This is a genomic window from Streptomyces coffeae, from assembly GCF_016741875.1.
GTDB lineage: Bacteria > Actinomycetota > Actinomycetes > Streptomycetales > Streptomycetaceae > Streptomyces > Streptomyces coffeae.
The window spans coordinates 1-115,343 of the sequence record NZ_JAERRF010000019.1; the positions used below are offsets into that span (position 1 = coordinate 1).

The 115,343-nt window shown below is 71.2% G+C and carries 92 protein-coding genes, 1 tRNA gene and 1 riboswitch (1 of these 94 running past the window's edge); of the genes, 65 read left to right on the forward strand and 28 right to left on the reverse strand.

The features are described 5' to 3' along the window. Positions 1–96: 96 nt before the first annotated feature. On the forward strand, positions 97–795 hold the full coding sequence (locus JK363_RS27640) for a DegT/DnrJ/EryC1/StrS family aminotransferase (RefSeq protein WP_236076155.1): 699 nt from the start codon (positions 97–99) through the stop codon (positions 793–795). A 63-nt stretch (positions 796–858) separates the two neighbouring features. Further along, positions 859–934 (forward strand) — tRNA-Thr (locus tag JK363_RS27645). A gap of 95 nt (positions 935–1,029) precedes the next feature. Here the strand turns inward: JK363_RS27645 and JK363_RS27650 are convergent. Further along, positions 1,030–3,657, reverse strand: a complete 2,628-nt coding sequence (locus tag JK363_RS27650) for a SpoIIE family protein phosphatase (RefSeq protein ID WP_201878305.1) — start codon at positions 3,655–3,657, stop codon at positions 1,030–1,032. Positions 3,658–3,909: 252 nt separating this feature from the next. On the opposite strand from JK363_RS27650, the gene JK363_RS27655 reads away from it, so the two are divergent. From JK363_RS27655 to JK363_RS27695, 9 genes are all read left to right on the forward strand, one after another. Continuing rightward, positions 3,910–9,483, forward strand: coding sequence for a HAMP domain-containing protein (locus tag JK363_RS27655; protein WP_201878313.1), 5,574 nt, complete (start codon positions 3,910–3,912; stop codon positions 9,481–9,483). 275 nt (positions 9,484–9,758) lie between these two features. After that, positions 9,759–10,439, forward strand: coding sequence for a response regulator (locus JK363_RS27660; RefSeq protein WP_201878315.1), 681 nt, complete (start codon positions 9,759–9,761; stop codon positions 10,437–10,439). A gap of 181 nt (positions 10,440–10,620) precedes the next feature. Further along, positions 10,621–13,449, forward strand: coding sequence for a DNA translocase FtsK (locus JK363_RS27665; protein ID WP_201878316.1), 2,829 nt, complete (start codon positions 10,621–10,623; stop codon positions 13,447–13,449). 190 nt (positions 13,450–13,639) lie between these two features. After that, positions 13,640–14,470, forward strand: coding sequence for a helix-turn-helix domain-containing protein (locus JK363_RS27670; RefSeq protein ID WP_307821888.1), 831 nt, complete (start codon positions 13,640–13,642; stop codon positions 14,468–14,470). Between the two features lie 61 nt (positions 14,471–14,531). Further along, a complete protein-coding gene (gene rimO / locus JK363_RS27675; RefSeq protein WP_201878325.1) occupies positions 14,532–16,037 on the forward strand; it encodes a 30S ribosomal protein S12 methylthiotransferase RimO in 1,506 nt (501 codons plus the stop codon). Further along, positions 16,034–16,666, forward strand: a complete 633-nt coding sequence (gene pgsA / locus JK363_RS27680) for a CDP-diacylglycerol--glycerol-3-phosphate 3-phosphatidyltransferase (RefSeq protein WP_201878327.1) — start codon at positions 16,034–16,036, stop codon at positions 16,664–16,666. Before rimO ends, pgsA begins: the two co-directional genes overlap by 4 nt. Then, complete coding sequence (locus tag JK363_RS27685) at positions 16,663–17,214, forward strand: CinA family protein (protein WP_372444859.1); 552 nt, start codon at positions 16,663–16,665, stop codon at positions 17,212–17,214. The genes pgsA and JK363_RS27685 overlap by 4 nt, the downstream gene beginning before the upstream one ends. Positions 17,215–17,323: 109 nt before the next feature. Beyond that, entirely contained in the window at positions 17,324–17,707 is a 384-nt protein-coding gene (locus JK363_RS27690; protein WP_176180301.1) for a helix-turn-helix domain-containing protein, read from the forward strand. Between the two features lie 146 nt (positions 17,708–17,853). Further along, positions 17,854–18,333 (forward strand): Dps family protein, encoded by a 480-nt coding sequence (locus JK363_RS27695; protein ID WP_201878329.1) that lies wholly within the window; start codon positions 17,854–17,856, stop codon positions 18,331–18,333. 703 nt (positions 18,334–19,036) lie between these two features. On the opposite strand, the gene JK363_RS27700 is transcribed toward JK363_RS27695, so the two are convergent. The 3 genes from JK363_RS27700 to JK363_RS27710 are packed head-to-tail and all read right to left on the reverse strand — an operon-like array spanning position 19,037 to position 25,369. After that, positions 19,037–19,816 (reverse strand): SDR family NAD(P)-dependent oxidoreductase, encoded by a 780-nt coding sequence (locus JK363_RS27700; protein WP_201878331.1) that lies wholly within the window; start codon positions 19,814–19,816, stop codon positions 19,037–19,039. A 32-nt stretch (positions 19,817–19,848) separates the two neighbouring features. Then, positions 19,849–20,679 (reverse strand): Fpg/Nei family DNA glycosylase, encoded by an 831-nt coding sequence (locus JK363_RS27705; protein ID WP_201878333.1) that lies wholly within the window; start codon positions 20,677–20,679, stop codon positions 19,849–19,851. Positions 20,680–20,689: 10 nt separating this feature from the next. After that, positions 20,690–25,369, reverse strand: coding sequence for an ATP-dependent helicase (locus JK363_RS27710; RefSeq protein WP_201878335.1), 4,680 nt, complete (start codon positions 25,367–25,369; stop codon positions 20,690–20,692). Positions 25,370–25,452: 83 nt separating this feature from the next. Here JK363_RS27710 and JK363_RS27715 point away from each other — a divergent pair, with 83 nt between their 5' ends. The 3 genes from JK363_RS27715 to JK363_RS27725 are packed head-to-tail and all read left to right on the forward strand — an operon-like array spanning position 25,453 to position 27,375. Next, positions 25,453–26,304: an AraC family transcriptional regulator gene (locus JK363_RS27715; RefSeq protein WP_201878337.1), complete on the forward strand. Its 852-nt coding sequence runs from the start codon at positions 25,453–25,455 to the stop codon at positions 26,302–26,304. A 1-nt stretch (position 26,305) separates the two neighbouring features. Continuing rightward, positions 26,306–27,076 carry an AzlC family ABC transporter permease gene (locus JK363_RS27720; RefSeq protein ID WP_201878338.1) on the forward strand — a complete coding sequence of 257 codons (771 nt, stop codon included), beginning with the start codon at positions 26,306–26,308 and terminating at the stop codon, positions 27,074–27,076. Then, positions 27,073–27,375, forward strand: coding sequence for an AzlD domain-containing protein (locus tag JK363_RS27725; RefSeq protein WP_201878340.1), 303 nt, complete (start codon positions 27,073–27,075; stop codon positions 27,373–27,375). The genes JK363_RS27720 and JK363_RS27725 overlap by 4 nt, the downstream gene beginning before the upstream one ends. Before the next feature lie 15 nt (positions 27,376–27,390). Here the strand turns inward: JK363_RS27725 and JK363_RS27730 are convergent, their stop codons facing one another. Further along, positions 27,391–28,344 carry a hypothetical protein gene (locus JK363_RS27730; protein WP_201878342.1) on the reverse strand — a complete coding sequence of 318 codons (954 nt, stop codon included), beginning with the start codon at positions 28,342–28,344 and terminating at the stop codon, positions 27,391–27,393. 78 nt (positions 28,345–28,422) lie between these two features. On the opposite strand from JK363_RS27730, the gene JK363_RS27735 reads away from it, so the two are divergent. From JK363_RS27735 to recX, 4 genes are all read left to right on the forward strand, one after another. Next, the gene (locus JK363_RS27735; RefSeq protein ID WP_201878344.1) at positions 28,423–28,617 is read left to right on the forward strand and encodes a DUF3046 domain-containing protein; all 195 of its coding nucleotides are present in this window, start codon (positions 28,423–28,425) and stop codon (positions 28,615–28,617) included. Between the two features lie 204 nt (positions 28,618–28,821). Continuing rightward, positions 28,822–30,051 carry an AI-2E family transporter gene (locus JK363_RS27740; protein ID WP_372444860.1) on the forward strand — a complete coding sequence of 410 codons (1,230 nt, stop codon included), beginning with the start codon at positions 28,822–28,824 and terminating at the stop codon, positions 30,049–30,051. A gap of 137 nt (positions 30,052–30,188) precedes the next feature. Next, a complete protein-coding gene (gene recA, locus JK363_RS27745; RefSeq protein ID WP_201878346.1) occupies positions 30,189–31,319 on the forward strand; it encodes a recombinase RecA in 1,131 nt (376 codons plus the stop codon). Positions 31,320–31,322: 3 nt separating this feature from the next. After that, positions 31,323–31,934, forward strand: coding sequence for a recombination regulator RecX (gene recX, locus JK363_RS27750; protein WP_201878348.1), 612 nt, complete (start codon positions 31,323–31,325; stop codon positions 31,932–31,934). Between the two features lie 87 nt (positions 31,935–32,021). Here the strand turns inward: recX and JK363_RS27755 are convergent, their stop codons facing one another. The 8 genes from JK363_RS27755 to JK363_RS27785 all read right to left on the reverse strand — a co-directional run bounded on the left by JK363_RS27755 (position 32,022) and on the right by JK363_RS27785 (position 38,642). Further along, positions 32,022–32,441, reverse strand: coding sequence for a rhodanese-like domain-containing protein (locus JK363_RS27755; protein ID WP_201878356.1), 420 nt, complete (start codon positions 32,439–32,441; stop codon positions 32,022–32,024). 3 nt (positions 32,442–32,444) lie between these two features. Further along, a complete protein-coding gene (locus tag JK363_RS27760; protein ID WP_307821889.1) occupies positions 32,445–33,029 on the reverse strand; it encodes a cupin domain-containing protein in 585 nt (194 codons plus the stop codon). Between the two features lie 60 nt (positions 33,030–33,089). Continuing rightward, positions 33,090–33,179 carry a putative leader peptide gene (locus tag JK363_RS44755; protein WP_372444861.1) on the reverse strand — a complete coding sequence of 30 codons (90 nt, stop codon included), beginning with the start codon at positions 33,177–33,179 and terminating at the stop codon, positions 33,090–33,092. Between the two features lie 114 nt (positions 33,180–33,293). Then, a complete protein-coding gene (locus JK363_RS27765; protein WP_201878370.1) occupies positions 33,294–35,015 on the reverse strand; it encodes an FAD-dependent monooxygenase in 1,722 nt (573 codons plus the stop codon). Positions 35,016–35,185: 170 nt separating this feature from the next. Further along, entirely contained in the window at positions 35,186–36,115 is a 930-nt protein-coding gene (locus JK363_RS27770; protein WP_201878372.1) for an amino acid ABC transporter permease, read from the reverse strand. After that, positions 36,112–36,759 carry an amino acid ABC transporter permease gene (locus tag JK363_RS27775; RefSeq protein WP_201878378.1) on the reverse strand — a complete coding sequence of 216 codons (648 nt, stop codon included), beginning with the start codon at positions 36,757–36,759 and terminating at the stop codon, positions 36,112–36,114. The genes JK363_RS27770 and JK363_RS27775 overlap by 4 nt, the downstream gene beginning before the upstream one ends. A gap of 86 nt (positions 36,760–36,845) precedes the next feature. Further along, complete coding sequence (locus tag JK363_RS27780; RefSeq protein WP_201878380.1) at positions 36,846–37,754, reverse strand: glutamate ABC transporter substrate-binding protein; 909 nt, start codon at positions 37,752–37,754, stop codon at positions 36,846–36,848. Between the two features lie 111 nt (positions 37,755–37,865). After that, a complete protein-coding gene (locus JK363_RS27785; RefSeq protein WP_201878382.1) occupies positions 37,866–38,642 on the reverse strand; it encodes an amino acid ABC transporter ATP-binding protein in 777 nt (258 codons plus the stop codon). A 326-nt stretch (positions 38,643–38,968) separates the two neighbouring features. Between JK363_RS27785 and JK363_RS27790 the strand changes: the two genes are divergently transcribed. Both JK363_RS27790 and JK363_RS27795 read left to right on the forward strand, forming a co-directional pair. Beyond that, entirely contained in the window at positions 38,969–39,679 is a 711-nt protein-coding gene (locus JK363_RS27790) for a response regulator transcription factor (protein WP_201878384.1), read from the forward strand. A 19-nt stretch (positions 39,680–39,698) separates the two neighbouring features. Continuing rightward, the gene (locus tag JK363_RS27795) at positions 39,699–41,126 is read left to right on the forward strand and encodes a sensor histidine kinase (protein WP_201878386.1); all 1,428 of its coding nucleotides are present in this window, start codon (positions 39,699–39,701) and stop codon (positions 41,124–41,126) included. A 76-nt stretch (positions 41,127–41,202) separates the two neighbouring features. Here JK363_RS27795 and JK363_RS27800 read toward each other — a convergent pair whose 3' ends face one another. Continuing rightward, positions 41,203–42,192, reverse strand: coding sequence for a TAXI family TRAP transporter solute-binding subunit (locus JK363_RS27800; protein WP_201878388.1), 990 nt, complete (start codon positions 42,190–42,192; stop codon positions 41,203–41,205). A 78-nt stretch (positions 42,193–42,270) separates the two neighbouring features. On the opposite strand from JK363_RS27800, the gene miaB reads away from it, so the two are divergent. The 3 genes from miaB to JK363_RS27815 all read left to right on the forward strand — a co-directional run bounded on the left by miaB (position 42,271) and on the right by JK363_RS27815 (position 44,838). Next, positions 42,271–43,761 (forward strand): tRNA (N6-isopentenyl adenosine(37)-C2)-methylthiotransferase MiaB, encoded by a 1,491-nt coding sequence (gene miaB / locus JK363_RS27805; protein ID WP_201878390.1) that lies wholly within the window; start codon positions 42,271–42,273, stop codon positions 43,759–43,761. A gap of 128 nt (positions 43,762–43,889) precedes the next feature. Further along, positions 43,890–44,066 carry a hypothetical protein gene (locus JK363_RS27810; RefSeq protein ID WP_201878392.1) on the forward strand — a complete coding sequence of 59 codons (177 nt, stop codon included), beginning with the start codon at positions 43,890–43,892 and terminating at the stop codon, positions 44,064–44,066. Between the two features lie 10 nt (positions 44,067–44,076). Continuing rightward, a complete protein-coding gene (locus JK363_RS27815) occupies positions 44,077–44,838 on the forward strand; it encodes a class III extradiol dioxygenase subunit B-like domain-containing protein (RefSeq protein ID WP_201878394.1) in 762 nt (253 codons plus the stop codon). Between the two features lie 106 nt (positions 44,839–44,944). On the opposite strand, the gene JK363_RS27820 is transcribed toward JK363_RS27815, so the two are convergent. Continuing rightward, on the reverse strand, positions 44,945–45,223 hold the full coding sequence (locus JK363_RS27820; RefSeq protein WP_201878400.1) for an antitoxin: 279 nt from the start codon (positions 45,221–45,223) through the stop codon (positions 44,945–44,947). A 24-nt stretch (positions 45,224–45,247) separates the two neighbouring features. After that, positions 45,248–45,502 carry a hypothetical protein gene (locus JK363_RS27825; RefSeq protein ID WP_201878401.1) on the reverse strand — a complete coding sequence of 85 codons (255 nt, stop codon included), beginning with the start codon at positions 45,500–45,502 and terminating at the stop codon, positions 45,248–45,250. A gap of 184 nt (positions 45,503–45,686) precedes the next feature. On the opposite strand from JK363_RS27825, the gene miaA reads away from it, so the two are divergent. From miaA to hflX, 6 genes are all read left to right on the forward strand, one after another. Further along, a complete protein-coding gene (gene miaA, locus JK363_RS27830) occupies positions 45,687–46,625 on the forward strand; it encodes a tRNA (adenosine(37)-N6)-dimethylallyltransferase MiaA (RefSeq protein WP_201878403.1) in 939 nt (312 codons plus the stop codon). 109 nt (positions 46,626–46,734) lie between these two features. After that, positions 46,735–47,214, forward strand: coding sequence for a hypothetical protein (locus JK363_RS27835; protein ID WP_201878663.1), 480 nt, complete (start codon positions 46,735–46,737; stop codon positions 47,212–47,214). 200 nt (positions 47,215–47,414) lie between these two features. Then, positions 47,415–48,338 (forward strand): diaminopimelate epimerase, encoded by a 924-nt coding sequence (gene dapF, locus JK363_RS27840; RefSeq protein WP_201878407.1) that lies wholly within the window; start codon positions 47,415–47,417, stop codon positions 48,336–48,338. Between the two features lie 136 nt (positions 48,339–48,474). Further along, on the forward strand, positions 48,475–50,682 hold the full coding sequence (locus JK363_RS27845) for a RelA/SpoT family protein (protein WP_201878409.1): 2,208 nt from the start codon (positions 48,475–48,477) through the stop codon (positions 50,680–50,682). Positions 50,683–50,855: 173 nt separating this feature from the next. Further along, positions 50,856–52,520 (forward strand): M1 family metallopeptidase, encoded by a 1,665-nt coding sequence (locus tag JK363_RS27850; protein WP_201878411.1) that lies wholly within the window; start codon positions 50,856–50,858, stop codon positions 52,518–52,520. A 115-nt stretch (positions 52,521–52,635) separates the two neighbouring features. Then, positions 52,636–54,132: a GTPase HflX gene (hflX, locus tag JK363_RS27855; RefSeq protein ID WP_201878419.1), complete on the forward strand. Its 1,497-nt coding sequence runs from the start codon at positions 52,636–52,638 to the stop codon at positions 54,130–54,132. A 194-nt stretch (positions 54,133–54,326) separates the two neighbouring features. On the opposite strand, the gene JK363_RS27860 is transcribed toward hflX, so the two are convergent. Next, positions 54,327–55,502 (reverse strand): trypsin-like serine peptidase, encoded by a 1,176-nt coding sequence (locus tag JK363_RS27860; RefSeq protein WP_201878421.1) that lies wholly within the window; start codon positions 55,500–55,502, stop codon positions 54,327–54,329. Positions 55,503–55,741: 239 nt separating this feature from the next. Here JK363_RS27860 and JK363_RS27865 point away from each other — a divergent pair, with 239 nt between their 5' ends. From JK363_RS27865 to JK363_RS27880, 4 genes are all read left to right on the forward strand, one after another. Further along, the gene (locus JK363_RS27865) at positions 55,742–57,397 is read left to right on the forward strand and encodes a diaminobutyrate--2-oxoglutarate transaminase family protein (protein ID WP_201878430.1); all 1,656 of its coding nucleotides are present in this window, start codon (positions 55,742–55,744) and stop codon (positions 57,395–57,397) included. A 436-nt stretch (positions 57,398–57,833) separates the two neighbouring features. After that, positions 57,834–59,933: an IucA/IucC family protein gene (locus JK363_RS27870; protein WP_236076157.1), complete on the forward strand. Its 2,100-nt coding sequence runs from the start codon at positions 57,834–57,836 to the stop codon at positions 59,931–59,933. A gap of 152 nt (positions 59,934–60,085) precedes the next feature. Beyond that, on the forward strand, positions 60,086–60,784 hold the full coding sequence (locus JK363_RS27875; RefSeq protein WP_201878434.1) for a GNAT family N-acetyltransferase: 699 nt from the start codon (positions 60,086–60,088) through the stop codon (positions 60,782–60,784). Positions 60,785–61,018: 234 nt separating this feature from the next. After that, positions 61,019–63,019 (forward strand): ATP-dependent DNA helicase, encoded by a 2,001-nt coding sequence (locus JK363_RS27880; RefSeq protein WP_201878436.1) that lies wholly within the window; start codon positions 61,019–61,021, stop codon positions 63,017–63,019. A gap of 99 nt (positions 63,020–63,118) precedes the next feature. Here the strand turns inward: JK363_RS27880 and lexA are convergent, their stop codons facing one another. Further along, positions 63,119–63,919 (reverse strand): transcriptional repressor LexA, encoded by an 801-nt coding sequence (lexA, locus tag JK363_RS27885; protein ID WP_201878438.1) that lies wholly within the window; start codon positions 63,917–63,919, stop codon positions 63,119–63,121. Between the two features lie 433 nt (positions 63,920–64,352). On the opposite strand from lexA, the gene nrdR reads away from it, so the two are divergent. The 3 genes from nrdR (at position 64,353) to JK363_RS27900 (ending at position 68,801) form a co-directional block, all read left to right on the forward strand. After that, entirely contained in the window at positions 64,353–64,874 is a 522-nt protein-coding gene (gene nrdR, locus JK363_RS27890; protein ID WP_201878440.1) for a transcriptional regulator NrdR, read from the forward strand. 114 nt (positions 64,875–64,988) lie between these two features. Continuing rightward, positions 64,989–67,853 carry a vitamin B12-dependent ribonucleotide reductase gene (locus JK363_RS27895; protein WP_201878448.1) on the forward strand — a complete coding sequence of 955 codons (2,865 nt, stop codon included), beginning with the start codon at positions 64,989–64,991 and terminating at the stop codon, positions 67,851–67,853. Positions 67,854–68,195: 342 nt separating this feature from the next. After that, positions 68,196–68,801 (forward strand): YdbC family protein, encoded by a 606-nt coding sequence (locus JK363_RS27900; RefSeq protein WP_201878450.1) that lies wholly within the window; start codon positions 68,196–68,198, stop codon positions 68,799–68,801. A gap of 111 nt (positions 68,802–68,912) precedes the next feature. Here the strand turns inward: JK363_RS27900 and JK363_RS27905 are convergent, their stop codons facing one another. Next, the gene (locus JK363_RS27905; protein ID WP_201878452.1) at positions 68,913–69,584 is read right to left on the reverse strand and encodes a TetR/AcrR family transcriptional regulator; all 672 of its coding nucleotides are present in this window, start codon (positions 69,582–69,584) and stop codon (positions 68,913–68,915) included. A 107-nt stretch (positions 69,585–69,691) separates the two neighbouring features. On the opposite strand from JK363_RS27905, the gene abc-f reads away from it, so the two are divergent. The 5 genes from abc-f (at position 69,692) to JK363_RS27930 (ending at position 74,548) form a co-directional block, all read left to right on the forward strand. Then, positions 69,692–71,338: a ribosomal protection-like ABC-F family protein gene (gene abc-f, locus JK363_RS27910; RefSeq protein WP_201878454.1), complete on the forward strand. Its 1,647-nt coding sequence runs from the start codon at positions 69,692–69,694 to the stop codon at positions 71,336–71,338. Positions 71,339–71,347: 9 nt separating this feature from the next. Next, the gene (locus tag JK363_RS27915) at positions 71,348–72,007 is read left to right on the forward strand and encodes a histidine phosphatase family protein (protein ID WP_201878456.1); all 660 of its coding nucleotides are present in this window, start codon (positions 71,348–71,350) and stop codon (positions 72,005–72,007) included. An 11-nt stretch (positions 72,008–72,018) separates the two neighbouring features. Further along, on the forward strand, positions 72,019–72,912 hold the full coding sequence (locus JK363_RS27920) for an ADP-ribosylglycohydrolase family protein (protein ID WP_201878458.1): 894 nt from the start codon (positions 72,019–72,021) through the stop codon (positions 72,910–72,912). A 203-nt stretch (positions 72,913–73,115) separates the two neighbouring features. Next, a complete protein-coding gene (gene rnhB, locus JK363_RS27925) occupies positions 73,116–73,817 on the forward strand; it encodes a ribonuclease HII (RefSeq protein WP_201878460.1) in 702 nt (233 codons plus the stop codon). Positions 73,818–73,885: 68 nt separating this feature from the next. After that, positions 73,886–74,548, forward strand: a complete 663-nt coding sequence (locus JK363_RS27930) for a hypothetical protein (protein ID WP_201878462.1) — start codon at positions 73,886–73,888, stop codon at positions 74,546–74,548. Positions 74,549–74,629: 81 nt separating this feature from the next. Here the strand turns inward: JK363_RS27930 and JK363_RS27935 are convergent, their stop codons facing one another. Next, positions 74,630–75,250, reverse strand: coding sequence for a hypothetical protein (locus JK363_RS27935; protein WP_201878464.1), 621 nt, complete (start codon positions 75,248–75,250; stop codon positions 74,630–74,632). 393 nt (positions 75,251–75,643) lie between these two features. Here JK363_RS27935 and JK363_RS27940 point away from each other — a divergent pair, with 393 nt between their 5' ends. The 5 genes from JK363_RS27940 (at position 75,644) to JK363_RS27960 (ending at position 81,972) form a co-directional block, all read left to right on the forward strand. Further along, positions 75,644–77,803 (forward strand): RecQ family ATP-dependent DNA helicase, encoded by a 2,160-nt coding sequence (locus JK363_RS27940; RefSeq protein WP_201878466.1) that lies wholly within the window; start codon positions 75,644–75,646, stop codon positions 77,801–77,803. A gap of 911 nt (positions 77,804–78,714) precedes the next feature. Continuing rightward, the gene (locus tag JK363_RS27945) at positions 78,715–79,389 is read left to right on the forward strand and encodes a helix-turn-helix transcriptional regulator (protein ID WP_201878469.1); all 675 of its coding nucleotides are present in this window, start codon (positions 78,715–78,717) and stop codon (positions 79,387–79,389) included. A gap of 190 nt (positions 79,390–79,579) precedes the next feature. Further along, entirely contained in the window at positions 79,580–80,401 is an 822-nt protein-coding gene (locus JK363_RS27950; RefSeq protein WP_236076159.1) for a LuxR family transcriptional regulator, read from the forward strand. Between the two features lie 468 nt (positions 80,402–80,869). Next, the gene (locus tag JK363_RS27955) at positions 80,870–81,196 is read left to right on the forward strand and encodes a thioesterase domain-containing protein (protein ID WP_201878471.1); all 327 of its coding nucleotides are present in this window, start codon (positions 80,870–80,872) and stop codon (positions 81,194–81,196) included. A gap of 38 nt (positions 81,197–81,234) precedes the next feature. After that, positions 81,235–81,972: an IclR family transcriptional regulator gene (locus tag JK363_RS27960; RefSeq protein WP_307821890.1), complete on the forward strand. Its 738-nt coding sequence runs from the start codon at positions 81,235–81,237 to the stop codon at positions 81,970–81,972. A 77-nt stretch (positions 81,973–82,049) separates the two neighbouring features. On the opposite strand, the gene JK363_RS27965 is transcribed toward JK363_RS27960, so the two are convergent. Then, a complete protein-coding gene (locus JK363_RS27965; RefSeq protein ID WP_201878473.1) occupies positions 82,050–82,835 on the reverse strand; it encodes a thioesterase II family protein in 786 nt (261 codons plus the stop codon). 303 nt (positions 82,836–83,138) lie between these two features. Between JK363_RS27965 and JK363_RS27970 the strand changes: the two genes are divergently transcribed. Then, complete coding sequence (locus tag JK363_RS27970; protein WP_201878475.1) at positions 83,139–83,381, forward strand: hypothetical protein; 243 nt, start codon at positions 83,139–83,141, stop codon at positions 83,379–83,381. Between the two features lie 29 nt (positions 83,382–83,410). Here JK363_RS27970 and JK363_RS27975 read toward each other — a convergent pair whose 3' ends face one another. Continuing rightward, positions 83,411–83,932 (reverse strand): DUF3995 domain-containing protein, encoded by a 522-nt coding sequence (locus tag JK363_RS27975; RefSeq protein WP_236076160.1) that lies wholly within the window; start codon positions 83,930–83,932, stop codon positions 83,411–83,413. Between the two features lie 379 nt (positions 83,933–84,311). Here JK363_RS27975 and JK363_RS27980 point away from each other — a divergent pair, with 379 nt between their 5' ends. The 6 genes from JK363_RS27980 to JK363_RS28005 all read left to right on the forward strand — a co-directional run bounded on the left by JK363_RS27980 (position 84,312) and on the right by JK363_RS28005 (position 93,302). Further along, entirely contained in the window at positions 84,312–85,772 is a 1,461-nt protein-coding gene (locus tag JK363_RS27980; protein WP_201878477.1) for a DUF4192 domain-containing protein, read from the forward strand. Positions 85,773–85,913: 141 nt separating this feature from the next. Then, a complete protein-coding gene (locus JK363_RS27985) occupies positions 85,914–86,666 on the forward strand; it encodes an NUDIX hydrolase (RefSeq protein WP_201878478.1) in 753 nt (250 codons plus the stop codon). 129 nt (positions 86,667–86,795) lie between these two features. Continuing rightward, complete coding sequence (locus JK363_RS27990; RefSeq protein ID WP_201878480.1) at positions 86,796–88,946, forward strand: ATP-binding cassette domain-containing protein; 2,151 nt, start codon at positions 86,796–86,798, stop codon at positions 88,944–88,946. Positions 88,947–89,141: 195 nt separating this feature from the next. Continuing rightward, positions 89,142–90,092, forward strand: coding sequence for a FadR/GntR family transcriptional regulator (locus tag JK363_RS27995; RefSeq protein WP_307821891.1), 951 nt, complete (start codon positions 89,142–89,144; stop codon positions 90,090–90,092). Between the two features lie 614 nt (positions 90,093–90,706). Then, on the forward strand, positions 90,707–92,278 hold the full coding sequence (locus tag JK363_RS28000) for an RNA polymerase sigma factor (protein ID WP_215911351.1): 1,572 nt from the start codon (positions 90,707–90,709) through the stop codon (positions 92,276–92,278). Between the two features lie 193 nt (positions 92,279–92,471). Then, complete coding sequence (locus tag JK363_RS28005; RefSeq protein WP_201878485.1) at positions 92,472–93,302, forward strand: S1 family peptidase; 831 nt, start codon at positions 92,472–92,474, stop codon at positions 93,300–93,302. Between the two features lie 131 nt (positions 93,303–93,433). Here JK363_RS28005 and JK363_RS28010 read toward each other — a convergent pair whose 3' ends face one another. Beyond that, the gene (locus JK363_RS28010) at positions 93,434–93,664 is read right to left on the reverse strand and encodes a DUF7455 domain-containing protein (protein ID WP_176180246.1); all 231 of its coding nucleotides are present in this window, start codon (positions 93,662–93,664) and stop codon (positions 93,434–93,436) included. Between the two features lie 442 nt (positions 93,665–94,106). Here JK363_RS28010 and JK363_RS28015 point away from each other — a divergent pair, with 442 nt between their 5' ends. The 6 genes from JK363_RS28015 to JK363_RS28040 all read left to right on the forward strand — a co-directional run bounded on the left by JK363_RS28015 (position 94,107) and on the right by JK363_RS28040 (position 101,106). Then, complete coding sequence (locus tag JK363_RS28015; protein WP_201878487.1) at positions 94,107–96,230, forward strand: DNA gyrase/topoisomerase IV subunit B; 2,124 nt, start codon at positions 94,107–94,109, stop codon at positions 96,228–96,230. Between the two features lie 157 nt (positions 96,231–96,387). Next, the gene (locus JK363_RS28020) at positions 96,388–96,912 is read left to right on the forward strand and encodes a DUF1453 family protein (protein ID WP_201878489.1); all 525 of its coding nucleotides are present in this window, start codon (positions 96,388–96,390) and stop codon (positions 96,910–96,912) included. Next, positions 96,909–98,069: a sensor histidine kinase gene (locus JK363_RS28025; RefSeq protein WP_201878491.1), complete on the forward strand. Its 1,161-nt coding sequence runs from the start codon at positions 96,909–96,911 to the stop codon at positions 98,067–98,069. The genes JK363_RS28020 and JK363_RS28025 overlap by 4 nt, the downstream gene beginning before the upstream one ends. Before the next feature lie 210 nt (positions 98,070–98,279). Beyond that, a complete protein-coding gene (locus tag JK363_RS28030; protein ID WP_215911366.1) occupies positions 98,280–98,945 on the forward strand; it encodes a response regulator in 666 nt (221 codons plus the stop codon). A 104-nt stretch (positions 98,946–99,049) separates the two neighbouring features. Beyond that, a complete protein-coding gene (locus JK363_RS28035) occupies positions 99,050–99,502 on the forward strand; it encodes a DUF485 domain-containing protein (protein ID WP_372444864.1) in 453 nt (150 codons plus the stop codon). Next, complete coding sequence (locus tag JK363_RS28040; RefSeq protein ID WP_201878493.1) at positions 99,499–101,106, forward strand: monocarboxylic acid transporter; 1,608 nt, start codon at positions 99,499–99,501, stop codon at positions 101,104–101,106. The genes JK363_RS28035 and JK363_RS28040 overlap by 4 nt, the downstream gene beginning before the upstream one ends. 29 nt (positions 101,107–101,135) lie before the next feature. On the opposite strand, the gene JK363_RS28045 is transcribed toward JK363_RS28040, so the two are convergent. The 3 genes from JK363_RS28045 to JK363_RS28055 form a co-directional block, all read right to left on the reverse strand. Further along, positions 101,136–101,837 (reverse strand): response regulator, encoded by a 702-nt coding sequence (locus tag JK363_RS28045; RefSeq protein ID WP_201878495.1) that lies wholly within the window; start codon positions 101,835–101,837, stop codon positions 101,136–101,138. Next, positions 101,834–103,510, reverse strand: a complete 1,677-nt coding sequence (locus JK363_RS28050; protein WP_201878497.1) for an ATP-binding protein — start codon at positions 103,508–103,510, stop codon at positions 101,834–101,836. Before JK363_RS28050 ends, JK363_RS28045 begins: the two co-directional genes overlap by 4 nt. Positions 103,511–104,234: 724 nt before the next feature. Then, the gene (locus JK363_RS28055; RefSeq protein ID WP_201878499.1) at positions 104,235–105,245 is read right to left on the reverse strand and encodes a ferredoxin family protein; all 1,011 of its coding nucleotides are present in this window, start codon (positions 105,243–105,245) and stop codon (positions 104,235–104,237) included. Between the two features lie 274 nt (positions 105,246–105,519). On the opposite strand from JK363_RS28055, the gene JK363_RS28060 reads away from it, so the two are divergent. Further along, a complete protein-coding gene (locus JK363_RS28060) occupies positions 105,520–105,846 on the forward strand; it encodes a tetratricopeptide repeat protein (protein ID WP_236076161.1) in 327 nt (108 codons plus the stop codon). A 161-nt stretch (positions 105,847–106,007) separates the two neighbouring features. On the opposite strand, the gene JK363_RS28065 is transcribed toward JK363_RS28060, so the two are convergent. Continuing rightward, complete coding sequence (locus JK363_RS28065; RefSeq protein WP_201878503.1) at positions 106,008–108,461, reverse strand: DNA gyrase/topoisomerase IV subunit A; 2,454 nt, start codon at positions 108,459–108,461, stop codon at positions 106,008–106,010. Positions 108,462–108,733: 272 nt separating this feature from the next. Here JK363_RS28065 and JK363_RS28070 point away from each other — a divergent pair, with 272 nt between their 5' ends. The 4 genes from JK363_RS28070 to JK363_RS28085 all read left to right on the forward strand — a co-directional run bounded on the left by JK363_RS28070 (position 108,734) and on the right by JK363_RS28085 (position 113,642). Next, positions 108,734–110,098: a M16 family metallopeptidase gene (locus tag JK363_RS28070; protein ID WP_201878505.1), complete on the forward strand. Its 1,365-nt coding sequence runs from the start codon at positions 108,734–108,736 to the stop codon at positions 110,096–110,098. A gap of 20 nt (positions 110,099–110,118) precedes the next feature. Then, positions 110,119–111,501 (forward strand): M16 family metallopeptidase, encoded by a 1,383-nt coding sequence (locus tag JK363_RS28075; protein ID WP_201878683.1) that lies wholly within the window; start codon positions 110,119–110,121, stop codon positions 111,499–111,501. A gap of 216 nt (positions 111,502–111,717) precedes the next feature. Beyond that, positions 111,718–111,880: riboswitch (cyclic di-AMP (ydaO/yuaA leader) on the forward strand. A gap of 14 nt (positions 111,881–111,894) precedes the next feature. Further along, entirely contained in the window at positions 111,895–112,680 is a 786-nt protein-coding gene (locus JK363_RS28080) for a M23 family metallopeptidase (protein ID WP_201878507.1), read from the forward strand. 200 nt (positions 112,681–112,880) lie between these two features. Next, on the forward strand, positions 112,881–113,642 hold the full coding sequence (locus JK363_RS28085) for a GntR family transcriptional regulator (RefSeq protein WP_307821893.1): 762 nt from the start codon (positions 112,881–112,883) through the stop codon (positions 113,640–113,642). A gap of 158 nt (positions 113,643–113,800) precedes the next feature. On the opposite strand, the gene JK363_RS28090 is transcribed toward JK363_RS28085, so the two are convergent. Next, on the reverse strand, positions 113,801–114,082 hold the full coding sequence (locus JK363_RS28090; protein ID WP_201878511.1) for an HPr family phosphocarrier protein: 282 nt from the start codon (positions 114,080–114,082) through the stop codon (positions 113,801–113,803). A gap of 233 nt (positions 114,083–114,315) precedes the next feature. Between JK363_RS28090 and JK363_RS28095 the strand changes: the two genes are divergently transcribed. Beyond that, positions 114,316–115,343: the beginning of a bifunctional acetate--CoA ligase family protein/GNAT family N-acetyltransferase gene (locus JK363_RS28095; protein WP_201878520.1), read on the forward strand. 1,840 nt of this gene lie beyond the right edge of the window; only the first 1,028 of its 2,868 coding nucleotides appear in the window; the start codon lies at positions 114,316–114,318; the stop codon falls past the right edge of the window.

Consider the following 115,343-nt stretch of genomic DNA (forward strand, 5'->3'; position numbering starts at 1 on the left):
AGAGAGCCCTATCGGGAACTTCGGTTCCTGATAGGGCTCTCTTTTGTTGTGTTGCGGGTCACGCGGTGTTCATGTTGCGTGGGCACGATGCGAGCCATGGGCACTCCTACGGATGAGCTGTGGCGTGAGTTGACCCGGCTGGGCATCCGGCCGGGCGACGAGGTGGTTGTGCCGTCCTACGGCACTCCCGAAGCGGCGGAAGCGGTGCTGCTGGCCGGCGCGAGGCCGGTCTTCGTGGACATCGACGCCGAGACCTTCTGCATAGATCCCGCCGCGGTGGCCGAGGCGATCACGCCCCGGACCGCGGCCGTTGTGGCTGTACACACCTTCGGACACCCGGCCGACATGGCCGGTCTCACCGCGCTGGGCCAGCGGCACGGCGTTCAGATCGTCGGCTACGGGGCGCAGCCCGATCCCGCCGGGGAGATTCTGCGGCGACAGGCGAACGCGGCCTATCTGGATGGAAAGCTGCGCGGGGTCATCACCCCCGGCGTGCGGCAGGGAGTGGAACACACCTACCAGCAGTACGTGGTGCGGGTACCCGGCAACGGTCGCCCGGACCGCGACGCCTTCGCCCGTACGCTGCGTTCTCGCGGCGTCGTCTGCCACGTACCGGTCCAGACGCCCGCACACCGCACCGCGCGCTTCCGGCGCGATCTGTGGCTCGCGGAGACCGAGCGGGCGGCCGACGAATGCCTGGCGCTGCCCGTTGATCCGGCCATGTCGCGGCGGGAGTTGCAGCGGGTGGTCTCGGCCTGCAACGCGCTCGGGGGACTGTTGCAGTCAGCTGCCTGAGCGACCGGGGGTGGGGTGGTCGGGAGCGCACTCGAGTTCGGGTATGATCTATCCCGTTGCCGCGCCCCAATAGCTCAGTCGGCAGAGCGTCTCCATGGTAAGGAGAAGGTCTACGGTTCGATTCCGTATTGGGGCTCCAGCAGAAGGCCCCCGCCAATTGGCGGGGGCCTTCGTCGTGTTCGGCTCCAGGGCCTTGGGCGGGGCGGGGACAAGCCGTCTCGTCCCCGCCTCCCGTCATGTGTCGTGCGGCTCGGGGACGCGCATCGCCAGGATCGCCATGTCGTCGGACGGCGGCTCCGCCGCGAAGCGCTCGACGGCCCGCAGCACCCGCGCGGCCACCGCGCCCGCGGTGAGCCCTGTGCAAGTGGTGAGGACATCGGTGAGGCCCTCGTCGCCGAGCATCCTGGTGCCCTCGCGCCGCTCGGTGACCCCGTCGGTGACGCACAGCAGGACGTCGCCCGGGTCGAGGGTGATGGTCTGCTCGTACAGCTCCAGATCCTCCATGACGCCGAGCAGCGGCTGCGGTTCGGCGGCCGCCTCGACGCTGCCGTCCTGGCGGAGCCGCAGCGGCAGTGGATGTCCGGCGCAGACGACCTTGAGGACCGCGCTGCCGTCGTGCTGCGGCCACAACTCCCCGTAGAGCAGGGTCAGGAAGCGGCTGCGGGCGCCCTCGTCGAGGATGGCCGCGTTGAGCCGCTCCAGCACCGCAGGACCGCCGAAGCCCTCGCGGGCGAGCAGCCGCAGCGCGTGCCGGGCCAGGCCGGTCACCGCGGCGGCTTCCGGGCCGGTGCCGCAAACGTCGCCGATGGCGAAGCCGTAGGCGCCGTCGCGGATCGGGAAGAGGTCGTAGAAGTCACCACCGACCTCGTTGCCCTCACCCGCGGCGCGGTAGATGACCTCGACCTCGACACCGGGGACCTCGGGCTGCTCCGGCGGCAGCAGGCTGCGCTGGAGGGACTGGCTGATGGCGGTGCGCTCCGAGTACAGCCGGGCGTTGTCCAGCGCGAGCGCGGCCCGGCGGGAGAGGTCCTCGGCGAGCTCCAGGTTCTCCTGGCGGAAGTGCTCGTCGGTGGGCTTGCCGAGGGTCAGCATGCCGATCACGCGGTTGCGGGCCACCAGGGGCAGTACGACCGTCTCGCCGCCCACCGCGGACGCGGTCGCCAGGGAGGCGCCGGGGCCGGAGGAGGGCCGGGCGGAGTCGCCGAGGCTGAGGCTGCGCAGCGAGGTCCGCAGGGCCGCGGCGTGGGCGGCGTCGTAGGGGCCGGACCAGCTGCGGGCGCCGCCGGTGGGCACCTGCTCCGGCGGATCGATCTTCGTCAGCAGGGCCTTGAGGCCGTCGATGCGGTCCTCGTCCTCGTGCAGGACGTAGGAGAGCTCGGGTTCGGAGACCTGGTCGGCGACCGTGTAGACGGCGCACCAGCTGGCGAGGGTGGGGACCGTCATCTGTGCCATCAGCGCCAGGGTCTGGTCGCGGTCCAGTGTGCCCGCCAGCAGGTCGGACGCCTCGACGAGGAAGGACAGCGAGCCACGGCGCAGTCGCTCGAGCTCGGTGAGGCGGGCCCGTTCGACGGCGAGCGCGATGCGGTCGGCGGCGAACTGGAGCCTCAGCGCTTCCTCGTTGCTGTACCGGCCGGGGGCCTCGGCGGCGACGCCGAGCGAGCCGGTGAGCCGTCCCTCGACCTTCAGCGGGACCGTGACGACCGACCGCATCCCGGTGTTGACCAGGAGCGGGACAGCGCCGGGCAGCGCCGACAGATCCTCGTGGACGGCGGGCATCCGCGCCGATCCGTAGCGGCCGGTGCCGGCTTCGACGGGGACGCGGGCGAAGCGCTGGCGGGCGGAGGGCAGTCCGGTCGAGGCGCGGACCTCCAGCTCGGTTTCGTCGTCGGTGGCGAGCAGCAGATAGGCGGCGTCGCCGTCGAGCATGTCGCGGGCCCGCTCGACGGTGCGCTGGAGCAGACCGTCGAGGTCGTCGGGGGCCGGTGAGCCGATGAAGACCTCGAAGGCGTCGGAGGCCGGACCGCGCTCGGCGGATTCGCCGCTGTCGGGCGCCACCGCGCGCAGCGGGCTCTGGAGGACGGCGCGCTCGTGGTCCCGCACCAGCAGACAGACGGTGGACGGGTCGCCCTGGGCGTCGCGGATGCGCAGATGAGAGGCGTAGACGGGGGAGACGCGGCCGTCGGCGCCGCGGATGCCGTACGAGCCCTCCCAGCGGGAGAGCCGGAGGGCCTCGGCGACGCCGGTGCCGGTGCCGGGGGTGTGCGGCCAGGCCGCGAGGTCGGTCAGCGGCTTGCCGATGACCTGCTCCGCGGTGTAGCCGAACAGCTCCTGGGCGTCGTCGTTCCAGGTGCTGATGAGGGCGCCGCTGTCGACCTGGACCACGGCGACCCGGACCCGGGCGTCGGTGAGGGGCAGGGCGCTGGCGGGCAGTGCGGGGCCCGCGGCGCGGGTGCCGGCCGGGCGGTCGGGGAAGTCGAGCTGGAACCAGACCTGCTTGTGGGTGGCCGTGTACTCGACTCCCCAGCGTGCTGCGAGGGCCGCGCAGAGTAGCAGACCGCGGCCGCCTTCGCTATCGGGGCTTCCGAAGTGGTGGCCGCCGTTGCTCTGCACCGGAAGCTCCCGCTCCGGGTACCGGTCGGCGACTTCGACGCGTACGCCGGTGTCGGCCCGGATGCATTCCACGTCGGCGGTCGTACCGGCGTGGACGACCGCGTTGGTGACCAGTTCGCTGGTGAGGACAACGGCGTCGTCGACGATGTCGGTGAGACCCCATCCTTGCAGCGTGTCCCGGACGAACGTGCGGGCGGCGGCGACCGAGCGGCCGACCGGCTCGAAGGTGGCGGCTGCCCGCGCGGTGATCACAGGTCTCCTCATAAGTGTCTCGGCGATCTGCTCACCCATGTCGCAGCGCCCCTCCGATGCCCTGGCCGGATGCCAGGTTACTTACCTCCACCGCGCTCGCGAATGCCGGTCGGCACTGATTCCACCCCAGAGTGTGCTGTCCGCGGTGTGCGATGCTGCCGAACTGTTATGGCCTGGTTGGACCATGGTGAAACACTGGGCAAGCTGGAAGAAGAACCCGACGAGGATGGTCAACCCTGCGGGAGGGACACGGTGGAGTCTGGCGCAGCGGCGCGGGGCACGAATACGCGCGCGAAGGGCGGACGGTCCCGCAGCAATGGGACGACCGAGGTGGAGACGGCTGCCCTGAATCGACTGCTGACCGCCATGATGGCGATGCGGGACGGCAACTTCCGCAAGCGTCTGACGGTCTCGGGCGAAGGGGTCATGTCCGAGATCGCGGCGGTCTTCAATGAGGTCGCGGACCGCAATCTCCAGCTCACCGGCGAATTGACCCGGGTGCGGCGTGTGGTCGGCCGCGAGGGCAAGCTCACCGAGCGGCTGGAGACGGGCGCCTGCGAGGGGCAGTGGGCGGCGGCCATTGACGCGTCCAACGCATTGGTGGACGATCTTGTGCGGCCGGTGTCCGAGGTGGGACGGGTGCTGTCGGCGGTCGCCGAGGGCGACCTCGAGCAGCGTATGGATCTGCGGGCGCAGGGCGCCGACGGTTCGGCGCATCCGCTGCGCGGTGAGTTCCTGAAGGTGGGACGTACCGTCAACGGGCTGGTGGACCAGCTGTCGGCGTTCACCGACGAGGTGACCAGAGTCGCCAGCGAGGTCGGTACCGAGGGCAAGCTGGGCGGTCAGGCCCGGGTGCGCGGAATGTCCGGTTCGTGGAAGGATCTCACGGAGTCCGTCAACACGATGGCCTCCCGGCTCACCGCTCAGGTGCGGGACATCGCGCTGGTGACCACGGCGGTGGCCAAGGGGGATCTCTCCCGGAAGGTCACGGTCCATGTGTCCGGGGAGATGCTCGAGCTGAAGAACACCGTCAACACGATGGTGGACCAGCTGTCCTCGTTCGCCGCCGAGGTGACCAGAGTCGCCCGTGAGGTGGGCACCGAGGGTGAACTCGGCGGCCAGGCGAAGGTGCCCGGGGTCGCCGGGGTGTGGAAGGACCTGACGGACTCGGTCAATCTGATGGCCGGGAACCTCACCGCCCAGGTGCGCGGGATCGCCCAGGTGACGACCGCGGTCGCCAACGGCGATCTGTCGCAGAAGGTGACGGTGAGCGCACGCGGCGAAGTCGCGCAGCTGGCCGACACGATCAACACGATGACCGAGACGCTGCGCACCTTCGCCGACGAGGTGACGCGGGTGGCCAGCGAGGTCGGGGCCGAGGGGCTGCTCGGCGGTCAGGCGCAGGTTCCGGGTGCGGCGGGGACGTGGAAGGATCTCACCGATTCGGTGAACACCGCGTTCCGCAATCTCACCGCGCAGGTGCGGGACATCGCGCAGGTGACGACGGCGGTGGCGAACGGCGATCTGTCGCAGAAGGTCACCGTCGATGTGGCCGGCGAGATGCTGGAGCTGAAGAACACCGTCAACACGATGGTCGACCAGCTCCAGTCGTTCGGCGCCGAGGTGACCCGGGTGGCCCGGGAGATCGGCGTCGAGGGTGAACTGGGCGGTCAGGCGCAGGTTCCGGGTGCGGCGGGGACGTGGAAGGATCTCACCGATTCGGTGAACACCGCCTTCCGTAACCTCACCGGCCAGGTGCGCAACATCGCGCAGGTGACGACGGCGGTGGCGAACGGCGATCTGTCGCAGAAGGTCACCGTCGATGTCTCCGGTGAGATGCTCCAGTTGAAGAACACCGTGAACACCATGGTGGATCAGCTCTCCTCCTTCGCCGACCAGGTCACGCGGATGGCGCGGGACGTGGGCACCGAAGGGCGACTGGGCGGCCAGGCCCGGGTGGACGGCGTCAGCGGCACCTGGAAGGACCTGACCGACTCCGTCAACTCCATGGCGGGGAACCTGACCTCGCAGGTGCGCGGGATCGCCCAGGTGACCACCGCCGTCGCCCGCGGCGATCTGTCGCAGAAGATCGAGGTGGACGCGCGCGGCGAGATCCTCGAGCTCAAGAACACCATCAACACGATGGTCGACCAGCTCTCGGACTTCGCCCAGCAGGTGACCCGGGTCGCCCGCGAAGTGGGTACGGACGGCCGCCTGGGCGGTCAGGCGCAGGTGCCCGGTGTGGCGGGCGTATGGCGCGATCTGACCGATTCGGTGAACGGTATGGCGGGCAATCTGACCGCCCAGGTCCGCAATATCGCCCAGGTGGCGACCGCGGTCGCGCGCGGTGACCTCTCGCAGAAGATCGACGTCGATGCGCGCGGCGAAATCCTGGAGCTGAAGAACACCCTCAACACCATGGTGGACCAGCTGTCCTCCTTCGCGGAGGAGGTCACCCGCGTCGCCCGCGAGGTGGGCACCGAGGGGCAGTTGGGCGGTCAGGCCGAGGTGCAGGGCGTCTCCGGCACCTGGAAGGACCTGACCCAGTCCGTCAACGGCATGGCCAACAACCTCACCTCGCAGGTGCGTTCCATCGCCGAGGTGACGACGGCGGTCGCCAAGGGCGATCTGTCGAAGAAGATCACTGTCGATGCCAAGGGCGAGATCCTGGAGCTCGTCACCACCGTGAACACGATGGTGGACCAGCTGTCGTCGTTCGCCGAGCAGGTCACCCGGGTGGCCCGTGAGGTGGGCACGGAGGGGCAGTTGGGCGGCCAGGCGCGGGTGCCGGGCGTCACCGGCATCTGGAAGGACCTGAGCAACAACGTCAACCTGATGGCCAACAACCTGACCATCCAGGTGCGGAACATCTCCCAGGTCTCGGCGGCGGTCGCCAACGGCGATCTGACGAAGAAGGTGACGGTCGAGGCGCGCGGCGAGGTCGCGGCGCTGGCCGACACCGTCAACACCATGGTGACCACACTGTCGTCGTTCGCCGACGAGGTCACCCGGGTGGCGCGCGAGGTGGGTACGGACGGCATCCTCGGCGGCCAGGCGCGGGTGCCCGGTGTGTCCGGGACGTGGAAGGACCTCACCGAGTCCGTGAACTCGATGGCGTCCAACCTGACCGGCCAGGTGCGCAACATCGCGATGGTCACCACGGCGATCGCTCAGGGCGATCTGACCAAGAAGATCGACATCGAGGCGCGGGGCGAGATCCTGGAGCTGAAGACGACCATCAACACGATGGTCGACCAGCTGTCCTCGTTCGCCGACCAGGTGACCCGGGTGGCCCGTGAGGTGGGCACCGAGGGCCAGCTCGGCGGACAGGCGCGGGTGCGGGACGTGGCCGGCACCTGGAAGGACCTGACCGAGTCGGTGAACGAGATGGCCGGGAACCTGACCCGTCAGGTGCGCGCCATCGCCGAGGTCGCCACCGCGGTGACCCGCGGCGATCTCAACCTCAAGATTGACGTGGATGCCTCGGGCGAGATCCAGGTCCTCCAGGACCACATCAACACCATGATCGCCAACCTGCGTGAGACCACCCTCGCCAACAAGGAGCAGGACTGGCTGAAGGGCAACCTCGCCCGGATCTCCGGTCTGATGCAAGGACGGCGCGATCTCGAGGACGTCGCCCGGCTGATCATGAGCGAGTTGACCCCGGTGGTCTCCGCCCAGCACGGCGCGTTCTTCCTGGCGGTGCCGACCGGCGAGGGTACCGAGGTGGTCGCCGACAGCACCTCCGAGGAGGGCTACGAGCTGCGTCTGGTCGGCAGTTACGGCTACTCCCACGGGTCGATGCCCACGTCCTTCCAGCCGGGCGAGACCCTGATCGGGACGGTCGCCGAGGAGAAGCGGCCGATCCTGGTGGAGAACGTGCCCCCGGGCTACCTCAAGATCGCTTCGGGTCTGGGCGAGGCGGCTCCGGCGCATGTGATCGTGCTGCCGGTGCTCTTCGAGGGCCAGCTGCTCGGTGTGGTCGAGCTGGCGTCGTTCCAGCCGTTCGCGCAGATCCAGAAGGACTTCCTCAACCAGATCGCCGAGATGATCGGCACCAGCGTCAACACCATCAGCGTCAACACCAAGACCGAGGTGCTGCTGAAGCAGTCGCAGGAGCTGACCGAGCAACTGCGGGAGCGGTCGGCGGAGCTGGAGAACCGGCAGAAGGCGCTCCAGTCGTCCAACGCCGAGCTGGAGGAGAAGTCGGAGCGGCTGGCCCGGCAGAACCGCGACATCGAGGTGAAGAACACCGAGATCGAGGAGGCGCGGCAGGTGCTCGAGGAGCGCGCCGAGCAGCTCGCGGTCTCGATGCGCTACAAGAGCGAGTTCCTGGCCAACATGTCGCACGAGCTGCGCACCCCGCTCAACTCGCTGCTGATCCTGGCCAAGCTGCTCGCCGACAACGCGGACGGCAATCTCTCGCCGAAGCAGGTGGAGTTCGCCGAGACCATCCACGGCGCGGGCTCGGACCTGTTGCAGCTGATCAACGACATCCTGGACCTGTCGAAGGTCGAGGCGGGCAAGATGGACGTCAGCCCGACCCGGATCGCCCTGGTCCAGCTCGTGGACTATGTGGAGGCCACCTTCCGGCCGTTGACCGCCGAGAAGGGGCTGGACTTCTCGGTGCGGGTCTCGCCCGAGCTTCCGGCCACGCTGCACACCGACGAGCAGCGGCTGTTGCAGGTGCTGCGCAACCTCCTGTCCAACGCGGTGAAGTTCACCGACACCGGCGCCGTGGAACTGGTCATCCGGCCGGCGGGCGGCGACGTGCCCAACGCCATCCGGGAACAGCTTCTGGAGGCGGGCGCGTTGCGCGAACCGGACGCCGAGATGATCGCGTTCTCGGTGACCGATACCGGTATCGGCATCGCGGCGAGCAAGATGCGGGTGATCTTCGAGGCGTTCAAGCAGGCCGACGGGACCACCAGCCGGAAGTACGGCGGCACCGGACTGGGTCTGTCCATCAGCCGGGAGATCGCCCGGCTGCTGGGCGGTGAGATCCACGCGGCCAGTGAGCCGGGCCGCGGTTCGACCTTCACGCTCTATCTGCCGCTGCACCCCGGTGAGCTGCCGCCCCAGGGCTATCCGCAGCTCGCCGTGGGGGGTTCGGTGTCGGGCATCGCCCTCCCGGGCAACTCGGCCTCCGGGCCGCGGACCCCGGCCGCGCTGGAGAGCGGCACCGCCGGGGAGTCCGCCGAGCGCGGGACGGCGGCGGAGCCGGAGCCCGCGCCGGATGCCTCGGCCAACGGCGGCCAGCGGGCGTCCGGGCTGCTCCGGCGGGGCCGGCGGACTGAACAGGAGCCCCAGCAGCCGCTGTCCGAGCCGCAGTGGCCGCAGCCCGCGGACCGCGCGGCGGGCCGCCGGGGGCGGCAGTCCCAGGAGCGGGCCCCGGAGCCGTGGCTGCTGGGCGGCCAGGACCTGGTCGTGCCGGAGCCGGCAGGCGGCTTCCACGGCGAGAAGGTGCTGATCGTCGACGACGACATCCGCAACGTGTTCGCGCTCACCTCCGTGCTCGAGCAGCACGGACTCCAGGTCCTCTACGCGGAGAACGGCAGGGAGGGCATCGAGGTCCTCGAACAGCACGACGATGTCGTGCTCGTCCTGATGGACATCATGATGCCGGAGATGGACGGTTATGCCACGACGGCGGCGATCCGCAGGATGCCGCAGTTCGCCGGACTGCCGATCATCGCCCTGACCGCGAAGGCGATGAAGGGAGATCGTGAAAAGAGTATTGAGGCTGGCGCGTCGGACTATGTCACCAAGCCCGTCGACACCGATCATCTTCTTGCGGTGATGGAGCAGTGGATGTCAGAGCAGTGACCCTGCGGGACGCCAGGCGCGTCTGTGGTGTTGACTGACTGTCGCCGAACACGTGTGGGAACGCGGTATTCGGGGAACCTTCTGGTCTCCCGCCGCGTTTCTGCTACGTGCACAGTGACATCGCGGTGACAGGGTGTGGCGAACAGCGGGGTGCGGCTACCATGACCGGCACAAGGACGGGCGGCGCAAGGGAGTCGTCCCCTGGGGCGGCGCCCGGTGCTTCTCTCGGCTCTTCGAGCTGGGGAGACCCCAAGCCGGGACGAGGAGGACGGGGCATGGTGCAGAAGGCCAAGATCCTCCTGGTCGATGACCGGCCGGAGAATCTGCTGGCGCTGGAGGCCATTCTCTCCGCGCTCGATCAGACCCTGGTGCGGGCATCGTCAGGGGAGGAAGCGCTCAAGGCGCTGCTGACGGACGACTTCGCGGTCATCCTGCTGGATGTCCAGATGCCGGGCATGGACGGGTTCGAGACCGCCGCGCACATCAAGCGCCGTGAGCGGACCCGGGACATCCCGATCATCTTCCTCACCGCGATCAATCACGGTCCGCATCACACCTTCCGGGGCTATGCGGCCGGCGCGGTCGACTACATCTCCAAGCCGTTCGACCCGTGGGTGCTCAGGGCGAAGGTCTCGGTCTTCGTCGATCTGTACATGAAGAACTGCCAACTGCGGGAGCAGGCGTCGCTGCTGCGGCTCCAGTTGGAGGGTGGTCAGCCCGCGGCCGGTGAGGAGGCCAAGGAGTCGGCGGGGCTGCTCGCCGAGCTCTCCGCGCGGCTCGCCGCCGTCGAGGAGCAGGCCGAAGCACTGTCCAAGCAGTTGGACGAGTCGGCCGACGCGGCCGCGGTCGCCACCGCCGCCCATCTCGAGCGCAAGCTCACCGGTCTGCGGCGGGCGCTGGACGCCCTGGAGCCGGGTGCGGGCACCGGCGCCAGCCAGGTGCCCTCGCAGAACTGAGCCCCACCCCTTCGGGGCGCCGTAGTCCGCCCCCGGTCATCGCCCACCCGCGATCCGTTTTTGATGTCCTGTCACCGTCCGCTCACCTCGCGGCCGGTATCCGGTGCCCGCGTGACGCCGGTGACGCCTGACGCGTCCACCATGCGTGCTCCGTACGGCGGACGCGGGTAACCTCGCCCCCATGGCCTCTCGTACGTCCGGCAAGGGTTCCCAGAGCACGGCGGGCACCTCGAAGAAGCGCGCCGGGCAGTCCGGAGGCGCAGCGAAGAAGTCGCCCGCGAAGAACGCGAAGAAGGCGGCGGCCAAGAAGGCGCCCGCCAAGAAGTCGGCGGCGCCCGCGAAGAAGGCCGCTCCGAAGAAGAAGGCGGCGGCGAAGGCCGCACCGCCCCCGGCGCCCAACCCCACCAGCGGTGTGTACCGCGCCGTGCGCGCGCTCTGGAGGGGGCTGGCGCACGCCGTCGGGGCGATGTTCCGTGGGATAGGGCGCGGTGCCAAGGGACTCGACCCGGCGCACCGCAAGGACGGCAGCGCGCTGCTGCTGCTCGCCCTGGCGCTGATCGTGGCCGCGGGCACCTGGTCGAATCTGGACGGGCCGGTCGGCGACCTGGTCGAGATGCTGGTCACCGGAGCCTTCGGGCGGCTCGATCTGGTGGTGCCGATACTGCTGGCCACCATCGCCGCCCGGCTGATCCTGCACCCCGAGAAGCCGGAGGCCAACGGGCGGATTGTGATCGGTCTGTCCGCGCTGGTGATCGGTGTGCTGGGTGAGGTGCACATCGCCTGCGGGGCGCCGGGGCGCGGTCAGGGGACCGCGGCGATACAGGACGCGGGGGGCCTGATCGGCTGGGGCGTCTCCCGGCCGCTGATCCATGCGATGGGCGAGGTGCTGGCCGTACCGCTGTTGGCGCTGCTCACCGTCTTCGGGCTGCTGGTCGTCACCGCGACGCCGGTCGCGGCGATTCCGCAGCGGCTGCGGGCGTTGGGCATCCGGCTGGGTCTGCTCCGGGACGAGGAGGCATTCGCGGACGCGGACGTGGACGCGGGGACGGAAGTGGAGTACGCCGAGGAATGGCGCGAGACGCCCGCCAGGCGCCCGCGCAGGTCCGCACGGGCCCGCGGGGCCGCGGATGTCGCGGACGACCATGAGCGGGCCGAGGAGGAGGCGCTGCGGGGGCGCCGCCGGTCGCGCGGTGGCCGGCCCGTGGAGCCGCCGCAGGACCGTCCCATGGACGCGGTGGACGTGGCGGCCGCGGCCGCCGCCGCGTTGGACGGGGCCGTCCTGCACGGTGTCCAGCCCTCGCCGCTCGTCGCCGGGCTGAGCAACGGGATCTCGGTGGAGCGCGACACCGGTGAGGGCAGCGGCTCGGTGCCGGGGGCGCATGACGCCGGTCCGGAGCCCGGCAAGCCGGCCGGGGCGAAGGGCGGCCCAGGCCGGAGCGCGGCGGAGAGCTCGCGCGTCCCCGATCTCACCCGTCCCGCGGCCGACGAGGGCGAGCCGCTGCCGCCGCGCGCCGAACAGCTCCAGCTCTCCGGGGACATCACCTACTCGCTCCCCTCGCTCGAACTGCTGGAGCGCGGTGGGCCCGGCAAGACGCGCAGCGCCGCCAACGACGCCGTGGTCGACTCACTGACCAAGGTCTTCTCGGAGTTCAAGGTCGACGCCGCGGTCACCGGCTTCACCCGCGGTCCGACGGTCACCCGCTACGAGGTGGAGCTCGGCCCGGCGGTGAAGGTCGAGCGGATCACGGCGCTGACCAAGAACATCGCGTACGCCGTCGCCAGTCCCGATGTGCGGATCATCAGCCCGATTCCGGGCAAGTCGGCGGTCGGTATCGAAATCCCCAACAGCGACCGCGAGATGGTCAACCTCGGCGATGTGCTGCGCTCTGCGGACTCCGTCGGGGACGACCACCCGATGCTGGTGGGGCTGGGCAAGGACGTCGAGGGCGGCTACGTGGCGGCCAATCTCGCGACCATGCCGCATGTACTGGTGGCCGGCGCCACCGGATCCGGCAAGTCGTCCTGCATCAACTGCCTCATCACGTCGATCATGGTCCGGGCCACTCCGGACGATGTGCGGATGGTGCTGGTCGACCCCAAGCGGGTGGAGCTGACCGCGTACGAGGGCATTCCGCATCTGGTCACGCCGATCATCACCAATCCCAAGCGCGCGGCCGAGGCCCTTCAGTGGGTCGTCCGCGAGATGGATCTGCGGTACGACGATCTCGCGGCGTACGGCTTCCGCCACATCGACGACTTCAACGCGGCGGTCCGCGCGGGCAAGGTCAAACTGCCCGAGGGGAGCGAGCGGGAGCTCAAGCCGTATCCGTATCTGCTGGTGATCGTCGACGAGCTGGCGGACCTGATGATGGTCGCACCGCGTGACGTCGAGGACTCGATCGTCCGGATCACCCAGCTCGCGCGCGCGGCCGGGATCCATCTGGTGCTGGCCACCCAGCGGCCGTCGGTGGATGTGGTCACCGGTCTGATCAAGGCCAATGTGCCCTCGCGGCTCGCCTTCGCCACCTCCTCGCTGGCCGACAGCCGGGTCATTCTGGACCAGCCCGGCGCCGAGAAGCTGATCGGCAAGGGCGACGGGCTGTTTCTGCCCATGGGTGCGAACAAGCCGGTCCGGATGCAGGGCGCCTATGTCACCGAGAGCGAGGTCGAGGCGGTCGTCGCGCACTGCAAGCAGCAGATGGCACCGGTCTTCCGCGAGGACGTGACGGTCGGGACGGCGAAGAAGAAGGAGATCGACGAGGAGATCGGCGATGATCTCGATCTTCTGTGTCAGGCCGCTGAGCTGGTGGTTTCCACGCAGTTCGGATCGACTTCGATGCTTCAGCGCAAGCTGCGGGTGGGTTTCGCCAAGGCCGGGCGGCTGATGGACCTCATGGAGTCCCGGGGGGTCGTCGGGCCGAGCGAGGGCTCCAAGGCGCGCGATGTGCTCGTCAAGCCGGACGAATTGGATGGCGTGCTGGACGTGATCCGCGGTAAAGCTCACTCGTAAGGGTTGGGCGGGCAACCGTTTCCCCTGCCGAGACGTCAAGTTGAGGGAGGTGGCGGAGTGAGGTCGCACCATCATGGTTGCGGGGCAATCCCGATGGCGGACAAACTCCGTCCTCCCGCTTGCCCGACCCTTTCGTCCCACCCCTAGACTGAACCTCCAGCAGGTGGCTACACGCTCGAAAGGCGCCCCCGTGTCCATCGGCAACTTTCCCGAAGACGGCAACTCCCCCGAAAACGACCGGCCTTCCGTCGGCAGCGCCCTCCGGCAAGCCCGTATCGCCGCCGGGCTGACCGTCGACGAGGTCAGCACCTCCACCCGGGTCCGGATCCCCATAGTGCAGGGGATCGAGCAGGACGACTTCTCGCGCTGCGGCGGCGATGTGTATGCCCGGGGGCATATCCGCGTGCTCGCGCGCGCTGTCGGGCTCGACCCCGATGGTCTGATCGCACAATTCGACGCCGAGCACGGGGGACGGCCCGCGCCGACCGCCCCCGCCCCGCTCTTCGAGGCCGAGCGGATCCGCCCAGAGCCCCGGCGCCCCAACTGGACGGCGGCGATGGTCGCGGCCATCGTGGCCGTCGTCGGATTCGTCGGCTTCACGCTTTTCAGTGGTGGTGACGGGGACAGCGGTTCCACGGTCGCCGAGGACTCCGCCTCGCCCAAGGCGAGCCGCACCACCCCCAGCCGCAGCCCCAGCTCCAAGCCCGAGGACCAGGACCGGCCGGAGCCGTCCGACAGCGCCATCGCGGGCGTTCCGGCGGACAAGGTCACCGTCAAGCTCACCGCCGAGGGCGGACAGAGCTGGATCTCCGCGCAGGACCACAACGGGCGGCTGCTGGAAGAAGGCGTGCTGCGCGAGGGCGACTCCAAGACGTTCAGCGACAGCAAGCGCATCGACCTGGTGCTCGGGAACGCCGGGGCGATCAAGCTGTTCGTGAACGGCAAGGAAGTGAAGAATGTGGGCAACAGCGGGACCGTCCAGCGGCTGAGCTACACCAAGGGAGACCCCGAAGCGGGCTGAGCGACCGTGATCGGGAGCCCTGGCAGCGGGGGCAGGGCGGGGGACGAAGTAGTCTGAGCGCATGCCCGAACGCCGCACCGTCGCCCTTGTCACTCTTGGCTGCGCCCGCAATGAGGTGGACTCGGAGGAGCTCGCAGGCCGCTTGGCGGCGGACGGCTGGGAGCTCGTCGAGGAAGCCGCCGACGCGGACGTCGCCGTCGTCAACACCTGTGGCTTTGTCGAAGCCGCCAAGAAGGACTCGGTCGACGCCCTGCTGGAGGCCCGGGATCTGAAGGATCACGGCCGTACCCAGGCCGTCGTGGCCGTCGGCTGCATGGCCGAGCGCTACGGCAAGGAGCTCGCGGAGGCGCTGCCCGAGGCCGACGGGGTGCTCGGCTTCGACGACTACGCCGATATCTCCGACCGGCTCCAGACCATCCTCTCCGGCGGCATCCACGCCTCGCACACCCCGCGCGACCGCCGCAAGCTGCTGCCGATCAGCCCGGCCGAGCGGCAGGACGCCTCCTCCGTGGCGCTGCCCGGCCATGCCCAGGACACCCCGCCCGAGGATCTGCCCGCCGGAGTGGCGCCCGCCTCGGGGCCGCGCGCCCCGCTGCGCCGCAGGCTGGACTCCAGTCCGGTCGCCTCGGTGAAGCTGGCCTCCGGATGCGACCGGCGGTGCTCGTTCTGCGCCATCCCGTCCTTCCGCGGCTCCTTCATCTCGCGCCGGCCCTCCGATGTGCTGGGGGAGACCCGCTGGCTGGCCGAGCAGGGCGTCAAGGAGGTCATGCTGGTCTCCGAGAACAACACCTCCTACGGCAAGGACCTGGGGGACATCCGGCTGCTGGAGACGCTGCTGCCGGAGCTGGCCGCGGTGGACGGCATCGAGCGGATCCGGGTGAGCTACCTCCAGCCCGCCGAGATGCGGCCCGGTCTGATCGACGTGCTGACCTCGACCGAGAAGGTCGCGCCCTACTTCGACCTGTCCTTCCAGCACTCGGCGCCGGGTGTGCTGCGCGCGATGCGGCGCTTCGGGGACACCGACCGCTTCCTGGGCCTGCTGGAGGAGATCAGAGGCAAGGCGCCGCAAGCGGGCGCCCGGTCCAACTTCATCGTGGGATTCCCCGGCGAGACCGAGGAGGACCTGGCCGAGCTGGAGCGTTTCATCAGCGAGGCGCGGCTGGATGCGATCGGTGTGTTCGGTTACTCGGACGAGGAGGGCACCGAGGCCGCGGGGTACGAGAACAAGCTCGACCCGGACGAGGTCGCCGAGCGGCTGGAGCACATCTCGCGGCTTGCCGAGGAGCTCACCGCCCAGCGGGCCGAGGAGCGGCTCGGCGAGGTCGTCGAGGTGCTCGTGGAGGAAATCGACGAGAGCGGGGCCGCCGGGGCGGTGCTGGGCCGCGGCGCCCACCAGGCGCCGGAGACCGACGGTCAGACGCAGCTCAGCACGGATGCGAAGCCCGCGGTGGGCCGTATGGTCGAGGCCAAGGTGATCGCGACGGAGGGAGTGGACCTCGTCGCGGAGCCGCTGCGGCCGCTGGACGGAACCGGCGGCGGCGCGTGGAGCGAGGAGGCGGCCAGATGACCGGCGTCCCGGCCTCCGCCGCGGGAGGCCACCACCGCCCGGCCGCGGCCGTCCGGCCCGCCGGACTGTGGAACATCGCCAACATCCTCACCATGATGCGGCTGGTCCTCGTACCGGGGTTTGTGTTGTTGATGCTCCACAACGGCGGATATGACCCGGCCTGGCGCGCGTTGGCGTGGGCGGCCTTCGCCATTGCCATGATCACCGATCTCTTCGACGGCCATCTGGCCCGCCGGTACAACCTCGTCACCGACTTCGGCAAGATCGCCGACCCGATCGCGGACAAGGCGATCATGGGCGCGGCGCTGATCTGTCTGTCGGCCCTGTCCGATCTGCCCTGGTGGGTGACGGGCGTGATCCTCTTCCGCGAGATAGGGATCACACTGATGCGGTTCTGGGTGATCCGGCACGGGGTGATCCCGGCCAGCCGCGGCGGAAAGCTGAAGACCCTCGCGCAGGGCACGGCGGTGGGCATGTACATCCTGGCGCTGACCGGGCCGCTGGCCACCTTGCGCTTCTGGGTGATGGCGGTGGCCGTGGTGCTGACCGTCGTCACCGGCCTCGACTACGTTCGCCAGGCGATCGTGCTGCGCCGGGCGGGTCGTGCCACCCAGGAGTCCACATCGTGAGCACCGGCACGGCGGAAGGCGGTGCGGCGGGATCCGGGCGGTCCACCGCGGCCGAGGCGCTGGCGCTGCTGGAGCGGCGCGGGCAGACCGTGGCGGTGGCCGAATCGCTCACCGGCGGTCTGGTGGCCGCGGAGCTGACGGCGGTGGACGGGGCGTCCCGCTCCTTCCGCGGCTCGGTGACCGCGTACGCCACCGCGCTCAAGCAGGAGCTGCTGGGGGTGGACGCGGCCCTGCTGGCCGAGCGCGGGGCGGTGGATGCCGAGGTCGCGCGGCAGATGGCCCGGGGCGTGGCGGGTGCGCTGGGCGCCGACTGGGGCGTGGCCACCACTGGTGTGGCGGGTCCCACATCGCAGGATGGTCAGCCCGTGGGCACGGTCCATGTGGCGGTGGCCGGGCCCGCGGAGCGGGTGGCTTCGGCCGCGCTGCGGTTGGCGGGAGACCGCTCGGGCATCCGCATACAGGCGGTGGAGGCCGCGGTCAAGCTGCTGTTCAGCGAATTGATCGCGACAGCGGGGGCACAGGATACGGAACAACACAGCGGGATTTGATGTTTGCAGCCCTGAGTGAACACGACATCGCTCCCCGCACGGGCACAGCCGAAGGCGGTACGGTGGGGCGTGAAGGATCCGGATCCGAGGTCCGAGGAGGGAGCCAGCGATGATTCTGCTCCGTCGCCTGCTGGGTGACGTGCTGCGTCGGCAGCGCCAGCGCCAGGGCCGTACTCTGCGCGAGGTTTCCTCCTCCGCCCGAGTGTCGCTCGGCTATCTGTCAGAGGTCGAGCGCGGGCAGAAGGAAGCCTCGTCGGAGTTGCTCTCCGCGATTTGCGATGCTCTGGACGTACGGATGTCGCAGGTGATGCGAGAGGTGAGCGACGAGCTGTCGCTCGCGGAGCTGGCGGAGTCGGCGGCGGCGGGCGAGAAGGTGCCCGCGCCGATGCGGCCGATGCTCAACCCTGTGTCCGTGTCCTCCGTGACGGGTGTCCCGGAGGAGCGGGTGACGATCAAGGCGCCCACGGAGGCCGTGGACGTCGTGGCGGCCTGATCCACAGACAGGCCCTGCCTTGCGGCTCTTCGGGCCCCGGTCGGTTGTGTACCGACCGGGGCCCGATGTTTGTCGTGCCACTTTCGGGTCACCCAGGGGTGAGGGAGGTAATCGAGGGGGCTGAACGGTCGAACAGGAGGAAGTGGATGACTGTGGTCAAGAGTCCGCTCGCGAGCGAGAGCCTGAAGATCGTCGGTGACGCTCTCCAGGGCGCCCTCGTCGACCTCGTGGATCTCGCGCTGGTGGGCAAGCAGATCCACTGGACGGTCGTCGGCCCGCGGTTCCGCACGGTTCATCTCCAGCTCGACGAGGTTGTCGCCACCGCCCGGATGCACGCCGACACGGTGGCGGAGCGGGCCTCGGCGATCGGGGTGGCTCCGGACGGACGGGCCGAGACGGTCGCCAAGACCAGCGCCGTCGGCGCGGTCAGGGGCGGTTGGACCGAGGACGCGGCAGCCGTAGGGACCTTGGTGAACGCGCTCGTGTCCGTGATCGGTCGGATGCGTGAGCGCATCGACGCCACCGCCGATCCCGACCCGGTGACCCAGGACATCCTGATCGGGCTCACCCGGGATCTGGAGAAGCATCACTGGATGTTCCAGGCGGAGAACGTCAACGGAGGCTAGGCCCTGTCCGGCGGGTCTTATCGGGCCCGCGACGCCTGGCACCGCGCCCCCAGCTACCGCTGGGAGGTGCCCCCGGCTGCGTTGTCGGAGTCGCCCGAGTACGCCCAGTACGAGGGCGATCCTCCGCCTTGCGATCCTCCCCCAGCTAACGCTGGGAGGTGCCTCCTGCACCAGACGCCGCGGGCTGATCCTCAAAGACCCACCGGACAGGACCTAAGCCCTGGGACGGCTCCTTGCCGCTCGCATGCCGTGTGGTCATCGCCCCCGGCGATGGCCGCGCAGTCTGCGAGACGACCGCCGCCTACACCGGATCCACGCCCACCCCTCGGCGCCCTCGCCACCCAGGGGGGCGTCGCTCTGGGTGCGCCCTGCGGCCCGGCTGGGCAGACTGGGGGAGCGTGGGTGTCCGACGCGCGCTGACGTGCCTCCTGTGCGCCCTCCCGCCGTGTGCGAACAGGCGTCTAGCGTCGCCCGAAGGAGGCAGTCATGGCAGCCGTGGGAGGGGCCGGCATCCTGGGCCGCCGGGCGGTCCGGTGGATGCTCGCGCTCGCTCTCGGCGGTCTGTGGTGGTGGTCGGTCTTCCGGATGGCCGTATCACCGGACGCGGCCGGGCCGGTGGAAGGGACCCTGGCGATCGGCGGCTGGGGGCTGAGCCTGCTGCCGGTGCACTGCGGCCCCTCGCCCCGGCGAAGGGCCGGGGGGATCACCACGGCATCGCGATTCCGCCATTCGGGCGCAGGATCTGGCCGGTCATGAAGGACGAGGCGCCGGACGCCAGGTAGAGCACCGCATGGGCGATGTCCTCGGGCTCCCCCACCCGCCCCAGCGGAGTGCGCCGGGCCATGGGCTCCTCGGCGAACTGCTGCTCCTCGTCGCTGTTCCGCGCGGTCATGGGGGTGCGGATCCAGCCGGGGGCGACGGCATTGACGCGGATGCCATGACGGCCGACCTCGGCCGCGAGCGTCCGGGTGAGCTGGACCACGGCCGCCTTGGTGACGCCGTAGCACAGCAGCCCGGGGGTGCCGGTGTCGATCGCGCCGGAGGCCATGGTGACGATGGAGCCGCCCGCCCCCTGGGCGATCATGGCGCGTGCCGCCTCCTGGCATCCGTACAGCACACCCTTGAAGTTGACGGCGAGGACCCGGTCGAGATCGGCCTCGTCGGTCTCCAGCACCGGGCTGCTGTGCATGATCCCGGCGATGGCGGCCAGTACGTCCAGCCGCCCCCCGTCCCGGACGACGGCCTTGACGACGGCGGAGACCTGGGCCCGGTCGGCGACGTCGAGCGTGTGGGCGCGTGCGCTGCCACCGGCCAGGGTGATCTGCTCGGCCGTCCGCCGCGCCCCGTCCTCGTCGAGGTCGGCGCAGTGAACGGCGGCTCCGGCCGCGGCGAGCAGGACGGCGGTGGCTCGCCCGATGCCCCCGGCCGCACCCGTGACCAGGGCGGTGCGGCGGCTGAGGTCGTACGCCGAAGTGGCGGTCATGGGGTGACGGTACGGCCGTATCTGACGGACCGTCAATTACCGGGCGTCGATGAGCCGGACGCGGGAGACGGGCCCTGCGGCCCCGGCTGGCAGCGCGGACACCAGAAGGTGGTGCGCTCCTGGCCCGCGCGCCCCTGGTCAGCGGCGCGCACCGGCGTGCCGCAGCGCAGACAGGGGCGGCCCGGGCGGCCGTACACCCACAGTCTGCGGTCGGGGCGGGACTGTGCCGTGGTGACACGGGCCCGGCGGTTCCGGTTGACCTCCAGCAGACGCTTGGCGACGGCCACCAGGCGCTCGGGGGAGGGGACATCGCCGACCGGCAGCCAGGGCGAGAGCCGCAGTACGAAGCACAGCTCGGACTTGTAGACATTGCCGATCCCGGCCAGATTGCGCTGGTCGAGCAGCGCCTTGCCCAGGGGCCGGGACGGGTCGGCGAGCAGTCTGCGCAGCGCCTCGTCCGGATCCCAGTCGGGGCCGAGGAGATCGGGGCCCAGATGGCCGACCGCGCGGTCCTCCTCGGCGGTGCGCAGCAGCTCCAGCACCGGGAGCCGGTAACCGACGGCCGTGTGCTCGGCGGTGGCGAGGACGGCGCGGATCTGGTGGTGCGGACCGCCGCGCCACCGCTCCCCGGCGCCGTACACATACCAGGCGCCGTCCATCCGCAGATGGGAGTGGAGGGTGAGACCGCCCTCGATCCGGGTCAGCAGATGCTTGCCGCGCGGGACGACCTCCAGGACCCGGCGGCCGGTGAGGTCGGCGGTCGCCAGCCGGGGGACGCGCAGATCGCATACGGTGAGCGGGGCGCCCGCGAGCGCCGTGTGCAGGCGCTGGGCCGTCTGCCAGACGGTGTCTCCTTCGGGCATGGGCGGCCTCTCAGGGGCGCAGCCGCAGACCGCGCGGCGTCGGATGGAACCCGGCGGCCTCCAGGACGCGGCCGACCGGGGACGACAGCGCCTGACCGCCGTTGATCCGCTCGACGGTCACGCTGCCCAGGGCGCCCGCGCGGGCCGACCCGGCCAGCGCCTCGACCGCCGCCCGCAGCCTGCCGTCGTCCTCCGGGGAGGCGGCCTCGGCCTCGCCCGAGGGCCAGGCGAGCAGGGTCTTGCCGCCGCGCTCCATGTAGAGGGTCAGCTCGCCGTCTACGAGCACCACCAGCGACCCCGCCTTGCGGCCCGGCCGATGGCTCGCGTCGGCGGGCGGATCGGGCCAGGGCAGGGCGGCGCCATAGGCATTGGCGGGGTCGGCGGCGGCCAGCACGACGGTGCGCCGCGACGACTGCCCCGGCCGCCCGTCGAACGCCGGGCCCGGGGCGGGGTCGGCGGCGCGGTCGCGGGCGGTGCTGACCGCGCGGAGCCGGTCCACCGCGCCGTCCATCGCGAACTGGGCGGCGCCCAGCCCCTCGACGACATAGCCGCGGCGCGCCTGTCCGGTCTCCTCGAACGCGGACAGCACCCGGTACGCCGCGGAGAAGCCGCCCTCGACGCCCTCGGCGGCGACCGCCCCGCGGGTGACCACCCCGTGCCGGTCCAGGAGGGTGTGTGCCAGGGCGTGCGCCCGGTGGGTGGGTTCGGATTCCCGCTCCGGCAGCAGTGACCAGCGCCCGGCGACGGTGGGCGGTCCGCCGCGCGAGGCGGTGGGCCGGCCGGTGCGGCCGGCGAGGCCGCCGTAGCGTCCCCGGGGGACCGTGCGCTTGGCGCGGTGGGCGGTGGAGCCCGCGGTGCGGCCCGAGCCCAGCAGGGAGCGGAGCGGGGCCAGGGTGTCACCGGTGAGCCGCCCGGACCAGGCCAGGTCCCAGATGGCCTCGGCGAGCTGCGGATCCTGGAACTCGTGGCCGGCGGCGCGGACCTGATCGGCGATCTGGCGGAAGAACAGGCCGTAGCCCCCGGACAGGGCGTCCAGCACGGCCCGGTGGAGCGGGCCCGCCTCGAACGGATGCGGGGTGTGCAGCAGCAGCGGCGCGGTCTCCGCCAGATGGAGAGTGACCCAGCCGTCCTTGCCGGGCAGTGCGCCCGCCCCGGCCCAGACCACCTCTCCGGCGACGGTCAGCTCGTCGAGCATCGTGGGGGTGTAGTCGCTGACCCGGGAGGGCAGCACCAGCTTCTCCAGGGCGGAGGCGGGCACCGGCGCTCCCTGGAGCTGCTCGATCGCGCGCACCAGCCCGTCGGTACCGCGCAGGCTGTGGGTGCCCAGATGCTGCCACTGGGGGAGGAAGGCGGCGAGCGCCGCGGGCGGCACCGGCTCCAGCTCATGGCGCAGCGCGGCGAGCGAGCGGCGCCGCAGACGCCGCAGGACGGCCGCGTCGCACCACTCCTGGCCCACTCCAGCGGGGTGGAACTCGCCCTGGACGATCCGGCCGGTCGCGGCGAGCCGGTGCAGGGCGCCGTCGGTGACGGCCGTGCCGAGGCCGAAGCGGGCGGCGGCCTGAGACGAAGTGAACGGGCCGTGGGTGCGCGCGTAACGAGCCAGCAGATCGCCGAGGGGGTCCTTGACCGGCTCGGTGAACGCCTCGGGGACACCGACCGGCAGCGCGGTGCCGAGCGCGTCGCGCAGCCGTCCGGCGTCCTCGACGGCCGCCCACCGCTCCTCGCCCGCGATCCGGACCCGGATGGCGCGCCGGGTCGCCGCCAGCTCCTCGGGCCACCGTGGGTCGGCGCCGCGCTCGGTCAGCTCGGCGCCGGTGAGCGGGCCGAGCAGCCGCAGCAGATCGGCGACGCCCTCGGCGTCCTTGACCCGGCGGTCCTCGGTGAGCCACTGCAACTCCCGCTCCAGCTCGGCCAGGACCTCGGCGTCGAGCAGCTCGCGCAGCTCGGCCTGGCCCAGCAGCTCGGCCAGCAGCCGCGAGTCCAGGGACAGGGCCGCCGCGCGGCGCTCGGCCAGCGGGGAATCGCCCTCGTAGAGGAACTGGGCGACATAGCCGAAGAGCAGCGAGCGCGCGAAGGGCGACGGCTCGGGGGTGGTGACCTCCACCAGCCGCACCCGGCGGGCCTCGATGTCGCCCATCAGCTCGGTGAGGCCCGGGACGTCGAAGACATCCTGGAGGCATTCGCGGACGGCCTCCAGGACGATCGGAAAGGAGCCGAACTCGCTCGTCACCTGGAGCAGTTGCGCGGCGCGCTGGCGCTGCTGCCACAGCGGGGTGCGCTTGCCGGGGTTGCGCCGGGGCAGCAGGAGGGCGCGGGCGGCGCATTCGCGGAAGCGGGAGGCGAACAGGGCCGAGCCGCCGACCTGATCGGTGACGAGGTCGCCGATCTCGCCCTTGTCGAAGGCGACATCGGCCGCGCCCACGGGGGACTGCTCGGTGTCGTACTCGGTGCCCTGCCGCATCGGATCGCCGTCGAGGAGGTCCAGGCCCATCAGGTCGGCGTCGGGCAGGCGCAGCACGATGCCGTCGTCGGCGTGCATCACCTGGGTGTCCATGCCGTACCGCTCGGCCAGCCGGGCGCCCAGGGCGAGCGCCCAGGGGGCGTGGACCTGGGCCCCGAAGGGGGAGTGGACCACAACCCGCCAGTCGCCCAGCTCGTCCCGGAACCGCTCCACGACGATCGTCCGGTCGTCGGGCACATGGCCGCAGGCCCGGCGCTGCTCGTCGAGATAGGCGGTGACATTGTCCGCGGCCCAGGTGTCCAGACCGGCGGCCAGCAGCCTCGCGCGGGCGGTCTCGGGCGCCAGGGCGCCGACCTCGCGCAGGAACGCGCCCAGCGCACGGCCCAGTTCGAGCGGGCGGCCGAGCTGGTCGCCCTTCCAGAAGGGCAGGCGGCCGGGGACGCCGGGGGCGGGGGAGACCAGGACCCGGTCACGGGTGATGTCCTCGATCCGCCATGAGGTGGTGCCGAGGGTGAACACATCGCCCACCCGCGACTCGTAGACCATCTCCTCGTCCAGCTCTCCCACCCTGCCGCCGCCCTTCTTGGGGTCGGCGCCCGCCAGGAAGACGCCGAACAGGCCGCGGTCGGGGATGGTGCCGCCGGAGGTCACCGCGAGCCGCTGGGCGCCAGGCCGCCCGGTGACCGTATTGGCGACGCGGTCCCACACCAGGCGGGGCCGCAACTCCGCGAAGGCATCGGAGGGGTAGCGCCCGGCCAGCATGTCCAGCACCGAGGTGTACGCCGACTCCGGGAGCGAGGCGAAGGGCGCGGCGCGACGGACGAGGGCGAGCAGCTCGTCCACGTCCCAGGCGTCCATGGAGGTGATGGCGACGAGCTGCTGGGCGAGCACGTCCAGCGGGTTGGCGGGCACCCGCAGCGCCTCGATGGCCCCCTCGCGCATCCGCTCGGTGACCACCGCCGACTGGACCAGATCGCCGCGGTACTTGGGGAAGACCACACCGGTGGAGACCGCGCCCACCTGGTGACCGGCGCGGCCCACCCGCTGGAGCCCGGAGGCCACCGACGGCGGGGACTCGACCTGGACGACCAGGTCCACCGCGCCCATGTCGATGCCCAGCTCCAGGCTGGAGGTGGCGACAACGGCGGGCAGCCGCCCGGCCTTGAGGTCCTCCTCGACCAGCGCCCGCTGCTCCTTGGACACCGAGCCGTGGTGCGCGCGGGCCAGCAGCGTGGGCGCGCCGGTGGCCGCCCCCGATCCGCCCATCAGCTGGGCGGGGGAGTGGTCCTCGGGCAGCGCCTCGCCGGTGGCGCGCTCATAGGCGATCTCGTTGAGCCGGTTGCACAGCCGCTCGGCCAGCCGCCGGGAGTTGGCGAAGACGATCGTGGAGCGGTGGGCCTGGACGAGATCGGCGATCCGCTCCTCCACATGCGGCCAGATCGAGGGGCGCTCACCGGTCTCCCCGTCCTGCACAGGGGAGCCGCCCAGCTCGCCGAGGTCCTCGACCGGGACGACCACCGACAGGTCGAACTCCTTGCCCGAGGGCGGCTGGACGATCTCGACCGTGCGATGCGGGGACAGGAAGCGTGCCACCTCGTCCACCGGGCGCACGGTGGCCGACAGGCCGATCCGGCGGGCGGGGCGGTCGAGCAGCTCGTCGAGCCGCTCCAGGGACAGCGCGAGATGGGCGCCGCGCTTGGTGCCCGCGACGGCGTGCACCTCGTCCAGGATGACGGTCTCCACTCCGCGCAGCGCGTCCCGGGTGGCGGAGGTGAGCATCAGGAACAGCGACTCGGGGGTGGTGATCAGGATGTCCGGCGGGCGGGCGGCCAGGGCCCGGCGCTCGGCGGCCGGGGTGTCGCCGGAGCGGATGCCCACCCGGATCTCCGGCTCGGGAAGGCCCAGCCGCACCGACTCCTGGCGGATCCCGGTGAGCGGGCTGCGGAGATTGCGCTCGACATCGACCGCGAGAGCCTTCAGCGGGGAGACGTACAGCACCCGGCAGCGCTTCTTGGCCTCGGCGGGGGGAGGCTCGGCGGCCAGCCGGTCCAGGGCGGCCAGGAAGGCGGCCAGCGTCTTGCCGGAGCCGGTGGGCGCGACGACCAGCACGTCCGAGCCCTTGCCGATCGCCCGCCACGCGCCCTCCTGCGCGGCCGTGGGCGCGGTGAAGGCACCCGTGAACCACCCCCGGGTGGCCGGGGAGAATGCGTCGAGCGCCGAGCCTGCCATGTCCCCCATCGTGCACCGCACCACTGACAACCCACCGGATCCGCTGGTCAGAGGCGGCCGGGCCGGGGCGCACAATGGGTGGCATGGGCACCGGGGAGAGCGCGCGGCACTGGCGGTGCCCCCAGCTGCCCGGGGTTGATCTGCTCCGCGCCCGGTACATCCGCAAGACCTTCGTGCAGCACACCCACGAGACCTTCGTGATCGCGGCGATCACCGAGGGCGTCGAGGAGTTCCACCACCGCGGCGTGGTGGAGCGGGCCGGGCCCGGCGGGCTCGCGCTCATCAACCCCGACACCCCCCACACCGGACGGGCCGGGGTGCCCGAGGGGTGGCGCTACAGCGTGCTGTACCCGGACGCGGACGTGGTCGCCGCCATTGCCGCCGAGACCACCACCTTGCGCGGGACGGCCGGCTTCGGGGCCGCCGCCGTCGACGATCCGCGGACCGCGCGGCTGGTCACCGAGGTGCACCGGGCAGCCGAGGAGGGCAACGCGCTGGCCGCCGACAGTCTGCTGCGCGTCGCCGTGGCCCGTCTGCTGCGCGACCATGGCGGTCCGCTCCCCGCGCGCACGGCGCCCACCGCGGGCGCGCGGGTCGCGGTGCGCGCGCGTGCGCTGCTGGAGGAGCGGATGGCCGAACCGCCGTCCCTGGAACGGCTGGCGGCCGAGCTGGGCACCGGGCCGTTCGCCCTGCTGCGCGCCTTCCGCGCCGCCTACGGGATGCCGCCGCACACCTGGCTGACCGACGCCCGGGTGCGCCGGGCCCGCCGTCTTCTGGACGCCGGGGCCGCACCGGCCGAGGCCGCCGTCGCCGTCGGCTTCACCGATCAGCCGCATCTGAACCGGCACTTCACCCGCATCGTGGGCGTGCCACCGGGCGCCTACCAGCGCGAGCGCGCAAGAACGTACAAGACCGGGCCCGATGCGCTCGCCTAGCGTGCGGGACGTGCCAGAAGAGATAGACATACGAACCGAGTCCGCCGCGCCCCCGGCGGACTCCACCGTTATCCGCGACGCCCTGGGCGTCGGCGTCGCCGTCGGGCTCTCCGGTTTCGCCTTCGGGGTGACATCGGCGGGTGCCGGGCTCGACGTCCTCCAGACCTGTGCGCTGAGTCTGCTGGTCTTCACCGGCGCCTCGCAGTTCGCACTGGTCGGGGCGCTCGCCGCGGGCGGCAATCCGTTCACGGCCGCCGCCGGGGCGTTCTTCCTCGGGGTGCGCAACGCCTTCTACGGGCTGCGGCTGTCCGGGCTGCTCGGCCTCCCTCGCTCGGTGCGTCCCCTGGCCGCCCACTGGGTCATCGACGAGACCTCCGCCGTCACCCTTGCCCAGCCCGACCGGCGCACCGCGCGCCTCGGCTTCACCGTCACCGGGCTGACCCTGTACGTGCTGTGGAACCTCACCACCCTGATCGGCGCCCTGGGGGCCTCCGCGCTCGGCGACACCGCCGCCTGGGGTCTGGACGCCGCCGGGCCCGCCGTCTTCCTCGCCCTGCTGGCCCCGATGCTCAGCTCCGCCCTGGAGCGCGCCGTGGCCGGACTCGGCGTGCTGCTCGTCCTCGCCTGCCAGCCGGTGCTGCCCGCCGGGGTTCCGGTGCTCGTGGCCGCGCTCGCCGCCCCCGCCGTCCTCGTGGCGCACGGAGTGGTACAGGGACGCGCCGCCCGCGGCCGGGACGGCCGGGGAGACCGGGGGGAGAAGGTGCGCCGATGAACACCTGGATCGCCATCGGCGTCACCGCGGCCGGCTGCTACTTGGCCAAACTCCTGGGCCTCTCGGTGCCCGCCGGAGCTCTGGAGCGCCCGCTCGTCAGACGGCTGGCGGCGCTGCTCCCGGTGGCCCTGCTGACTGCCCTCACCGCCCAGCAGACCTTCACCGACGGACAGCACCTGGTGCTGGACGCACGGGCGGCCGGGCTCGGAGCGGCGGCGCTCGCCCTCATCCTGCGCGCCCCCTTCCTGGTGGTGGTCGCCGTGGCCGTCATCGCCACCGCCGCCGTCCGCAGCCTGTGAACGCATGTGCGGACCTCACACCGCGCGGCCGTACGCGCGCAGGGTGAGCAGCGCCTCCAGCGTCACCACCGCCCGGCCCTCCAGCGAGGCTCCCGGCGCCCACGCGCGCCGACGGGCCGGCCAGCCGCCGTCCTCCCGCTGCGCGTCCGCGAGGACGTCCAGCGACCGCTCCACCTCCGCGTCGGTGAACCACCGGCGGGCCAGTGAACCGGGCGCCGGGGCGACATCGTGCACCAGCGCGTACGTCGCGGTGCCGCCCTGGCCGGGCGGCGGCGCCGCGTCCTCGGCGCCGTGCCCGGGGTCCAGCGCCACCAGCCCCCGCTCCCGCACCCGGCGGCCCAGTCGCTCGGCCGCCTCCGCGGCGCGCCCCCGGTCCGGCACGCCGTCCAGGAAGGCGACGGCCGCCGCGACCTCGTACGGGTGCGCGGGCGCGCCCTCGGCCAGCGCCGTGACCGCGGCCCAGCAGAAGTCCGTGGCCCGGAACAGCCAGGCGTGCCACACCTCGTTGCGGTGCAGCAGCCCCACCACCGGGCCCGTGGTGAGCAGTCCGCTCGGCGGATCGTCCGCCACCGGGATCCAGGGGGCGGCCGGATAGCCGCGCAGCGAGGGATGGCTCACCGGCAGCGCGCCGTCGGGGGTGGACACGGCGGTCAGATAGCGGCACAGACGTTCGGTCCGCTGCCCGCCGCAGCGTCCGATACCGTCGAGCACCCGCAGCGCGTGCACGGCGTGCAGCGGCTGGCTCACCGGTCCGCGCAGATCCGGCTCCAGCCCGTGGCCGTAGCCGCCGTCCGGCCCCAGGTACGCCGTGAGCGCGGTCTCGACGGCCTCCGCGCCCCCGTCCAGGAAGTGATACGCGAAACGGCGCTGCTCCAGCACCCGGGCGGTCAGCCACATGAACCGCTCGGCGCGCGAGAGAGCGGAGGAGGGCGGGGGCGGCGAGGAGGAGAGGCTCACGGATCGGTCCATGGTCAGACCGTAGGGCGCGCGGCACCCCCGGCAGGGGGCTCACGCCTCGGTGCACCCCGGGAGCGCGATACTGGGCGCATGCGGTTGACGGTCTTCTGGCAGCGGATGGCGGACTACTTCGGTGAGACGTACGCCGACTCCTTCGCGCGCGATCATGTGATGTCCGAACTCGGGGGCCGGACCGTGCACCAGGCCCTGGACGCGGGTTGGAGCGCCAAGGAGGTGTGGCGCGGGGTGTGCACCGCGCTGGACATCCCCCAGGACAAACGGTGACAACCGCCGACAAGCACTGACAAGTGCCGACCGGAGCCGATCAGAGCGCTGACCGGAGATGACCGGCGCCGACAAGGGCTGAGGGGGCGGCCCCGCGGCGGGCCGGACCCGGGCCGGTGACCGGCCCGGGCCGGTGACCGGCCCGGGCCGGGCCAATGAGGGGGTGGCCGGATTTTCGCGGCGGGTGTACGCCACACTTGCCCAGTGGCCCCGACCGAAGAGACCCTCCCGTCCGGCGCCGACGGCAACGCCGACGGCGCTGCCGCCGCCGCTCCGGCCGCCGTGAACCCCGAGAAGCCGTCCACGTCGGAGTCCGCGCGCATGCCGCGCTGGCTACCCCGCGCGATGGTGCTGGCGCTTGCGCTGGTGGCCTGTTACCGCCTTGCCAGCTGGGCCTTCGACCAGCTGACCGGGCTGTTGCTGAACATCGTGATCGCCTTCTTCCTGGCACTGGCGATCGAGCCGGCCGTGGACCGGATGTCCGCGCGCGGAATGCGCCGCGGGCTGGCCACCGGGCTGGTCTTCCTCGGCATCCTCATCTCCGTGGCGGGCTTTTTCACCCTGCTCGGCTCGATGCTCGCCGACCAGATCGTGACCATGGTCGAGGATTTCCCGAAGTACCTCGACCAGGTGGTCAGCTGGGTCAACGACACCTTCCATACCGAGCTGTCACGGCTGGAGATCCAGGACAGCCTGCTCCACTCCGACTGGCTCCAGAGCTATGTGAAGAACAGCGCCGACAATGTGCTGGACGTCTCGACGCAGGTGCTCGGCGGGCTGTTCAAGGTCCTCACGGTGACCCTGTTCGCCTTCTACTTCGCCGCCGACGGCCCGCGGCTGCGCCGCGCACTGTGCTCCGTGCTGCCCCCGGCCCGTCAGACCGAGGTGCTGCGCGCGTGGGAGATCGCGGTCGCCAAGACCGGCGGCTACATCTACTCGCGCGGGGTGATGGCGCTGATCTCCGGCGTCGCCCACTACGTCCTGCTGGAAACCCTGGCCGTGCCCTACGCTCCGGCGCTCGCGGTGTGGGTCGGTCTGATCTCCCAGTTCATCCCGACCATCGGCACGTACCTGGCGGGCGCCCTGCCGATGCTGATCGCGTTCACCGTCGCCCCCTGGTACGCGGTCTGGGTGCTGGGCTTCGTCGTGATCTACCAGCAGTTCGAGAACTACCTGCTCCAGCCGCGGATCACCGCGAAGACGGTCGACATCCATCCGGCCGTCTCGTTCGGATCGGTCATAGCGGGTACGGCGCTGCTGGGCGCGGTGGGCGCGCTGATCGCGATTCCTGCGACCGCGACGCTCCAGGCGTTCCTCGGCGCGTACATCAAACGCTATGACGTGACGGACGATCCGCGGGTGCACGGGCGCACGCGGCGGCGCGGTGCCTCGGCGCTGGCGCGGGTGCGCCACGCGCTGTCGCGGCGTAGTTGACACAAAAATCGAACATCCATTCTCATGGAATCCCGGCCCGGTTATCCACAGGCCGAGGACGTCCGGGCCGCTTGTCAGTGGCAGGCGCTAGCGTCATGGACGTGAAGCGATCGACTCAAGCAAACCGGGTGGAGCCCATGGCAGGAACCGACCGCGAGAAGGCGCTCGACGCCGCGCTCGCACAGATTGAACGGCAATTCGGCAAGGGCGCCGTGATGCGCATGGGCGAGCGGCCGAATGAGCCCGTCGAGGTCATCCCCACCGGGTCGACCGCTCTCGATGTCGCCCTCGGCGTCGGCGGCCTGCCGCGCGGCCGGGTGGTGGAGGTCTACGGCCCGGAGTCCTCCGGTAAGACGACGCTGACCCTCCACGCGGTGGCCAACGCCCAGCGGGCGGGCGGCACCGTCGCCTTCGTGGACGCCGAGCACGCGCTCGACCCGGAGTACGCGCAGAAGCTGGGTGTGGACACCGACTCGCTGATCCTGTCCCAGCCGGACAACGGCGAGCAGGCGCTCGAGATCACCGACATGCTGATCCGCTCCGGCGCCCTCGACCTCATCGTCATCGACTCCGTGGCCGCGCTGGTGCCGCGCGCGGAGATCGAGGGCGAGATGGGCGACTCCCATGTCGGCCTCCAGGCCCGGCTGATGAGCCAGGCGCTGCGGAAGATCACGGGTGCGCTGAACCAGTCCAAGACCACGGCCATCTTCATCAACCAGCTCCGTGAGAAGGTCGGCGTCATGTTCGGCTCCCCGGAGACCACCACCGGTGGCCGGGCGCTGAAGTTCTACGCCTCGGTGCGGCTGGACATCCGCCGGATCGAGACCCTGAAGGACGGCACCGACGCGGTGGGCAACCGCACCCGCGTCAAGGTTGTGAAGAACAAGGTCGCGCCGCCCTTCAAGCAGGCCGAGTTCGACATCCTCTACGGCCAGGGCATCAGCCGTGAGGGCGGTCTGATCGACATGGGCGTCGAGCACGGCTTCATCCGCAAGTCCGGGGCCTGGTACACCTACGAGGGCGACCAGCTGGGGCAGGGCAAGGAGAACGCCCGCAACTTCCTCAAGGACAACCCCGATCTGGCCAACGAGATCGAGAAGAAGATCAAGGAAAAGCTCGGCATCGGCGTCAAGTCCGAGACCGCGGGCGAGCCCGGCGCGGACGCGGCGGGCGGCGCGGAGCCGGTTGCCGCACCGGTGAAGGCCGCGCCCGCCTCGGCGGCCAAGTCCGGGGCCAAGGCGGCGAAGACCGCCGCGGCCAAGAGCTGATCCATGACCCGGCGGACCGCATGGCCGCAGGACCCGGGCGGTCCGGAGCGACCGGCCCGTCCGGACGGCGGTGTCCCCTCCCCGTCGAGGGCCGGGCAGGGGCCGCCGCCCAGTCCCGAGGAGCAGGCGCGGGCGATCTGTCTGCGCCTGCTCACCGGGACTCCACGCACCCGTCAGCAGCTCGCGGACGCGCTGCGGACCCGGGGTATCCCGGACGAGGCGGCACAGGAGGTGCTGTCCCGCTTCGAGGACGTCGGGCTGATCGACGACGCCGCGTTCGCCGCCGCCTGGGTGGAGTCCCGGCACCACAGCCGGGGGCTCGCCCGTCGCGCGCTCGCTCGCGAGCTGCGCACCAAGGGTGTTGACTCCGCTCTGATCGAGGACGCCGTGGGGCAGCTCGACGCCGATCAGGAGGAGCGCACGGCCCGCGAGCTGATCGAGCGCAAACTGCGAGCCACTCGTGGCCTGGACCGGGAGAAGCGGCTCCGCCGCCTCGCCGGAATGCTGGCCCGCAAGGGCTATTCCGAGGGGTTGGCGCTGCGGGTGGTGCGCCGCGCTCTGGAGGAGGGGGGGGAGGACCCGGAGCTGCTGGAGCACTACGCCCCGGACGTCTGAGCGCCCGGGGGAGCCGTGCCCCGAGGCCCGTGTTCCCGAGGCCGTGCCCCCGAGGTACGTGCCCCTGGGGTCCCTGCCCGCGCGGTGTCAGTGGGAAGCGGGTGGCTCCACGGGCAGCCCCGCCGAGCGCCACGCCTGGAAGCCGCCCACCAGGTCGGTCGCCCGCACCAGCCCCAACTGCCGTAGGGAGACGGCCGCGAAGCTGGAGGCGTAGCCCTCGTTGCACACCACCACGACCGGCAGATCATGATGGGCGGCTTCCGGTAGCCGGTGGTCGCACTGCGGGTCGAGCCGCCACTCCAGCTCGTTCCGCTCGACGATCAGCGCCCCCGGGATGATGCCGTCGCGCTCTCGCAGCGCCGCGTACCGGATGTCCACCAGCAGCCCGCCCGCGGCCCGGACGGCCGCTGCCTCGGCGGGGCCGAGCCGGTCAAGTCCCGCCCGGGCCTCGGCCAGCAGCTCGTCGACGCTCCGTTGTGTTCGTTGTGTCCGTTGTGCGGTGCCCATGGCTCAACCCCATTCCTCCGGCTGTTCGACCTGTTCCAGTCGCAGCACCTGACCGGTGCGGCTGTAACGCCGCATCAGCGGCAGCGGCGGGTAGTAGGCGTGCACCGAGACCGCGTGCCGCGTGGTGGACGTGTTGAGCACCTCATGGACATGGTGCGGGCCGAAGGCTCGGCCCCGTCCGGCGGGCAGCGGTCGCTCGCGGTCCACGCCATCGGCGAGTTCGAGGGTCTTCCAGCCCTCGGTGGGCAACCGCGCCGCGAGGGACTGTTCCATGAGCTCACCGGCGGCGGTGACAAGCGCGCCATGCGAGCCGCCGTGGTCGTGCCAGCCGGTGCCGGTGCCCGGGGGCCAGCCGATCAGCCATGCCTCACTGCCGCCCGGCCCCTCGAGCCGCAGCCAGGTGCGGTCCTCCGGGTCCAGGGGGAGCGAGGCGACCAGTTCGGTGTCGGCGGCCGTGCGGCGGGCGAAGTCCAGGAGGTCGGCCTCGGTGGGCGGGGCCGCCGGGCCGGGTTCCGCGACCGGGCGCGTCGGAGCGACGGGCGAGGCGGAGGAAGCCGAAGAAGGCGAGGGAATGCGTACATCGTGCACAGGAGCCGTCCTGAGTGATCGCGAAAGGAAGCACGGCCGGGCCGCGCGGAGACATGCGGATCAACAGGACGGACGACACACACAGCCCGCATAGCGGACCAGGTCCAGATGGACCCTCCGCCAGAAGTGAGGCAAGCAGGTGTCAGTCACGCTCCGCAGTGAAGCATGCGCCGGAAGGAGAGGTCAACCGCGCCGGTCGGCGCCGGGTCAGCGGCCGGGCACTCCGGCTGTCCGGCGCCGCCGGCGTCCGCCCCCACCCCCGCGCTACCGGCGCGTGGCCGCTTCCGTGTCCCGGGGCATCTCGCCCTGTGCCCTCGCCCCGCCCCGCAGCGCGTCCGCGCACGCGTACAGCTCGGCGGGCCGGACCCCGGACAGGGCGGCGGCGAGATGACCGTCCGGCCGGACCAGCAGCACCGTATGGGCCGGCGCCCCCGGGTACTCCTCGGCGACCAGCAGCTCCGTCCGCATCGGCAGCGTGGAGACCGCGGCCGCCAGCCGCGGCATCAGCCCGGCCCGCATCCAGTGGCGGCGGTCCCACACTCCGGTCCCGGGAGCGACCAGCACCACCAGCAGCTCACGGCCCAGCCGTTCCCGCAGGGTCACGACCGAGCCGTCCGGCGCCGTCACCGGGACATCGTCGACCGGCGCGCCGAGTGCCGTGCCCACCGTGACCGCGCCCGCGGGCGGCGCCGCGGGCGCCAGCGGCGAACGGCCGTAGACCGGCGGCGCGCCCAGCGGCCCGCCACCGAGGTGCCCGTCGGTGAGCAGCGCGTCATGGCCGCGCTCCCCGCCCGGCAGCACACTGCGCCGTACCGCGCGCCAGCCGCCCCACGCCCGCACCTGCGGGAGTGCCTGGTCGGCGGAGCGCAGCCGGGTGCCGACCGCCCCGCGCCGCTCCGTCTGATAGCTGTCGAGGAGGGCGTCCGAGGCGCCGTGGTGCCAGACGAGCGAGAGCTTCCAGGCGAGGTTGCCGACGTCCCGCAGTCCTTCCTCCAGCCCCTGGGTGCCGAGTGCGCCGAGCAGATGGGCCGCGTCTCCCGCCAGGAAGGCCCGGCCCACGCGCCAGCGCCGGGCGAGCCGGTGGTGCACGGTGTGCACACCGGTGTCCAGAAGCTCATAGGGGAGCGCGGAGTCCCCGCACCACCCCGCGAGGGTGTCGCGCACCCGGACCAGCAGGGCGTCGGGGGTGACGAGGTCCCGGCCGGGCGGAAGCAGCCAGTCGACACGCCACAGGCCGCGCGGCAGCGGACGCGCGGTCACTTCCGTGTCGATGCTGCGCCACGGGGGCGAACGGTGCAGCAGGGCCTCGCCGGGCCAGGGGAGTTCGGCACGCAGCACGGCGACCGCGTGCCGCTCCACCGCCGTACGCCCGGGGAAGCGCACGCCGAGGGCCTTGCGGACGGCGGACCGGGGCCCGTCGCAGCCGACCAGATGGCTGCCCCGCCACCAGGTGGCCTGGGCGCCGCGGGTGCGCACGCTGACCCCGTGGGCGTCCTGTTCCAGGGCCTCGACCCGGGTGCCGGTGACGACGCGGACGAGGTCCTCGTCGCCGATGGCGGCCAGCGCGCCGCGCAGCGCCCGGGTGAGCTCATGCTGCGGCAGGTGCACCGGAGAGAGCGTGGCGGCGGCCCCGTCGTCCGGGGAACCGCCGTCCCGGCCGTCACCCTCACCGTCGCGGGTGCCGGGCAGGCGCGTACCGCGCCCGGAGCCGAAGAGGGCGCCCGGGGCCAGGGGAAGCTGCCGGACCAGCTGTCGCCGCCGCATGGTGCGCCAGCCGGTCCACGGCGCGGTACGGACCGCGGCCCGGCAGCCCAGCCGCTCCAGCAGGGCCGCGGTGTCCTGGCGCAGGACGACGGTGCGGGCGAGGCGGTTCTCGTCGGTGCCTACGGACTCGTCGAAGAGCACGACGGGCACGTCGTGACGGGCGAGGGCGAGGGCCAGGGTGAGTCCGACCGGGCCCGCCCCGGCGATGATCACCGGGTCCACGGCGCGGTTCCTGTGGCCCTGCGGGTCGTACGTGATGTACGGAAACTGGCAGTTGAAGCCCGGTGAGCGATCACAGAAAGCATGCAACCGACTGCGGGTGCCCGCGTCAAGCGACGAAGGGCGGTGGCGCACGCGCCACCGCCCTTGGAGGACCCGGATGTGCCCGGTCGTCAGTCCGTCTTGCCGTCCGGGGCGTCCGTCGCGGTGAGGTCCGCGGCGGCGTCACCGGCGGCCAGCGGCTGGGCGGCGTCCGCGACCGGGATTCCGGTCTTGGTGCGCCGGCCGCGCCGCTCGATCCAGGTGGCCAGGGCGGAGAGTGCCATACACATCGCGATGTAGATGACACCGCCGACGACGATCATCGGGAAGTAGGGGTTCTCGTCGTTGACGACGATGTTCCCCGCCATCTCCTGGAGCGAGTACAGCAGCTCCTTGTAGGTGATGATGAAGCCGAGCGAGGTGTCCTTCAGTGTGACCACCAGCTGGCTGATGATGGTCGGCAGCATCGCCCGGACCGCCTGCGGGACCAGGACGGTCGTCATGACCTGGGTCTTGCTCATACCAAGGGCGTAGGCCGCCTCACGCTGCCCCTTGGGCACGGAGTTGATGCCCGCCCGCAGCACCTCGGCCTGCACCGTGCCGTTGTAGACGGTCAGACCGATGACCAGCGCCCAGAACTCGGTGCCGTCGCCCGTGAAGCCCAGATCGGACTTGTAGGTGAGGAAGAGCACCCACAGGGCGTAGATGGTGATCAGCAGCGGCACGGCCCGGAACAGCTCGATGAAGCCGGTCGCCAGCCACCGGACCGGCTTGTGGTCCGAGAGCCTGCCGACCGCCAGCAGGGCGCCGAGGATCAGCGACAGCACCGCCGCCAGGGCGAACACCTTGAGCGTGGTCAGCACACCGTCGCGGATATTGGTGCGCACACCCGCGTTGTTGAAGATGTTCCACATCTCCGGCTCGAACTGGCCCTTGGCGTTCAGGCGCAGTACGGCGAAGACGACGATGCCGAGGACGGCCAGCACACCGACGACCGAGAAGATCCGGTTACGGATCCGGGCCTTGGGGCCGGGGGCGTCGTACAGGACGCTCGAGCTCATCGGGCCACCTCCAGGCGGCGCTCCAGCAGTCGGAAGACACCGCTGATGGTGAAGGTGATGACCAGGTAGGCCAGGGCGATCCACAGGAAGATCCAGCCGATCGCGTAACCCTTGTCGCTCAGCAGCTTCGACACGCTGAACAACTCACTGACGCTGAACGCGCCGGCGATGGCCGAGTTCTTGGTGAGTGCGATGAAGATGCTGCTCAAGGGGGGAATCACGGTTCGGGTGGCCTGTGGCAGGACGATCATCCGCAGGGTCTGGGAAAAGGTCAGCCCCAGGCTGCGGGCGGCCTCCGCCTGGCCGAGCGGCACGGTGTTGATACCGGACCGCACGGCCTCGCAGACGAAGGACGACGTGTAGCAGCCCAGCGCTCCCATCGCGAGGACGAACGGGCTCGTCCCCGGAAAGAAGATCTGGGGGATCACGAAGAACGCGATCAGGAACAGCAGGGTCAGCGGGGTGTTGCGCAGCAGGGTGACCCATGCCGTGCCGAAGGCGCGCAACGGCGGAATGGGGGACACCCTAAAGCCGGCTATGAGAATGCCCAGGACAAGAGCGAGCACCGCGCTGGCCGCCGTGATGGCAAGGGTTCCCAGGAACCCTTCACGGAACTCGGGCAAGTGATCGAGGAGTACGTTCATCGATTCTCCGCGGTAGCGGTCAGGTCAGCGGCGTGCGGAGCGCACCGGCTTCGAGGGCGAACGGGGATCCTGCTTGACGCGCTGGCTCAGTAGCGCGGCAGCGGGGTCTTCGGCGCGACGTAGGACGAGCCGGACTTGCCGAGCGTGCCGTCGTACGCCTTCTTGTAGTCGCCGTTCTTGATGTGCTTCTCGAGCGCGTCGGTGATCGCGTCGCGAAGCGCCTTGTCGTTCTTGTCCATGCCGACGCCGTAGGGCTCCTTGGTGAACGGCTTGCCGACCACCTTGAGCTTGCTGGGCCGCTGGGCCGCGTAGCCCTTGAGGATCGCGTCATCGGTGGTGACCGCGTCGACCTGGCCGTCGAGGAGCTGCTTGACGCAGAGCGAGTACTTGCCCAGCTCGGTGGTCTTGGCGCCGTACTTCGACTTCTTGATCTCCTGGAGCGGAGTGGAGCCGACGATCGAGCAGACCTTCTTGCCCTTGACGGCGTCCGGTCCGGTGATGCCCTTCTCGTCCTTGCGGACCAGGAGGTCGGCGCCGGCCTCGTAGTACGGGCCCGCGAAGCCGACCTGCTTCTTGCGCTCGTCGTTGATGGTGTAGGTGCCGACGTAGTAGTCGACCTGGCCCTTGGAGATCGAGGTCTCACGGACGTTGGAGTCGACCGTCTTGAACTCGATCTGCTTCTCGGAGAAGCCGAGGTCGGCGGCGACCATCTTGGCGATCTCGATGTCGAAACCGGTGCGCTTGCCCGCGGTGTCCACGAAGCCGAGGTAGGGCTGGTCGGCCTTGGCGCCGATGATCAGCTTGCCGCGCTTCTGCGCCTTCTTCAGGGTCGGCGAGTCCAGCTTCACGTTCTTGGCGACCTTGTAGGTGCCGGTCTTGACGTCGCCGCCCTTCGGCTTGTCACCGGCGGTGCCGGAATCTCCGCCACAGGCGGTCGCCGTCGCTGCCAGCGCGAGTACCACCGTGGCCGCCGCGGCCGTCTTACGCATGCTCATGGTGCCCATCCCTTTTGGTTCAGTACGTCGTCTCGGACGTCGTGTGAGTACGTCGTCTCCATTGCGACATCGCGGAATACGGGTCGGCGGCCTGGGGGAGCCACCGGGTGATCAGTGGTGAAGGATCTTCGACAGGAAGTCCTTCGCCCGGTCGCTGCGGGGGTTGTTGAAGAACTGCTCGGGCTCGGCCTCTTCGACGATGCGCCCGTCGGCCATGAAGACCACCCGGTTCGCCGCGGAGCGCGCGAAGCCCATCTCGTGGGTGACGACGACCATCGTCATCCCGTCTCTGGCGAGTTGCTGCATGACCTCCAGCACCTCGTTGATCATCTCCGGGTCGAGCGCCGAGGTGGGCTCGTCGAAGAGCATCACCTTCGGGTCCATGGCCAGCGCGCGGGCGATCGCCACACGCTGCTGCTGGCCGCCGGAGAGCTGGGCGGGGTACTTGTCGGCCTGTGTGCCCACACCCACCCGGTCGAGCAGCTTGCGGGCCTTGTCCTCGGCGGCCTTCTTGTCCGTTTTGCGGACCTTGAGCTGCCCCAGCATCACGTTCTCGAGCACCGTCTTGTGCGCGAAGAGGTTGAAGGACTGGAAGACCATGCCCACATCGGCGCGCAGCCGAGCGAGCTCCTTGCCCTCCTGGGGCAGCGGCTTGCCGTCGATCGTGATGGATCCGGCGTCGATCGTCTCCAGCCGGTTGATCGTCCGGCACAGCGTGGACTTACCGGACCCGGAGGGTCCGATCACCACGACCACTTCGCCCCGGGCGATGGTCAGGTCGATGTCCTGGAGTACATGCAGCGCGCCGAAGTGCTTGTTGACTCCTGACAGCGCAACCAACGCGTTCGTCGCCGGTGTGGCGTCCTTGGTCACCGATACTTCGCTCATCGGCGTCTCGCTCCGTCCTCCTCGGTTGGGAGGACATTAATGAGCTGTCTCGACCAGCGTCATTACATCTGAGCGGAAATTGAGGATAACGATATGGCCGCAACCGGATACTCTCTGTGAAGGGGTCGCGACCTTGTCGTACCGGCTACATAACGGAAACCACTGTGTGACCGAAAGCGTCTTGACGACCGGGCGTCGATCGGCGTGGATGCCCTGTGGCCATGTTCGTGGTCCGGGTGTACGGGGCGCCAGCCCCTCCATGAATTTTTGTGATTCCTTGAGCGACGAAGTGATGAATCGAGCGATGAAGGTGGTGCGGGGATCCGGTGAGACTGCTGCTCGTCGAGGACGACAACCATGTCGCCGCGGCCCTGTCCGCAGTGCTGTCCCGGCACGGCTTCGACGTCACCCACGCGCGCAGCGGTGAGGAGGCGCTCCAGGCGCTGCTGCCCGACTCCGGCGCGCCCTTCGGCGTTGTCCTCCTCGATCTCGGCCTGCCGGACCAGGACGGCTTCGAGGTGTGCGGCCGGATCCGCAAGCGCACCACCACTCCCGTGATCATGGTGACCGCGCGGGCGGATGTGCGCTCGCGCATCCACGGCCTCAACCTCGGCGCCGACGACTATGTGGTGAAGCCCTACGACACCATGGAGCTGCTGGCCCGTATCCACGCCGTCAGCCGCCGCACCGCCCAACCGGATCCCGCGGTCCCCGCCGAAGAGCCCGCGGGCGGCCCCCAGCCGCCGCTGCGGCTCGGCCCCGTGACCATCGAACTGCCCACCCGCCAGGTGGTGGTGGACGGGGTCTCCGTCTCGCTCACCCGCAAGGAGTTCGACCTGCTGGCGCTGCTCGCCCAGCGCCCCGGGGTGGTCTTCCGCCGGGAGCAGATCATCAGCCAGGTGTGGCGCACCAGTTGGGAGGGGACGGGGCGCACCCTGGAGGTGCACATCGCCTCCCTCCGCTCCAAGCTGCGGATGCCCGCGCTGATAGAGACGGTCCGCGGGGTGGGCTACCGCCTCGTCGTCCCGGCCTCCTGAACGGCACGGGGAACCCTGGGTGCGCACTCGACTTCTTCCGCTGCTCATCGTCCTCATGGCGGGCGTGCTGCTCGCGCTGGGCTTCCCGCTGGCCGGAAGCCTGGCCGCGCGCGAACAGCAGCGGGTGGTCGTCGACCGGATCGACGACACCGCGCGGTTCGCCGCGCTGGCCCAGTTCGTCACCGCCGGGCCCTCGGACGCGGCCACCCCCGACGGGGACGAGCGCCGGGAGACCCTGCGCTCCGAACTCAAGCGTTACTACGACCTGTACGGCATCAAGGCCGGCGTCTTCTTCCGCGACCGGGACGCCCCTCCCATGGCCGAGGCGCCCGGGGGCTGGCGGCTGCCCCGCACCGGCGACGGCGCCGAGGCGTTCGACGAGGCCCTCGCCGGGCGCCGCAGCCACGATCCGCACCAGGTGTGGCCCTGGCAGCGGGGGAGGCTCACCGTGGCGTCGCCCGTCGTCCGGGACGGGGACGTGGTGGCCGTTGTCGTCACCGACTCGCCCACCGGGCAGATGCGGTCGCGCATCCTGCACGGCTGGCTGCTGATCGGCGCGGGCGAGGCCGCCGCGATGCTGCTGGCGGTGAGTGCGGCCTTCCGGCTCACCGGCTGGGTGCTGCGGCCGGTACGCGTCCTGGACACGGCCACCCACGACATCGCGACCGGCCGGATGCAGTCACGGGTCGCGGCCGCCTCCGGACCGCCCGAGCTGCGCCGACTGGCCCGTTCGTTCAACGAGATGGCGGACAACGTCGAGGAAGTCCTCGAGCAGCAGCGGGCGTTCGTCGCCGACGCCTCCCACCAGCTGCGCAATCCGTTGTCCGCACTGCTGCTGCGGATCGAGCTGCTGGCGCTGGAACTGCCCCCCGGGCACGAGGAGATCGCCTCGGTGCGCACCGAGGGCAAGCGGCTGGCCAGCGTCCTCGACGACCTCCTGGACCTGGCTCTGGCCGAGCACTCCGCCGCGGACCTTCGGGTCACCGACATCGCCGAACTGGCGGCGGACCGGGTCGGCGCCTGGCTTCCCGTCGCCGAGCGGGAGGAGGTCGGCCTCGCGTACACCGGCCCCGCGGCGGTCACCGGCTGGGCCGACCCGGTGGCCCTGTCCAGCGCGCTGGACGCCGTGGTGGACAACGCCCTGAAGTTCACGCCCGATGGGTCCCATGTGGAGGTCTCGGCGCGCACGGAAGGCGACACTGTCGCCATCACCGTGGCCGACGGCGGCCCCGGGCTGACCGAGGACGAACTGGCCCGGATCGGCGACCGCTTCTGGCGCAGCAGCCGCCACCAGAACGTCTCGGGCTCGGGCCTGGGCCTGTCCATCACCCGCGCCCTGCTGGCCGCGGGCGGGGCCACGATCGCCTACGCCCCCAATGAACCGCGCGGGCTGCGCGTCACCATCACCGTTCCGCGCACCGAGCCCCAGGGCCCGGCCGGGGCCTGACCGGGGACGGGCGCGGGCCAGGGCGTGGCCGACGGGCCACGGCGTGACCGATACGGGCCATGGCCTGACCGAGGGACTACGGCTTGACCGAGCGGTAGTAGCGCGCGGCGCCCCGGTGCAGGGCGAGCGGATCGGTGAAGACGGCGGTCCGCAGGTCCACCTTCTGGGCGGCGTGCACCCGCGCCCCGATGCGGTCCCGGTTCTCTATCACCGTGCGGGTGATGCCCTCGGCCAGATCGGGGTCGACCCGGTCCGTGGTGACCAGGAGATTCGGTACCGCGATCGTCTTGACCGGCTCCGGCCGTCGTATGTCCGCGTACGCGTCGGCGGGCACGGTCGCCGCCCGGTAGTAGCGCGTCACCCCGCCCTGCCGGTGCAGCCGGGTGGTGAGGTCGCCGAGCTGGACCAGCCGGATCGGATACGCACGGGCCAGGGTGCGCACCGCCGTGGTCGGCAGTCCGCCCGACCAGAAGAAGGCGTCCAGCTTCCCCTGCCGCAGCAGCTTCGGCATCGTGTCGATCCCGGCCCGGACCGCCGTGATGTCCTTGTCGAAGTCGACCCCGGCGGCCTTCAGCAGCGCCCGGGTGATCAGCTGGACGCCCGAGCCGTCGCCGCCCACGCCGACCCTCAGATGCCGCAGGTCCCGCGCCGAGCGCACTTTCGAGCCGCGGGGCACGACCAGCTGCATGTAATCGTCGTAGAGCCGCGCGCACGCCCGCAGCCGGCCTGCGTCCTTGCCGTGGTAGGCGGCGACGGCGTCGGTGGCGGCGATGGCGAAGGTGGCCCTGCCTGTCGCCAGCCGCTCGACGTTGTCGGGTGAGCCATGGGACTGCATCAGATCGACGTCCACGTCCGGCAGGTCCCGGGCCAGGTCCTGTTTGAGCATCTGGCCATAGGTGTCGTAGACCCCGGTGGAGACCCCGGTCGCGAAGGTGACCCGTCCGCTGGGTGAGGTCCCGCCGCCGACCGGCAGCAGCCACCACAGCAGCAGCGCGAGGACGACCAGGCCCGCGGCAGCGGACTGCACGGCGCGGCGCCGGTCGAGACGCGGAAGGGTGACGGCCATGACCGCGATCCTGCCAGGCTTGCTCCCGGGAAGGGAGGGGCGGGGGAGGCGGGTGACCCCGTACCCTGGTCGATTGAGATGAGTGCGAAGACTTACGAGGTGCGCACCTACGGGTGCCAGATGAACGTCCACGACTCCGAGCGGCTCTCCGGCCTCCTGGAAGGCGCGGGCTATGTACGCGCGCCCGAGGGCACCGGTGAGGGCGAGGCCGACATCGTCGTCTTCAACACCTGTGCGGTGCGGGAGAACGCCGACAACCGGCTCTACGGCAACCTGGGCCGACTGGCGCCGATCAAGGCGCGACGGCCGGGTATGCAGATCGCCGTCGGCGGGTGTCTGGCCCAGAAGGACCGCGACACCATCGTGAAGAAGGCGCCCTGGGTGGACGTCGTCTTCGGTACGCACAACATCGGCAGCCTGCCGGTCCTTCTGGAGCGCGCCCGTGTCCAGGAGGAGGCGCAGGTCGAGATCGCCGAGTCGCTGGAGGCATTCCCCTCCACGCTGCCGACGCGGCGGGAGTCCGCCTACGCCGCGTGGGTCTCCATCTCCGTCGGCTGCAACAACACCTGCACCTTCTGCATCGTCCCGGCGCTGCGCGGCAAGGAGAAGGACCGCCGCCCCGGCGACATCCTCGCCGAGGTCGAGGCGCTGGTCGCCGAGGGCGTCACCGAGATCACCCTGCTCGGCCAGAACGTGAACGCGTACGGGTCGGACATCGGCGACCGCGAGGCGTTCAGCAAGCTGCTGCGGGCCTGCGGCAAGGTCGAGGGCCTGGAACGGGTCCGGTTCACCTCCCCGCACCCCCGGGACTTCACGGACGACGTCATCACCGCCATGGCGGTGACGGAGAACGTGATGCCCCAGCTGCACATGCCGCTCCAGTCCGGCTCGGACACCGTGCTGAAGGCGATGCGCCGCTCCTACCGGCAGGAGCGCTACCTCGGCATCATCGAGAAGGTGCGCGCCGCGCTGCCGCACGCCGCCATCTCGACCGACATCATCGTCGGCTTCCCCGGGGAGACGGACGAGGACTTCGAGCAGACGCTGCACGTGGTGCGCGAGGCGCGGTTCGCGCAGGCGTTCACCTTCCAGTACTCCAAGCGGCCCGGGACCCCGGCCGCCGAGATGGACGGACAGGTGCCCAAGGCCGTCGTCCAGGAGCGCTACGAGCGGCTGGTCGCCCTCCAGGAGGAGATCTCCTGGGAGGAGAACAAGAAGCAGGTCGGCCGGACGCTGGAGGTGCTGGTCGCGGAGGGCGAGGGCCGTAAGGACGACGCCACCCGGCGGCTGTCCGGCCGCGCCCCCGACAACCGTCTGGTCCACTTCGCCCGGCCCGAGGAGCCGGTGCGCCCCGGTGATGTCGTCACGGTCGACATCACCTACGCCGCACCGCACCATCTGCTCGCCGAGGGCCCGGCCCGCGGTGTGCGGCGCACCCGCGCGGGCGACGCCTGGGAGCGGCGGAACGCCGCGGAACAGAAGAAGTCCGCGGGTGTCATGCTCGGGCTGCCGACCGTCGGCGCCCCGGCACCCGCGCCCGCACCGGCCGCGGGCTGCGGCTGCGACTGACGCGGCTGACGTGGGCTGACGGGACCGGTGCGACGGGTACGGACCGACGGGGCCGACAAGGCCGCACCACTCGATCACCGCGCTGGGGCATGTCCGGGGCACCCGCGAGGAGGCCCTGGAGGCGCTGCGTGCGCGCGCTGCACTACCAGCCGCGCCATCCGGTGCATCCGCACCGCAAGCTGGTCTACCGGGACGGGGACGTCCTCCTGATGGTCCTGGAAGCCATGGCCGGCAACTACTGCTACCGGTTCCGGGTCGCCGAGCTGCTGTGGGACCCGGCACCCCGGCCCGAACCCGCCGGATAGGCTGCCGATCATGCTGATCGCCGCCGCCGTCTGCCCGTGCCCGCCGCTCCTGGTGCCCGAGGTCGCCGCCGGGGCCGCTCCCGAGCTGGACCCGCTGCGCTCGGCGTGCGCCGACGCCATCGGGGTGGTCGCGGCGGCACGGCCGGAGCGGCTGATCGTGGTCGGTCCCGCCGACCCGGCCGACCGGGGGACCCATCCGCAGGGGGCGGGCGGATCCTTCCGCGGCTTCGGTGTGGATCTCCAGGTGCGGCTGGGCGGCCCGGCCGCGGAGGTGGGGGGATCCGCCCCCGCCCCGGACGGGGCGGGCCCGGCCTCCGCCGGGAAGCGGCTGCTGCCGCCGTCCCTCGCGGTCGGCGCCTGGCTGCTGGAGCACGCGGGGTGGGGCGGTACCGCGCCGGTCGAGGGACTGGGTGTGGGGGAACCTCTCGCCGCCGAGCGGTGTAAAGAAGTCGGAAGGGAGCTCGCAGCGGGGCCGGGCCGGGTCGCGCTGCTGGTGATGGCCGACGGCAGCGCGTGCCGGACGCTGAAGGCCCCGGGCTATCTCGACGAGCGGGCCGCGGCGTTCGACGCCGCGGTGGCGCGGGCGCTGGAGTCGGCCGACACGGCGGCCCTCGCCGCACTGGACGAGGAGTTGGCGCGGGAGCTCAAGGCAGCTGGTCGTGCGCCGCTCCAGGTGCTCGCGGGGGCGGGTGAGGGGGCGGTGCTGAAGGGGGAGTTGCGGTATGACGAGGCGCCGTACGGCGTGGGGTATTTCGTGGCCAGCTGGTCCTAGGACTGGCCCTGGGGCGGGGGCCGCGGCGCGCGCGAGACCGCGCGGGCACGGCCGCGGGGCGGGGTGCTCCGCGGCCGCGCACCGACGGGGACCGGACGGGCGGGGATCAGGTTTCTTCGCCGCCGGGGGCCTTGCCCCCGCCCTGGTCGTCGCCTCTGCCCTTTTCCTTGTGCTCGTCCATGTGGGAGAGGCGGTTGAGGGCACCCTTCGCCTTGCCCGTGCCAGATTCGATCTTGCCGGTGTACTTGCCCTTGGTCTTGGAGTCGACCGTCTTGGCGGCCTTGTCCAGCCCTCGCTCGATCTTCGCCTCGTGCTGCTGGGCGAAGGTGCCGGCCTTGCCCTTCATGAGACCGGCCTTGGCCTTGAGATTGTCCATCAGGCCCATGGGCCACCTTCCCTCGTCGAATGGCTAGGTGCGGGCGCTCTCACCAGCGTCGCTGTCGGCCGACTCCTCGACCGACAGCTGCTTGGGGATCCCGGCACCTTCGCTCGCCACGGTCTCCTCCTCGCTCCGCACCGCCTCCGCCGTGTCCTGGGCGGCGACGGTCCCGGACGCAGGCTCCGCCGTCACGGGGTCGGCCGCCGTGGCCTTCTCGGCCGGCGACTCCTCGGACGAACGCCCCGCCTCCTTCGACGCACGACGAAACCTGGAAAACACGCCCATATCTACTCCATACCCTACTCGTGTGGGCGAAATCCCGTGCCGCTCGGAGCGTCCCATTGCGCCACCCGCGGAGACCGGTTTCCCCGATCCGGTCCTAGGAATCTCGCAACAGGCAACGAACCCGGCGGTATCCCGTCACGTCGCTCGTTCGAGGAACCCCACGGGGGTTTGGGAGACTGGTGCGGTGAATACAGCAGGCCACCCGCCGCGAGTCATCGCCGTCGTCGGCCCCACCGCGGCCGGAAAGTCCGATCTGGGCGTCGCCCTCGCCCGCCATCTCGACGGCGAGGTCGTCAATGCCGATTCCATGCAGCTCTACCGGGGCATGGACATCGGCACCGCCAAGCTGACGGAGGACGAGCGGCAGGGCGTGCCGCACCGGCTCCTGGACATCTGGGACGTCACCCAGGCGGCCAGCGTCGCCGAGTACCAGCGGCTGGCCCGCGCGGAGATGGACCGGCTGCTCGCCGAGGGCCGCACCCCCATCCTGGTCGGCGGCTCCGGCCTGTACGTCCGTGGCGCCATCGACGCGCTCGACTTCCCGGGCACCGACCCCGCCGTCCGGGCCCGGCTCGAGGCCGAGCTGGCCGAGCACGGCCCGGGGGCCCTGCACACCCGGCTCGCGGCCGCCGACCCCGAGGCGGCGCGGGCGATCCTGCCGAGCAACGGCCGCCGGGTGGTGCGGGCGCTGGAGGTCATCGAGATCACCGGCCGCCCCTTCACTGCCAATCTGCCGGGCCACGAGGCCGTCTACGACACCCTCCAGATCGGTGTCGACGTCGAGCGGCCCGAGCTGGACGAGCGGATCGCGCTGCGGGTGGACCGGATGTGGGAGGCCGGGCTGGTGGAGGAGGTCCGCCGGCTGGAGGGCATCGGGCTGCGGTCGGGCCGTACCGCCTCCCGGGCGCTCGGCTACCAGCAGGTGCTGGCCGCCCTCGCGGGGGAGTGCACCGAGGACGAGGCGCGGGCCGAGACGGTGCGTGCCACCAAGCGGTTCGCCCGTCGTCAGGACTCCTGGTTCCGCCGTGATCCGCGGGTGCACTGGCTCAGCGGTGCCGCCGAGCGGCGCGTGGGACTTCTGGCGAACGCCCTCGCGTTGGTTGAACGGGCGGTCACAGCCTGATCACGTGATGGCATCGGGACGCTCCGCTCGTCATTCGGCCCCCCGCGGGCATGCCATCATCAAGCTCCGATCGTGACCGTGGTGTCTGGAGTTGGGAGGGCGTGTGGCGATGGAGGCCGGCCCTCGCGACGCATCGCAGCAATCGCCGCACGGCGACCCGGAGCCACTGACCACGGACGGTCCCGACGGTGATGGGCCCCTCCATGAGCCTGGCGCACCGGCCCTCGACGACCCCGGTGAGCCGGTCTCCGAGGAGTCCTTCAGCGAGCTGCGCCCGCCGCGCAGGCTGCGGGTCTGGCAGATCGCGCCCATCGTCGGCCTGGCCATCCTCGGCTCGCTCATGTTCGCCTTCCCGCTCGCCTTCGAGTTCGGCGACGGCGGGGCGGTGGTGGCCATGCTCGGTCTGCTGCTCAGCGGCTGCGCCGCGGGGTGGGGGCTGATGGCGGCCCGCCGGGTGGGCTACACCTGGCCCGGACTGCCGCCCCGGGGCTCCGGCCGCCGCCCCGACTGGCGCTTCGTCCTGCTCTACATCGGGATCGTGGCGCTGCTCGCGGCGCTCACCTTCTGGCGGGTGGCACGGCTCCGCTAGGCCCGCCGCGGCATGGTCCCGCCCCTTGCGGATCCCGTCCGCGCTGATCGTTACCCGACGGCGCCCGCCCGTCCTGCGGGCCTGGCCATTCTGCGCGCCCGGTCGTTCCGTGGGCCTGGCAGTTCTGCGCGGTTGACCGTTCCGTGGCGGCCCGCCGGGCACCGGACGACGCCGTGCGGGGCGCACCGTAGGATCGAGGAATGAGCACCAGGCCCCGGCTGCCCTTCCTCAAGGGGCACGGCACCGAGAACGACTTTGTCATCGTCCCCGACCTGGACGGGCACCTCGACCTGTCCGCGGCCGCCGTCGCCCGGATCTGCGACCGCCGCGCCGGTGTCGGCGGCGACGGGCTGATCCGCGTCGTGCGGTCCTCGGCGCACCCCGAGGCGCGGGCGATGGCCGACCGGGCCGAGTGGTTCATGGACTACCGCAACAGCGACGGCAGCATCGCCGAGATGTGTGGCAACGGCGTGCGTGTCTTCGCCCGCTACCTCCAGCGGGCCGGGCTCGCCGAGGAGGGCGACCTCACCATCGCGACCCGGGCCGGGGTGCGCCGGATCCACATCGCCAAGGCCGCCGACGGCACGGACGGGGCCGCGGTGGGCGGCGAGGGCGCGATCACCGTCGAGATGGGCAAGGCCCTGCTGCCCGAGCCCGGCCCCGAAGGTGGCATCACCGTCTCGGTCGGCGAGCGCAACTGGCCCGCCCACCATGTGAACATGGGCAATCCGCACGCCGTCGCGTTCGTCGACGACCTCGGCCACGCCGGGAACCTGTTCACCGCCCCCGGCGTGCGCCCCGCAGCGGCGTATCCGCACGGCACCAACGTGGAGTTCGTCGTGGACCGCGGCCCCCGCCATGTCGCGATGCGGGTGCATGAGCGCGGCTCCGGCGAGACTCGTTCCTGCGGTACCGGCGCCTGCGCCGTGATGGTGGCCGCCGCGCGGCGCGACGGGGCCGATCCGGCGGTCACCGGACGCCCCGTCAGCTACACCGTGGACGTACCCGGAGGCCGCCTTGTGATCAGCGAGCGGCCGGACGGTACGGTGGAGATGACCGGCCCTGCCGTGATCGTGGCCGAGGGGGAGTTCGACGCCGCCTGGCTGGACACGGCCCTCGGCTGACACCTCCCTCGAATGGGTGATCCGTTTCACTCTGGGCGAGAGCCGGTCGGCCGTGCGTGGTGGGCTCGATAGCATCAAGCACCGGCCCCGGGGGAGTGCCCACGCCGGTTGACGCTCGACGCCGCCGGAGGTGCCCATGAGCGCAGAGGCCACCGACCACGCCGCTCTCGGCCGCAGGCGCGGCCTCCCCCGCATCGACCTGCGCAATCTCCGCAGGTTCAGCCGGGCGGCCCTGCTGGGGCCGACGGCTCGCGGCCGTCTGCCGGACGCGATCGAGCATGTGGCCAAGGTCCATCGCGCCTATCACCCCGGCGCGGATCTGGACGTTCTGCGACAGGCGTATGTCCTCGCCGAGTCCTCCCACCGCGGCCAGATGCGCAAAAGCGGTGAGCCGTACATCACACATCCGCTGGCCGTCACGCTGATCCTGGCCGAACTGGGCGCCGAGACCACGACCTTGACGGCGTCTCTCCTCCACGACACGGTCGAGGACACCGAGGTGACCCTCGATCAGGTGGGTGAGCAGTTCGGCAAGGAGGTGCGCTATCTCGTCGACGGCGTCACCAAGTTGGAGAAGGTCGACTACGGGGCGGCGGCCGAGCCCGAGACCTTCCGCAAGATGCTCGTCGCCACCGGCAACGACGTCCGGGTGATGTCCATCAAACTCGCCGACCGGCTGCACAACATGCGCACCCTCGGCGTGATGCGCCCCGAGAAACAGGCGCGCATCGCGAAGGTCACCCGCGATGTGCTGATCCCCCTCGCCGAACGGCTCGGCGTCCAGGCGCTCAAAACCGAGCTGGAGGACCTGGTTTTCGCCATCCTCCACCCCGAGGAGTACACCCGCACCCGCGAACTGCTCCAGGCCCACGCCAACAGCCCCGACCCACTGGCCCGCGCCGCCGAGGACGTACGGGGCGTGCTGCACGAGGCGGGCATCGCCGCCGAAGTCCTTGTCCGGCCACGGCACTTCGTCTCGGTCCACCGGGTCGGGCGCAAACGCGGCGAGCTGACCGGCGCCGACCTCGGGCGGCTGCTGGTACTCGTCGCCGAGGACGCGGACTGCTACGCGGTCCTCGGCGAGCTGCACACCTGTTTCACCCCGGTCATCTCGGAGTTCAAGGACTTCATCGCGGTCCCCAAGTTCAACCTGTACCAGTCGCTGCACACGGCCGTGGCCGGGCGCGGCGGCGATGTGGCCGAAATCCTCATCCGCACCCACCAGATGCACCGGGTGGCGGAGGCCGGGGTGATCGCCCTCGGCAACCCCTATGCCCCCAGTGAGACCGCCGACGCACCCGAGGGCGAGCGGGCCGACCCCACCGAGGGCGAGCGGGCCGACCCCACCCGCCCCGGCTGGCTGTCCCGGCTGCTCGAATGGCAGAGCGCCACCCCCGATCCGGACATCTTCTGGACCTCGCTCCGCGACGACCTCGCCCAGGACCGGGAGATCACCGTCTTCCGGTCCGACGGAGGCACGCTCGGCCTGCCCGCCGGGGCCAGCTGTGTGGACGCGGCGTACGCCCAGTACGGCGAGGACGCCCACGCCTGTATCGGCGCCCGGGTCAACGGCCGGATCGCGACGCTCAGTACGGTGCTGCGCGACGGTGACACGCTCCAGCTGCTGATGGCCCCCGACGCCCAGGACGCGGCCTCCCACGGGCCGTCGCCGAAGTGGCTGGACCATGCCCGCACCCCGGCCGCGCGTATCGCCATCAACCGCTGGCTGGCCGCCCATCCGGCCCACCCCGAGCAGCAGCCCCAGCAGCCCCGGGACCGGGGCGGGGAAGCGCAGACCGAAGGCGACCAGGACACGGCGTCCCCGGCGGCCCGGGTGGTCGCCCCGGCGGGCGGCGCGGGACGCGGCGAGGCGGGCATTGTCGTCGATCTGCCCGGCGCCACCGTGCGGCTCGCCCGCTGCTGCACCCCGGTGCCGCCGGACGCGGTTACCGGCTTCGCGGTGCGCGGCGGTGCCGTCACCGTCCACCGTGAGGGGTGCTCCGGTGCGGGGCGGATGATCGCGGCCGGGCGCAAGGCGGTCGGGGTGCACTGGGCGGACGAGGGCGACAGCGACAGGAGCGGCGACTACCGCGTCACCCTCTTCGCCGAGGCGTTCAGCCGGCCGCATCTGCTCGCCGATCTCACCGAGGCGATCGCCGCCGAGGGCACCGAGGTGGTCGCCGCCGCCGTCGAGCCTCCGCGCGAGCAGCGGGTCCGGCACACCTACACGCTCCAACTGCCCGACGCGGGCCGACTGCCGGCGCTGATGCGGGCGATGCGCAATGTCCCCGGGGTCTACGACGTGACGCGGGAGAGCAGGAGCATGGCGGACGCACGTTCGTGAAACCGTGCTCCTGAATCCGCGCTCCCACTGCTGAACCGTTCCGAGCCCGCGCCTTCGCCGCCCTGACCCCGTTTCGCGGGCCGGACCGGGCTCCGTGACTTTCCGCAACTCCTTCGGGTGGATCCGGGCCTGGCCGGACTGCGCCCGCACCGGGGCGCTGATAGCCGTAGGGCATGAGCCATTCCCCGGGGCCTCGCCCCTGGCCCCCGCCGCGTACCGGGCGTCACAGGGCCGCCCTCGCGGCCGTCTCCATGGCGGCCGCCCTGACCGCGGTCGGCCCGTCCTCCGCCGCGGGCCGGATCTCGGCGTCGGCCCCGGGAACGTCCAAGGGGCCGCGGGCTCTGGGTATCGGCGACCCGCTGTACCCGAACCTGGGCAACCCCGGGTACGACGTCTCCGCGTACGACATCGCCTTCGACTACCGGCGTGCCGACCGGCCACTGGGCACCGTTACCACGATCGCCGCCCGCGCCACCGCCCCGCTGCGCACCATCAATCTCGACTTCGCGGAGGGCAGCGTGCGCTCCGTACGAGTCAACGGCGCACCCGCGCGGTTCACCGCCGCCGACGAGGACCTGGTGATCACGCCGCCCTCGCGGATCACGACAGGCGACACCTTCGAGATCACCGTCCGGCACACCAGCGATCCGCGCGACGCGGCGAACGGCGGCTGGGTCCGCACTCGCGACGGGCTCGCCATGGCCAACCAGGCCGATGCCGCCCATCGGGTCTTCCCCTGCAATGACCATCCGTCCGACAAGGCCCGCTTCACCTTCCGGATCACCGCTCCCCGTGACCTCACAGTCGTGGCGGGCGGCCTGCCGCTGGAGCGGGTGCGCAAAGCGGCACGGACCACCTGGGCGTACCGCCTCGCTCACCCCATGGCCACCGAGCTGGCCCAGGTCTCCATCGGGCGTTCCGCCGTATCGCGCCGTACCGGGCCGCACGGGCTGCCGGTGCGTGATGTTGTGCCCGCCGCGGACCGGAAGCGGCTGGAGCCCTGGCTGTCGCGCACTCCCGGCCAGCTGGCCTGGATGGAGAAGAAGACCGGGCCGTATCCCTTCGAGACCTACGGTCTGCTGATCGCGGGCGCCAGTACCGGCTTCGAGCTGGAGACACAGACGCTCTCCCTCTTCGAGCGCAGTCTGTTCACCGGCCAGGGCCTGCCCCGCTGGTATCTCGAGTCGATCATGGTGCATGAGCTGGCGCACCAGTGGTTCGGCGACAGCGTCGCCCCGCGTCGCTGGTCGGACCTGTGGCTCAACGAAGGTCATGCCACCTGGTACGAGGCGCTCTACGCGGACGAACGGGGCAAGGCGAGCCTGGAGCGGCGGATGCGCGAGGCGTACCGGCAGTCCGACGGCTGGCGCGCCGCCGGAGGGCCGCCCGCCGCGCCCAAGCCCGCCGAACCCGGCCAGCAGATCGGTATCTTCCGCCCGATCGTGTACGACGGCAGCGCCCTGGTCCTGTACGCGCTGCGGCAGCACATCGGGCGGGAGGCGTTCGAACGGCTGGAGCGGCAGTGGGTGCTCCGTCACCGCGATGGCGTCGCCTCCACCACGGACTTCGTCCGTCTCGCCTCGGAGGTGGCGGGCCGTGATCTTGCTGGGTTCCTGAACCCGTGGCTGTACGGCGCGAAGACGCCGCCGATGCCCGGCCATCCCACCTGGAAGTCCGCGCCGAAGGAGGAGGCGGGGACGGACGCGAAGGCCGGGCGGAAGGTGCGGACGGAGCCGGGTACGCGGGCGGGCGCCGGAGGCGGAGCCCGCGCGGGGGCGAAGCCCGGTTGGTTGTCCACGGGGCGCCACCCCCCGCATCCGCCCGTGAAACCCGAGTGACGGCCCGGGCGCCGCGTGGGACCATCGAGGGGTCGGCGTCGCGGTCGGCCGCGGGAATCCCGCGGGCCCGTCACGCGTTGTCGGTAGAGACATGTCCCACGACGTAAGGATTCCTTTGACCCACTCCTCTTCCCTTCCGCAGGACCGGCAGCGCCCCGCCGAGAGCCTTCGGGCCGACGCCCTGATGGAAGAGGACGTCGCCTGGAGTCACGCGATCGACGAGGAGCGTGACGGCGACCAGTACGACCGCTCCGACCGTGCCGCGCTGCGGCGCGTGGTGGGACTCTCCACCGAGCTCGAGGACGTCACCGAGGTCGAGTACCGGCAGCTGCGCCTGGAGCGCGTGGTGCTGGTCGGCGTCTGGACGTCCGGCACGATCCAGGACGCCGAGAACTCCCTGGCCGAGCTGGCCGCCCTCGCGGAGACCGCGGGCGCCCTGGTGCTCGACGGGGTCACCCAGCGCCGTAACAAGCCGGATCCGGCCACCTACATCGGCTCCGGCAAGGCTGAGGAGCTGCGTGACATCGTGATCGAGTCGGGCGCGGACACCGTCGTCTGCGACGGTGAGCTGAGCCCCGGCCAGCTGATCCACCTCGAGGACGTCGTCAAGGTCAAGGTGGTCGACCGCACCGCCCTGATCCTCGACATCTTCGCCCAGCACGCCAAGTCCCGGGAGGGCAAGGCGCAGGTCTCGCTCGCGCAGATGCAGTACATGCTGCCGCGGCTGCGCGGCTGGGGTCAGTCGCTGTCCCGGCAAATGGGTGGTGGTGGCTCCGGCTCCTCGGGCGGCGGTATGGCCACCCGTGGTCCCGGTGAGACCAAGATCGAGACGGACCGCCGCCGCATCCGCGAGAAGATGGCGAAGATGCGCCGCGAGATCGCCGAGATGAAGACCGGCCGCGACATCAAGCGGCAGGAGCGCCGGCGGAACAAGGTCCCCTCGGTCGCCATCGCCGGATACACCAACGCGGGCAAGTCCTCGCTGCTCAACCGGCTCACCGGTGCGGGCGTCCTGGTGGAGAACGCGCTGTTCGCCACCCTGGACCCGACCGTGCGGCGGGCCGAGACTCCCAGCGGGCGGTTCTACACCCTGGCGGACACCGTCGGGTTTGTGCGCCATCTGCCGCACCACCTCGTGGAGGCGTTCCGCTCCACCATGGAGGAGGTCGGCGACGCCGATCTGATCCTGCATGTGGTGGACGGCTCGCATCCGGCACCGGAGGAGCAGCTGGCCGCCGTGCGCGAGGTGATCCGCGATGTGGGCGCCGTCGAGGTGCCCGAGATCGTGGTGATCAACAAGGCGGATATGGCCGACCCGCTGGTCCTCCAGCGGCTGCTGCGCCTGGAGCGGCGCGCGATGGCGGTGTCGGCCCGTACCGGGCGTGGCATCGACGAGCTGCTCGCCGTGATCGACGAGGAGCTGCCGCGGCCGCAGGTCGAGATCGAGGCCCTGGTGCCCTACACCGAGGGCAAGCTGGTCTCGCGTACCCACGCCGACGGTGAAGTGATCTCCGAGGAGCACACCCCGGAGGGCACGCTGCTCAAGGCGCGAGTACACCAAGAGCTGGCGGCCGAGCTGAAGCGGTACGCACCGGCGGCGGCATCGCGGTAGCCTTCGGCCTCCCGCTGCGCGGCCCGTGCCGATGACGGCGCGGCATCTGCTACGACGAGGGCCCGCCCCCGGATCTCCCGGGGGCGGGCCCTCGTCTGTGTGGATGCTCCGGCGCACCGATGTGCGGCTGCGGCAATCTGTGCGGGTGCGCGGCGGGACGGGCCCACCGCGCACCTACTGGCTCATCTGACAGCTCACTGGTTGGCGAACTTCTTGCTCACCGCGTTGTAGACGCCCTTGGCCTCGGGGCCGAGGTGCGGACCGGCCAGCCAGGTCGCGTTGGACGGGCCTATGGAGGTGTTGGACACCAGCGCGGGCTTGCCGTCGGAGCCCTTGGCGACCCAGCCGCCGCCGGACGAACCGGCGGTCATGGTGCAGCCGATGCGGTACATGGTCGGCTGCTTGGCGTCCAGCGACAGCCGTCCCGGCTTGTCCGCGCACTGGTTCATCTTCTGGCCGTCGAACGGCGGGGCGGCCGGGTAACCGGTGGCCGTGATGTCGTTGATGGACTTCACCGCCGGGGCGTTGAAGTCGACCGGCAGCGCGCCCCCGACCGTCTCCTCCAGCGACTTGCCACCGCTGTTCTCCGGCTTCACATGGATCACGGCGAAGTCGTAAGGAGCGCCCTTGCCGCCGACCGCCGCCCCGTTGTCGATCCACTGCGAGGACGTCTGCGCCCAGTCGGCCCACCAGACGCCCTTGGGCGCGAGCTCCTCCTTGGTGGCGTTCTTCAGGTCGGCCGCCGACTTACCGGCGTCGTTGTAGGAGGGGACGAACATCAGGTTCTTGTACCAGCCGCCGCCCTTGCCCGCGTGGACGCAGTGGCCCGCGGTCCACACCATGTTGGACTTCCCGGGGTGCGCGGGGTCCTTGACCACCGTCGCGGAGCAGACCATCGATCCTTCGGGGCTGTCGAAGAAGACCTTGCCCGCGTAGGGGACCTTGGCGCTGTACGGGCGGGCGACCTCCTTGGCCGTGACCGGCTTCGGATCGGGGTCGGTCACACCCTGGTCGTCCGCGATGTCGCCGTCGTCGACCGGCTTGTCGGGCTCCTGCGCGTCCCGCATCCGATCCGGCTTCCACAGACCCTTGATGATCGGGTTGATGAAGTCACCGGCCTCGCGCAGCCAGTCGTCCTTGTTCCACTTGTTCCAGGCGCCGTTCTTCCACTCGTCGAGATCGACGCCGAGGTTCTTCAGCCTGTCGTTGAGGTCGTCGGGCAGCTTGATGTCACCCGTGCCCTGCTGGCCCGATGACGCGGGCGCCTTGGACTCGGTCGTGTCGTCCGACGAGCCGCACGCGGTGGCGGTGAGCGCCAGCACGGCGGTGACGGCGGCCACGGCCAGCGCGGGTCGGCGTGTGGATGGCATCGGCGGAACTCCCCCTGGTGTTCTGAGCTGCTCAGCGTCCTGTGTGGATTTGTCATGCACCGCCCCGGGCGACGGGACGGTACCCCACTATGCCCGTGCCGCCTACGACGGCTGAAGGCGGGTCCCTGGTTCCCGGCACGGCAAGGATCTTCGGTCAGCCCGTGATCCCGCGGCTGACCCGTCGTTGGTACGTACGGGGGACTGTCGGAGGGCGTTCAGCAGCAGGAGGACCGTGAGCGATGGCCGTGACCCAGCTCCCGCCGATGCCCCTGCCCGGTGCGCCCGACGGTGGCGGGAGCGGTGCCCAGGGCATTCTGCGGCGCCAGGCGCTGCGTGAGTCCGCCGCCCGCACCTCTGCGCGGGCCCTGCCCATCGTGCCGGTGCGCGCGCGAGGGCTGACGATCGAGGGAGTCGACGGCCGCCGCTATCTCGACTGCCGCTCCGGGGCCGGGACGCTGGCATTGGGGCACAACCACCCGGTGGTGCTGGAGGCCATCCGTGGTGTCCTGGACTCGGGAGCACCGCTCCAGGTCCTGGATCTGGCCACACCGGTCAAAGACGCCTTCACCGAGGAGCTGTTCACCACGCTGCCGCCCGAACTCGCCCGCCGCGCACGGGTGCAGTTCTGCGGACCGGCGGGCACGGACGCCGTCGAGGCCGCACTCAAGCTGGTGCGGATGGCCACCGGGCGGGACGGACTGCTGGCTTTCTCCGGGGCCTACCACGGGATGACGGCCGGGGCGCTGGCCGCGTCCGGCGGTGCTGCCTCGAGGACCACGACCCGGCTGCCCTTCCCCTACGACTACCGCTGCCCTTTCGGCGTGGGCGGGGAGCGCGGCGCGGAACTCTCGGCGCGCTGGACGGAGAGCCTCCTCGACGACCCCAAGGGCGGGGTGGGCACCCCCGCCGGGATGATCCTGGAACCGGTCCAGGGCGAGGGAGGCGTGATCCCCGCTCCCGACGCCTGGCTGCGGCGGATGCGGGAGATCACCGAGGCCCGCTCCATCCCGCTCATCGTGGACGAGGTCCAGACCGGCGTCGGGCGTACCGGCGCCTTCTGGGCGGTGCAGCACAGCGGTGTGGTGCCGGATGTGATGGTGCTGTCGAAGGCCATCGGCGGCAGTATGCCGCTGGCCGTCGTCGTCTACCACGAGGAGCTGGACGCCTGGCGTCCTGGCGCCCACGCGGGCACCTTCCGGGGCAACCAACTGGCCATGGCCGCGGGCGCGGTGACCCTCGCGTACGTACGGGAGAACCACCTCGCGGAGCGCGCCGCCGCCCTCGGCGAGCGCATGCTGCACCGCCTGCGCCAACTCGCCGATCGTCACCCCCACATCGGAGACGTACGCGGCCGCGGCCTCATGATCGGCCTCGAACTGGTCAACCCCGAAGCCGAGCGGATGGGGGCTGAGCAGATCGGGCCCGGCCTGACGGTCGCCGGTCCGACTGGGGCTCAGCTGACGGGGGTTGCGTTGGCACGCGCTGGGCTGACGGGTTCTGTCGCCCCGGACGCCGGGCAGCCGTGGGCCGTCGGCCCGGGCGCGGAGGGCCGTGCCAAGCGTCCGGATGCCGTGGGTCCGGATGCCATGGCTCCGGGAACGGAGGGCCGTGGCGCTGGATCTCCGAGGTGCGGTGCCCCGGGGGCTCGGCCCGCCGCGCCGATGCTCGCGGCAGCAGTCCAGCAGGAATGTCTGCGCCGTGGCCTGATCGTCGAACTGGGCGGCCGCCACGCCGCGGTCATTCGCCTCCTTCCGCCGCTGACCATTACCGACGAACAGGCCGAAGCGGTGCTGGACCGCCTCGCCGACGCCCTCGATGCCGCGATCCGCGCCGCCGGAGTCCCTGGTCCCGAACAGCCGCCGCCCGCACCGCCGTTAGCCGGAGACCACCGGTGACGCGTCCCGCACCGGCATCACCGCACCCCCACCGCACCAGCGAAGGAGGCAGGCACCGGGCCCACGGACCGACCGACGTGACGCCCGCGCCGAACCCACCATGCCGCACTCCCCCGGGCGAGCTCCCCTTTCTCCTCAGCCGGAACCAGAGGCCGGTGCCATGACCGACCGCAGCGCCCCGGACGGCCACCCCGCTCAGCCCGTCCCACCGGTGCGGCCGTCAACACTGGGGTCGGCACCCCCACCGTCCCCCGGTGGCGCGCCCGGAGAAGGACCGTCCTCAGGGCGACTTCCCTCCGGCGGACCGACCTCCGGAGGACCGGCCGTCGGGGGGCCGAGCACGGGGGGACCGGCCGTGGTGGTGCCTCCGGTGGTTCTGCCGTCCGCCGTCGCGAGAGCGGCGGGGGAGGGCCCTGCGGCTCCCTCCACGCCACAGATGCCCACACCTCCCGCGCCATCCGGGACACCGCCCACCGTGGTGCCGCTCGCGACCTCTGTGGTGCCTCCCGCAGCCGGGTCACCACCCCCTGCGGACCCGCAGGTGGTCGCGACGACCCTGCCGCGTCAGGACCGGAGCATCCCGGACCCGAGTGCTCAAGCCCGGAGCGCCCAGGACCCAACGGCCTGGGTCCCGGGTGCCCCGGCCCCCAGTGCCCCGTCCTCCAGCGCTTCCGCCCCGAGCGCCCTGGGCTGCGGTGGCCGGACCATGCCCGCTTCCGGCGGCCTCCCGGCAGCGGCCCCCGACCCCCTCGACGACCCTGACCCGCAGGTCGCGGCCGACACGGCGGGCGTCGAGAATCTGCTGCGCTGCTGGGTGCGTGAGAACCGCACCCCGCGCCCCGACAGCGACACACTCCGCATCCCGCTCGCCGCGAGCGGAACCGTCCTCCTCGTCCCCGTGCGGTACTGGTCACCCACCGGTTGGCACCGCTTCGGGCCGCCCGTGCTGGAGCACGGCCCCCATGACGCACCCTCCGTCGGCGCGGTCACCCTCGCTGCCTTGCTGACCCGCGAGGCGGCCTACGGCGCTCGCCGTGACGACCCCGACGCGGACGGCACCGAACTCGTCGGCCGGGTGGCGGATTCGGTGCGACGCACTGCCGCATTCCTCGCCCACCGTCGAGCCGTGCCCGCCGATCCCGGCGTGAGCACCCCCTTTCTCAGCGCTGAACAGTCCCTCGTTCTCGGTCACCCCCTTCATCCCACGCCGAAGAGCCGTGAGGGTCTCTCCGACACGGAATCGTCCCTCTGCTCACCGGAGTCGTATGGCTCCTTCCCCCTTCACTGGGTCGCCATCGATCGGTCCGTACTGGTCTGTGAGTCGGCCTGGACCGAGCGCGGCCGGACCGTGCCCGCCGAGCGGCTCGCCCTCTCACTCGCGGGCAGTGGTCTTCAACTGCCCGGCGGAACCGTGCCGCTGCCCCTCCACCCCTGGCAGGCCCGCGAGATCAGGCACCGCCCGGCCGTCGCCGCACTCTTCGACGCGGGTGTGCTGCACGACCTCGGCCCGTCCGGCGGTCACTGGAGCCCCACGTCCTCGGTCCGTACCGTGTACCGGCCCGGTGCACCCGCGATGCTCAAACTCTCTCTGGGTCTGCGGATCACCAACTCCCGTCGTGAGAATCTGCGTAAGGAGCTCCACCGCGGTGTTGAGGTCCACCGGCTGCTCCGCAGCGGACTGGCCGAGCAGTGGAGGGCAGCCTTCCCAGGGTTTCCCGGCTTCGACATCGTCCGGGACCCTGCCTGGCTCGCGGTCGATGGGCAGGACGGGGAACCGCTGACCGGCCTGGACGTTGTCATCCGGCACAACCCGTTCGGGCCGGGCGACGACGCGGTGTGCGTCGCGGGCCTCATCGCGCTCCGCCCCTGGCCGGGGCAGCCCGTGATGCGCTCCCGGCTCGCCCACCTCGTCGCCCGTCTCACCGCCCGAACCGGCCGCTCCGCAACGGCGGTCGCCGCCGAGTGGTTCCTGCGCTATCTGCACACGGTCGTACGCCCCGTGCTGTGGCTGGACGGAGAGGCCGGTATCGCGCTGGAAGCCCATCAGCAGAACACCCTGGTGCTGCTCGACCCCGACGGCTGGCCCATCGGCGGCCGCTACCGGGACAACCAGGGCTACTACTTCCGCGCGTCCCGGCACGCCGAACTCCAGCGGCGGCTGCCCGGAATCGGCACCCGCAGCGACACCTTCGTATCTGATGAGATCACCGACGAACGGTTCGCCTACTACCTCGGGATCAACAACGTCCTCGGTCTGATCGGTGCGTTCGGGTCCCAGCGGCTCGTCGACGAGCGCGTCCTGCTGGCCGCCTTTCGTCGTTTCCTCACCGCCGCCGCGTCCGGCCCCGGCAGATCCCGCTCGCCGCTGCCCGCGCGGCTCCTCGACTCACCCATCCTCCGCTGCAAGGCCAATCTGCATACACGGCTGCACGGCCTGGATGAACTCGTGGGCCCGGTGGACACCCAGTCGGTCTACGTCACCATCGCCAACCCCCTTGCCACATCTGCTGCCACCGCTGCCATCCCTTCACCATGACGCCCCCGCCCCGTCAGCCCTCGCCGCCAACAGACCCCCTATCACCACGCGCCTACCGCGCTGTTCCACACCAACACCCCCGCACATCACGCTCCCCACGCCGTGCCGGAGAACCACCACGAGCCTGAGAACCATGAGAGGAGAGCGTCGCCGTGCCGCACACCGACTCCACCACGAGCTCCGAGACCGACGACACCATCGACCTGCGGTTGCGCCAGGAAGAGGACGCCGCGCACCTCAGTGACGAGCACCTCGACGCGGCGGAGACCGACAGCCGGCCGGACCTGCTCGACCAGATCGCCGAATGGGGCCCCACCAGCACCTCAGCAGGCGCGTTCCAACTGGTCCCGGTTCGTATCGGGCGTGATCTCCGGCTGATCGCCCAATGGATGAACGACCCGGCCGTCGCGGCCTTCTGGGAGCTGGACGGTCCTGACGAGGCCACCGCGAGCCACTTGGGCGGCCAGCTCGACGGTGACGGCAGGAGCGTGCCCTGCCTTGGCGTCCTGGACGGAGTGCCCATGAGCTACTGGGAGCTGTACCGCGCCGATCTCGACCCGCTCGCCCGGTACTACCCGGCTCGGCCGCATGACACCGGTATCCATCTCCTCATCGGCCGGGTCAGTGACCGCGGTCAGGGTCTGGGCACCACGCTGCTGCGCGCCGCCGCCGATCTTGTCCTTGACCATCGCCCGTCCTGCGCCCGGGTCGTGGCCGAGCCGGATCTGCGCAACACCCCCTCCATCGCCGCCTTTCTCGGCGCGGGCTTCCGCTTCTCCGCCGAAGTCGAACTCCCCAGCAAGCGCGCGGCTCTGATGCTCCGCGACCGCGCACTACGCCACCTTCTGTGATCCGTCCTCTGATCCGTCATCCGTGATCCGCCTTCACCGTGTCGCCCTCCACCATTCGCGTACCGCTCGCTTCGTAGCCCTCTGTGATGAACCGGCTCCGCTGCGCATCTCTGCTTCTGATACACCGCTCACGTCGATCCGGTTCCCCTTCGGCGAGAAGCACGTCCGGATCTGTCGGTCAGCCGGTGGACTGAGGAGAGCGATGTCGGTGCCGCGCCGTAGGCTGGCAGCCCTATGACTGAATCGTCCTCGCCTCCCCTCGCCGATCTGCTCCACGCCGCCGTCACCGCCGTCGGCGGCACCGAACGCCCTGGCCAGACCGCCATGGCCGAAGCCGTGGCGGAGGCGATCGACGACAGCTCCCATCTGCTGGTGCAGGCGGGCACCGGCACCGGTAAGTCCCTCGGCTATCTGGTCCCCGCGCTGGCCCAGGGCGAGCGCGTGGTGGTCGCCACGGCGACCCTCGCCCTCCAGCGCCAGCTCGTCGAGCGCGATCTGCCCCGTACCGTGGAGGCGCTGCATCCGCTGCTGCGCCGACGCCCCGAGTTCGCCATGCTCAAGGGCCGTTCCAACTACCTGTGCCTGCACCGTCTCCACGAGGGCGTGCCGCAGGAGGACGCCGACGAAGCCGGGCTGTTCGACCCCTTCGAGGCCGCGGCGCCCACCAGCAAACTGGGCAAGGACCTGCTGCGACTGCGCGACTGGGCCGATGAGACCGAGACCGGCGACCGCGACGACCTCACCCCCGGCGTCTCCGACCGTGCCTGGTCCCAGGTGTCCGTGACCTCCCGGGAGTGCCTCGGCGCGTCCAAGTGCGCATACGGCGCGGAGTGCTTCGCCGAGGCCGCCCGTGAGCGGGCCAAGCTGGCCGAGGTCGTCGTCACCAACCACGCCCTGCTCGCCATCGACGCCATCGAGGGCGCCCCCGTGCTGCCCGGCCATGAGGTGCTGATCGTCGACGAGGCGCATGAACTGGTCTCCCGCGTCACCGGTGTCGCCACCGGCGAGCTCACCCCGGGCCAGGTCAACCGCGCGGTGCGGCGCGCCGCCAAGCTGGTCAACGAGAAGGCGGCGGACGCCCTTCAGACCGCTGCCGAGACCTTCGAGCGGCTCATGGAGCTGGCCCTGCCCGGCCGTCTCGAGGTGATCCCCGAGGACCTTGGCTACGCGCTGATGGCGCTGCGCGACGCGTCTCGCACGGTCATCTCGGCGCTCGGCGCCACACGGGATTCCTCCGTCCAGGACGAGGACGCCGTGCGGAAGCAGGCTCTCGGCTCGGTGGAGAACATCCTCCAGGTGGCCGAGCGGATCGTGGAGGGCTCCGAGTACGACGTCGTCTGGTACGAGCGCCATGACCGCTTCGGTGCCTCGCTGCGCGTCGCCCCGCTCTCCGTCTCCGGGCTGCTCCGCGAGAAGCTCTTCGAGGACCGTTCGGTGATCCTCACCTCCGCCACCCTCAAGCTGGGCGGGGACTTCAACGGTGTGGCCGCTTCCCTCGGCCTCAACCCCGACAGCCCGCAGGACCCCGAGGGTGACGGCGACAGCGCCCCGCGCTGGCAGGGCCTCGACGTCGGCTCGCCCTTCGACTACTCGAAGCAGGGGATCCTCTACGTCGCCAAGCATCTGGCGCAGCCCGGCCGCGAGGGCAGCCGCTCCGACATGCTCGATGAACTCACCGAACTGGTCGAGGCCGCCGGCGGCCGCACCCTCGGGCTGTTCTCGTCGATGCGGGCCGCGCAGGCGGCTGCGGAGGAGCTGCGGGGCCGCCTTGACGTGCCCGTTCTGCTGCAGGGCGAGGAGACCCTCGGCGAGCTGATCCGTGCCTTCGCCGCTGATGCCAGGACCTGCCTGTTCGGCACGCTCTCCCTCTGGCAGGGCGTCGATGTGCCGGGGCCGAGTTGTCAGTTGGTGGTCATGGACCGGGTGCCCTTCCCCCGTCCGGACGACCCCCTGATGAGCGCCCGCCAGAAGGCGGTGGAGGAGGCCGGAGGCAATGGCTTCATGGCCGTCGCCGCGACCCATGCCGCCCTGCTGATGGCGCAGGGTGCGGGGCGGCTGGTCCGGGCGTCCGGAGACCGGGGCATCGTCGCCGTCCTGGATCCCCGTGTCGAGCGGGCGCGCTATGGCTCATTCCTGCGGAAGTCCATGCCGGACTTCTGGTACACCACCGACCGCAATCAGGTGCGCCGCTCGCTGGCCGCCATCGATGCCGCGGCCAAGGCCGACGGGGCATAGCCAGGGCCTGGCCCGGAGTACAGCTGGGCCCCGGAACCGGCGCAGTGGTCCCGGGGCCCGGTCGTTGGGCACGCTAAGGGCGCACCTCGGTCCGTCGCGTCAGACGCGCCGCAGCACCGCGACCACCTTGCCCAGGATGGTCGCCTCGTCGCCCGGGATCGGCTGGTAGGCGGCGTTGTGCGGGAGGAGCCAGACATGGCCGTCCTCGCGCTTGAAGCGCTTCACTGTGGCCTCGCCGTCGAGCATCGCGGCGACGATGTCCCCGTTCTCCGCGACGGGCTGACGCCGCACCGTCACCCAGTCGCCGTCGCAGATGGCGGCCTCGATCATGGAGTCACCGACCACCTTGAGCACGAACAGCTCACCGTCGCCGACCAGCTGCCGGGGGAGCGGGAAGACGTCCTCGACCGACTCCTCGGCGAGGATCGGGCCACCGGCCGCGATCCGGCCGACCAGCGGCACATAGGACGCGGCGGGCTTGCCGGTGGTGTCCGTCGGCTGGGTGCTGGGCTGGTCGGAGCCACGGACCTCGTAGGCACGGGGCCGGTGGGGGTCCCGCCGCAGAAAGCCCTTGCGCTCCAGAGCCATCAGTTGGTGGGCCACGGACGAGGTGCTGGAGAGCCCCACCGCCTGACCGATCTCCCGCATGGACGGCGGGTAGCCGCGGCGCTGCACAGAGTCGCGAATGACCTCGATGACGCGGCGCTGCCGGTCGGTCAGCCCCGAACTGTCCGCCCGGATGCCTGGAGGTCGTCCGGGTAGGGCGCGCGCGGGCTTCTGGCCCTCGGAGTTCGTGGCGTCGTTCATGGAGTGGGTCTGGTTCATCGCGTGCGTCTGTTCGAGCCTGCTCTGGGAGCGCTCCTGGGCAGTGATGGTGCTGCTCTCTGCGGTGGTGGTCACGACGGCCCCTCTCGAGATGTTCTCCCTAGCTGGACAACGGTAGTTGCTTTCGAAAGGTTGCGCCAAACACACGTTCGAGTGAAATTTCGTAGATCGGCTGACGTGATCACGGGGTTAGGTGTATAGGCCGGATTGTGGCGGCCCCTTCCGGGTGGTCTCCAGTCTCCCACTCCGACCCCCGTGAATCCGTGACCCAGGGGGCTCGCGTAGTCTCGTGCCTGCTCCCGGCCCGTGACACGCCACCCGGTCCGGTTGAGTGCCAGACACCAGATCTAGTGGTTTGATGGATGTCAGCCACCTACAGGTTGTGGTCCCTGGTGATTCATCGCCAAGGTTTTCGCCTATGCTTGTGGCCGCTTCACCGGGTCTTCGCGACCCGGTCGAGGCTATGCAGCTATGCGCCGTTCATAAGGGTGAGGGAGGGTACGGAGTCATGCACTGCCCCTTCTGCAGGCACCCCGACAGTCGCGTGGTGGACAGCCGGACCACGGACGACGGCTGTTCGATCCGCAGGCGCCGCCAGTGCCCCGACTGCTCGCGTCGCTTCACCACCGTGGAGACCGCGTCGCTGATGGTGATCAAGCGGAGTGGGGTCACCGAGCCCTTCAGCCGCGACAAGGTCATCTCGGGGGTGCGCAAGGCATGCCAGGGCCGTCCGGTCACCGAGGACGCCCTCGCCAAACTCGGTCAGCAGGTGGAGGAAGCCGTACGCGCCACCGGCAGCGCCGAGCTGTCCACTCATGACGTGGGGCTCGCCATACTCGGCCCGCTCCAGGAGCTCGACCTCGTCGCCTACCTCCGCTTCGCCTCCGTCTACCGCGCCTTCGACTCGCTCGAGGACTTCGAGGCCGCGGTCGCGGAGCTGCGTGACCAGCAACGGCCTCCCGCGCACGACCGCGGGTCCGGTGCCGACGGGGCCGCGGAGGCCCCCGCGCCGGCCATCGCCGCCGACTGACCGGCGGCCCATACGTACCCGGGGCGCGGTGCGCACCCGGGTGGAAGACAGACACACCGTGCCTCGGGAAGAAATGGGCACATCAGGGCGTTTTCGCCCGTACAGGGAGGCGGAATGACAGAGACGGCGAGCGGCCCGGCACGAGGCTCCCGCTCCAAGGGAAGCAAGGCGAACAAGGGTCTGCGTATCGAGCGCATCCACACCACTCCGGGCGTGCATCCGTACGACGAGGTGGTCTGGGAGCGTCGTGACGTCGTCATGACCAACTGGCGCGACGGTTCGGTCAACTTCGAGCAGCGCGGCGTCGAGTTCCCCGACTCCTGGTCGGTGAACGCGGTCAACATCGTCACAAGCAAGTACTTCCGTGGCGCGGTGGGTTCCCCGGACCGCGAGGCGAGCCTGAAGCAGCTCATCGACCGCGTGGTGCGAACCTACCGCGCGGCCGGTGAGGAGCATGGCTACTTCGCCTCGCCCGCCGACGCCGAGATCTTCGACCATGAGCTGACGTACGCCCTGCTGCACCAGGTCTTCAGCTTCAACTCGCCGGTGTGGTTCAACGTCGGCACCAAGCAGCCGCAGCAGGTCAGCGCCTGCTTCATCCTCTCTGTGGACGACTCCATGGAGTCGATCCTGGACTGGTACAAGGAAGAGGGGATGATCTTCAAGGGCGGCTCCGGCGCCGGCCTGAACCTCTCCCGTATCCGCTCCTCCAAGGAACTCCTCTCCTCCGGAGGCAACGCTTCCGGCCCTGTCTCGTTCATGCGCGGTGCCGACGCCTCCGCCGGAACGATCAAGTCCGGTGGCGCCACCCGCCGCGCCGCCAAGATGGTCGTCCTCGACGTCGACCACCCCGACGTCGAAGCCTTCATCGAGACCAAGGTGAAGGAGGAGGAGAAGATCCGCGCCCTGCGCGACGCGGGCTTCGACATGGACCTGGGCGGCGACGACATCACGTCCGTCCAGTACCAGAACGCCAACAACTCCGTCCGCGTGAACGACACGTTCATGAAGGCCGTGGAGTCGGGCTCGGCCTTCGGTCTGCGCTCCCGGCTGACCGGCGAGGCCATCGAGGAGGTCGACGCCAAGTCCCTCTTCCGCAAGATGGCGGAGGCGGCCTGGGCCTGCGCCGACCCGGGCATCCAGTACGACGACACCATCAACCACTGGCACACCTCGCCGGAGTCGGGCCGGATCACCGCCTCCAACCCGTGCAGCGAGTACATGCACCTGGACAACTCCTCGTGCAATCTCGCCTCGCTCAATCTGATGAAGTTCCTGCTGGACGACGACGCGGGCAACCAGCGCTTCGACGCCGAGCGCTTCGCCAAGGTCGTCGAGCTGGTCATCACGGCGATGGACATCTCCATCTGCTTCGCGGACTTCCCGACCGAGAAGATCGGTGAGACCACCCGCGCCTTCCGCCAGCTGGGCATCGGCTACGCCAACCTGGGCGCCCTCCTGATGGCCACCGGCCATGCCTACGACAGCGACGGCGGCCGGGCCCTGGCCGGAGCCATCACCTCCCTGATGACCGGCACGTCGTACAAGCGCTCCGCCGAGCTGGCGGCCGTCGTCGGCCCGTACGACGGCTACGCCCGCAACGCGGACGCCCACAAGCGCGTCATGAAGCAGCACGCGGACGCCAACGCCGTCGCCAAGCGCATGGACGACCTGGACACCCCGGTCTGGGCCGCGGCCACCGAGGCATGGCAGGACGTCATCCGCCTCGGGGAGAAGAGCGGCTTCCGCAACGCCCAGGCGTCGGTGCTCGCGCCGACCGGCACCATCGGCCTGATGATGGACTGCGACACCACGGGCGTCGAGCCGGACCTGGCCCTGGTCAAGTTCAAGAAGCTGGTCGGCGGCGGCTCGATGCAGATCGTGAACAACACGGTCCCCAAGGCGCTCAAGCGGCTCGGCTACCAGCCCGAGCAGGTCGAGGCGATCGTCGCCCACATCGCCGAGCACGGCAATGTGATCGACGCGCCGGGGCTGAAGCCCGAGCACTACGAGGTCTTCGACTGCGCCATGGGTGAGCGCTCCATCTCGCCGATGGGCCATGTGCGGATGATGGCCGCCGCTCAGCCGTTCCTCTCCGGCGCCATCTCCAAGACGGTCAACATGCCGGAGGCGGCCACCGTCGAGGAGATCGAGGAGATCTACTTCGAGGGCTGGAAGCTGGGCCTGAAGGCGCTCGCGATCTACCGCGACAACTGCAAGGTCGGCCAGCCGCTCTCCGCCAAGAAGAAGGAGCAGAAGGCTGCCGAGCAGGCCCAGCCCGAAGCTGAGAAGGTCATCGAGTACCGCCCGGTCCGCAGGCGTCTCCCCAAGGGCCGTCCTGGCATCACCACCTCCTTCACGGTGGGCGGCGCCGAGGGCTACATGACCGCGAACTCCTACCCTGACGACGGGCTGGGCGAGGTCTTCCTGAAGATGTCCAAGCAGGGTTCGACCCTCGCGGGCATGATGGACGCCTTCTCGATCGCTGTCTCGGTCGGCCTCCAGTACGGCGTGCCGCTGGAGACCTACGTCTCGAAGTTCACCAACATGCGCTTCGAGCCGGCGGGCATGACGGACGACCCGGACGTGCGGATGGCGCAGTCGATCGTCGACTACATCTTCCGCCGTCTGGCGCTGGACTTCCTGCCGTTCGAGACCCGCTCGGCACTCGGCATCCACTCCGCCGAGGAGCGCCAGCGGCATCTGGAGACGGGCTCGTACGAGTCGTCCGAGGACGAGGTGGACGTCGAGGGGCTGGCCCAGTCGGCGCCGCGCCAGGTGGACGCGCCGGCAGCCAACACCACGCCCCGCGCGGTGTCCCCGGCTCCGAAGGAGGCGCACAGCTCGACCGAGCTGGTCGAGATGCAGCTCGGGCTGAACGCCGACGCGCCGCTGTGCTTCTCCTGCGGCACCAAGATGCGCCGGGCAGGCAGCTGCTACCTGTGCGAGGGCTGCGGATCGACGAGCGGGTGCAGCTGATGCGGGACGCCATCCGGAGGTGATCTTCCCGGTCATCTCCTGGTGACCTGATGTGACATGAGGGCGGTGGAGCCGTGATGCGGCTCCACCGCCCTCGGTCTGTGCGGTCCCGCTGCTTCCGTTCTCCGGTCGTCGCCGGTGTGAGTGGCAAGCGCTTGCGGTGGTCCGTCAAGCCTGAGGGCCTTCCTTCTCCGCCGATGGGGGCACCGCCCGGTGGCTGATGTTCGGGGGCGCAGTGGTGGTGCAAGGGGCTCGCGCCGCGCTCAAGGTCGTGAACCGACGCTGCCTGCGCGGTGCTTGGCCATGTGATGCGGGCCACCGGCGGGGCCGTAGGATAGCGCGGTGCTGGTCAAGTGGATTCGCTGCACCGTGGTGGACCGCCCGGGTTTCGAGCGGGGGCAGCGGAAGTGGGCGGGGTTGCCCGGCGAACCGGGTTTCCGGGGGCAGGGCGGTGGCTGGAGCCGGGGGCGTCCAGATGTGGCGCATATCTTCGCGTTCTGGGAGAGCCGGGCGTTCTACGACTCCTTCATGGCGCGGTCCCACGACCGGCTGGCGGCCGCGCAGTCGGGAACCTACAAGGATATGCAGGTCCGGCTGTTCGAGCACCGTTTCGATGTGAAGGTCGGCTTCGAACCGCGGTTCACCGACGTGGACGTGGTGAGGGTCGCGCACTGCCGGGTGCACGCGGAGCGGGTGGAGCACTTCACGCTGGTGCAGGAGAAGGTGTGGAATCCGGCGATGGCCGGGTCGCCCGGGATGCTGCGCGGGCTGTTCGGCGAGGCGCCCGGGAACGAGTTCCTGGTGCTGTCGATGTGGGACTCCGCGGCCGAGCACGGGAAGTACCGGGCCGAGCGGGTGGAGCGGCTCGGTCTGCGTGCGCAGATCGAGGCGGACGTGGCGGCTATCGCGGGTGACGTGGTGGGCGTCGAATCGGCCTGGACGGTCTGACCGCCGGGGGCGTGCGTCGGTTTCGGCCGGAACGCCCGGCCCCGACCCGACACCGGCTCGGACCGGACAACCGACGCCCGACCCTGCCCGTGACTCGACGCCCGGCTCAGGTCAGTCGGCCGGCTCCGGTGATGCGGCCGGGAGATACGCCCCGGCCCGGACGGCTGCGGCGACGGCTGCCGCCGTCTGGTCGGCGAGCGGCGCGTCGAGGGGTTCGCGGGTGACCACCGCCCGGAAGAACAGCGGGGCGGACACGGCCCGTACGACCGCCCCCGCGTCAGTGCCGGGCGGGGCCTCACCGCGTTCGACCGCCCGCCGGACGACGGTCTCGCAGCGGGTGAACCGCTCCGCGTAGAAGCCGCGCAGCGCCTCGGCCGTGCGCTCGGACTGGAACGCGGCCGCGATGAAAGCGGTGGGACCGGCGGCGGCCGACGCGTCGCCGAAGGTGTCGGTGACCTCACGGGCCAGAGCGCGCAGATCGCCGTCGAGGCTTCCGGTGTCGGGGGGCGTCCAGGTGTCCTCGCCCGCGAGGTCGAGCGCGTCCGTCACCAGCCCCTCGACGCCGCCCCAGCGCCGGTAGAGCGTCGTCTTGTGGATGCCGGAGCGCTCGGCGACGTACTCCACGGTCAGCCCGGGGTAGCCGTGCTCGGCGAGGCCGGTCAGCACGGCGTCGCGGACGGCGTCGCGGGTGCGGGCGGTGCGCCCGCCGGGTCGGACGGTGCCCGGTGCGGCGGTGGGATCTTCTGCGGCGTCTTCTGCGGACAACTGCAACTCCTGCTGCATTAGCTGGTTTGCCGTGTCATGCTGAGGGTAACGCAACTGTAGTTGCATTTGATGGGTCCGGCTCTCTACTCCCGTTCTTGTCCGCTCTGCTGCTCGGAGGTTTGTCTTTGCCCACTCAGATTTCGTTGCGCGGTGTCACCCTGTCCCGGGGCGACCGCACGCTGCTCGACGACGTGTCCTTCTCGGTGCGGCCCGGTGAGCGGGTGGGCATCGTGGGGGAGAACGGCGCCGGTAAATCCACGCTGCTCAAGGTGCTGGCCGGGAGCGAACCGTCCGACGACGGCGTGGTGGTGACTGTGGCCGACGGCGGCACGGGACATCTCGGCCAGACACCCGAGCTGCCTTCGGACCGCCTGGTGGGGGACGCGATAGACGCCGCCTTGGCCGAGGTGCGCGCCATGGAGCGCGGACTGCGCGAGTTGGAGGCGGAGCTCGGTGGCTGTGCCCCCGAGGTCCTCGCCGAGTACGGCGATCTGCTCACCGCGTTCGAGGCGCGTGATGGCTACGAGACGGACGCCCGGGTGGACAAGGCCCTCCATGGCCTCGGGCTCGGTGACATCGGGCGGGACCGGCGGCTCGGCAGCCTGTCGGGCGGTGAGCAGGCCCGGCTCGGACTGGCCTGTCTGATCACGGCCGCGCCCGAGGTGATGCTGCTCGACGAGCCCACGAACCATCTCGACGGTGCGGCCCTCACCTGGCTCGAGGACGCCCTGCGGGCGCACCCCGGCACGGTCCTCGCGGTCTCCCACGACCGGGTGTTCCTGGAGCGGGTGGCGACGGCGATCGTCGAAGTGGATGCCGACCGGCGCGCCCTGGTGCGCTACGGCGGGGGCTACGGCGGATTCGTCGCCGAGCAGACCGCCGCCCGCCGCCGCTGGGAGCAGGCGTACGAGCAGTGGTGTGGCGAGACCGCGGCGCTGTCCGAGGCCGCCGCGACGGTCGCGCGGCGCGTCGCCCCGGGCCGGGGGATGAAGGACGGCAACAAGGTAGCCTACGACCGGGATAAGGGGCGGGTGCAGTCCTCGGTCTCCAGCCGGGTGCGCAATGCCCAGGAGCGGCTGCGCAGGCTCCAGGAGGACCCCGTGCCCCGGCCGCCGGAGCCGCTGCGGTTCACCGCGCGTCCCGCGACGGGTGGCGAGACCGGTGTTCTGGTCGGTCTCCACGATGTGCGGGTGGGTGACCGGCTGGCGGTGGACGGGCTCACGGTCTCCGCGGGCGAGAGGCTGCTCGTCCACGGCGCCAATGGAGCGGGCAAGTCCACCCTGCTGCGGGTCATGGCCGGGGCGGAGCAGCCGGACACGGGCCACGTGGTGCGGAGGGGCCGGATCGGCTATCTCGCCCAGGAGATACCGGTCGCCCGGCCCAGCGAGCGGCTGCTGTCGGCCTTCGGCCGCGGGCTGCCGGGGACCCCGGAGGAGCAGTCGGACCTGCTGCTGTCCTACGGGCTCTTCCGGGCGCGCGACCTCCATGTGCCGGTGGGGTCGCTCTCGGCCGGTCAGCGGCGCAGGCTGGCCCTCGCCCGGCTGCTGGCCCGCCCCGCGGATCTGCTGCTGCTCGACGAACCGACCAACCATCTGGCGCTCGGCCTGGTGGAGGAGCTGGAGCAAGCGCTGACCCAGTGGACCGGCGCGCTGGTGGTGGTGTCGCACGACCGTCTGCTGCGCAGTCGGTTCACCGGGCGTCTGTACGAGATACGCGACGGGCGGCCCAGGGCGGACGAAGGGAGCGAGGCGCGCGCCGCGGGCCCGAACTAGGGTGGCGACATGGCAAGACCCCTGCGCATCGTCCTCATACGGCACGGAGAATCGGAGGGAAATGTCGATGACACGGTGTACGAACGCGAGCCCGACCATGCGCTGAGGCTCACCGAGCGGGGGAGGCGCCAGGCGCAGGAGGCGGGCAAGCGGCTGCGCGCGACCTTCTGCGAGGAGCGGGTTTCGGTCTATGTGTCGCCGTATCGGCGTACCCACCAGACCCTGACGCTGCTCGGTCTGGACCCTTCCCTCACCCGGGTGCGGGAAGAGCCGAGGCTCCGCGAGCAGGACTGGGGGAACTGGCAGGATCGCGACGATGTGCGGAAGCAGAAGGCGTATCGCGACGCCTACGGGCACTTCTTCTACCGCTTCGCGCAGGGAGAGTCCGGTGCCGACGTCTACGACCGGGTGGACGCCTTTCTGGAGAGTCTGTGGCGCAGCTTCCAGGACCCGGCCCATCCGCCGAACGTCCTGCTGGTCACCCATGGGCTCACCATGCGGCTGTTCTGTATGCGCTGGCTGCACTGGACCGTGGCCGAATTCGAGTCGCTGTCGAACCCCGGGAACGGCGAGACCAGGTCCCTGCTGCTCGGCCCTGATGGGCGCTACCGCCTCGACCGGCCCTTCGAGCGCTGGTGCACCCCGGAGCCGTACGGTCTCACCGGCTAGAGTGCCCAGCGATGACCGCTGACCGTTTCCACCGGGCCCTCGGGAGCCTGCGCGGGCTGTCCGTGGGCGATGCCCTCGGCTCCCAGTTCTTTGTCCCAGCCAACTATCCGTTCCTCAAGAGCCGCAAGCTGCCTCCCGCCCCCTGGCAGTGGACCGACGACACCGAAATGGCGTGCTCCGTGCTGGCCGTCCTGGCCGCGCACGGGCGGATCGACCAGGACGACCTCGCCCGGTCGTTCGCGGAGCACCACGACTTCGACCGGGGCTACGGTCCCGCCGTGAACCGGATGCTCCGGCTGGTCAGGGAGGGCGGCGACTGGCGCGACCTGGCTGCCGCCCTGTTCAACGGGCAGGGTTCCTGGGGCAACGGCGCCGCCATGCGGATCGCCCCGCTCGGCGCCTGGTACGCGGGCGATGTGGAGCAGGCCACCCACCAGGCGGAGGTCTCGGCCTACACCACACACCAGCACCGTGAGGCGGTGGCGGGTGCGATGGCGGTGGCCGCCGCGGCCGCGCTGGTGGCCGACCCCGAGGGGCACAGCGGGCCGGAGGATCTCCTGGACCGTGTGACCGAGGCCGTGCCTCGCAGCGCCGTGCAGGCGGGGCTGCGCCGCGCCCGCGACATGCTCGACTACGCGGACGCGGGCACCGTCGCCGCGGTGCTCGGCTGCGGCCGCCGTACCAGCGCCCATGACACCGTGCCGTTCGCCCTGTGGGCCGCCGCCCGCCATCTGGGCTCCTTCGAGGAGGCGTTCTGGCGGACCGCGCAGGCGGGCGGCGACGTGGACACCACCTGCGCGATCACCGGAGGAGTGATCGCTGCCGCGCCCTCGGGAGCACCACCCCGTGACTGGCTGGAGCGCACCGAGGCGCTGCCGGGGTGGCTTCCGGCGCCGCCCGCCTGACGCTCGAAACCGCCGGGCCACCTCACGGCGGCCCGGCACTCGGCTCCGCGGCCGGGGCCGGGTGAACCGGCCGCCCGCGGCGTCGCGTTGGGCCGGAAGGCCACCGAAGCCGCCCGGGAGGTGGCGGGTGGCACCGGCCGGACCCGGTGGCCGCCGATCCGGCTTCCGCAGCTCCGTACGAGCGGCGTAATGTTGTCCTCGCCATGGCCTACGAACCGCCCACCCACAGTGTCGAGCGCTCGCTCCGCGCCACCACAGGAGCAAAGATCGTCGTCGGTGTCGACGAGGTCGGGCGCGGGGCATGGGCCGGTCCGGTGACGGTCTGCGCGGCGATCACCGGTCTGCGGCGCCCGCCGACCGGGCTCACCGACTCCAAGCTGCTGAGCCCCAAGAAGCGCACAGCACTGGCGCAGGAGTTGGAGACATGGGTCACCGCACACGCCCTGGGTCACTCCTCTCCCGAGGAGATCGACGATCTGGGGATGACGGCCGCCCTCCGGCTCGCCGCGACACGGGCGCTCGACGGACTTCCGGTCCGTCCGGACGCGGTGATCCTGGACGGAAAGCACAACTACCTCGGCTCTTCCTGGACGGTTCGTACGGTCATCAAGGGCGATCAGTCCTGTGTGGCCGTCGCCGCCGCCTCCGTGATCGCCAAGGTGCGGCGGGATGCGATGATGGCCGAACTGGGAGCCGCCCACGCGGACTTCTGCTTCGGTGACAATGCCGGATATCCGTCCCCCGTGCACCGCGCCGCTCTGCGGGAGCTGGGGCCCACCCCCCACCACCGGCTGTCCTGGGCCTATCTGGACGGGCTGCCCCGGTGGCGGCACCTCAAGCGGGTGCGCATCGCACCCGAACCGGTCGGGCTGGAGGCCGAAGGCCAACTCGGCTTCGACTTCTGAGCAGACCAAGCGGTTAAAACCGCCACCCGCCGATGCGAATCGCACCGACGTTTGATAGACATCAGCCCATGCCTCTCATCCCCGAGGAGCCTCAGATTCACGAGAGTGTCCCGGGTCCTCGCGCGACACCGGCCGCAGGCCGCACCGCGCCGACCCCTCGTCCTGTCCCTGGTCCCGGCCCCCGGCCTGTCCCGAGGCGGCCTGGAAGCCCCGGTCCGAGCCGCGGTACCGCCGGGACCTCGTCGGCTCCGTCGCAGCGCTCCACGAGCGATACGACGAAGCCTGTGCCGACCGCTCCGGCGGCTCCGGCTGCCAAGGCCGATCCCGCTGCCGCCGCGACGGCCGCGCCCCAGATCCAGCTGATCCCCGCTTCGGTGGACGGCGCTCTGGACGCGGCGGACGAGGCGGTCGACCTGCTGCTGGACTCCGGTCGGGCGCCTGGTGACATCCTGGTGCTGACCACCGCGGACCAGCATCCGTGGGCGACCCACGAGTTGTCGTTCGGCGAGGCGTCCTACTGGGCGCAGCACGACGCCGGTGACGACGTCTTCTACGCCGCCGCGGGCGCCGACCGCGCCAAGGGCCGTCCGGTCGTGGTCGTCGCCGTCAACGGCGGGGCGGACGACGCCGTCGCGCGGGCGCTGCCGGACGCGACGAGCCGTGCCGGTGCGTTGCTGATCGTCTGCGGTGATCCGCAGCGCATCAACACCCTCATCGGCGCGGGCGTCTGATCTCGCACGTCCTCGTACGCCCGGTGCCCGGCAGTCTCTGTCCCCGGTGACGGAGCTGTCCGGCGTCCGGCCGGACGCCGGCTACACGGCCGCGGAGTGGCTGAGCGCGTCATGCGCTCCGCTATGGGGCTGCGACAGCGGTGCGGCTTTGCCGTCGCCGGTGGCGGTGATGTCGAGCGCGGTCCGGAGCGAGGCGGAATGCGGCCTGCGGCCGCTCCGCCCTTCGCCGAGGATCTGCCATCCCTCGCGGGTCAGCGTGATGTACGCACCGCAGCGCAGGCCATGCAGGGTGCAGGCGTCCCGCAGCCCCCACATCCAGGCGCCGTCCTCCTGCGTCCACTGGCTCTCGCCGTCACGGCAGTACAGCAGCACGGCCGTGCGCACCGGTGTCCGGCGCCGCAGATCGTGCGGGATGACCCGGCGCAGCTGGGTCAGCAGCGCGTTCCGGAACTCCCAGCCGTCGGCGGCGGCAGCGCCGGTCCGGGAGAACGACGCGCTGGCCGTGAGCCGTTCCTCCGGGTCCAGGACCGCTACGACCGCCGTGGACGGTGTGGGCAGATGGCGGCTGTGCAGTCCGGTGACGACCTCGCGCGGATTGCGCAGCAACGGAATACCGGCGGCGGCCCATTCCGAGGGTTCGAGCATCCGCCCCAGTCGGGAAGCGGGATCGGCGGACGGTGGCGGAGTGAAGCCGAAGGTCACGGTCCTCCCTTCGTCAGCGCGCCCAGGGTCCGTGCGAGGCCGGGCACGGGCGCAGGCCACGACACTGCCCCAGCGGGACCACGGACTGGCCGGGGCGGGGAGCTGAGGACAATTCTCGCGGCCGGGCCTCCGCGCGGCAATGAGCAGTTGACGCCACTGACCGATTTACGTTGGTGCGTGTTCTAAATTCCTGGCCCGTTCGCGGACCGGGCGCGGGCGGGCGTCGTTCACCCCCGTACCGCGAGGACCAGGGGAAACACTTCTGTCGCCCCGGCCCGCCGGAGCAGCCGGACGGCGGTGGCCGGCGCTCTCAGGGGCTGTGGACCGTTCGCGAGCAGCCTGTCACGCTGAGTGAGTTGGCCGACTGTCAGTGCCATCCGGTTGCATGGGGGCATGGACGCTCTGGAGCTGCGCACCGAAGCCGACGCCATCCTCGCCGAGCTCGTCGGTGACCCGGGGGATGCGGCGCGATTGCGCGAGGACCAGTGGCAGGCGGTGGCGGCTCTGGTGGAGGAGCGCCGGCGTGCCCTGGTGGTGCAGCGCACCGGCTGGGGCAAGTCGGCGGTGTACTTCGTCGCCACGGCTCTGCTGCGGCGACGTGGCTCCGGCCCGACGGTGATCGTCTCACCGCTGCTGGCGCTGATGCGCAACCAGGTCGAGTCGGCGGCGCGGGCCGGTATCCGGGCGCGCACCATCAACTCGGCCAATCCGGAGGAGTGGGACACCATCCACGAGGAGGTCGAGCGCGGCGAGACCGACGTTCTCCTCGTCAGTCCGGAGCGTCTCAACTCGGTGGATTTTCGCGACCAGATGCTGCCCAGGCTCGCGGCCACGACCGGTCTGCTGGTGGTCGACGAAGCGCACTGCATCTCCGACTGGGGACATGACTTCCGGCCCGACTACCGGCGACTGCGGGCGATGCTCGCCGAGCTTCCGCCCGGCGTGCCGGTGCTGGCCACCACGGCGACGGCCAACGCGCGGGTCACCGCGGATGTGGCCGAGCAATTGGGTACCGGCGCCGGAGAGGCCTTGGTGCTGCGCGGCCCGCTGGAGCGGGAGAGTCTGAGGCTGGGTGTGGTCCGGCTGCCGGACGCCGCGCACCGCCTGGCCTGGCTCGCCGAGCACCTGGACGAGCTGCCGGGCTCCGGGATCATCTACACGCTGACGGTGGCCGCGGCTGAGGAGGCCACCGCCTATCTGCGGCAGCGCGGCTTCCAGGTGGCCTCCTACACCGGGCGCACGGAGAACGCCGACCGGCTCCAGGCCGAGGCCGACCTGCTGGAGAACCGGGTCAAGGCGCTGGTCGCGACATCGGCGCTGGGCATGGGCTTCGACAAGCCGGACCTGGGCTTCGTGCTCCATCTCGGTTCGCCGTCCTCGCCGATCGCCTACTACCAGCAGGTCGGCCGCGCGGGCCGCGGCGTGGCCCACGCCGATGTGCTGCTGCTGCCGGGCAAGGAGGACGAGGCCATCTGGCGCTACTTCGCCGATACCGCCTTCCCGCCCGAGGCGCAGGTTCGACAGACCCTCGCGGCCCTCGCCGATGCGGGACGGCCGCTGTCCGTGCCGGCGCTGGAGGCATCGGTGGACCTTCGGCGCAGTCGGCTGGAGACCATGCTCAAGGTGCTCGACGTGGACGGGGCGGTCAAACGCGTCAAGGGCGGCTGGACCGCCACCGGCGAGCAGTGGGTCTACGACGCCGAGCGGTACGCCTGGGTCGCCCGACAACGGGCGGCCGAGCAGCAGGCCATGCGCGATTACGCGAGCACGTCCCAGTGCCGGATGGAGTTCCTGCGCCGGCAGTTGGACGATGAGGGGGCAGCCCCGTGCGGGCGCTGCGACAACTGCTCGGGCGCCTGGGCCGATTCCGCAGTTTCGGCGGAGACGCTGACGGCGGCCGCGAAGGAGCTGGATCGCCCGGGTGTCGAGGTTGAGCCGCGTCGCATGTGGCCGACGGGGATGCCCGCACTGGGCATCGAGCTCAAGGGGCGTATCCCGGCGAAGGAGCAGTGCTCCACCGGGCGCGCCCTGGGGCGGCTCTCGGACATCGGCTGGGGCAACCGGCTGCGCCCGCTGCTGGCTGAGAACACGCCCGATGGGCCGGTCCCCGACGATGTCCTGCGGGCCGCGGTGGCCGTCCTCGCCGATTGGGCGCGCTCTCCGGGCGGCTGGGCCTCGAATTCCCCGGACGCCTCTGCCCGGCCGGTGGGAGTCGTCGCTGTGCCATCCCTGGCCCGTCCGCAACTGGTCGGTTCCCTCGCCCAGGGAATCGCGACCATCGGCCGCCTCCCCTATCTGGGCCCCCTGACATACACCGGGCAGAGCGATGTGCACGCGGCACGACGCAGCAACTCCGCCCAACGCCTCAGGGCGTTGTCAGGCGCCTTCACCGTCTCCGAGGACCTGGCCGGTGCGTTGGCGGGCCGTCCCGGTCCCGTCCTGCTCGTGGACGACTACACCGACTCCGGCTGGACCCTCGCAGTCGCTGCCCGCCTGCTCCGACGGGCGGGCAGCGAAGGGGTGCTTCCGCTGGTTCTCGCTGCGGCAGGCTGAGCTTCCCCTGCTGTGGGTGCGATCAACTCGTCGCCTGTGCTGTGGCGGGCCGTGCGCCATGTTTGTGGGATCAACTTTCCCGGCACCGAGGGAGGGAAGCCCCGTCGAAACAGGAGAACACATCGAGTCTTCATTCCCCGTTCTCCTGATCCATCCCGATACTCAATTCCCCAGCCCGCACTTTTATGACCTTGAGTGGGTGATGTCGGTCCGATTCTCCTGAAACGATGCTGCCGATCCGGCTGGAGGCCGTCGTCCATTTCGGATGCGGGAAAGGGCCGGGAGATCGCTGCCGCGCCCGGATGGGGCGAGCGTTCGGTGGAGCGTCGGCTTCGTCCGTGGCGGGAGTGCCGTCCGGCGGATGGCCGGGCGAAGGTTCACCGGGGCGTCCACGGCTGAGCGAGGACCAAATGGCCATATATGAGCAGGGATTGGGGGAGGATCGTGGGTGGGCGGACCAGCGGTGGACGCTCGAGGCGGTTGAGCCGTGGAAGCGGGAGGCGTGGCCGCCTTCGCTACGTGCTGCGATACTCTGATAACGCGGTGCACCCTATCTGGGTGTGATTAATTCCGGTTGCCCTTCTGGGCGTGCAACTTCCTGACACTTTGTGCTCGGCAGTTCCTGCCCGGTCTGGAATGGGAGAGGTTGGCTATGCTGGATACGTCCGGCTGTCAGGTATCTCGTTGACTGGGGCGGGAACGGCCGATTAATATCTTTGATCGACTAAGCTCCAGGTATGTTTCGCAGCTGATGGGCCCACCTGTGGGTCTAATTGCCGCGCGGCGCATTAGCTGCATGGGCAACGAGGTTCGATTAACGGGGGTACGGGGGCGTGGTACGGGACGATCACGATCATCGCGTGGAGCAGGCGCTTTTGCAGGCCGACGCTTTGGTTGAATACACAATATCTTTGCGTCGACAAGCCGAGGGGTCGGAACTGATCTCGCGGGTCGACGGTCGGGCCCTCGAGGAGACGGTGGACCAACTCCTCTTTGGCGTACGGCACTCGGTGGAACTGGCCGTGATGAGCGGCGGCGTATTCGCGGACCGGGTCACGAAGGTGCTCGCCGAGCGCGCGAGCCTCGCTCCCCGACTCGTGGTCCGAGGGCTCTGGTCCGCGGAGGCCGTGCCCGACCTGCTGGATCTGGGCGAGCGACTGCGCCACCTCCGCATGGAGATCCGGGTCGCTGAAGGCGAGCTGCGTGAACTGCTCGTGGTTGACGGGGAGGTGGCGCTGGTGCGCGCGGACTCCCCGGAACTCCCGCTGGGGTACGCGGTGACCGTGCGGGACCCCGCAGCTGTCAGAGTCCTGGAGCTGCTGTTCGCCGGCGCCTGGTCGGGTGCCCGTCGGCTGTCCGCTCACCTCGGTATGGGGGAGCGGCTGCGCACGGACCAGTCACGTGCGATTCTCGCCAAGCTCTGCGCCGGGTACACCGACGAGGAAGCGGCGGGGGAGATGGGTGTCTCGCTGCGCACGTATAGGCGCCGCGTAGCGGAGATCATGGGTGAACTTGGGGCGACCTCGCGTTTCCAGGCCGGTTTGCGTGCCGGGGAACTGGGACTGCTGCGGGACAAGGCCGTATAGGCGGCGAACGACGGGCGCCGGGGCGCGCGCATGCCGGGGCCCCGATGCCGGAGGTCCCGGCTCGACGGCCCGGCAGTACATGCAACAGACCATGCAAGAGGAGCGAGGAACGGATGCACTGGGTTCCGTGTGGCCGCTATCGATGGAAAGACCCCGGCCGCCGGGTGTCCATGGCGGGTGAGTTGGGGCCATGAGCACCAGGGGAGGAGCCGACGGAGGCGTTGAGGACGTGCTCCGTCAGGTCCGCGAGTTGATCGACGCCGCGGTCACCCAGCACCGGGGGCAGCTGGCCGGCAGCCGACTCATCAACACGGTGGACGGCGGGTACGAGGAAATCCTCCGAATGGCCAAGGAGTTGATCGACGGGGCCGAGGAGACCATCGACATCATCCATGGCCGTGACGTGAGGCTGGAGGGCTATCCACCGGATGCGCTGCGCAGACTCCTGCGCAGCGACCTCGACACGATCCGGGTGCGGGTCCTGAGTGCCCCGGCACTGCTGGACGAGGGGTTCGTGCAGGAGCAGGTGGGGCGCGAGCGGCAGGTGGCGATCAAGGTCGGTCGAATCCCTCCGATCCAGGCGCTGTTGGTGGACGGAATCCGGGCACTGGTGGTGGCCGAGTCCGCGCTCGGGCGCCGAGCCTCGGTTGTCGAGGCGCCGGAGGTCCTGCTGGCGCTGCGCACCCTGATGGAGGGTGTGTGGCGCGGAGCTGTGCCGGCGCACGAACGCATCTCGTTCGGGGACCAGGCCCGAGCCGCCCAGGCACGGCAGATCCTGGGGTTCCTCCGCGAGGGTGTCACCGACGAGGTGGCCGCCCGCGAGCTGACCGTATCCGTGCGTACCTACCGGCGGTATGTCGCGGAGATCATGACGCTGCTCGGCGCCCGCTCGCGCTTCCAGGCCGGGGTACGAGCGGCGGAACTCCGGTTGCTCGCCACGTCCTGGACCTCTGGCGCGACAGGGCATGAGCCGCGCTGGCAGACGCCGGGAAGGCGTGTGGCAGCTTCCTGAAAGTTTCGTTGCCAACCGGCGATCGCACACAGTTGTATGGCATACGAGGAGGGCGCATTCGGCCCCAAAGGACGTTCCCTCCTGTTCGGCGGCTTCATCCCCCGTAAGTCGCTGGAGCACGGGCCCGGAGTCGCTGGAACGGCTTTCCGGGCGCTGTGCCTCTTCTTCCCTGTCGTGCAGTGAACTCTGTTTGCCAGGTGATTCGATGAAGGGTTATGCGATGGTGGCGAACAGGTCGCCTTGATGTTTCCCGGACAGGGCACACATCGCCAGGGGATGGGTAAGCCGTGGTGGTTCGGCGAGGGCATCGCCGACATCCTCCTGCCGCTCCCGATGAGAAACTGCACTACATCGGTTCGGCCCAACTCACCTTTGTTTTCGAATTCATGATGGAACCATCGCCAATTGCGCAGCGCCCGGCCGCGCCGGGCCCAACGAGCGATGGGCGAGCGAGGAGACCGGAGCACCATGCCAGCAGGTACCCCAAGCGACTGGCTGCGGCGGTACGCCACCCAGGGGCCGTGCAGGCAGCGTCTGCTCTGCCTCCCGCACGCCGGGGGATCGGCCGGCTTCTTCCACTCCTGGGGACATGCCTTCGGGGACGACGTGGAGGTGCTGGTGGCCCGCTACCCGGGACGGCGGGAGCGGATCCGCGCCCCCTTCGTGCACCGCGTCGCCCTGAGCGCGCTGCTGGGGTTCGACCTGGTGGTGCTGCCCGGCGGCCACTTCTATCCGACCGACCAGCGGGCGGCCCTGATCGACGACATCCGCACACGACTGGCGCCGGTCCGGTGAGCACCGTAAGCCCGCATCGGCCGGCGAGCGGAGTCGGTGTGCTCGACAAGGCGTCCATGCTGCTCAGCGTCGTGGAGCGGGACCCGGCCACCCTCGCGGAACTGGTCGCCTGCACCGGACTCAGCCGACCGACGGTGTACCGGCTCGCGTTGGCCCTGGAACGGCTGGAGCTGTTCGCCCGGGACGTCAGAGGCAAGTTTGTCCTCGGGCCACGTCTGGCCACCCTCTCGGTCGAGACACACCGTGATCGCATGGTGCGGATCGCGGGTCCGGTGCTCACCGAACTCAGCGACTCCACCGGCCTCGACGCCCGGCTCTTCAGGCGACGTGGGGACATCCAGGTCTGCGTGGCGGTCGCGGACCGCGGCGACACCCGTGATCACCTGATTCCCGTCGGCACCGCGCGGCCGGCCAAGGCCGGACCGATCGCCCAGGTGCTGCTCGCCTGGGAGGACCCCGATGAGCTCTACGAAGGGCTGCGCGGCGCCCGCTTCAGCGCCGTCCACCTGGCCCGGGTGCGCAGCCGGGGCTGGGCGCACGGGCCGAATGTCTTTGTGCCCAGCGCGGTGTCCCTCGCGGTACCCGTGTGGAGCGGAGAGGGAGGTCAGGTCCTGGCCGCGGTCGTGGTGTCGGGAAGGCCGTCCCAGGTGCCGTCGCGCCCGGGGCGTCTGCTGACCGGGGCGCTGGTCGACACCGCCGCACGGATCAGCGATGGTCTGTTGCGCTCCGCCGGGCGAGCGGGTGACGGCACGGGCCCGTACGCACCCTTCGCATAAGGCCGGGAGTGCGCAGCCGCGGCAGCTCCCCGTTCATGAGAAGCTGCCGTCGGCTTCACTGACTGCCGGGCGCCCGATCAGTAGGTGGCCACGGGCCGGGCGAACGCGGTGAGGCACTCGCGGACGACCTCGGCGACTGCGTCCCACTGATCGCTGAGGTAGAAGTGGCCACCGGGGAAGAGCGTCAGCTCGAAGGCGGCGTGAGTGTGGTTCTCCCAGGCCCGGACCTGCTCCTCGGTGGCGGCTACGTCCTCCCGACCGGTCAACGCCGTGATGGGGCAGGTCAGTTCGGGCCCCTCCTGGTGGCGGTAGGTCTCGATCGCGCGGTAGTCGGCGCGCAGCGAGGGCAGGATCATCTCCACGACCTCCTGGTTCTCCAGGAGACCGGCCGCGGTTCCGTTCTGCCGCCGCAGCTCGTCGATCAGGGCGGCGTCGCCCCGTTCGTGTAGGTTCCGCGGCGGGTAGGACACGCACGGCGCACGGCGGCCCGAAACGATCAACCCGAGCGGGCTGTGTTCGCCCTGCCGCTGCATACGGCGGATGACCTCGTAGCCGACGACCGCACCCATGCTGTGCCCGAAGAACACCAGGGGCCGGTCCACCCAAGCCTGGATCTCGTCGTGGACACGATCGGCGAGTTCGGCGATGGTCACGCACGCCGGTTCATGGCGGCGGTCCTGACGTCCCGGGTACTGCACGGCCAGCACTTCGGCTGCCTCGCCCATCTCGGCCGCCAGGGGGTGGTAGAACGATGCCGCTCCGCCCGCGTGCGGGAAGCACACCAGGCGAACGGGCGCGTCCTCCTGCACCGCGGGACCGACGTCCTGTATCCACACGCTGTTTCGGTCACCGATGTGCGCCATGAATCTGGTTCCTCTCGTTCGGGTGGCCCGGGTGGCTCACTCCGTCTCGGTCGTGTCGGGCGAGCCAACAGGTGAACCGCCAACGCCGCCGACGTCGGGTAGTTGAAAATGATCGCCGCCCCAACGTTTCCCCTTGCGCCAGTGCCCCACTGGTCGGCGCATGCACATGGCGATCGGCCAACTCATGGGCGGATGCGTTCCGGGGTAACCACGACTTCTGGCCCGGCGAAATGTGCGCCGTTGACAACAGGACCTCAGTAACCCTGCGGAACCTTAGTAACCCTTGCCGGGGTAGACCTTCATATGTCCGGAACCTGCCAGGCGCAGATTCTTCCGCTGTCAATCGAAGAAGCGATGCGCTCCACCATTGGTTCGCCCGTGTTTGCGGACTCGCTCATGATTGAAGCACTGGACGAGTTCGGCCTCGAGGTGCGATACGTGCGCGCCGAGGGCAACACGCTGTACCACTTCGCCGACGACGGCACCGAGGCCGGGGTTTTCGATGCTGCCGGCGGCGACGCGGCCCCGGCCGGAACGGGCACGTGAGGAGCCCTTGTGAGAACGGGGCCGCGAGGTCAACGCCTGCTCGCGGCTACCGCGACGATGCCGCTCAGCGCGGCGAGTGCCACACATAGGGGCGAGTACAGGAAGGTGTTCAACCGCTGGAATTCGATGGCGGCTCCGGAGTTCATGAAGTACCCACCCAGGCCACGGACGAGCAGAACCGCCGCCAGGCTGTACATACCCACCAACCGCAGCCATCCCGGGCCGATGCCCGGGATGGACTCATTGACCATGAGAGTGAGCACAGCGCCACCGATCAGTGCCAGACCGATCACAAAGGTGGTCGGTCCCGGCGGCATCACGCCGTCGTCGGTGCCACCAATGGTCTTGGTGAACGTCATCACGTCTTTGAACGGCCAAGGGGAGAACGACCAGATGAAGTGCAGCACTCCGATTGCGACCAGGGCAATCGCCAATCCCATAGGAGCCACGGTGCGGACCATATCCAGTGCCTCCAACTCAATGCCAACGCGCGTGCGGAATGCATACGGCAACGGCACTTCTTCCACACGTAGTTGGCCGTACAGGTCCATCTCTCGCGCCACGCGGTAAGGGGCAACGGGGCGCATTGATTCCTGGTGGAAGAGAACTCACGGGCTGGCTTCGTAAGCATGATGCTACGCCGCCTGGATGAGGGACACGCACGTGCAGGGTGCGAAGTGGCTCACACCGCCGCCATGCGACAAGGCGACGTGGCTCAAGGCAAGTTGATGTCACGTCAGCAGGGGTGGCGGTGACGTGAGGTGACTCCCGGGGTGTGGACACTTCCGACAACGGATCTGCTGCTGTGGCGCGCGTTCATGCCCCCATGAGACCCGCCCTCCCCGACAACACGCGAGTGGGTCGCGAGGCCTGTGGATAACGTTATCCACAGGCCTGGCGGGGGCGGCTCGGCTGAGGGACCGTCGGGCCATGACTCGACACGACGAAGCGGCCGGGCTCTCCGGCCAGGACCAGGTCACGCTGCGCAGCCCGGCGGAGCTCGCCGACGCCCTGCCGTATGTTCTGGGCTTTCATCCGGACGACAGCATCGTGATGATCGCGCTGCACGGCCCCCGCGGCCGGTTCGGCGGACGACTGCGGCTCGGTATCCCCGGCACGCCCGAGGAGTGGCCGGAGGTCTGCGACCAGCTCGCCGAATGCCTGATCACCAGCAGTCGGCGGCGCGGTGAGCGCCCTGACGGGATCGTCCTGTTCCTGTGCCAGGATCCGGCCGAGGGCGCGTCCGGGCTGGACACGATGGAGCGGCTGCGGCCCCTCGCCCAGCGCCTGCGCATCGCGTGCGGGGCGATGGAGGTGCCCGTCTACGAGGCGCTGTGTCTCTCCGGCGGCAGGTTCTGGTCCTATGTCTGTCCCGACGAGCGATGCTGTCCGCCGGAAGGAGTACCGCTCGCCCTGCCCGGCACCTCGGTGATGGCCGCCGCCGCGACCTTCGCGGGTGTCCATGTCCGCGGTTCCCTGCGGGAGATGGAGGCCCGGCTGTCACCGCTCGTCGGGCCCCGGGCCGAGGCGCAGGAGCGTGCGCTGGACGTGGCCGCGGGTGAGCTGGTGCCGCGGATCCTGGAGCGCACCGACTGCGCCACGGTGCGGGCGGAGACCCTCGTCCTCGTGGGGCAGATGCTCGACCGGCTCCGCGCGGCTCCACCGGCCGCCGACCTCTGCGCCGCTGATCTCCGCGACGACGGCCTACTCGGAAACGAGGAGACGGCAGCGGTGATCATCGGCCTCCAGGACCGAGTGACACGGGACTGGGCCGCGCGATGGATGGAAGGGCCCGACACCGAGGCGGCCCTGCGGCTGTGGCATGCCCTGGCCCGCCGCTGCGTCGGCTCTTATGAGGAACATGCCGCAGCGCCGCTTACCCTCGCGGGCTGGGTCGCATGGTCGGGAGGTGATGAGCCCGCCGCCCGGGTGGCGCTCAGCCGGGCGCTGAAGGCCGATCCCGAGTATCTCTTCGCCAGGCTGCTGCACCAGGCGTGCAACGAAGGGCTCAACCCGGAGCTGTTGCGCCAGTGCCTTCGCCAGGGCGGGGTGGACCGCGCCGTGCACGCAGCGGTCCAGGAGGAGTTGGAGCGGGCCCGCGCTGCCGAGTCGATCGGCCCCGGCGAATCGGTGGAGGCCCTGGAAGCGGCGGAGCCCGTGGAGACAGAGGCACCGGAGGTAACGGGGGAAGCGGAGCAGGACGAGAAGCAGTTCGGGCAGCAGGGGGACCGGGCGGACGAGGGGGAGCGGCCGGAGCGGCGGGCGGCCGACGGCGGGACCGGACCCGGCGGCCCGGCCGCGGCGAGCGGGCCGGGAGGCAGGCGTCGCCCGGAGGGCAGGCCGCGCACTCGGCGCCGTACGGGAGGGCGTGGTACGCGCAGCCGACGCTGACCACGGCCGCGTCCGGGGGAGCGGAACTCGCCGACAGAAGCCGGAATCGCGCAGGGATACGGGGGAGAGAGCGATCTCACCAACATCCACGAGCATGCTGAAGAGCCTGTTTATCGTCAGGCAGACGACTATGATCGATACATGCCCTACGACCCGTCGGCCTTTCCGGCATTCGCCGTCACCGTGGATCTGGTCGTGCTCACCGTGCGGCGGCACGCGCTGTGTGCGCTGGCCGTCCGTCGCGGAGAGCCGCCCTTCAAGGGGCGATGGGCGCTCCCGGGGGGATTCGTCCGGGCCGACGAGGACCTGGCCGCGGCAGCGGCCAGGGAGTTGGCCGAGGAGACCGGGCTGCTCGCCCATGACCCGGCTCTCCCGGCTCCGCCGAACGCCGCCCATCTCGAGCAGCTCGCCACCTACGGCGATCCGAAGCGCGATCCCAGGATGCGTGTGGTCAGCGTCGCGCATCTCGCCCTCGCCCCCGACCTGCCGGCACCCCGGCCCGGAGGGGATGCGCACAGCGTGCGCTGGGCCCCGGTCGAGTCCCTGCTGGCCCAGGAGGGAGCGTTCGGTGAGCTGGCGGCACCGCTCGCCTTCGACCACGCCCGGATCCTCGCGGACGGGGTCGAGCGCGCCCGCTCCAAGATTGAGTACTCCTCGCTGGCCACGGCCTTCTGCCCCCAGGAGTTCACGGTCGGCGAGTTGCGCCGGGTCTACGAGGTGGTGTGGGGCGTCGCCCTGGACCCGCGCAATTTCCACCGCAAGGTCACCGGCACTCCCGGATTCCTGGTGCCGACCGGGGGAACGACCACCCGTCAGGGCGGCCGCCCCGCCCAGCTGTTCCGGGCCGGAGGCGCCACGCTCCTCAATCCGCCCATGCTCCGTCCCGAGGTGTGACGGCCCATGACACGACGACTCGTCAGGGGGTGAGGTTCCGACGAAATAGGACATAGCGGGTTACCGTGCTCCGGTACGTCACCAGTCCCCACGTGCCACCGAGCGGTTCCACGCCCCGCGGGAGAAGCAATGATCCAGGCCACCGGACTGACCAGCACCCCCCGCCGCAACCATCCGCCCGTCATCGACGATCTCACCTTCGAGGCCCCACCGGGCCGTGTCACCGTCCTGCTCGGTGGCACCGGCGCGGGGAAGACCAGTGCGCTGCGACTGCTGCTGCAACTCGACCGAGGCCATGGCTCCGCCTTCTTCCGGGGGCGGCCCCTGCACCGCATCCGGCGCCCGGCCCGCGAGATCGGCGTTCTGCTCGAGGACGTTCCCGGCCACCCCAGCCGCACCGTGCGCAGCCATCTGAGGATGCTCGGAGCCGCCGTCGGGGTGCCCGCCTCCCGCGCCGATGTGGTGCTCGATGTTGTCGGTCTCACCGACCTGGCCGATGAGCGCATCGGGAATCTCGCCGCCGGGATGGAGCGTCGCCTCGGCATCGCCACCGCGCTTCTCGGGGACCCGCACACCCTCGTCCTCGACAACCCCGCGCGGGGACTGTCCCCCCGCGAGACTGCCTGGCTCTACCGGCTGCTGCGCGCATTCGCCGCACAGGGCGGTGCTGTCCTCGTCACCTCCGACGACCCCGAGGGGGTCATGCGCCTCGCCGACCGGGTGCTGACCCTGGAGGGCGGGCGGCTGGTCGCCGATCAGCCGGTCGACGAGTTCGCCCGCACCCGGCTGCGTCCCCGTGTGGTGGTCCGCTCCCCGCTTGCCGGCCGGCTCGCCGCCGTCCTCGAGGAGGAGGCCCATGCCATCCGGCAGGCCGCCGAGGCGGAGGCGGCCGCCGAGGCCGAGGCCAAGGCAGTGCGCGCGGCCAGGGCCGCCGAAGCCGCCGAAGCCGCCAAGGCGAATGGTTCCGCGGTTGGTGACACGGCGAACGAAGCCGCCAGGGGCGTCGCCGAGGCTGAGAAGAAAGCTGGGTCGAAGTCCCGGTTCAGATTCCGATTCCGCACCAGAACGGCGGCGAAGGCAAAGACCCTCACCGAGTCCGTCGCCGGGGCCGCTGGGTCCGCATCGGCCACGGCCACCGCAGCGACCACCACCTCCACCGCGCCCACGGTCACCCTCGGGGCGACCGCGCCCATGGCCGCCACCGCGACCATCCGGACCGTCGAGGGGGTCTCCGGCGAGACCGGAGCCGCGGCGGCCGAGCCCGACACCGAGCTCGAGGAGATGTCGGCGCTCGCCGACCCGTTCTCCGTGGTGCGGGACGACGAGGTCCATATCTCGGTCTACGGCCTCCCCACCGCCTCCGTCGGGGAGGCCGCCTACCGCCACGGCATCGTGGTGCACCGGCTGATCGAGGAGACCGCCGACATGGGGCCGACGACCTCCGCGGGCATCCGCGCCCGCGACCCCGAGGCGCCGCCGCCCCGCTTCCTGCCCCGGCTCCGTCTCCCCGGTCCCGCCTGGCCGATGCGTTATGAGCTGCGCCGCGCCATCGGCGTACGGACCGGCTGGTTGATCACCGTCGCGGCGATCGTGACCTCGCTCGTCGCCTCCGTACTGCTCGCACGCGCGGGGATCACCGGTGAGCTGCACCGGGTCACCGGCTGGCCGGCCGACCTTCCGCTGCCCCCCGTCGCCATCGCCGCGGGACTGCTCGGCGCGCTCGCGTTCGGAGAGGAGTTCCGCTATCCGGCGCTGGCGCCCGCCCGTGACACCGTGCCGCGCCGACTCGGCCTGCTCTCAGCGAAGTTCATGGTCTGCGCCGCCGGGGCGATCCTGCTGTCGGTCGGCGTCGTGGTTCTGGACAGCGCGGCCCTCCTGCTGCTCGTCGGCGGCGACGCCGTCCCACTGCCCGCCGACTGGCCCGAGCTGACCGCCAGTCTCTTCGGCCTCACCGTCGGTTCGTCATGGGCCGGGCTGCTCGCCGCCGGTGTCTTCCGTTCCACGGCGCTCGGGCTGGCCACTCTGCTCGCCGTGCCGGTCCTGGCCGTGCCCGTCGTCCAGCGTGTGATGCAGGAGCCCGAGCTGCGCTCGCTGGCCATGCTGCCGCACCGGCTGCGCGCCTCCGCGCTCGAACGTCCGACCTCCGAATTCGACCGCGTGTTCGCCGTCCTGATGCGGCTCGCGGGTCAGCCCGTGGGTCAGGCGCTGATGCTGTCGGTGGCCGTCCTGCTGTGCGCGTATGCCCTCACCGGGTTGCGCGGCAGGAGTACGCGCCAGTAGTGCGCCGTGGGCCGGGTTGTCGGCCCACGCTTTGGCGCCCGGTCACCGGCCGTCTCCGTGGTCCGGCGCCCCGCCGGACCAGGTCGGGGGTCGTTTCGCAGGTCCATCGCATGAAGTGCTCGCAACTCCCCGAAGGGTGCTGTTTTCTGTCCGATTGAGCGTCAATTGTGAGGTAATGGGCGATCACCCTTTCGTGTGCTTTTCACCAAAGACCTCAAGGGCCTTCGGAGCGTCGCCGACAAAGGATGCGTGAGTACCCTTGCGCACACCACGATGACCGCGGCTCGTCCCGCCGACTCCGGCCTGGCCGGCTCGGGCGAGCTTGACCGCTACTCCTACGCCGACGCCCCCGGCGCCGACCGCGGCAGCGCTCCCTCATGGGACGGCGCCGACACGGAAATCGGACGGGTGGGCCGACGCGCGGCCGGCAACCGGGGCCGCGGGCTGCACGGCCAACTCGTCCAGCAGCTGGGCCAGATGATCGTTTCCGGTGACCTGGGCGCCGACCGCCCCCTCGTCCCCGAGGAGATCGGCCAGCGCTTCGAGGTCTCCCGCACCGTTGTACGGGAATCACTGCGTGTCCTCGAGGCCAAGGGCCTGGTCAGCGCCCGCCCCAATGTAGGCACCCGGGTCCGCCCGGTCAGCGACTGGAACCTCCTCGATCCGGACATCATCGAGTGGCGCGCCTTCGGCCCGCAGCGCGACGACCAGCGCCGTGAGCTGTGCGAGCTGCGCTGGACCATCGAACCGCTGGCGGCGCGTCTCGCGGCGGGCCACGGCCGTGAGGACGTCCAGCAGCGGCTCGCCGACATGGCCGAGATCATGGGCCATGCGCTGGCCCAGGGCGACACCCTCACCTTCTCCCGCGCCGACGCCGAGTTCCACGCCCTGCTGCTCCAGGTCGGGGGCAATCGGATGCTGGAGCACCTGGCGGGGATCGTCGGCGCGGCCCTGCATGTCTCCGGCGCGTCCAGCACCGGCTGCGACCGCCTCACCGAGGCGAGCGTCGGCCACCACCGCCGGATCGTCGAGGCGATCGGCGCGGGTGACGCCGCGGCGGCCGAGGCGGCGATGCGTCAACTGCTGACCGTCCACCCGGATCTCGACCACGCCGAGGTCGGGGTGCCCGCGCCGCGCGAGCACTGATCCCGCGGCGCGTTCCGCGCGCCCCGGGGCGTCGCGCGTCCGCCGGATACGGTGTCCGCCCCGTGCGGCGCCGGGCAGGCGCGGCCGCGGCGGACCGGGCGCACGGGCGGACATGCGCGGCGTCCGGAAGCCGCAGGGCGGGCGGCGGGCGCGCATGCGCGGTGGACATACGGCGTACGGCGTTGAATGCCGGGCGGACCGCGAGCGGCGGTCTGGCGGGCGGGCGAGGGTCCGGCGGAGGCTGTACGGCGGATGGGAGCGGCGTCGCCGGATCCCGTGACACGGGTTCGGCGGCGCGGCGGCGAGGCCGCAGCGCTCCGATGATCCTTCGGCGCTGTGCGGAATCCGTATGTGATCAACTCGGAGTTATCTGTCCGGTTAGGTGGGTATTAATACCGTTATGGGGTGTGACTCGGGCCACGACGATTGGGCGTAACGCTCTTTGGGGGAGCGCGATGATTAAAGAGGTGGCAGCCGCGGAGGGAATACGGATGTCGCTCACAACGCTGTACTCCTCCGCACTCCGCCCGCGCCGTCGGTTCATCCCTGCCGGCGGTCGTCGGCTCCGGTCCTCATAGGGCCGAGCCGGAAGCCGTTTCCAACGTTCCGAGAGGTTGTTCGTGTCGGCCAGCACATCCCGTACGCTCCCGCCGGAGATCGCCGAGTCCGAGTCTGTGATGGCGCTCATCGAGCGGGGAAAGGCTGAGGGGCAGATCGCCGGCGATGACGTGCGTCGGGCCTTCGAGGCTGACCAGATTCCGCCAACCCAGTGGAAGAACGTACTGCGCAGCCTCAACCAGGTCCTCGACGAGGAGGGTGTGACGCTGATGGTCAGTGCCGCAGAAGCGCCCAAGCGCACCCGCAAGAGCGTCGCAGCGAAGAGCCCGGCAAAGCGCACCGCCACTAAATCCGTCGCGGCCAAGTCGGTCACGGCCAAGAAGAGCCCCGCCGCTCCGGCCGCTTCCGCGGCCGACGCAGGCGCCACCGCCGACGAGCCCGGCGCGGCTCCGGCGAAGAAGGCTGCCGCGAAGAAGACCACGGCGAAGAAGGCCGCGGCCAAGAAGACCACCGCGGCCAAGAAGACCGCCGCGAAGAAGACCACCGCCAAGAAGGACGCCACCGACGAGCTCCTCGAGGGCGAGGACGTGATGGAGGAGGCGCCGACGGGCAAGCCCGGCGGCCCCGAGGGCGCCGAGGGCGAGCCCGAGAACCAGGGCTTCGTGCTGTCCGACGAGGACGAGGACGACGCCCCCGCGCAGCAGGTCGCGGCGGCCGGTGCCACCGCCGACCCGGTCAAGGACTACCTCAAGCAGATCGGCAAGGTCCCGCTGCTCAACGCCGAGCAGGAGGTCGAGCTCGCCAAGCGCATCGAGGCAGGTCTGTTCGCCGAGGACAAGCTGGCCAACTCCGACAAGCTCGCCCCCAAGCTCAAGCGCGAGCTGGAGATCATCGCCGAGGACGGCCGCCGGGCCAAGAACCACCTCCTGGAGGCCAACCTCCGACTGGTGGTCTCGCTGGCCAAGCGCTACACCGGGCGCGGGATGCTCTTCCTGGACCTGATCCAGGAGGGCAATCTCGGTCTGATCCGCGCCGTCGAGAAGTTCGACTACACCAAGGGCTACAAGTTCTCCACGTACGCCACCTGGTGGATCCGTCAGGCGATCACCCGCGCCATGGCCGACCAGGCCCGCACCATCCGTATCCCGGTGCACATGGTCGAGGTCATCAACAAGCTCGCGCGCGTCCAGCGCCAGATGCTCCAGGACCTGGGCCGTGAGCCCACCCCGGAGGAGCTGGCCAAGGAGCTCGACATGACCCCCGAGAAGGTCATCGAGGTCCAGAAGTACGGCCGTGAGCCGATCTCCCTGCACACCCCGCTCGGTGAGGACGGCGACAGCGAGTTCGGTGACCTCATCGAGGACTCCGAGGCCGTGGTCCCGGCCGACGCCGTCAGCTTCACGCTGTTGCAGGAGCAGCTCCACTCGGTGCTGGACACCCTCAGCGAGCGCGAGGCGGGCGTGGTCTCCATGCGCTTCGGCCTCACCGACGGCCAGCCGAAGACGCTCGACGAGATCGGCAAGGTCTACGGCGTGACGCGTGAGCGCATCCGCCAGATCGAGTCCAAGACGATGTCGAAGCTGCGTCACCCGTCCCGTTCCCAGGTGCTGCGCGACTACCTGGACTGATCCCTCCGCGGCTGGAAGCGGCCGCGGCGGATGAAACGACACAGCGCGAAGGCCGGGCCCCGAGAAGGGGTCCGGCCTTCGCGCTGTGTCCGCCGGACCGCCTCGACCCCCGCATGGACTATCACCGGATGCGCTCCCGACCAGCCGGGGTGACGCTGAGTGTGCGCCACGCTCCGTACGGTCAGGAGGCTGCATGCGTAGGTCGCTCCGCTCACTCCTCGCCGTGTCCGCGGTCCCGCTGGCCGTCGCTCTCGCCCTGGTGCTGGTCGCACCGGCCCCGGCGACGGCGGACCGCGGGGTGGTGGGCGGCCAGCCGGTCCGTACCGTCGAGGCGCCCTGGGTGGTGGCCCTGTCCAGTCGTGAGGTGTTCGGTGCCGCCCGCTCGGGCCAGTTCTGCGGGGGTGCGGTGGTGGGTCCCACGACGGTCCTCACGGCGGCCCACTGCATGAGCCGGGCGGTGCTCGGACGGAGCTGGTGGGAGGTGCCGGATCTGCGCGTGATCGTCGGGCGCAACGATCTGCGGGGGACTGCCGGTGTGGAGTACCCGGCGGCACGGGTGTGGGTGAACCCCGCGTACGAGGGTGATGAGCGGGCCGGTGATCTCGCGGTGATCACTCTGAGCCGCCCGCTGCCGCCCGCCTATGTCGTTCCCATGGCGCGGCAGGGCGACCCGGCCTACCGGCCCGGCACTCGGGCGGCGGTGTACGGCTGGGGCGATACGGAGGGCGACGGCAGCTATGCGTCGACGCTGCACATGGCCACCGTCCGGGTGCTGGACGACGCGACCTGTGAGACCGCCTATCCGGGCAGCACGGAGGGCGACTACCAGGCGGACTCCATGGTCTGCGCGGGGCTGCCGAAGGGCGGGCACGACGCCTGCCAGGGGGACAGCGGAGGGCCGCTGGTGGCCGGGGGGCGGCTGGTGGGGCTGGTGTCCTGGGGGAGCGGCTGTGCGGTGGCGGGGCGGCCCGGGGTCTACACGAGGATCTCAGCGGTGGCGCCGCTGGTGCCCGCCCATGGCTGAGCCGCTGATAGGGCCGCCCAGCGTGGACGGGCCGGTGACACGAGCGAGGGCGGCCGCCCCCTGTACGGGGGCGAGCCGCCCGAGATCCGGCCCTGGGCCGGCGTCGCTCGTCGTCGTGGTGGGGCGAGGCGTCAGCGTTCGTCCTCGGACGCGGACGCCGGAACGGCGGTCAGCCGCTCGGTCTCGTCCTGTATCTCAGCGGCGATCTTCTTGAGTTCCGGCTCGAACTTGCGCCCGTGGTGGGCACAGAAGAGCAGTTCACCGCCACTCATCAGTACGACGCGCAGATATGCTTGGGCGCCGCAGCGGTCGCAGCGGTCAGCGGCCGTCAGCGGGCTCGCGGGGGTCAGAACAGTAGTCACGTCGCCTCTTCTCTAGCTCGACGAGCTGTCGTACCAGGGTCAACATCCAACCAGCCCGAAATCGTTCCCGCTCGTGGCTTTTTCCCAAAAGTTGCTTCTGAGTAGGCCGGATGGTGACGGTTGGCGGCGAATGAGCCGTATTGCGATGGTTTACAGATTCACGTCGTTTGGTCAGGTATGTCCAGCCCGGCTGGGTTGCCGGTTGTTCATGAGGACGTGCCCGGAGCCTAAATGGTTCATGCCTGAAAGGGAACGTGATGTGTGCGTCACTCCAACGGGCGATCGAACGTACGAGCGAAACATGCGTTGCCTGGACTAGCATGGACGTTTCACGGGTGGCGGCACAAAGGCTCTATCAGGCCTCGGTACGCTCTGACGGGCGACCCAGCCACCACTGTGCCCTCAGCCGGGCCAACCAGAAATTCAGCGAGGAGCGAACCGCGTGACCGCCGACACGTCCGTGCCGTCCACTGCGCTGCTGACCGGAGCAGACCGGGGCGGCTCCAACTACACCGCGCGGCACCTTCTCGTCCTCGAGGGCCTCGAGGCCGTGCGCAAGCGCCCCGGTATGTACATCGGGTCCACCGACAGCCGGGGCCTGATGCACTGCCTCTGGGAGATCATCGACAACTCGGTGGACGAGGCCCTCGGCGGTTACTGCGACCGCATCGAGGTGATCCTCCACGACGACGGCTCCGTGGAGGTCCGGGACAACGGCCGCGGCATCCCGGTCGACGTCGAGCCGAAGACCGGGCTGTCCGGCGTCGAGGTCGTGATGACCAAGCTGCACGCGGGCGGCAAGTTCGGGGGCGGCGCCTATGCGGCCTCCGGTGGTCTGCACGGCGTCGGCGCCTCCGTGGTCAACGCGCTGTCCGGCCGGCTCGACGTCGAGGTGGACCTCCACGGCAAGACCCACTCGATCAGCTTCCGCCGCGGCGTCCCCGGGATCTTCACCGAATCCGGCCCCGACGCCCCCTTCGACCCCTCCAGCGGCCTCCTCAAGGGCAAGCGGGTCCCCAAGACGCGCACCGGCACCCGCATCCGCTACTGGGCGGACCGGCAGATCTTCCTCAAGGACGCCAAGCTCTCCCTGGACCACCTGCACGCCCGCGCGCGCCAGACCGCCTTCCTGGTGCCCGGCCTCACCCTGATCGTCCGGGACGAGCGCGGCCTCGATGGCGAGACCGGGCCGGTCGAGGAGACCTTCCGCTACGACGGCGGCATCAGCGAGTTCTGTGAGTACCTCGCCCAGGACAAGGCCGTCTGCGATGTGCTGCGCCTCTCCGGCCAGGGGACCTTCAAGGAGACCGTGCCGGTCCTGGACGAGCGCGGCCATATGACGCCCACCGAGGTCACCCGTGAGCTCGGCGTCGATATCGCGCTGCGCTGGGGCACCGGCTACGACTCCACCGTGAAGTCCTTCGTCAACATCATCGCCACCCCCAAGGGCGGCACCCATGTCTCCGGCTTCGAGCGCTCGGTCACCAAGACCGTCAATGAGGCGCTGCGGGTCACCAAGACGCTGCGCGTCGCCGAGGACGACGTCGTCAAGGACGACGCCATGGAGGGCCTGACGGCGGTGGTGACCGTCCGGCTCGCCGAGCCGCAGTTCGAGGGTCAGACCAAGGAGGTGCTGGGCACCTCGGCCGCCTCCCGGATCGTGGCCAATGTCGTCTCCAAGGAGCTCAAGGCGTTCCTGACCTCCTCCAAGCGGGACGCCAAGGCCCAGGCGCGCGCCATCCTGGAGAAGGTCGCCGCCGCCGCCCGCACCCGGATCGCGGCCCGCCAGCACAAGGAGGCACAGCGCCGCAAGACCGCGCTGGAGTCCTCCTCGCTGCCCGCGAAGCTGGCCGACTGCCGCAGCGACGACGTGGACCGCAGCGAACTGTTCATCGTCGAGGGCGACTCGGCGCTGGGCACGGCCAAGCTCGCGCGGAACTCGGAGTTCCAGGCGCTGCTGCCGATCCGCGGCAAGATCCTCAACGTTCAGAAGGCGTCGATCTCCGACATGCTGAAGAACGCCGAGTGCGGTGCCATCATCCAGGTCATAGGGGCCGGTTCGGGCCGTACCTTCGACATCGACCAGGCCCGCTACGGCAAGGTGATCTTCCTCGCGGACGCCGATGTCGACGGCGCCCACATCCGCATCCTGCTGCTCACCCTCTTCCAGCGCTATATGCGGCCGATGGTCGAACAGGGCCGGGTCTTCTCGGCCGTTCCGCCGCTGCACCGGGTCGAGCTGGTCAACCCCAAGCGGGGCCAGTCGAAGTACATCTACACCTACTCCGACAACGAGCTCCGGGACACCCTGCTGGATCTCCAGCGCCGCGGTGTCCGCTACAAGGACGGCATCCAGCGCTACAAGGGTCTCGGTGAAATGGACGCCGACCAGCTCGCGGAGACCACGATGGACCCGCGCCACCGCACCCTGCGGCGCATCAACATCAGCGATCTGGAGGCGGCGGAGCAGGTGTTCGACCTGCTCATGGGCAACGAGGTCGCACCGCGCAAGGAGTTCATCACCAACTCCGCGGCCACCCTGGACCGTTCGCGTATCGACGCCTGATCCGGTGTGATGCCTCTCCACCCACGGGTGGAGAGGCGTCGCTCGCCGGCGGCCTCGTGGATCCACCCGGGACCCACCCCGGCTCCGATCCGCGCCGAGCCGCTCATCCGTAGCGTCCCGGGGAGTGGTCGTGTCCGCTCCCCGGAGGCTCTGTGTGATGTCGGGAATCCCTCATGCCGTGGTGATCGTCGCGGTGGTCGTCGTCGTGATCGTCCGTCAGTTCCGGCCGCAGAAGGTGGTCGAGGACGCCCGGCGATGGTGGGCGCTGCCGGTGGTCCTCGGCTGGCTGGCGGTCCGTGAGCCGGGGCTGATCGACCACCGCCACCAGATGGCCGCCGTGACCCTGCTGGTGGGGGATCTGCTCGCCGGCGCGCTCACCGGCGCCGCCTGGGCCTGGACCAGCCGGGTGTGGACGGACGGCTCCGGCGCGGTCTGGGCACAGGGCGGGAAGGCCACGGCGGTGGTGTGGGCCGGTGGACTGGTGCTCCGGCTGTCCCTGGCCGGAGCGGGCGCGCTCGCGGGTGTGCGCCAGGAGAGCGGTTCGGTCATGCTGACCCTGGCCGTGTCGCTGCTGCTGAGCAGCGCCGTGGTGGTGCTGCGGGCACACGGGCCGGAGTTGATGACGCGTGGTGTGGGGAAGCTGATGACGCGTGGCGCGGGGAAGGGCACACTCGGCCGATGAGCGCATGGACACGGTGGCCGTCACAGCAGGCGCTGTCGGGCCAGGGCCTGCCCCGGATACGGCGGGTGCTCGACATCTGCGGATGGGTGACCGCCGTGTGCTGGCTGGTGCGGGGGCTCTTCCACGACGAGGCCCTCCCGGGGTGGGAACGGGCGGTGCTGATCGGCGCCCTGGCCGGATGTACCGCCGCGATGTTCGCGTTCCGCCGGATCACCGAGGCCCACCGGCTGCTGCCCGCCCTGGGGTTGCTGGCTCTGCTGATCGGCGCGGGGGCCGGTATGCGGGCGGCCGGGGCCGACCACCCGGCGGAGGTGGTGTGGGGCGCCTCGGTGATCCTCGCGATGGAGCGGCTGCCGCTGCTCGCGGGGGTGGGGTGCGCGGTCACCGCGACCGGGTTCTCCATGGCCACCAGCGCCCACCCGTCGCTGAGCGGTGTCATCACCGGCGCCGGTCTGCTGCTGATCGGCTATACGCTCCGCCTCGACGCCGAGGCCCGGGGCAGCGGCTACCGGCTGCTCGCCCAGGAACGGGCCGCCCGGCGGGCCGAGGCCGAGTCGGCGGCGCTGGCCGAACGGACCCGGATCGCCCGGGAGATCCACGACGTGCTGGCGCACAGCCTGTCCGCCCAACTGGTCCACCTGGAGGCGGCGCGGCTGCTGATCGAGCGCGGGGAGGACTCCGGGAAGGTCCTGGAACGCGTGGTGGCCGCGCGGGGGATGGCCCGCGAGGGCCTCACCGAGACCCGGCAGGCGCTGTCGGCGCTGCGCGGCGAGATGGTGCCGGTCGAGGACTTCCTGCGGGAGTCGGCGGCGGCGGAGGGGGCCGGGTTCGCGACCGAGGGGGAGCGGAGGATGCTGAGCGCCGAGGCGGGGCTCGCGGTGCGCCGGGTCGCGCAGGAGGCGCTGACGAACGTCCGCAAGCACGCGCCCGGTGCGCGGGTGCGACTGCGGCTGGTTTACGCAGAGCGCGAGGTGTCGCTCGAGGTGAGCGACGACGGTGCGCGCCGGCCGGCCGCCGGTCTGTCCGCGACCGGCTCCGGGTACGGTCTGCTGGGGATGCGTGAACGCGCCGAACTCCTCGGCGGCACCCTGGAGGCGGGACCGGAGGGGGAGGGGTTCACCGTGCGGCTGAGGGTGCCGCTGGGAGCGACGGTATGAGGTCGCCGGGGGCGCGTGGAGTGCGCGAGGTTTGGTGCCGCGTGGGCGCAGAAGCCGACGGGCGCGGGCGTGCGTGACTCCGGGACCCGCGGCCGCGGCAACGAACGGGATGGTGGGGGCGTGACGGAGGACGGTAAGGGCGGAGCACCACCGGTGACCGCACGGGTGGTGGTGGTCGACGACCAGACCGTGGTGCGCGAGGGGATCGTGATGCTGCTCGGGCTCCTCCCCGGCATCGAGGTCGTCGGAGCGGCCGGCGATGGCGAGGAGGCGCTGCGGCTCGTCGCCGAACTCGCCCCGGACGTCGTCCTGATGGATCTGCGGATGCCGCGCTGCGACGGTGTCGAGGCCACCCGCCGGGTGCGCGCCGCCCACCCGGACACCCAGGTCGTCGTGCTGACCACCTACGCCGACGACGACTCGCTCTTCCCCGCGCTGCGCGCCGGTGCCCGCGGCTATCTCACCAAGGACGCCGACGCGGACGAGATCCTGCGGGCCGTCCAGGACGTGATGTCCGGGGACGCCGGGCTGTCCCCGAAGGTGCAGCGGCTGCTGCTGGAGCGGCTCGCCGAACGGGACGGGCTCGCCCCCGCCGCGCCCCGGCCGCCCGGCGCCGTACCACCTCCCGGTGGCCCCGGCGCACTGCCCGACGGGCTCACCCCTCGGGAGGCGGAGGTCCTGGCGCTGGTCGCGGAGGGGTTCTCCAACGCGGAGATCGCGCGCAGTCTGCATGTCGCCCCCGCGACCGTGAAGACCCACATCAACAACCTCTTCGCCAAGACCGGAGTGCGCGACCGGGCCCAGGCCGTCCGCTATGCCTACCGCCACGGCATCGCCCGGCCACCCGGGGACACTTCCGCGGCGTTCGTCACCTGAGTCACCTGATGGGGTGAACGTCCGGTATTGAAGGGCCCGGGATCTTCCGGATCTGCCCATCCTTGGGCACGCGGCCAATGCGGCAGTGAGCAAGGAGTGTTCGGGTGGACATGCACAACGCGCGCGATACGGGGCCGGCCCGGCTGGACGATCCCTGGTACGACGCGCTCGCGTCCGGCTGGGGAGAGCCGGACGACACCGACAGCAGAGCCCGGCGAGTGAGCCCGCCCGCCGCGGAGGAGGTCTACACGGAGGTGCACGGCAGCGCCGCGTTCCAGGAAGTGCGCAGGCGCTACCGCCGGTTCGTCTTTCCGGCGGCCGCCGCGTTCTTGCTCTGGTACCTGGTCTATGTCGTCGCGGCGACCACAGCTCCCGATCTGATGGCCCGCCGCGTGATCGGCGTCCTCAATGTCGCGATGGTCGCCGGACTCGCCCAGTTCGCCACCACCTTCCTCCTCACCTGGGCGTATGCCCGTCATGCCCGGCTGCGCCGGGACCGCGTCGCACTCGAACTGCGCTGGGTGACCCAGGAGATGATGCGGGGGCACGGGCGGTGACCGGCAATCAACAGGGCCTTGCGCTGCTGCTCTTCGGCGTCTTCGTGGCCGCCACGCTCGGGATCACCACCTGGGCGGGCCGTCGGCGTCATGGCTCACCCGAGGAGTTCTACGCGGGCGGACGCCTGTTCTCGCCCATGGAGAATGGTTTCGCGATCGCCGGTGACTACATGTCGGCCGCTTCCTTCCTCGGCATTTCGGGACTGATCGCGCTCTTCGGATACGACGGGGTGCTCTACTGCGTCGGCTTCTTCGTCGCCTGGCTGGTGGTGCTCCTCCTGGTGGCCGAACTGGTTCGCAACTGCGGCCGGTTCACCCTGGCCGACGTACTGGCCGCCCGGATGCGCGAGCGCCCGGTCCGGATCGCCGCGGGCGTCTCGTCGGTCACCGTCTGTGTGCTCTATCTCGTCGCCCAGATGGTCGGCGCGGGCAGTCTGGTCGCCCTGCTGCTCGGTGAGACCGGTACCCACGCCCGCACCTGGACGGTCATCGGCGTCGGCACCCTGATGGTGGTCTTCGTAACGCTCGGCGGGATGCGCGCCACGACCTGGATCCAGATCGTCAAGGCCGTGCTGCTGATGGGCGGGGCGGTCGCGCTGACGGTCCTGGTGCTCGTCCGCTTCCACGGCGACATCGACGCGCTGCTGAGCTCGGCGGCGCGACACAGCGGGCACGGCTCCGACTTCCTCGCCCCCGGCCTCAAGTACGGCGGCGACTGGACCGCGCGGCTGGACTTCGTGAGCCTGGGGCTGGCCCTGGTGCTGGGCACCGCCGGGCTGCCGCACATCCTCTCGCGCTTCTACACGGTGCCCACCGCCCGGGCCGCACGCCGCTCGGTCATCTGGTCCATCGGCCTGATCGGCGGCTTCTACCTGATGACGATCGTGCTCGGCTTCGGCGCGGCCGCGGTGCTGGGCACCGATGCCGTACGGTCCTCCAACGCGGCCGGGAACACGGCCGTTCCACTGCTCGCCCTGGATCTCGGCGGCGGCGCCGGGTCGACCGGGGGGACGGTGCTGTTCGCGGTCGTCGCCGCCGTCGCCTTCGCCACCATCCTGGCTGTCGTCGCGGGCATCACCCTCGCCTCCTCGGCGTCCGTCGCCCATGACCTGTACGCCTCGCTGAGCCGCCGGACCGACCGCACCCCGCGCAGCGAGGTCGCGGTCGCGCGGCTCGCGGCGGTGGGGATCGGGGCGGCGGCGATCGGTCTCGGGTTGCTCGCCCAGGACCTCAATGTGGCCTTCCTGGTCGGGCTCGCCTTTGCCGCCGCGGCGTCCGCAAACCTTCCGGTGCTGCTGTATTCGCTGTTCTGGCGGCGGTTCACCACCCGGGGCGCGGTGTGGTCGGTCTACGGCGGGCTGATTCCGGCGGTGGTGCTGGTGGTGCTGTCCCCGGTGGTCTCCGGCAGTCCGGGCGCGATCTTCCCCGGGCTGGACTTCCATGTCTTCCCGCTGGAGAACCCGGGCCTGGTCTCCGTACCGCTCGGCTTCCTCGCGGGCTGGATCGGCACGGTCACCTCGCCCGCGGCCGTGGACACCGCCGGGCACGCTGCCAAACACGCGGAGACGGAGGTCCGGGCGCTCACCGGGGCCGGGGCCGCCTGACACCGTGTTCCACGGCCCGGGCAGCCCGCTCAGACCCAGACATAGCGGTGTTCGGGGCGGCCCGTCTCGCCGTACTTGAGGCTGAGCCGCACCCGGCCGGTACGCTCCAGCAGCTTCAGATAGCGCTGTGCGGTCTGCCGGCTCAGCGACGACCGCTCGGCGACCTCCTGGGCCGACAGCGGCCCTTCGGCGCCGCGCAGCACCTCACGGACGAGATCGGCGGTGAGCGCGGAGTGGCCTTTGGGCAGCTCCGCGGGCCCGGCCGAGGCGCCGCCCAGCGCGCCGAAGATCCGGTCCACCTGGTCCTGACCGGCCTCGCCACCGCCCTCCAGCGCACGGCGCAGCGCCGCATAGCCCGCCAACTTGGCGCGCAGCCCGGCGAAGGTGAAGGGTTTGACCAGGTACTGGAGGGCGCCGTGGCGCATGGCCGCCTGGACGGTCGCGATGTCGCGGGCGGCGGTCACCATGATGATGTCCGTGTGGTGGCCGAGCCGGCGCAGCCGCCCCACCAGCGCGAGCCCCGTCTCGTCCGGCAGATAGTGGTCCAGCAGGACGAGATCGGCGTGGCCACGCTCCAGGAAGGCCAGCGCCTCGGCGGCCGAATGCGCCTGTCCCGCCACGTGGAAGCCCGCCACCTTGCCGACGTAGGCCGCGTTCACCCGGGCCACGCGCACATCGTCGTCCACCACCAGCACCTCGATGGGCGCGGGTGGACCGGGTCTGTCGGTCATCGTGGCTCTCCTGTCGCGGTCAGCGGTGCCCCACCCGGTTCCTCGGCCAGCGCCTCGGGGAGGACCACGGTGAACTCCGCGCCCCCGCCCTCGCTGCTGGACACCTGTGCGCTGCCACCCTGACGTTCGGCGAGCCGTCGCACCAGGGCAAGACCGATACCGCGCTTCCCGTGCGCGGGTGGCTCCTTGGTCGACCAGCCCTCGGTGAAGACCAGGTCGCGGCGGTCGGGCGGAACACCGGGGCCGGTGTCGGAGACGCGCAGGCGCACCGTACGCGTACGGTCGTCCGCGCGCAGCGCCACCTCGACCCGCGGTTCGCGCGATCCGACGGCCGCGTCCAGGGCGTTGTCGATGAGGTTGCCGACGATCGTCACCAGGCCCGGCGGATCCACCAGCCGGTCCGGCAGCAGGGTGTCGTCGGCGAGGGCCAGGGAGACACCGCGCTCGGTGGCGACGGTGGCCTTGCCCACCAGGAGCGCGGCGAGCAGCGGGTCATGGACCCGCTCGGTGACCTGCTCGGCGGTGGCACGGTGCACCCCGACCGCCTCGGTGATGAACTCCGTGGCCTCCACGTGCAGTCCCAGCTCCAGCAGGCCCAGGAGGGTGTGCATCCGGTTGGCGTGCTCGTGGTCCTGGGCGCGCAGGGCGTCGATCAGCCCACGGGTGCCGTCCAGTTCGCGGCCCAGCCGCTCCAGCTCGGTGCGGTCGCGGAGGGTGGCCACGGCGCCGCCGTCGTCCGTCGGCATCCGGTTGGCGACCAGCACCCGTCCGCCGGAGACGGTCAGCAGATCGGCACCGGTGACCCGCCCGGTGAGCACATCGGCCGTACGGCCCGGTGGCAGCACCGCCTCCAGCGGCTGTCCGGTGTCCTCGGTACGCAGCTCCAGCAGCCGCTGGGCCTCGTCGTTCAGCAGCCGGATGCGGCCGCGCGCGTCGAGGGCGACCACACCTTCGCGGATGCCGTGCAGCATCGCCTCGCGCTCGGCGAGCAGCGCCGAGATATCGGAGAAGGCCAGGTCATGGGTGCGGCGCTGAAGTCTGCGGGAGACCAGATACGCCGCGAGCGCGCCGGCGGCGAGCGCCCCGCCCGCGTACGCGAGCATCCCGGGCACGGCGCCGACCAGCCGTCCGCGCACCGTCTCGTACGCGATGCCCACCGAGACGGCGCCCACGATGCGGCCGTCCGCGTCGCGCAGCGGCACCTTGCCGCGTGCGGACCGGCCGAGGGTGCCCTGATCGATCTGCATGACCTCGCGGCCCGCAAGGGCCTCACTGGGGTCGGTGGAGACATGTCTGCCGATCTCCTGCGGGGAGGTGTGCGACCAGCGGACCCCGTTCCGGTCCATGATCACGACGTACTCGGCGCCGGTCGCTCGGCGGATCCGCTCCGCCTCGGTCTGCACGGGGCCGCCGGGGGAGGGGCGCGTGTGCTGGAGCGCTTCGGCCAGCCGGGGCCGGGCGGCCGTGGTCTGCGCGATGGCGAGGGCGCGGCGCATGGCCTGGTCGTCCAGCTGCGAGCCGAGGGGGGCGAGGAAGAGGCCGGTCGCGAGCACGGTGACGCCCGTGGCGATGGCCAGCTGCATCAGCAGGACCTGGGAGAAGACGCGTCGGGGCCAGCCGATGCGCCACCTGGTGGCCGCGAGCCGCGGCCGCGGCGGTATCGCGGCGCTCATGGCAACGAAGGGTAACCAAGGGCGCGGGCGCGGGGACGGGGTCGGGAGGCCGCACGATTGACGGGGCCGGGGGCCCGGACCCCGGCCTTCGGACGCGCGGGCCCCGGCCGCCGGGCCTCCGGGCGGCCGGGCCTCGGCATCCGGGCTGCGGGTTTCGGGCGGGGGTCCGGTCCCGGGTCTCCGGGCAGCCGGGTCTCTGGGCCGTCAGGGGGCCGGGTCCCGGGTCTCCGGCCTGGCTCTGCGGGCCGCTGGGTCTCTGGGCCGTCGGGCGGCCGGGTCCCGGGTCTCCTGGCCGTCAGGCCGCCGGGCAGCCGCGTCTTCGGGAAACCGGAGGGGCCCCGGCATCAGGGTCGCAGTTGGCGGGCGCGGGGATCCGGCCTCGGGTCTCCGGCTGCCCGGGACTCCGGGCAGCCGGGACTCCGACCGCCGGGTTTCCGGCCCGGATCGCCGGCTCTCTGGGCCGCCGGGCCGCCGAGCCCTCGGGTCTCCTGGTCGTCAGGCCGCCGGGCAGTCCGGTCTCCGGGACGCCGGGCCATCAGTCCGCCGGGCCTTCGGCAATCGGGCGGGCCCCGGCTCCGGGCCGCGGTTCCCGGCGCGGGGATCCGGCGTACGGGCGGGGCCGGGCCGCTGGGCACGGGCCTCCCGTGGCTCAGCGCGTGGGGCGCCGGAGCTCAGCACGTCCGGTGCGAGGGGCCACAGGGCTCAGGCCCGGGCATGACCGGGCTCAGTGGCGGGCCGCAGCCACCGCGCGGGCGTCGTGGGTCACCGCGCGCGTCGCGCGGATGCCGACGACCTCCATCCGGGCCGGGGAGCCCAGCGCGGAACCGCAGCTCTCCGGGCGGGGCGGGGCGGACGCGACCTGGGCGACGCTCACCCGCCACTCCCGGCCGTCGCGGTGCGCGACGGTCACGGACCAGGTGGGTGCCGCGCCGTCGGTCCGTGTCACGGTGAGCGCCTCGGCGCCGTCCTCGCCGGTGATGGCGCGGACCGCCAGCTCCGCCGCCTGGCCCGGGCGCTCCCACGCGGAGCGGCCTCGGCAGCCCTCGATGACAACGCGCCCGCCGCGCAGCGCCTCCAGGACCTCGTGCACACCCTGTGTCGTGGCGCGCCCGTAGGTGTACCCGTGCGGCAGCACGACGAGCGTCGGCGAGAAGCGGTGGCCTCCGATGTGGGTGACCTCCCAGGTGCCGTCGACCCCGGACGCGGCGAGCTCGGCGGCCAGCGGACGGCCGAGGAGGGCACAGCAGCGGTCCCGCTTGCCGTTGGTGCAGACGAGCACCAGCGGATCGCCGGTGTACTCCTCCCACTGCCCGGGGACGCCCTGGGCGGCCTGTCGCCCGGAGGGTTCGCCGTCCGCCGGGCTCAGCGTCAGACCGGCCGGATCACCGGCGCCCAGCGCCGCGAAGTCGAGGCCGCGCAGCCGTCCGGGGTCGGTGAGCGCGGTGGTGCGGATCCAGGAGCGGCCGGGCCGGGTGTGGGCGACGAACACGCGGTGCCGCGCACCGGTGTGCAGATCGGCGTGGCGGCCTGGGCGGCGGATGAGCGCGACCCGTACGCCGGTGTCCTTGGCGGCGCGCTCCAGCGCGCGGCCCACGGCCGGGTCGAGATGACTCGCCGTGAGGGCCTCGGTGCCCCACGGACCGGGTTGTTCGACCAGCAGCCAGGTGGGGGCGGTGGCCGCCGTCCCGGCGAGCGGCTCGGACAGGTCGCGGGAAGCGGTCGCGCACGTGCTCACGAAGGTAAGCCTAACCTCTCTCGATCGGCATGGCGCGCCGGAGTGGGACAGGGGGAGTCACGTGAGTCACATCACGTCTCCAGGGCCCCATGGCCGGAGGGTCACGTTCCGTATTCGGCGCCGTACATGCGGTTCCGCGATGCGGAAACACACGGGAGAATGGCGGACACGGGGGCGGGGAGGCGGGGCTCGGATGAGTGGTTTATGGGCGCGGTGGCGGGGGCGCAGGGGAAGACGCGGAGGACGGCGAAGGCTGGATCCCGCCCTGAAGTCGATGGTGCGGGCGGCCTACCGCGACGGGCGGCCCCTCCCCGAGCCGCTCGCCCGCAAGGCGGCGCACTCCGGTGACCGCCAGGGCATGACGGTCTACGGCATCGGGCTGGGCAACCGGGGCGCGTACGCCGAGGCGGTGCACTGGCTGGGCAAGGCAGTTGACGCGGGGGACACCTCGGCGATGGTGGTCCTCGGCACGCTGCACATGGACCTGGGCAATCTCGGCGAAGCGGAGCGGCACTTCCGCAGGGCCGCCGACCGTGGACACTCCGGCGCCCGCGTCGCCCTCCACCAGCTGCGCGCCCGCCGCAACGGCAGCGGCCACTGAAGCCCTGCGGGAGCCCCCCGGGGAGTCGTACACGGCCGCGGCCGGACGGGGACGCCCTGGTCCACCTACGCGCCCCGGCCCACCCCCTACGCGCGCGGGGGCGCGGCACCCCGTGGTGCCGCGCCCCCGTCCCGTTCAGCGCCGTGTGGCCCGCCGCCGGCTCACACCGGTCCGGCCACCACCGCCACCGGCTTCGCCAGGGGTGTCCCCGAGCCATCCCGGCGCGGGTCGGGGTCGGGCAGCGCTGCCGCCGTGCCGGTGGCCGACGCGGCGAGGGCCGGGGTCGCCCCCGCCCAGGCCAGGACGAGACAGTCCTCGCCCTTCAGGAACCGCTGGCAGCGCACACCGCCGGTGGCCCGGCCCTTGCGCGGGTACTGGTCGAACGGGGTCAGCTTGGCCGACTGCTGTACCGAGTCGTCGAGCGTGCCGTGCGCGCCCGCCACCGTGAACACCACCGCGTCAACCGCCGGGTCCACGGCCGTGAACGAGATCACCTTCGCGCCGGAGCTCAGCTTGATGCCCGCCATGCCGCCCGCGGGGCGGCCCTGCGGCCGCACCTGGCTCGCCGGATAGCGCAGCAACTGGGCGTCGTCGGTGATGAAGACCAGGTCCTCCTCGCCGGTGCGCAGCTCCACCGCGCCCACGATCCGGTCGCCGTCCCGGAGCCCGATGACCTCCAGCTCCTCCTTGTTGGCCGGATAGTCGGGGACCACGCGCTTGACGACGCCCTGCTCCGTGCCGATCGCGAGCCCTGGTGAGGACTCGTCGAGGGTGGTGAGACCGATCAGCTCCTCGCCCTCGTCCAGTGTCAGGAACTCCGCGATCGGCGCCCCGCCCGCCAGATTGGGGGGTCCGGCCTTCTCCGGGAGAATCGGCAGGTCGATCACCGACAGCCGCAGCAGCCGCCCGGTGGAGGTCACCGCGCCCACATCGGCGCGGGCCGTGGCCGGGACCGCAGAGACGATCACATCGTGCTTGGCGCGCTTGGCCTGTCCTTCGACCGGGAACGGCTCCCCGTTCGCGGTGCGGGCCAGCAGTCCGGTCGAGGACAGCAGCACCCGGCACGGGTCGTCCGCGACCTCCAGCGGCACCGCGGTGACCGGCGCGCTCGCCGACTCCTGGAGCACCGTCCGCCGGGGGGTGCCGAACTTCTTTGCCACCTGGGCCAGTTCGGAGGAGACAAGCTTGCGCAGCTCGGCGTCGGAATCCAGGATCCGGGTCAGCTCCTCGATCTCCGCCTTGAGCTTGTCGCGCTCCGACTCCAGCTCAATACGGTCGAACTTGGTCAGCCGACGAAGCGGGGTGTCCAGGATGTACTGCGTCTGGACCTCGGAGAGTTCAAACCGTGACATGAGGGCTTCCTTGGCCTGCGCCGCGTTGTCGCTGGAGCGGATCAGCCGGATGACCTCGTCGATGTCGAGCAGGGCGACCAGGAGACCCTCGACAAGGTGCAGCCGGTCGCGCCGCTTGCTGCGCCGGAACTCGCTGCGCCGCCGCACCACCTCGAAGCGGTGGTCGAGATAGACCTCCAGCAGCTCCTTCAGCCCCAGGGTGAGCGGCTGGCCGTCCACCAGCGCCACATTGTTGATGCCGAAGGACTCCTCCATCGGCGTGAGCTTGTAGAGCTGCTCCAGCACGGCCTCGGGGTTGAAGCCGTTCTTCACCTCGATCACCAGACGCAGGCCGTGCTCACGGTCGGTGAGGTCCTTGACGTCCGCGATGCCCTGGAGCTTCTTCGAGCCGACCAGGTCCTTGATCTTCGAGATGACCTTCTCGGGACCCACGGTGAAGGGCAGTTCGGTGACGACCAGGCCCTTGCGGCGGGCCGTCACGTCCTCCACCGCCACCGTGGCGCGGATCTTGAAGGTGCCGCGGCCGTTCTCATAGGCGTCCCGGACGCCGCCGAGACCCACGATCCGGCCGCCGGTCGGCAGGTCGGGGCCGGGCACGAACCGCATCAGCGTGTCCAGATCGGCACCCGGGTGCTTGATCAGATGACGGGCGGCAGCGATCACCTCGCCCAGATTGTGCGGCGCCATATTGGTCGCCATCCCGACCGCGATCCCGGACGTGCCGTTGACCAGCAGGTTCGGATAGGCGGCAGGCAGGGTGACCGGCTCCTGCTCACTGCCGTCGTAGTTCGGCGAGAAGTCGACCGTGTCCTCGTCGATGGACTCGGTCATCAGCGAGGTGGCCGAGGCCATCCGGCACTCGGTGTAGCGCATCGCCGCGGGCGGGTCGTCATTGCCCAGCGAGCCGAAGTTCCCGTGTCCGTCGACCATCGGCAGCCGCATCGAGAACGGCTGTGCCATGCGGACCAGCGCGTCGTAGATCGAGGCGTCGCCGTGCGGGTGGAGCTTTCCCATCACCTCGCCGACGACGCGGGCGCACTTCACGAAGCCGCGCTCCGGGCGCAGCCCCATCTCGTTCATCTGGTAGAGGATGCGGCGGTGCACGGGCTTGAGCCCGTCGCGGGCGTCGGGCAGCGCACGCGAATAGATGACCGAGTAGGCGTACTCGAGGAAGGAGCCCTGCATCTCGTCGACGACGTCGATGTCGAGGATGCGCTCCTCGAAGTCGTCCGGCGGCGGGGTCTTCGTGCTGCGGCGGGCCATCGCGCGTGCGGCTCCTTCAACTGCCGGGGCGGGATCTGACGGCGTCCATTGTGGCCCGGCCCGCCGACAACTGTGGAACGGGCCGTGGACGAGCGTGCCCGCGCCCCCTCCTGCGACCCGCTTCCGGGGGTGCCCCGGCCCCCCTGCGGCACCCCCCCGCGGGGGCGGAACGGGACCGGAACTTCGCCAGATGTCCGTGCGCTTGCATACAGTGACAGGAGCGCTCATCACGCGGCTCGCACCGCCTCCATCACGCGATCGAAGGGACGTACATGCCCATGGGTCACACGGCCACGCAACAGGCCGAATCCGGCGGCCTGAAAGCGACCGAGCATCGGCTGGCCAACGGACTGCGGGTGGTGCTCTCCGAGGACCACCTGACCCCGGTCGCCGCGATCTGTCTCTGGTACGACGTCGGCTCGCGCCACGAAGTCAAGGGGCGCACGGGCCTGGCTCACCTCTTCGAGCACCTGATGTTCCAGGGCTCGGCCCAGGTGACCGGCAACGGCCACTTCGAGCTGGTGCAGGGCGCCGGCGGGTCGCTCAACGGCACGACCAGCTTCGAGCGCACCAACTACTTCGAGACCATGCCCGCCCACCAGGTGGAGCTTGCGCTGTGGCTGGAGGCGGACCGGATGGGGTCCCTCCTGACCGCGCTGGACGAGGAGAGCCTGGAGAACCAGCGGGACGTCGTCAAGAACGAGCGCCGCCAGCGCTACGACAACGTGCCGTACGGCACCGCCTTCGAGAAGCTGGTCGCCATGGCCTACCCCGAGGGCCACCCCTACCACCACACCCCCATCGGCTCGATGGCCGACCTGGACGCGGCCTCCCTGGAGGACGCGCGCGCGTTCTTCCGCACCTACTACGCGCCGAACAACGCGGTGCTGTCGGTCGTCGGCGACATCGACCCCGGGCAGACCCTCGCCTGGATCGAGAAGTACTTCGGCTCCATCCCCTCCCACGACGGCAAGCTGCCGCCCCGCGACGGCACCCTCCCGGTGGTGATCGGCGAGCAGCTGCGCGAGGTGGTGGAGGAGGAGGTCCCCGCCCGCGCCCTGATGGCTGCCTATCGGCTGCCGCAGGACGGCACCCGCGAGGCCGACGCCGCCGATCTGGCGCTGACCGTCCTCGGCGGCGGCGAGTCCTCCCGGCTCCACAACCGCCTGGTGCGCCGCGACCGCACCGCCGTCGCGGCCGGATTCGGCCTGCTGCGGCTCTCGGGCGCGCCGTCGCTCGGCTGGCTGGACGTGAAGACCTCCGGCGGTGTCGAGGTGCCCGCCATCGAGGCGGCGGTCGACGAGGAGCTGGCCCGCTTCGCCGAGGAGGGGCCGACCCCGCAGGAGATGGAGCGTGCCCAGGCGCAGATCGAGCGCGAGTGGCTGGACCGGCTGGCCACCATGGGCGGCCGGGCGGACGAGCTGTGCCGCTTCGCCGTGCTGTTCGGCGATCCGCAGCTGGCGCTGACCGCCGTGGAGCGGGTCCTCGACATCACCCCCGAGGAGGTGCGGGCCGTGGCCGCCGCGCGGCTGCGGCCGGACAACCGCGCCGTGCTGGTCTACGAGCCCGTCCAGGGCGCCGAGTCCGCAGATGACGCCGCCGACGACACCGACGCAGAAGGGGAGGCGGCCCAGTGAGCGACGCCGTCACCGCGACCATGACCTTCCACCCGCAGCCGAGCGGCGGCGCCCCCAGGCCGTGGGCGTTCCCCGCCCCTGAGCGCGGTGAGCTGTCCAACGGGCTCACGGTGCTGCGCTGCCACCGCCCCGGCCAGCAGGTCGTGGCCGTCGAGGTCAATCTGGACGCCCCGCTGGACGCCGAGCCCGCCGGGCTCGACGGAGTGGCCACGATCATGGCGCGCGCCCTGTCGGAGGGCACCGACAAGCACGATGCCGAGGAGTTCGCCGCCGAGCTCGAGCGCTGCGGCGCCACCCTGGACGCCCACGCCGATCACCCGGGCGTGCGGGTCTCCCTGGAGGTCCCGGCCTCCCGGCTGCCCAAGGCGCTCGGGCTGCTCGCCGACGCGCTGCGCGCCCCCGCCTTCCCCGACAGCGAGGTCGAGCGGCTGGTGCGCAACCGGCTGGACGAGATCCCGCACGAGCTGGCCAACCCGGCCCGCCGCGCCTCCATGGCGCTGTCCAAGGAGCTGTTCCCGGCCGAGTCGCGGATGTCCCGGCCCCGCCAGGGCACCGAGAAGACCGTCGAGGGCATCGACGCCGCGGCGGTGCGGGCCTTCTACGAGGCGCATGTCCGCCCGTCCACCGCGACCGCGGTCGTGGTCGGCGACCTCAGCGGGGTCGACCTCGACCAGGCCCTCGCCGACACGCTCGGCGCCTGGACGGGCGGCGCGGCCGCGCCCCGGCCGGTCCCGCCGATCGTGGCCGACGACACCGGCCGGGTGGTGATCGTGGACCGGCCCGGCGCGGTCCAGACCCAGCTGCTGCTCGGCCGGATCGGTGCCGACCGCCACGACCGCGTCTGGCCCGCCCAGGTGCTGGGCACCTACTGCCTGGGCGGCACCCTCACCTCCCGGCTCGACCGCGTGCTGCGCGAGGAGAAGGGCTACACCTACGGGGTGCGCTCCTTCTGCCAGGTGTTGCGCTCCACGGCCTCCTCGCCGTCCGGCGGGTCCACGGGCGCCGCGATGCTGGCGATCAGCGGCTCGGTGGCCACCGAGGTCACCGGCCCGGCGCTGGAGGACCTCTGGAAGGTGCTGCGCGGCGTGCAGGAGGAGGGGCTGACGGACGCCGAGCGGGATGTCGCCGTGCAGAACCTCGTGGGCGTCGCCCCGTTGAAGTACGAGACCGCGGCCGCGGTCGCGGGCACCCTCGCCGATCAGGTCGAGCAGCATCTTCCGGACGATTTCCAGGCGCAGTTGTACGCCCGGCTCGCCGAGGCCGGGACGGTGGAGGCCACCGCCGCGGTGGTGAGCGCCTTCCCGGCGGACCGGCTGGTCACGGTGCTGGTCGGGGACGCCTCGCAGATCGCGGAGCCGGTCCGGCAGCTGGGCATCGGTGAGGTGAGCGTCGTCTCGGGCTGACCCCCGCAGGACCTCCGGCCGCCCAACGGGCCGTCAGCGGAAGGACCCTGGCATCGTGTGCGATGTCAGGGTCCTTCCGAATGCCCGTTTTATAGGGAGGTTGGTTGTTTGGTTTGTGGGGAGGGCAACAAAAATCCGGATCTGTTTGGTGATCGAAAGACGTCCCGTTTAGCGTCGGTCCGGCTGTTCGCCATCTACACGCCGCACCCGCGGCACGAGCAGCCATCGCCGAGTCCCCGTACGGCGCGAGCCAGGGGAGCCGGGGACCCAATGTCCCCCGGGGTGAATCGGGCGCCTTGTCCTTCGGGGCGAGGGGTCCGTAGGAGACCTTCCTGCTCCGAACCCGTCAGCTAACCCGGTAGGCGAGAAGGAAGGAAAGGAGTGCGCCACAGCATGGCGTTCACCCGTGCCACCGGGAAGCACCGCCGTCCCCGACGGTCCGTCCGCACCGGCGCGAACATCGCGGGAGTCACCACCGTCGCCTCAGGTGTGGTCGCCGGTATCGCCGGTCCCGCCCTCGCCGCCGAGGAGCCCGCTCCCGAGCAGACCGGGTTGCAGCAGGCGATCGTGATCGACGAGGGGCTGGCCGACCAGATCCAGGCCCAGGCGCAGTCCCAGGAGACCGCCGCCGCGGAGGCCAAGGCCAAGGCGCGAGCCGAGACCATCGCCCGTCAGGAGGCCGCCAGGAAGGCCGAGGCGGCCGCGAAGAAGGCCAAGGCGGAGCGCGAGGCCAAGGAGCGCGCCGCGCGCGAGGCCGAGCGCAAGCGCCTCAACGCCTTCGTCGCGCCGATCTCGGGCTCCTACGTCTCCACCGCCTACAAGGCGTCCAGCGGTCTGTGGTCCTCCGGCAGCCACACCGGGATCGACTTCCACGCCGCCTCGGGCACCTCGGTGCACGCGGTCGGCTCCGGTGAGGTCGTCGAGGCGGGCTGGGGCGGCTCCTACGGCAACAACATCGTCATCAAGATGAAGGACGGCACGTACACCCAGTACGGCCACCTGTCCTCGATCAACGTCTCGGTCGGCCAGACGGTCACCCCGGGCCAGCAGATCGGCCTCTCGGGCGCCACCGGCAACGTCACCGGACCGCATCTGCACTTCGAGGCGCGCACCAGCCCCGACTACGGCTCGGACATCGACCCCGTGGCGTATCTGCGCTCCCACGGCATCAGCCTCTGACCCAGGCCGTACCGAAGGCCCCGTCCGCCGGACCGGACGGGGCCTTCGGCATGCGCAACCCGCCCGGCTGACCAAAAACATCCATGCATTCCGGTCCGCCATCGGAAATTCCCTCGTTTTGGAATAGAGTTGTCGAACGCCCGGCAATCGGGTGCGTTTCGCTGGGATTAAGGCGGAGGTTCGACAGTGGGGGACCGGAAGTGAACGGGGATGCGACCGCGATTCCGGGCGGTCGGCGGATTTCGGCGCATGCGGTGTGCACGGCCATTCGCGACGACATCGTCTCCGGTGTCCATCCGCCCGGCAGCCGGCTCACCGAGGAACTGCTCGCCCGCCGCTACGGCGTCTCGCGGGTGCCCGTCCGGGAGGCTCTGCGCACCCTGGAGTCCGAGGGGTTCGTGACCACCCGGCGCCACGCGGGCGCCTGTGTCGCCCAGCCCTCCGAGCGGGAGGTGGCCGACCTCCTCGACATCCGCGGGCTGCTGGAGCCGCTGGGCGCCGCCCGCGCCGCCCAGCGCCGCACCGAGGCCCATCTGAAGGTGCTGCGCGGTCTGGTCCGGCTCGGGCAGGAGCGGGCCCGCCGCGGTTCCCTCGGTGAACTGCGGCCGCTGGACGACTGGTTCCATGAGACGCTCGCCCAGGCGTCGGACAGTCCGAGCCTGGCCGTGCTGCTGGTTCAGGTGCGGCGCAAGATCGCGTGGGTGTACGCGGCCGATCCGGCGCGGCAGCCGGAGCGACCGGTGCGGGGCGCCGCCGACCGGTCCGATCCGGCGGCGCGGGCCGTGGAGTCCTGGGCGGAGCACGGCGCGCTGGTGGACGCGGTCGCGCGCGGCGACGCGGACCGCGCCAGGATCCTCGCCACCGTGCACACCGAGCGCGCGCTCTCGGCATTCCGGCTGCGCCGTCCGGCTCAGGTGAGGACTTCGAAACATTCCGTCAACACGGCGAGCGGGCGGAATTAACGCGGCTCCCGTATACACGTTTCCGGCTCTGCCATTTTGTAAAGTTTTGTCAGGGGCAGGAATTCGGAAACGACAGGGCCGCGGTGATCGGAATGGTCACCGCGGCCCTGTCGTGCGAGAAAAGACCCGGCAGAATACGGGGCCGAATCACCAGTGGGTCAGACGGTCTCGGGAAGCTCCTCGAGACCGTCCGCCACAAGCTTCGCCAGCCGGTCGAGCGCGACCTCGGCGTCGTCCGCGTCGGAGGCCAGGACAACCTCCTCGCCACCCTGCGCGCCCAGGCCGAGCACGGCCAGCATGGAGGCGGCGTTGACCGGGGTGCCGTCGGCCTTGGCGATCGTGATGGGGACGCCTGCGGCGGTGGCCGCCCGGACGAAGATCGACGCAGGGCGGGCGTGCAGGCCCTCGGCCCAGCCGATGGTGACGCGGCGCTCAGCCATGGTGTTGCCCTTCAGGTGTGACGGGTGCTGTTGTCTAGACCAAAATCATACGGTGTCCGGGTTCACCCGAACGATGTCCGACTGAGCCCGGCTGTGTCCGGACCGGTCCGATACGGACCTTCCCGCGACACCCGGCTCCGACGCAAGGGCGTCCACCATTCGGACCGCTGCCGAATCCGGACGGGGCCGTTCGGACCTGCTCCCGATGGCCGCCCGGCCCTTAGGCTTGCCCCATGCCGACGCCGCCGGACCAGCACGCCTACCCGACCCACTGGGAAGCCGACGTGGTGCTCCGGGACGGTGGCACCGCCCAGATCCGCCCCATCACCCCCGATGACGCGCAGCGGCTGGTCAGCTTCTACGAGCACGTCTCCGACGAGTCGAAGTACTACCGCTTCTTCGCCCCCTACCCGCGCCTGTCGGACCGCGATGTCCATCGCTTCACGCACCACGACTACGTCGACCGGGTGGGTCTGGCGGCCATCGTGGGGGGCGAGTTCATCGCCACCGTGCGCTACGACCGCATCGACGGCCGGGGCCGCTCCGCCAGCGCGCCCGCCGACGAGGCCGAGGTCGCCTTCCTGGTTCAGGACGCCCACCAGGGCCGCGGCGTCGCCTCCGCCCTGCTGGAGCACATCGCCGCGGTCGCGCGCGAACGCGGCATCCGCCGCTTCGCCGCCGAGGTGCTGCCCGCCAACACCAAGATGATCAAGGTGTTCACGGACGCGGGCTACACCCAGCAGCGCAGCTTCGAGGACGGCGTCGTACGCCTGGAGTTCGACCTCGAACCCACCGACCGCTCGCTGGCCGTCATGCGCGCCCGCGAACAGCGGGCCGAGGCCCGCTCCGTGCAGCGGCTGCTCGCCCCCGGCTCCGTCGCCGTCATCGGCACCGGACGCGCCCCCGGCGGGGTCGGCCGCACAGTGCTGCGCAACCTCCTCGACGGAGGCTTCACCGGGAGCCTGTACGCCGTCAACCGCGCCTTCCCCGAGGGCGGCGCACCCCTCGATCCGGAGGGCGTTCCCGGCCACCGCGCGCTGCGCGAGATCGACGGCCCGGTCGACCTGGCCATCGTCGCCGTCCCCGCCGGACAGGTGCCGTCCGTGGTGGCCGACTGCGGTGAGCACGGCGTCCAGGGCCTGGTCGTGCTCTCCGCCGGATACGCCGAGAGCGGGCCCGAGGGCCGCGCCCGCCAGCGCGATCTGGTCCGCCAGGCGCGCACCTACGGCATGCGCGTCATCGGCCCCAACGCCTTCGGCGT

What these genes read in the sequence shown, in the direction of transcription:
- JK363_RS27640 (WP_236076155.1), top strand. Translation starts at nt 97, where the DNA reads ATGGGCACTCCTACGGATGAGCTGTGGCGTGAGTTGACCCGGCTGGGC.
- JK363_RS27660 (WP_201878315.1), top strand. Translation starts at nt 9,759, where the DNA reads ATGGTGCAGAAGGCCAAGATCCTCCTGGTCGATGACCGGCCGGAGAAT.
- JK363_RS27665 (WP_201878316.1), top strand. Translation starts at nt 10,621, where the DNA reads ATGGCCTCTCGTACGTCCGGCAAGGGTTCCCAGAGCACGGCGGGCACC.
- rimO (WP_201878325.1), top strand. Translation starts at nt 14,532, where the DNA reads ATGCCCGAACGCCGCACCGTCGCCCTTGTCACTCTTGGCTGCGCCCGC.
- pgsA (WP_201878327.1), top strand. Translation starts at nt 16,034, where the DNA reads ATGACCGGCGTCCCGGCCTCCGCCGCGGGAGGCCACCACCGCCCGGCC.
- JK363_RS27690 (WP_176180301.1), top strand. Translation starts at nt 17,324, where the DNA reads ATGATTCTGCTCCGTCGCCTGCTGGGTGACGTGCTGCGTCGGCAGCGC.
- JK363_RS27695 (WP_201878329.1), top strand. Translation starts at nt 17,854, where the DNA reads ATGACTGTGGTCAAGAGTCCGCTCGCGAGCGAGAGCCTGAAGATCGTC.
- JK363_RS27700 (WP_201878331.1), bottom strand. Translation starts at nt 19,816, where the DNA reads ATGACCGCCACTTCGGCGTACGACCTCAGCCGCCGCACCGCCCTGGTC.
- JK363_RS27705 (WP_201878333.1), bottom strand. Translation starts at nt 20,679, where the DNA reads ATGCCCGAAGGAGACACCGTCTGGCAGACGGCCCAGCGCCTGCACACG.
- JK363_RS27710 (WP_201878335.1), bottom strand. Translation starts at nt 25,369, where the DNA reads ATGGCAGGCTCGGCGCTCGACGCATTCTCCCCGGCCACCCGGGGGTGG.
- JK363_RS27715 (WP_201878337.1), top strand. Translation starts at nt 25,453, where the DNA reads ATGGGCACCGGGGAGAGCGCGCGGCACTGGCGGTGCCCCCAGCTGCCC.
- JK363_RS27725 (WP_201878340.1), top strand. Translation starts at nt 27,073, where the DNA reads ATGAACACCTGGATCGCCATCGGCGTCACCGCGGCCGGCTGCTACTTG.
- JK363_RS27730 (WP_201878342.1), bottom strand. Translation starts at nt 28,344, where the DNA reads ATGGACCGATCCGTGAGCCTCTCCTCCTCGCCGCCCCCGCCCTCCTCC.
- JK363_RS27735 (WP_201878344.1), top strand. Translation starts at nt 28,423, where the DNA reads ATGCGGTTGACGGTCTTCTGGCAGCGGATGGCGGACTACTTCGGTGAG.
- recA (WP_201878346.1), top strand. Translation starts at nt 30,189, where the DNA reads ATGGCAGGAACCGACCGCGAGAAGGCGCTCGACGCCGCGCTCGCACAG.
- recX (WP_201878348.1), top strand. Translation starts at nt 31,323, where the DNA reads ATGACCCGGCGGACCGCATGGCCGCAGGACCCGGGCGGTCCGGAGCGA.
- JK363_RS27755 (WP_201878356.1), bottom strand. Translation starts at nt 32,441, where the DNA reads ATGGGCACCGCACAACGGACACAACGAACACAACGGAGCGTCGACGAG.
- JK363_RS27770 (WP_201878372.1), bottom strand. Translation starts at nt 36,115, where the DNA reads ATGAGCTCGAGCGTCCTGTACGACGCCCCCGGCCCCAAGGCCCGGATC.
- JK363_RS27775 (WP_201878378.1), bottom strand. Translation starts at nt 36,759, where the DNA reads ATGAACGTACTCCTCGATCACTTGCCCGAGTTCCGTGAAGGGTTCCTG.
- JK363_RS27780 (WP_201878380.1), bottom strand. Translation starts at nt 37,754, where the DNA reads ATGAGCATGCGTAAGACGGCCGCGGCGGCCACGGTGGTACTCGCGCTG.
- JK363_RS27785 (WP_201878382.1), bottom strand. Translation starts at nt 38,642, where the DNA reads ATGAGCGAAGTATCGGTGACCAAGGACGCCACACCGGCGACGAACGCG.
- JK363_RS27800 (WP_201878388.1), bottom strand. Translation starts at nt 42,192, where the DNA reads ATGGCCGTCACCCTTCCGCGTCTCGACCGGCGCCGCGCCGTGCAGTCC.
- miaB (WP_201878390.1), top strand. Translation starts at nt 42,271, where the DNA reads ATGAGTGCGAAGACTTACGAGGTGCGCACCTACGGGTGCCAGATGAAC.
- JK363_RS27815 (WP_201878394.1), top strand. Translation starts at nt 44,077, where the DNA reads ATGCTGATCGCCGCCGCCGTCTGCCCGTGCCCGCCGCTCCTGGTGCCC.
- JK363_RS27820 (WP_201878400.1), bottom strand. Translation starts at nt 45,223, where the DNA reads ATGGGCCTGATGGACAATCTCAAGGCCAAGGCCGGTCTCATGAAGGGC.
- JK363_RS27825 (WP_201878401.1), bottom strand. Translation starts at nt 45,502, where the DNA reads ATGGGCGTGTTTTCCAGGTTTCGTCGTGCGTCGAAGGAGGCGGGGCGT.
- JK363_RS27835 (WP_201878663.1), top strand. Translation starts at nt 46,735, where the DNA reads ATGGAGGCCGGCCCTCGCGACGCATCGCAGCAATCGCCGCACGGCGAC.
- dapF (WP_201878407.1), top strand. Translation starts at nt 47,415, where the DNA reads ATGAGCACCAGGCCCCGGCTGCCCTTCCTCAAGGGGCACGGCACCGAG.
- JK363_RS27845 (WP_201878409.1), top strand. Translation starts at nt 48,475, where the DNA reads ATGAGCGCAGAGGCCACCGACCACGCCGCTCTCGGCCGCAGGCGCGGC.
- JK363_RS27850 (WP_201878411.1), top strand. Translation starts at nt 50,856, where the DNA reads ATGAGCCATTCCCCGGGGCCTCGCCCCTGGCCCCCGCCGCGTACCGGG.
- JK363_RS27860 (WP_201878421.1), bottom strand. Translation starts at nt 55,502, where the DNA reads ATGCCATCCACACGCCGACCCGCGCTGGCCGTGGCCGCCGTCACCGCC.
- JK363_RS27865 (WP_201878430.1), top strand. Translation starts at nt 55,742, where the DNA reads ATGGCCGTGACCCAGCTCCCGCCGATGCCCCTGCCCGGTGCGCCCGAC.
- JK363_RS27870 (WP_236076157.1), top strand. Translation starts at nt 57,834, where the DNA reads ATGCCCACACCTCCCGCGCCATCCGGGACACCGCCCACCGTGGTGCCG.
- JK363_RS27880 (WP_201878436.1), top strand. Translation starts at nt 61,019, where the DNA reads ATGACTGAATCGTCCTCGCCTCCCCTCGCCGATCTGCTCCACGCCGCC.
- nrdR (WP_201878440.1), top strand. Translation starts at nt 64,353, where the DNA reads ATGCACTGCCCCTTCTGCAGGCACCCCGACAGTCGCGTGGTGGACAGC.
- JK363_RS27895 (WP_201878448.1), top strand. Translation starts at nt 64,989, where the DNA reads ATGACAGAGACGGCGAGCGGCCCGGCACGAGGCTCCCGCTCCAAGGGA.
- JK363_RS27905 (WP_201878452.1), bottom strand. Translation starts at nt 69,584, where the DNA reads ATGCAGCAGGAGTTGCAGTTGTCCGCAGAAGACGCCGCAGAAGATCCC.
- JK363_RS27915 (WP_201878456.1), top strand. Translation starts at nt 71,348, where the DNA reads ATGGCAAGACCCCTGCGCATCGTCCTCATACGGCACGGAGAATCGGAG.
- JK363_RS27920 (WP_201878458.1), top strand. Translation starts at nt 72,019, where the DNA reads ATGACCGCTGACCGTTTCCACCGGGCCCTCGGGAGCCTGCGCGGGCTG.
- rnhB (WP_201878460.1), top strand. Translation starts at nt 73,116, where the DNA reads ATGGCCTACGAACCGCCCACCCACAGTGTCGAGCGCTCGCTCCGCGCC.
- JK363_RS27930 (WP_201878462.1), top strand. Translation starts at nt 73,886, where the DNA reads ATGCCTCTCATCCCCGAGGAGCCTCAGATTCACGAGAGTGTCCCGGGT.
- JK363_RS27940 (WP_201878466.1), top strand. Translation starts at nt 75,644, where the DNA reads ATGGACGCTCTGGAGCTGCGCACCGAAGCCGACGCCATCCTCGCCGAG.
- JK363_RS27950 (WP_236076159.1), top strand. Translation starts at nt 79,580, where the DNA reads ATGAGCACCAGGGGAGGAGCCGACGGAGGCGTTGAGGACGTGCTCCGT.
- JK363_RS27955 (WP_201878471.1), top strand. Translation starts at nt 80,870, where the DNA reads ATGCCAGCAGGTACCCCAAGCGACTGGCTGCGGCGGTACGCCACCCAG.
- JK363_RS27965 (WP_201878473.1), bottom strand. Translation starts at nt 82,835, where the DNA reads ATGGCGCACATCGGTGACCGAAACAGCGTGTGGATACAGGACGTCGGT.
- JK363_RS27970 (WP_201878475.1), top strand. Translation starts at nt 83,139, where the DNA reads ATGTCCGGAACCTGCCAGGCGCAGATTCTTCCGCTGTCAATCGAAGAA.
- JK363_RS27975 (WP_236076160.1), bottom strand. Translation starts at nt 83,932, where the DNA reads ATGGACCTGTACGGCCAACTACGTGTGGAAGAAGTGCCGTTGCCGTAT.
- JK363_RS27980 (WP_201878477.1), top strand. Translation starts at nt 84,312, where the DNA reads ATGACTCGACACGACGAAGCGGCCGGGCTCTCCGGCCAGGACCAGGTC.
- JK363_RS27985 (WP_201878478.1), top strand. Translation starts at nt 85,914, where the DNA reads ATGCCCTACGACCCGTCGGCCTTTCCGGCATTCGCCGTCACCGTGGAT.
- JK363_RS27990 (WP_201878480.1), top strand. Translation starts at nt 86,796, where the DNA reads ATGATCCAGGCCACCGGACTGACCAGCACCCCCCGCCGCAACCATCCG.
- JK363_RS28005 (WP_201878485.1), top strand. Translation starts at nt 92,472, where the DNA reads ATGCGTAGGTCGCTCCGCTCACTCCTCGCCGTGTCCGCGGTCCCGCTG.
- JK363_RS28020 (WP_201878489.1), top strand. Translation starts at nt 96,388, where the DNA reads ATGTCGGGAATCCCTCATGCCGTGGTGATCGTCGCGGTGGTCGTCGTC.
- JK363_RS28025 (WP_201878491.1), top strand. Translation starts at nt 96,909, where the DNA reads ATGAGCGCATGGACACGGTGGCCGTCACAGCAGGCGCTGTCGGGCCAG.
- JK363_RS28030 (WP_215911366.1), top strand. Translation starts at nt 98,280, where the DNA reads ATGCTGCTCGGGCTCCTCCCCGGCATCGAGGTCGTCGGAGCGGCCGGC.
- JK363_RS28045 (WP_201878495.1), bottom strand. Translation starts at nt 101,837, where the DNA reads ATGACCGACAGACCCGGTCCACCCGCGCCCATCGAGGTGCTGGTGGTG.
- JK363_RS28050 (WP_201878497.1), bottom strand. Translation starts at nt 103,510, where the DNA reads ATGAGCGCCGCGATACCGCCGCGGCCGCGGCTCGCGGCCACCAGGTGG.
- JK363_RS28060 (WP_236076161.1), top strand. Translation starts at nt 105,520, where the DNA reads ATGGTGCGGGCGGCCTACCGCGACGGGCGGCCCCTCCCCGAGCCGCTC.
- JK363_RS28065 (WP_201878503.1), bottom strand. Translation starts at nt 108,461, where the DNA reads ATGGCCCGCCGCAGCACGAAGACCCCGCCGCCGGACGACTTCGAGGAG.
- JK363_RS28070 (WP_201878505.1), top strand. Translation starts at nt 108,734, where the DNA reads ATGCCCATGGGTCACACGGCCACGCAACAGGCCGAATCCGGCGGCCTG.
- JK363_RS28075 (WP_201878683.1), top strand. Translation starts at nt 110,119, where the DNA reads ATGACCTTCCACCCGCAGCCGAGCGGCGGCGCCCCCAGGCCGTGGGCG.
- JK363_RS28080 (WP_201878507.1), top strand. Translation starts at nt 111,895, where the DNA reads ATGGCGTTCACCCGTGCCACCGGGAAGCACCGCCGTCCCCGACGGTCC.
- JK363_RS28090 (WP_201878511.1), bottom strand. Translation starts at nt 114,082, where the DNA reads ATGGCTGAGCGCCGCGTCACCATCGGCTGGGCCGAGGGCCTGCACGCC.